The organism is Streptomyces sp. NPDC047880 (assembly GCF_040706515.1).
Lineage (GTDB): Bacteria > Actinomycetota > Actinomycetes > Streptomycetales > Streptomycetaceae > Streptomyces.
Genome location: NZ_JBEZOK010000001.1, coordinates 349127 through 464469, shown reverse-complemented (window position 1 = coordinate 464469; position 115343 = coordinate 349127). Strand labels below are relative to the sequence as shown.

General features: G+C 71.6%; 99 protein-coding genes, 5 tRNA genes and 1 pseudogene (2 of these 105 running past the window's edge). 45 read left to right on the top strand and 60 right to left on the bottom strand.

The genetic code is table 11. From position 1 onward, the window contains the following. Positions 1-112 carry the beginning of a universal stress protein gene (locus AB0937_RS02310; protein WP_010047889.1) on the bottom strand. The gene continues 416 nt to the left of window position 1, outside the view, so 112 of the gene's 528 nt are visible here — the first part of the coding sequence; its start codon is at positions 110-112; the stop codon falls past the left edge of the window. Positions 113-418: 306 nt separating this feature from the next. Here AB0937_RS02310 and AB0937_RS02305 point away from each other — a divergent pair, with 306 nt between their 5' ends. The 5 genes from AB0937_RS02305 to AB0937_RS02285 all read left to right on the top strand — a co-directional run bounded on the left by AB0937_RS02305 (position 419) and on the right by AB0937_RS02285 (position 4555). Then, positions 419-751 (top strand): hypothetical protein, encoded by a 333-nt coding sequence (locus tag AB0937_RS02305; RefSeq protein ID WP_366709057.1) that lies wholly within the window; start codon positions 419-421, stop codon positions 749-751. A gap of 373 nt (positions 752-1124) precedes the next feature. Beyond that, positions 1125-2369: a helix-turn-helix domain-containing protein gene (locus AB0937_RS02300; protein ID WP_366709056.1), complete on the top strand. Its 1245-nt coding sequence runs from the start codon at positions 1125-1127 to the stop codon at positions 2367-2369. Between the two features lie 104 nt (positions 2370-2473). Then, a complete protein-coding gene (gene orn / locus AB0937_RS02295; RefSeq protein ID WP_366709055.1) occupies positions 2474-3076 on the top strand; it encodes an oligoribonuclease in 603 nt (200 codons plus the stop codon). Positions 3077-3191: 115 nt separating this feature from the next. Next, positions 3192-3264: transfer RNA gene (locus tag AB0937_RS02290), tRNA-His, on the top strand. Positions 3265-3364: 100 nt separating this feature from the next. Further along, positions 3365-4555 carry an MFS transporter gene (locus AB0937_RS02285; protein ID WP_366709054.1) on the top strand — a complete coding sequence of 397 codons (1191 nt, stop codon included), beginning with the start codon at positions 3365-3367 and terminating at the stop codon, positions 4553-4555. A 314-nt stretch (positions 4556-4869) separates the two neighbouring features. Here AB0937_RS02285 and AB0937_RS02280 read toward each other — a convergent pair whose 3' ends face one another. Then, positions 4870-5925, bottom strand: a complete 1056-nt coding sequence (locus tag AB0937_RS02280; protein ID WP_366709053.1) for a LacI family DNA-binding transcriptional regulator — start codon at positions 5923-5925, stop codon at positions 4870-4872. 409 nt (positions 5926-6334) lie between these two features. On the opposite strand from AB0937_RS02280, the gene AB0937_RS02275 reads away from it, so the two are divergent. The 4 genes from AB0937_RS02275 to AB0937_RS02260 all read left to right on the top strand — a co-directional run bounded on the left by AB0937_RS02275 (position 6335) and on the right by AB0937_RS02260 (position 11126). Next, entirely contained in the window at positions 6335-7660 is a 1326-nt protein-coding gene (locus AB0937_RS02275; protein WP_366709052.1) for an extracellular solute-binding protein, read from the top strand. A 5-nt stretch (positions 7661-7665) separates the two neighbouring features. Next, positions 7666-8679, top strand: a complete 1014-nt coding sequence (locus tag AB0937_RS02270) for a sugar ABC transporter permease (RefSeq protein ID WP_366709051.1) — start codon at positions 7666-7668, stop codon at positions 8677-8679. A gap of 12 nt (positions 8680-8691) precedes the next feature. Then, positions 8692-9597 (top strand): carbohydrate ABC transporter permease, encoded by a 906-nt coding sequence (locus AB0937_RS02265; protein ID WP_366709050.1) that lies wholly within the window; start codon positions 8692-8694, stop codon positions 9595-9597. A gap of 92 nt (positions 9598-9689) precedes the next feature. Then, complete coding sequence (locus AB0937_RS02260; protein ID WP_366709049.1) at positions 9690-11126, top strand: GH1 family beta-glucosidase; 1437 nt, start codon at positions 9690-9692, stop codon at positions 11124-11126. Positions 11127-11242: 116 nt separating this feature from the next. Here the strand turns inward: AB0937_RS02260 and AB0937_RS02255 are convergent, their stop codons facing one another. The 5 genes from AB0937_RS02255 to AB0937_RS02235 form a co-directional block, all read right to left on the bottom strand. Further along, on the bottom strand, positions 11243-12130 hold the full coding sequence (locus AB0937_RS02255; protein ID WP_366709048.1) for a carbohydrate ABC transporter permease: 888 nt from the start codon (positions 12128-12130) through the stop codon (positions 11243-11245). Further along, positions 12127-13110 (bottom strand): sugar ABC transporter permease, encoded by a 984-nt coding sequence (locus AB0937_RS02250; RefSeq protein WP_366709047.1) that lies wholly within the window; start codon positions 13108-13110, stop codon positions 12127-12129. Before AB0937_RS02250 ends, AB0937_RS02255 begins: the two co-directional genes overlap by 4 nt. A 31-nt stretch (positions 13111-13141) precedes the next feature. Further along, positions 13142-14455, bottom strand: a complete 1314-nt coding sequence (locus tag AB0937_RS02245) for an ABC transporter substrate-binding protein (protein ID WP_366709046.1) — start codon at positions 14453-14455, stop codon at positions 13142-13144. A 187-nt stretch (positions 14456-14642) separates the two neighbouring features. Beyond that, entirely contained in the window at positions 14643-16040 is a 1398-nt protein-coding gene (locus AB0937_RS02240) for a HAMP domain-containing sensor histidine kinase (protein WP_366709045.1), read from the bottom strand. Next, complete coding sequence (locus tag AB0937_RS02235) at positions 16037-16735, bottom strand: response regulator transcription factor (protein WP_366709044.1); 699 nt, start codon at positions 16733-16735, stop codon at positions 16037-16039. Before AB0937_RS02235 ends, AB0937_RS02240 begins: the two co-directional genes overlap by 4 nt. Before the next feature lie 130 nt (positions 16736-16865). Here AB0937_RS02235 and AB0937_RS02230 point away from each other — a divergent pair, with 130 nt between their 5' ends. Continuing rightward, positions 16866-17375 (top strand): hypothetical protein, encoded by a 510-nt coding sequence (locus AB0937_RS02230; protein ID WP_366709043.1) that lies wholly within the window; start codon positions 16866-16868, stop codon positions 17373-17375. 43 nt (positions 17376-17418) lie between these two features. Here AB0937_RS02230 and AB0937_RS02225 read toward each other — a convergent pair whose 3' ends face one another. Together AB0937_RS02225 and AB0937_RS02220 are read right to left on the bottom strand one after the other, a co-directional pair. Continuing rightward, positions 17419-18288, bottom strand: coding sequence for a fused MFS/spermidine synthase (locus AB0937_RS02225; protein WP_366709042.1), 870 nt, complete (start codon positions 18286-18288; stop codon positions 17419-17421). Positions 18289-18353: 65 nt separating this feature from the next. Then, positions 18354-18743 (bottom strand): hypothetical protein, encoded by a 390-nt coding sequence (locus tag AB0937_RS02220; protein WP_366709041.1) that lies wholly within the window; start codon positions 18741-18743, stop codon positions 18354-18356. Positions 18744-19040: 297 nt separating this feature from the next. On the opposite strand from AB0937_RS02220, the gene AB0937_RS02215 reads away from it, so the two are divergent. Then, positions 19041-20492: a hypothetical protein gene (locus AB0937_RS02215; RefSeq protein WP_366709040.1), complete on the top strand. Its 1452-nt coding sequence runs from the start codon at positions 19041-19043 to the stop codon at positions 20490-20492. Positions 20493-20495: 3 nt separating this feature from the next. On the opposite strand, the gene AB0937_RS02210 is transcribed toward AB0937_RS02215, so the two are convergent. Then, entirely contained in the window at positions 20496-21089 is a 594-nt protein-coding gene (locus AB0937_RS02210; RefSeq protein WP_366709039.1) for a histidine phosphatase family protein, read from the bottom strand. 187 nt (positions 21090-21276) lie between these two features. On the opposite strand from AB0937_RS02210, the gene AB0937_RS02205 reads away from it, so the two are divergent. From AB0937_RS02205 to AB0937_RS02175, 7 genes are all read left to right on the top strand, one after another. Continuing rightward, a complete protein-coding gene (locus AB0937_RS02205) occupies positions 21277-22287 on the top strand; it encodes a phosphatase PAP2 family protein (RefSeq protein ID WP_366709038.1) in 1011 nt (336 codons plus the stop codon). Next, positions 22238-23410: a hypothetical protein gene (locus AB0937_RS02200; RefSeq protein ID WP_366709037.1), complete on the top strand. Its 1173-nt coding sequence runs from the start codon at positions 22238-22240 to the stop codon at positions 23408-23410. Before AB0937_RS02205 ends, AB0937_RS02200 begins: the two co-directional genes overlap by 50 nt. Further along, a complete protein-coding gene (locus AB0937_RS02195) occupies positions 23401-24993 on the top strand; it encodes a hypothetical protein (RefSeq protein WP_366709036.1) in 1593 nt (530 codons plus the stop codon). Before AB0937_RS02200 ends, AB0937_RS02195 begins: the two co-directional genes overlap by 10 nt. Further along, a complete protein-coding gene (locus AB0937_RS02190; RefSeq protein WP_366709035.1) occupies positions 24990-26324 on the top strand; it encodes an AAA family ATPase in 1335 nt (444 codons plus the stop codon). The genes AB0937_RS02195 and AB0937_RS02190 overlap by 4 nt, the downstream gene beginning before the upstream one ends. Before the next feature lie 188 nt (positions 26325-26512). Continuing rightward, entirely contained in the window at positions 26513-26881 is a 369-nt protein-coding gene (locus AB0937_RS02185; protein ID WP_366709034.1) for a hypothetical protein, read from the top strand. 131 nt (positions 26882-27012) lie between these two features. Further along, positions 27013-27768: a bifunctional DNA primase/polymerase gene (locus AB0937_RS02180; RefSeq protein ID WP_366709033.1), complete on the top strand. Its 756-nt coding sequence runs from the start codon at positions 27013-27015 to the stop codon at positions 27766-27768. Then, positions 27759-27835 (top strand) — tRNA-Lys (locus tag AB0937_RS02175). Before AB0937_RS02180 ends, AB0937_RS02175 begins: the two co-directional genes overlap by 10 nt. Positions 27836-27909: 74 nt before the next feature. Here AB0937_RS02175 and AB0937_RS02170 read toward each other — a convergent pair. Then, on the bottom strand, positions 27910-29205 hold the full coding sequence (locus tag AB0937_RS02170; protein ID WP_366709032.1) for a M6 family metalloprotease domain-containing protein: 1296 nt from the start codon (positions 29203-29205) through the stop codon (positions 27910-27912). Positions 29206-29482: 277 nt separating this feature from the next. Here AB0937_RS02170 and AB0937_RS02165 point away from each other — a divergent pair, with 277 nt between their 5' ends. Then, positions 29483-31348 (top strand): EAL domain-containing protein, encoded by a 1866-nt coding sequence (locus AB0937_RS02165; RefSeq protein ID WP_366709031.1) that lies wholly within the window; start codon positions 29483-29485, stop codon positions 31346-31348. Here AB0937_RS02165 and AB0937_RS02160 read toward each other — a convergent pair. From AB0937_RS02160 to AB0937_RS02145, 4 genes are all read right to left on the bottom strand, one after another. Then, on the bottom strand, positions 31318-32430 hold the full coding sequence (locus tag AB0937_RS02160; protein WP_366709030.1) for an LLM class flavin-dependent oxidoreductase: 1113 nt from the start codon (positions 32428-32430) through the stop codon (positions 31318-31320). The two genes, AB0937_RS02165 and AB0937_RS02160, sit on opposite strands and share 31 nt — an antisense overlap. Positions 32431-32520: 90 nt before the next feature. Next, positions 32521-32790, bottom strand: a complete 270-nt coding sequence (locus AB0937_RS02155) for a hypothetical protein (RefSeq protein WP_366709029.1) — start codon at positions 32788-32790, stop codon at positions 32521-32523. Between the two features lie 804 nt (positions 32791-33594). After that, positions 33595-34326 carry an aspartate/glutamate racemase family protein gene (locus tag AB0937_RS02150; protein WP_366709028.1) on the bottom strand — a complete coding sequence of 244 codons (732 nt, stop codon included), beginning with the start codon at positions 34324-34326 and terminating at the stop codon, positions 33595-33597. Beyond that, complete coding sequence (locus AB0937_RS02145) at positions 34323-35138, bottom strand: aspartate/glutamate racemase family protein (protein WP_366709027.1); 816 nt, start codon at positions 35136-35138, stop codon at positions 34323-34325. Before AB0937_RS02145 ends, AB0937_RS02150 begins: the two co-directional genes overlap by 4 nt. Positions 35139-35334: 196 nt before the next feature. On the opposite strand from AB0937_RS02145, the gene AB0937_RS02140 reads away from it, so the two are divergent. Beyond that, complete coding sequence (locus AB0937_RS02140; protein ID WP_366709026.1) at positions 35335-36282, top strand: D-2-hydroxyacid dehydrogenase; 948 nt, start codon at positions 35335-35337, stop codon at positions 36280-36282. A 17-nt stretch (positions 36283-36299) separates the two neighbouring features. Next, entirely contained in the window at positions 36300-37718 is a 1419-nt protein-coding gene (locus AB0937_RS02135; protein ID WP_366709025.1) for an amidase, read from the top strand. Here the strand turns inward: AB0937_RS02135 and AB0937_RS02130 are convergent. Beyond that, entirely contained in the window at positions 37699-38193 is a 495-nt protein-coding gene (locus tag AB0937_RS02130; RefSeq protein ID WP_366709024.1) for a DUF3830 family protein, read from the bottom strand. The genes AB0937_RS02135 and AB0937_RS02130 overlap by 20 nt on opposite strands. Before the next feature lie 106 nt (positions 38194-38299). On the opposite strand from AB0937_RS02130, the gene ehuB reads away from it, so the two are divergent. The 7 genes from ehuB (at position 38300) to AB0937_RS02095 (ending at position 47311) form a co-directional block, all read left to right on the top strand. Next, a complete protein-coding gene (gene ehuB / locus AB0937_RS02125) occupies positions 38300-39229 on the top strand; it encodes an ectoine/hydroxyectoine ABC transporter substrate-binding protein EhuB (RefSeq protein ID WP_366709023.1) in 930 nt (309 codons plus the stop codon). After that, positions 39226-39942 carry an ectoine/hydroxyectoine ABC transporter permease subunit EhuC gene (gene ehuC, locus AB0937_RS02120; RefSeq protein WP_366709022.1) on the top strand — a complete coding sequence of 239 codons (717 nt, stop codon included), beginning with the start codon at positions 39226-39228 and terminating at the stop codon, positions 39940-39942. Before ehuB ends, ehuC begins: the two co-directional genes overlap by 4 nt. Then, positions 39939-40589, top strand: a complete 651-nt coding sequence (ehuD, locus tag AB0937_RS02115; protein WP_366709021.1) for an ectoine/hydroxyectoine ABC transporter permease subunit EhuD — start codon at positions 39939-39941, stop codon at positions 40587-40589. Before ehuC ends, ehuD begins: the two co-directional genes overlap by 4 nt. Beyond that, positions 40579-41376 (top strand): ectoine/hydroxyectoine ABC transporter ATP-binding protein EhuA, encoded by a 798-nt coding sequence (ehuA, locus tag AB0937_RS02110; protein WP_366709020.1) that lies wholly within the window; start codon positions 40579-40581, stop codon positions 41374-41376. The genes ehuD and ehuA overlap by 11 nt, the downstream gene beginning before the upstream one ends. 208 nt (positions 41377-41584) lie before the next feature. After that, a complete protein-coding gene (locus AB0937_RS02105; protein WP_366709019.1) occupies positions 41585-42343 on the top strand; it encodes an IclR family transcriptional regulator C-terminal domain-containing protein in 759 nt (252 codons plus the stop codon). 96 nt (positions 42344-42439) lie between these two features. Then, a tRNA-Lys gene (locus AB0937_RS02100) sits at positions 42440-42513 on the top strand. A gap of 67 nt (positions 42514-42580) precedes the next feature. After that, complete coding sequence (locus AB0937_RS02095) at positions 42581-47311, top strand: caspase family protein (RefSeq protein ID WP_366709018.1); 4731 nt, start codon at positions 42581-42583, stop codon at positions 47309-47311. Here AB0937_RS02095 and AB0937_RS02090 read toward each other — a convergent pair. The 5 genes from AB0937_RS02090 to AB0937_RS02070 form a co-directional block, all read right to left on the bottom strand. Beyond that, on the bottom strand, positions 47276-48883 hold the full coding sequence (locus tag AB0937_RS02090; RefSeq protein WP_366709017.1) for an AMP-binding protein: 1608 nt from the start codon (positions 48881-48883) through the stop codon (positions 47276-47278). The two genes, AB0937_RS02095 and AB0937_RS02090, sit on opposite strands and share 36 nt — an antisense overlap. 39 nt (positions 48884-48922) lie before the next feature. Then, on the bottom strand, positions 48923-49387 hold the full coding sequence (locus tag AB0937_RS02085; RefSeq protein ID WP_366709016.1) for a DUF3592 domain-containing protein: 465 nt from the start codon (positions 49385-49387) through the stop codon (positions 48923-48925). Positions 49388-49483: 96 nt separating this feature from the next. Further along, the gene (locus AB0937_RS02080; RefSeq protein ID WP_366709015.1) at positions 49484-50089 is read right to left on the bottom strand and encodes a lytic polysaccharide monooxygenase; all 606 of its coding nucleotides are present in this window, start codon (positions 50087-50089) and stop codon (positions 49484-49486) included. A 101-nt stretch (positions 50090-50190) separates the two neighbouring features. Beyond that, a complete protein-coding gene (locus AB0937_RS02075) occupies positions 50191-51312 on the bottom strand; it encodes an SPFH domain-containing protein (protein WP_366709014.1) in 1122 nt (373 codons plus the stop codon). 143 nt (positions 51313-51455) lie between these two features. Continuing rightward, positions 51456-52769, bottom strand: a complete 1314-nt coding sequence (locus AB0937_RS02070) for a peptidoglycan-binding protein (RefSeq protein WP_366709013.1) — start codon at positions 52767-52769, stop codon at positions 51456-51458. A gap of 198 nt (positions 52770-52967) precedes the next feature. Between AB0937_RS02070 and AB0937_RS02065 the strand changes: the two genes are divergently transcribed. From AB0937_RS02065 to AB0937_RS02050, 4 genes are all read left to right on the top strand, one after another. Beyond that, a tRNA-Lys gene (locus AB0937_RS02065) sits at positions 52968-53041 on the top strand. A gap of 98 nt (positions 53042-53139) precedes the next feature. Continuing rightward, a complete protein-coding gene (locus tag AB0937_RS02060) occupies positions 53140-53853 on the top strand; it encodes a FadR/GntR family transcriptional regulator (protein WP_366709012.1) in 714 nt (237 codons plus the stop codon). A gap of 324 nt (positions 53854-54177) precedes the next feature. Then, entirely contained in the window at positions 54178-56178 is a 2001-nt protein-coding gene (locus tag AB0937_RS02055; RefSeq protein ID WP_366709011.1) for a glycosyltransferase family 2 protein, read from the top strand. Then, positions 56175-58115 (top strand): kelch motif-containing protein, encoded by a 1941-nt coding sequence (locus tag AB0937_RS02050; RefSeq protein ID WP_366709010.1) that lies wholly within the window; start codon positions 56175-56177, stop codon positions 58113-58115. Before AB0937_RS02055 ends, AB0937_RS02050 begins: the two co-directional genes overlap by 4 nt. A 103-nt stretch (positions 58116-58218) precedes the next feature. On the opposite strand, the gene AB0937_RS02045 is transcribed toward AB0937_RS02050, so the two are convergent. The 7 genes from AB0937_RS02045 to AB0937_RS02015 form a co-directional block, all read right to left on the bottom strand. After that, positions 58219-59256, bottom strand: a complete 1038-nt coding sequence (locus AB0937_RS02045; RefSeq protein WP_366709009.1) for a glycoside hydrolase family 6 protein — start codon at positions 59254-59256, stop codon at positions 58219-58221. Between the two features lie 363 nt (positions 59257-59619). Beyond that, entirely contained in the window at positions 59620-60120 is a 501-nt protein-coding gene (locus AB0937_RS02040) for a hypothetical protein (protein WP_366709008.1), read from the bottom strand. A gap of 388 nt (positions 60121-60508) precedes the next feature. Beyond that, on the bottom strand, positions 60509-61270 hold the full coding sequence (locus tag AB0937_RS02035; protein ID WP_366709007.1) for a class F sortase: 762 nt from the start codon (positions 61268-61270) through the stop codon (positions 60509-60511). A gap of 2 nt (positions 61271-61272) precedes the next feature. After that, entirely contained in the window at positions 61273-61947 is a 675-nt protein-coding gene (locus tag AB0937_RS02030) for a hypothetical protein (protein WP_366709006.1), read from the bottom strand. A gap of 120 nt (positions 61948-62067) precedes the next feature. Continuing rightward, entirely contained in the window at positions 62068-62847 is a 780-nt protein-coding gene (locus AB0937_RS02025) for an HAD-IIA family hydrolase (protein WP_366709005.1), read from the bottom strand. Positions 62848-63124: 277 nt separating this feature from the next. Next, on the bottom strand, positions 63125-63910 hold the full coding sequence (locus tag AB0937_RS02020) for an LPXTG cell wall anchor domain-containing protein (RefSeq protein WP_366709329.1): 786 nt from the start codon (positions 63908-63910) through the stop codon (positions 63125-63127). 472 nt (positions 63911-64382) lie between these two features. Then, positions 64383-65297, bottom strand: a complete 915-nt coding sequence (locus AB0937_RS02015) for a VTT domain-containing protein (protein ID WP_366709004.1) — start codon at positions 65295-65297, stop codon at positions 64383-64385. Positions 65298-65433: 136 nt separating this feature from the next. Here AB0937_RS02015 and AB0937_RS02010 point away from each other — a divergent pair, with 136 nt between their 5' ends. Then, positions 65434-65799 carry a YbjQ family protein gene (locus tag AB0937_RS02010; protein WP_366709003.1) on the top strand — a complete coding sequence of 122 codons (366 nt, stop codon included), beginning with the start codon at positions 65434-65436 and terminating at the stop codon, positions 65797-65799. Positions 65800-65819: 20 nt separating this feature from the next. Here the strand turns inward: AB0937_RS02010 and AB0937_RS02005 are convergent, their stop codons facing one another. After that, positions 65820-66581: a MerR family transcriptional regulator gene (locus AB0937_RS02005; protein WP_366709002.1), complete on the bottom strand. Its 762-nt coding sequence runs from the start codon at positions 66579-66581 to the stop codon at positions 65820-65822. A 108-nt stretch (positions 66582-66689) separates the two neighbouring features. Between AB0937_RS02005 and AB0937_RS02000 the strand changes: the two genes are divergently transcribed. Both AB0937_RS02000 and AB0937_RS01995 read left to right on the top strand, forming a co-directional pair. Beyond that, on the top strand, positions 66690-67976 hold the full coding sequence (locus AB0937_RS02000) for an ion channel protein (protein ID WP_366709001.1): 1287 nt from the start codon (positions 66690-66692) through the stop codon (positions 67974-67976). Positions 67977-68013: 37 nt separating this feature from the next. After that, entirely contained in the window at positions 68014-69420 is a 1407-nt protein-coding gene (locus AB0937_RS01995; RefSeq protein WP_366709000.1) for a glutamate decarboxylase, read from the top strand. A 16-nt stretch (positions 69421-69436) separates the two neighbouring features. On the opposite strand, the gene AB0937_RS01990 is transcribed toward AB0937_RS01995, so the two are convergent. The 6 genes from AB0937_RS01990 to AB0937_RS01965 all read right to left on the bottom strand — a co-directional run bounded on the left by AB0937_RS01990 (position 69437) and on the right by AB0937_RS01965 (position 74913). Continuing rightward, complete coding sequence (locus AB0937_RS01990; protein WP_366708999.1) at positions 69437-70198, bottom strand: ABC transporter permease; 762 nt, start codon at positions 70196-70198, stop codon at positions 69437-69439. Beyond that, positions 70195-71145 (bottom strand): ATP-binding cassette domain-containing protein, encoded by a 951-nt coding sequence (locus tag AB0937_RS01985; RefSeq protein ID WP_366708998.1) that lies wholly within the window; start codon positions 71143-71145, stop codon positions 70195-70197. The genes AB0937_RS01990 and AB0937_RS01985 overlap by 4 nt, the downstream gene beginning before the upstream one ends. Before the next feature lie 72 nt (positions 71146-71217). Further along, a complete protein-coding gene (locus tag AB0937_RS01980) occupies positions 71218-71859 on the bottom strand; it encodes a PadR family transcriptional regulator (RefSeq protein WP_366708997.1) in 642 nt (213 codons plus the stop codon). 10 nt (positions 71860-71869) lie between these two features. Next, on the bottom strand, positions 71870-72421 hold the full coding sequence (locus AB0937_RS01975) for a DinB family protein (protein ID WP_366708996.1): 552 nt from the start codon (positions 72419-72421) through the stop codon (positions 71870-71872). A 107-nt stretch (positions 72422-72528) separates the two neighbouring features. Then, positions 72529-73992, bottom strand: coding sequence for an aldehyde dehydrogenase family protein (locus AB0937_RS01970; RefSeq protein ID WP_366708995.1), 1464 nt, complete (start codon positions 73990-73992; stop codon positions 72529-72531). Between the two features lie 96 nt (positions 73993-74088). Beyond that, entirely contained in the window at positions 74089-74913 is an 825-nt protein-coding gene (locus AB0937_RS01965) for a helix-turn-helix transcriptional regulator (RefSeq protein ID WP_361113464.1), read from the bottom strand. Between the two features lie 343 nt (positions 74914-75256). Here AB0937_RS01965 and AB0937_RS01960 point away from each other — a divergent pair, with 343 nt between their 5' ends. Then, positions 75257-75769: an ATP-binding protein gene (locus tag AB0937_RS01960; protein ID WP_366708994.1), complete on the top strand. Its 513-nt coding sequence runs from the start codon at positions 75257-75259 to the stop codon at positions 75767-75769. Between the two features lie 92 nt (positions 75770-75861). On the opposite strand, the gene AB0937_RS01955 is transcribed toward AB0937_RS01960, so the two are convergent. The 5 genes from AB0937_RS01955 to rpmG all read right to left on the bottom strand — a co-directional run bounded on the left by AB0937_RS01955 (position 75862) and on the right by rpmG (position 78681). Beyond that, on the bottom strand, positions 75862-76113 hold the full coding sequence (locus AB0937_RS01955) for a DUF397 domain-containing protein (RefSeq protein ID WP_366708993.1): 252 nt from the start codon (positions 76111-76113) through the stop codon (positions 75862-75864). Between the two features lie 698 nt (positions 76114-76811). After that, on the bottom strand, positions 76812-77045 hold the full coding sequence (gene rpsR, locus AB0937_RS01950) for a 30S ribosomal protein S18 (RefSeq protein WP_366708992.1): 234 nt from the start codon (positions 77043-77045) through the stop codon (positions 76812-76814). A gap of 4 nt (positions 77046-77049) precedes the next feature. Beyond that, entirely contained in the window at positions 77050-78252 is a 1203-nt protein-coding gene (locus tag AB0937_RS01945; RefSeq protein WP_366708991.1) for a GTP-binding protein, read from the bottom strand. A gap of 4 nt (positions 78253-78256) precedes the next feature. Then, a complete protein-coding gene (locus AB0937_RS01940; protein WP_366708990.1) occupies positions 78257-78514 on the bottom strand; it encodes a type B 50S ribosomal protein L31 in 258 nt (85 codons plus the stop codon). Positions 78515-78516: 2 nt separating this feature from the next. Then, positions 78517-78681 carry a 50S ribosomal protein L33 gene (gene rpmG, locus AB0937_RS01935; RefSeq protein ID WP_030846000.1) on the bottom strand — a complete coding sequence of 55 codons (165 nt, stop codon included), beginning with the start codon at positions 78679-78681 and terminating at the stop codon, positions 78517-78519. Between the two features lie 65 nt (positions 78682-78746). On the opposite strand from rpmG, the gene rpmB reads away from it, so the two are divergent. The 4 genes from rpmB (at position 78747) to AB0937_RS01915 (ending at position 80610) form a co-directional block, all read left to right on the top strand. Beyond that, positions 78747-78983 carry a 50S ribosomal protein L28 gene (gene rpmB, locus AB0937_RS01930; RefSeq protein WP_366708989.1) on the top strand — a complete coding sequence of 79 codons (237 nt, stop codon included), beginning with the start codon at positions 78747-78749 and terminating at the stop codon, positions 78981-78983. After that, the gene (rpsN, locus tag AB0937_RS01925; protein ID WP_366708988.1) at positions 78983-79288 is read left to right on the top strand and encodes a 30S ribosomal protein S14; all 306 of its coding nucleotides are present in this window, start codon (positions 78983-78985) and stop codon (positions 79286-79288) included. The genes rpmB and rpsN overlap by 1 nt, the downstream gene beginning before the upstream one ends. Positions 79289-79411: 123 nt before the next feature. Continuing rightward, positions 79412-79924, top strand: a complete 513-nt coding sequence (locus AB0937_RS01920) for a hypothetical protein (RefSeq protein WP_366708987.1) — start codon at positions 79412-79414, stop codon at positions 79922-79924. Positions 79925-80082: 158 nt separating this feature from the next. After that, a complete protein-coding gene (locus tag AB0937_RS01915) occupies positions 80083-80610 on the top strand; it encodes a DUF4232 domain-containing protein (protein ID WP_366708986.1) in 528 nt (175 codons plus the stop codon). Between the two features lie 56 nt (positions 80611-80666). On the opposite strand, the gene AB0937_RS01910 is transcribed toward AB0937_RS01915, so the two are convergent. After that, positions 80667-81779, bottom strand: a complete 1113-nt coding sequence (locus tag AB0937_RS01910) for a DUF2786 domain-containing protein (RefSeq protein WP_366708985.1) — start codon at positions 81777-81779, stop codon at positions 80667-80669. A gap of 94 nt (positions 81780-81873) precedes the next feature. On the opposite strand from AB0937_RS01910, the gene AB0937_RS01905 reads away from it, so the two are divergent. Beyond that, on the top strand, positions 81874-82614 hold the full coding sequence (locus AB0937_RS01905) for a Clp protease N-terminal domain-containing protein (protein ID WP_366708984.1): 741 nt from the start codon (positions 81874-81876) through the stop codon (positions 82612-82614). Positions 82615-82995: 381 nt separating this feature from the next. Further along, a complete protein-coding gene (locus AB0937_RS01900; protein WP_366708983.1) occupies positions 82996-84687 on the top strand; it encodes a bifunctional 3'-5' exonuclease/DNA polymerase in 1692 nt (563 codons plus the stop codon). Positions 84688-84702: 15 nt separating this feature from the next. Here AB0937_RS01900 and AB0937_RS01895 read toward each other — a convergent pair whose 3' ends face one another. Continuing rightward, positions 84703-87804: a BTAD domain-containing putative transcriptional regulator gene (locus AB0937_RS01895; RefSeq protein ID WP_366708982.1), complete on the bottom strand. Its 3102-nt coding sequence runs from the start codon at positions 87802-87804 to the stop codon at positions 84703-84705. Positions 87805-88187: 383 nt separating this feature from the next. Continuing rightward, entirely contained in the window at positions 88188-89081 is an 894-nt protein-coding gene (locus tag AB0937_RS01890) for a glycosyltransferase (RefSeq protein ID WP_366708981.1), read from the bottom strand. A gap of 231 nt (positions 89082-89312) precedes the next feature. Between AB0937_RS01890 and AB0937_RS01885 the strand changes: the two genes are divergently transcribed. Continuing rightward, on the top strand, positions 89313-90194 hold the full coding sequence (locus AB0937_RS01885) for an AraC family transcriptional regulator (protein WP_366708980.1): 882 nt from the start codon (positions 89313-89315) through the stop codon (positions 90192-90194). Between the two features lie 42 nt (positions 90195-90236). Here the strand turns inward: AB0937_RS01885 and AB0937_RS01880 are convergent, their stop codons facing one another. Next, positions 90237-90668, bottom strand: coding sequence for a hypothetical protein (locus AB0937_RS01880; protein WP_366708979.1), 432 nt, complete (start codon positions 90666-90668; stop codon positions 90237-90239). Positions 90669-90932: 264 nt separating this feature from the next. Here AB0937_RS01880 and AB0937_RS01875 point away from each other — a divergent pair, with 264 nt between their 5' ends. Further along, entirely contained in the window at positions 90933-92765 is a 1833-nt protein-coding gene (locus AB0937_RS01875) for a trypsin-like serine protease (RefSeq protein ID WP_366708978.1), read from the top strand. Positions 92766-92839: 74 nt separating this feature from the next. Here the strand turns inward: AB0937_RS01875 and AB0937_RS01870 are convergent, their stop codons facing one another. The 12 genes from AB0937_RS01870 to bldG form a co-directional block, all read right to left on the bottom strand. Next, positions 92840-94219, bottom strand: coding sequence for a M1 family metallopeptidase (locus AB0937_RS01870; RefSeq protein ID WP_366708977.1), 1380 nt, complete (start codon positions 94217-94219; stop codon positions 92840-92842). A 331-nt stretch (positions 94220-94550) separates the two neighbouring features. Continuing rightward, positions 94551-94627, bottom strand: a tRNA-Thr gene (locus AB0937_RS01865). A gap of 107 nt (positions 94628-94734) precedes the next feature. Next, on the bottom strand, positions 94735-96363 hold the full coding sequence (locus tag AB0937_RS01860) for an alpha/beta hydrolase (protein ID WP_366708976.1): 1629 nt from the start codon (positions 96361-96363) through the stop codon (positions 94735-94737). A gap of 147 nt (positions 96364-96510) precedes the next feature. Further along, on the bottom strand, positions 96511-97716 hold the full coding sequence (locus tag AB0937_RS01855) for a DNA polymerase III subunit delta' (RefSeq protein WP_366708975.1): 1206 nt from the start codon (positions 97714-97716) through the stop codon (positions 96511-96513). A gap of 273 nt (positions 97717-97989) precedes the next feature. Next, complete coding sequence (tmk, locus tag AB0937_RS01850) at positions 97990-101313, bottom strand: dTMP kinase (protein WP_366708974.1); 3324 nt, start codon at positions 101311-101313, stop codon at positions 97990-97992. A 201-nt stretch (positions 101314-101514) separates the two neighbouring features. Further along, on the bottom strand, positions 101515-104343 hold the full coding sequence (gene topA / locus AB0937_RS01845; protein WP_366708973.1) for a type I DNA topoisomerase: 2829 nt from the start codon (positions 104341-104343) through the stop codon (positions 101515-101517). A 246-nt stretch (positions 104344-104589) separates the two neighbouring features. Further along, entirely contained in the window at positions 104590-104787 is a 198-nt protein-coding gene (locus tag AB0937_RS01840) for a hypothetical protein (RefSeq protein ID WP_366708972.1), read from the bottom strand. Between the two features lie 220 nt (positions 104788-105007). Further along, positions 105008-106546: a methyltransferase gene (locus AB0937_RS01835; RefSeq protein WP_366708971.1), complete on the bottom strand. Its 1539-nt coding sequence runs from the start codon at positions 106544-106546 to the stop codon at positions 105008-105010. Between the two features lie 72 nt (positions 106547-106618). Beyond that, positions 106619-107209, bottom strand: a complete 591-nt coding sequence (locus AB0937_RS01830) for a small secreted protein (protein WP_366708970.1) — start codon at positions 107207-107209, stop codon at positions 106619-106621. A gap of 195 nt (positions 107210-107404) precedes the next feature. Next, entirely contained in the window at positions 107405-109810 is a 2406-nt protein-coding gene (locus tag AB0937_RS01825; RefSeq protein ID WP_366708969.1) for a sodium-translocating pyrophosphatase, read from the bottom strand. A 277-nt stretch (positions 109811-110087) separates the two neighbouring features. Next, positions 110088-110525: an ATP-binding protein gene (locus AB0937_RS01820; protein ID WP_366708968.1), complete on the bottom strand. Its 438-nt coding sequence runs from the start codon at positions 110523-110525 to the stop codon at positions 110088-110090. A gap of 121 nt (positions 110526-110646) precedes the next feature. Next, positions 110647-110988 (bottom strand): anti-sigma factor antagonist BldG, encoded by a 342-nt coding sequence (gene bldG / locus AB0937_RS01815; RefSeq protein WP_003991900.1) that lies wholly within the window; start codon positions 110986-110988, stop codon positions 110647-110649. 79 nt (positions 110989-111067) lie between these two features. Here bldG and AB0937_RS01810 point away from each other — a divergent pair, with 79 nt between their 5' ends. After that, positions 111068-113716, top strand: coding sequence for a DEAD/DEAH box helicase (locus AB0937_RS01810; RefSeq protein WP_366708967.1), 2649 nt, complete (start codon positions 111068-111070; stop codon positions 113714-113716). Here the strand turns inward: AB0937_RS01810 and AB0937_RS01805 are convergent. The 4 genes and pseudogenes from AB0937_RS01805 to AB0937_RS01790 all read right to left on the bottom strand — a co-directional run. Further along, a pseudogene (locus tag AB0937_RS01805) lies at positions 113697-114062 on the bottom strand (Rv3654c family TadE-like protein); the annotation flags it as partial. The gene AB0937_RS01810 and the pseudogene AB0937_RS01805 overlap by 20 nt on opposite strands. Next, a complete protein-coding gene (locus AB0937_RS01800) occupies positions 114059-114418 on the bottom strand; it encodes a TadE family type IV pilus minor pilin (protein ID WP_366708966.1) in 360 nt (119 codons plus the stop codon). The pseudogene AB0937_RS01805 and the gene AB0937_RS01800, both read right to left, overlap by 4 nt. Beyond that, positions 114405-114614 carry a DUF4244 domain-containing protein gene (locus AB0937_RS01795; protein ID WP_366708965.1) on the bottom strand — a complete coding sequence of 70 codons (210 nt, stop codon included), beginning with the start codon at positions 114612-114614 and terminating at the stop codon, positions 114405-114407. Before AB0937_RS01795 ends, AB0937_RS01800 begins: the two co-directional genes overlap by 14 nt. A gap of 70 nt (positions 114615-114684) precedes the next feature. Next, positions 114685-115343, bottom strand: partial view of a type II secretion system F family protein gene (locus AB0937_RS01790; protein WP_366708964.1) — the 3' portion only. Its footprint extends 133 nt past the window's final position; 659 of the gene's 792 nt are visible here — the last part of the coding sequence; the start codon falls outside the window, past its right edge; its stop codon occupies positions 114685-114687.

The window sequence follows — 115343 nt, the reverse complement described above, 5'->3', positions numbered from 1 at the left end:
AGGCGGGATCGCAGGAATGGCGTGGCTCTTCCGCCGCCAGGGGCTCGGCCGCCGTGGGATCGGCGACGGGCCGCTTGCGGTCCGCTGGTTCGAAGAATTCGTGACCGGCCATGGCTGTCTCGGCGTGGTGATCCTTATACGGGAGGGACAACATGTGCGGCGGAGCTGTGTCCGGGAATGGTCTTCCCAACCCCATACCCCCAAGGGTACGGCGGCACGCCTCCTTAGCCCAGATCCCGCTCACTGTGCGTGCGGGTTCCAGGGAGCATGCACGAGGCACCGCCCGTAACGCAATGGTTGCTGCGCTGTACAGGCGGTTTGCACGGGATTCACTTACCCGTGGTGGCGATCGGTGCAGGCAGTGACCGACGCCCGGGCCGCGCGTTGAACCCCGTGAGTCACGCCACAGGGAGCCCGCATGTCCGCACCACGCCCCGCCGCCGAGGCGGACCGCGCGGCCCCGCCGCCGCGGGACACCGTGACGGATGTGGTTCGCTGGGCCGCCTTCAGTTGTCTGCTCGTCCCGGTGGTGCTCCTCGGCTGCGGCACCTCGTTCGCCGGCGCCGCGGGCACCGCCCTCGGGCTCGCGGCCGTCACGGGCGCCTGCCGGGTCCTGCTGCGCCAGTCCGAGCGCGGCGCGGCCCGCCTCGCGGCGGAGGACCGGGCCCCCCACCGGGGCCGGCGCCACCGCACCGGTACGGGGTCGCACCGTGGCGGACGGCACACCGGCGGAGATACACCGGTCAGCTGACCGGTTTCCGCGCACACACACAACGGTTTTCAGCCAACTTCTCACACCTGTGCATCACCCCGTCCGACCACCCCCCAACCCCCGTTCGACCTGCACGGAAAGGGCCTCAGGGGGTCGGCGCACCCTACGTGGATTGGCCACTGCGACAAGGCGCACTTCCCTGCACGCCCCACGAGTGCAACGCTTCGTGATCGAATGCTTCACGCCAAGTTGCCAAGTCGACAATGTGCCGAGGGCCGAACCGGCCACTCCGGCACGACGGCACACAGTAGATTCGATCTTGACTACGGCGGGGGACTCGTGCAGGACCGAGGGGAAACGTGCAGGAGCGACACAACCGAGGAGCCGCGACCACCGAGGGGGGCTTAGCAGTATGAGCCACGACTCCACTGCCGCGCCGGAAGCCGCGGCCCGGAAACTCTCCGGGCGACGCCGCAAGGAGATCGTCGCGGTGCTGCTGTTCAGCGGCGGCCCCATCTTCGAGAGTTCCATACCACTGTCGGTGTTCGGGGTTGACCGCCAGGACGCCGGCGTACCGCGCTACCGACTATTGGTGTGCGGAGGTGAGGAAGGCCCGCTGCGGACCACAGGGGGACTCGAACTCACCGCACCACACGGCTTGGAAGCGATCTCGCGCGCGGGCACGGTCGTCGTACCGGCCTGGCGTTCGATCACTTCTCCGCCACCGGAGGAGGCGCTCGACGCGCTGCGCCGCGCCCACGAGGAGGGCGCCCGCATCGTCGGACTGTGCACCGGCGCCTTCGTCCTCGCGGCGGCCGGCCTGCTGGACGGCCGTCCCGCGACGACGCACTGGATGTACGCACCGACGCTGGCCAAGCGCTACCCGTCGGTGCACGTGGACCCGCGTGAGCTGTTCGTCGACGACGGCGACGTGCTGACGTCTGCGGGCACGGCCGCGGGCATCGACCTGTGCCTGCACATCGTGCGCACGGACCACGGAAACGAGGCGGCCGGGGCCCTGGCCCGGCGGCTCGTCGTGCCACCGCGCCGCAGCGGCGGGCAGGAGCGCTACCTCGACAGGTCTTTACCGGAGGAGATCGGCGCCGACCCGCTCGCCGAGGTCGTCGCCTGGGCGCTGGAGCACCTCCACGAACAGTTCGACGTGGAGACACTGGCGGCACGCGCGTACATGAGCAGGCGTACGTTCGACCGCCGCTTCCGCTCGCTGACCGGGAGCGCTCCGCTGCAATGGCTGATCACGCAGCGGGTCCTCCAGGCGCAGCGCCTGCTGGAGACGTCGGACTACTCGGTGGACGAGGTGGCGGGACGCTGCGGCTTCCGGTCGCCGGTCGCCCTGCGCGGGCACTTCCGCCGGCAGCTGGGCTCCTCCCCTGCCGCGTACCGAGCGGCGTACCGCGCCCGGCGCCCGCAGGGCGAGCGGCCCCAGGAGACCGAGAGCGCACCGGGCGGCCCCGGGCCCGGCATGCCGGGCCATCCGGGCCACGCGGGGCACCCGGGCCAGCCCGGCCAGGCACCGGCCCCGCTCCACCCGGAGCACCCGGTACCACTGCAGTCCCGCCGTACGGCGGCGGCGAGTGCGGTCGGCCAGTCCCCGGCCCTGTCGGGAAGCCTGCCCGGCCAGCGCAGCGCACCGTGATCCGGTAGCCGCGGGGTCCGCCGGGAGCATGCCTCCCGGCGGACCCCGCGGCTTTCGCGGTACGGGCCGCCCCGCCGGAGGCGGCGGGCCGTAAGGTTAGACACATGAACGATCGCATGGTGTGGATCGACTGCGAGATGACCGGCCTCTCGCTGTCGGACGACGCACTCATCGAGGTGGCCGCCCTTGTGACCGACTCCGAGCTGAACGTGCTCGGGGACGGCGTGGACATCGTCATCCGGCCGCCGGACCAGGCGCTGGAGACGATGCCGGACGTGGTGCGCCAGATGCACACCGCCTCCGGGCTGCTCGAGGAGCTCGCCGCCGGGACGACCCTGAAGGACGCCGAGGACCAGGTCCTGACGTATGTGAGGGAGTTCGTCAAGGAGCCCGGCAAGGCCCCGCTGTGCGGTAACTCCGTCGGCACCGACCGCGGCTTCCTGCTGCGGGACATGCCGACCCTGGAGAACTACCTCCACTACCGGATCGTCGACGTGTCCTCGATCAAGGAGCTCGCGCGCCGCTGGTACCCGCGGGCCTACTTCAACAGCCCGCAGAAGAACGGCAACCATCGCGCGCTCGCCGACATCCGCGAGTCGATCGCGGAGCTGCGGTACTACCGCGAGGCCGTGTTCGTCCCCCAGCCCGGCCCCGACTCGGACACCGCGCGGACGATCGCCGCCAAGCACGTCCTGCCTGTTCAGTAGGCAGGACGGGGGCACGAGGAGGGGCCCGGAGAAAGGCGTGCGCGAGCACCCCTTCGGACCCTGTACACTTTTTCTCGGCCGGTCGGGGACGACACTGATCTCCAAGCCGGTCATGGTGGGTGTAGCTCAGCTGGTAGAGCACCTGGTTGTGGTCCAGGATGCCGCGGGTTCGAGTCCCGTCACTCACCCTGGGTATTCAGCCGGTGGCTTCGAAAGAGGCCACCGGCTGAAGCGTTTTCAGCGTGCCGGTCGACGAGGCGTCCGTGGGCCGGGGCTACCGTCGGCGGCATGGACGGTGGGCGGACGGGCTGGCGTGCGTGTGTGCTCGGCGGGGCGGTGTTCGCCGTCTGTATGGCCGGCACCACGCTGCCGACTCCCCTCTACCCCCTCTACCAGGACAAGTTCGGCTTCTCCGAGCTGACGGTGACCGTGGTGTACGCCCTGTACGCCTTCGCGGTGATCGCTGTGCTGCTGCTGGTCGGCAACGCCTCGGACGCCGTGGGCAGACGACCCGTGCTGCTGTGCGGCCTCGCGTGCGCGGCGGTGAGCGCCGTCTGCTTCCTCAGCGCCGGGGGCCTCGGCTGGCTGTACGCGGGGAGGCTGCTGTCGGGGCTGTCCGCCGGGTTGTTCACCGGGGCCGCCACCGCGTACGTGATGGAACTGGCGCCGCCGGGCGGTGCCTCCCGGGCCACCTTCGTGGCGACGGCGGCCAACATGGGCGGGCTGGGCTGCGGTCCCCTGCTCTCCGGGCTGCTCGCGGAATACGCCCCCTGGCCGCTGTACCTGCCGTTCGTCACCCACCTCGCCCTCGTCGCCGTCTCGGCCGCCGTACTGCTGTGGCTCGCGGAGACCGTACGGGAGCGGCAGCCGCTGCGCACCGTACGGCCGCGGCGGCCCGCGCTGCCGCAGCAGGTGCGGGCGGTGTTCGCCCCCGCCGCCACCGCCTGCTTCGCCGGATTCGCCCTGTTCGGGGTGTTCACCTCGGTCAGTCCGGCCTTCCTCGTGGAGTCCCTGGACGTGACCGACCACGCCGTGAGCGGGCTGATCGTCGCGCTGGCCTTCTTCTCCTCCACGGCCGGGCAACTGGCGGTCGGCCGGGTCGGCGTACGGCGCTCCCTGCCGCTGGGCTGCGCCGGGCTCCTCGCCGGGCTGGCGCTGCTCGCCGGTGCGCTGCGGTGGGACCAGATGGCCCTGCTGATCGCCAGCGCGCTCGTCGGCGGGATCGGCCAGGGCCTGGCGTTCCGCGGCGCCCTGTCCGACGTGGCCGAGGCCTCCCCCGCGGATCAGCGCGCGGCGGTGATCTCGACCCTGTTCGTGGTGGCCTACGCGGGCATCTCCCTCCCGGTGATCGGCGTCGGCCTCCTCACCGGCCCGATCGGCCTGGAGGGCGCGGGGCTGGTGTTCATCGCGTGCATGGCGGCCCTGGTCGTGGTCGCGGGGGTGTACCTGGTGCGACGCTTGACACCGGCTCGGGTGTGAGCGCGTGCGATCCCTGTTCACGTTCCTCTGCCGTGGGGCGATCAGCCCCTCCCGGCTCGCCGTGCACGAGGCCTTCGCGGCGGAGACCCTGGCGACCGGCCTTTCCGGGATCGCCCGGCACGGCTGGCTCAGCGAGGTCGAGTTGCGGGAGGCCATCCGGGAGTGGCTGTTCGTGCCCGGCGGTCTGGATGCTCTACGCCGCTACCACGGCCTCGGCTCACGGACCGCCGCCACCGCCAACTCCCCCAGGTTCTCGAACCGTTCACCCGAGCGCGCCCGGGCAACTCCAAACGCCGGCAGGCCGGCGCTGAGGGTCACGACGACGACCGCGACACCAGTTCGGTGGCCAGGACCATCTGGCGGCGTTCCAGGCCCCGGGACGCCTGGGGGCGGCGGTCGGCGACCTCGGTGAGCAGGAGGTCTGTCATCCGCCGGCCCATCTCCTCGATGGGCTGCCGGACGCTGGTGAGCGGCGGCTCCATGTGGCGGGCGATGGCGGAGTCGTCGTAGCCGACGAGCGCCACGTCCTCCGGGATGCGGCGGCCCGCATCGCGCAGCGCCCGGCGGGCGCCGGCCGCGGTGACGTCGGAGGCGGCGAAGACCGCGTCGATGCCGGGGTGGCGCTCCAGCAGGACCGTCATGGCCCGGTGCCCGCCCTCCTCCGTGAAGTCCCCCGCCTCGATCAGCCCCTCGTCCACCCCGAGGCCGGCGTCGCTCATGGCGTCGCGGTAGCCGTCGACACGGCGCTGGGCACCGTAGACGTCGAGACGGCCGGTGATGTGGGCGACCCGGCTGCGGCCCCGGGACAGCAGGTGCTCGACGGCCTGGCGGGCGCCGCCGTAGTTGTCCGAGTCGACCGAGGGCAGGGTCTCCGCCGCCGAGCGCGGGCCGCTGATCACCGCCGGGATCTCCAGCTGGGCCAGCAGGTCGGGCAGCGGATCGTCGGCGTGCACCGAGACCAGCAGGACGCCGTCCACGCGGTGGGCCGCCAGGTACTGGGCGAGGCGGGCGCGTTCCCGGTCGCTGCCCGCGAAGATCAGCAGCAGTTGCATCTCCGTGTCGGACAGCGCCGCCCCGACGCCCTTGAGCATGTCCGAGAAGTACGGCTCCGCGAAGAACCGGGTCTCCGGCTCGGGCACGACCAGCGCGATCGCGTCCGTACGGTTGGCGGCCAGGGCGCGGGCCGCGGTGTTGGGGACGTAGCCGAGCTCCGCGACCGCCGCCTCGACGGCGGCCCGGGTCGCGTCACTGACCCGGGGTGAGCCGTTGATCACCCGCGAGACGGTGCCGCGGCCGACACCGGCGCGCGCCGCCACCTCTTCGAGGGTGGGCCGGCCACCACTTCGGCCCCGCGCTCCGTGGGTTGCCATGGGCTCCGCCTTCCCGTCCACACCCGCACTCTGCGACTGGCCTGGAATTTAACAGGCCCGCCGGCCGTGACGACCGTCGCCGGGGACTCGCCGCCCCGGCCTTCCGTTTCGGCCGGACGCTCCGGTGCGACCGGTGGTCCGGATGGCTCGACACCACCGGCCCGGCCCCCAACCGACATCGGTCCGGGTCCAGTTAACAGCCCGATAACTGAACGCATCTCCCCCTGTCCGGTCCCTTGACACCCCCGCCGCGACCGGGGACTCTTCAACACATCACTGGTGGGAGCGCTCCCACACTACCTGACACATACACAACCCGCACGTTCCCCGCCCGAGCCTTAAGCGCGTAAAACGGTCCGACACAGCAGTTGGCCGGGGGGTCGGCACGTCAGGGCAACAGGAGGACGACATGCGAGCACGCATCCGAACCGCCCGCAAGGCGATGGTCGTCGCGGCCGTCGCGTCGCTGGGCGCCGGGCTGCTGGCCGGCTGTGCCGACGACGGCAAGGACGACGGCTCCGGTTCCTCGTCGGGCGACAGCGGCGGCAAGACCACGATCACACTCGGACTCTTCGGCACCATGGGCTTCAAGGAGGCCGGCCTCTACGCCGAGTACGAGAAGCTCAACCCGAAGATCAAGATCGCCGAGAACGTCGTCGAGCGCAACGAGAACTACTACCCGGCGCTGCTGAATCACTTGACCACCAACAGCGGCCTGCAGGACGTCCAGGCCGTCGAGGTCGGCAACATCGCCGAGATCGTCACCACCCAGTCCGCCAAGCTGGAGGACCTCTCCAAGGTCTCGGGCGTCAACAAGGCCGACTGGCTGGACTGGAAGTGGCAGCAGGCCACCACCAAGGACGGTCAGACGATCGGCCTCGGCACCGACATCGGCCCGATGGCGATCTGCTACCGCAAGGACCTCTTCAAGAAGGCCGGACTTCCCACCGACCGCGCGGAGGTGGGCAAGCTGTGGGCGGGTGACTGGAAGAAGTTCGTCGACGTCGGTGAGCGCTACAAGGAGAAGGGCCCCAAGGGCACGACCTTCATGGACTCTCCCGGCGGTTTGATCAACGCGGTCCTCAGCAGTGAGAAGGAGAAGTTCTACGACGCCTCCGGAAAGGTCGTCTACAAGACGAACCCGGCCGTCAAGAGCGCCTTCGACCTGACCGCCGAGGCTGCCGAGAAGGGCCTGGTCGGCGCGCAGACCCAGTTCCAGCCGGCTTGGGACCAGACGATCGCGAACAACAAGTTCGCCGCGATGGCGTGCCCGCCGTGGATGCTCGGCTACATCAAGGGCAAGTCGCAGCCCGACGCCAAGGGCAAGTGGGACGTGGCCGTGGCGCCCAAGTCCGGTAACTGGGGCGGCTCCTTCCTGGCCGTGCCGAAGAACGGCAAGAACGTCGAAGAGGCCAAGAAGCTGGTCGCCTGGCTGACCGCGCCGGAGCAGCAGGCGAAGCTGTTCAAGGTGCAGGGCAGCTTCCCGAGCGCGCAGGCCGCCTTCGACAGCCCCGAGGTCACGGGAGCCAAGAACGACATGACCGGCGACGCTCCGATCGGTGAGATCTTCGCCGAGGCCGCGCAGCAGATACCGGTCCAGGTGATCGGCCCGAAGGACCAGATCATCCAGCAGGGTCTGACGGACAACGGCGTCATCCTCGTCACGAAGGGCAAGTCCGCGAAGGAGGCCTGGGAGACGGCGACGAAGACCATCGACAACAACCTGGACCAGTGACCCGCATGTCCACCCGTCACGACACCGCCGCGCCCCCCGCCAAGGAGGGGGGCGCGGCCCCGGGCCGCCTGCCCGCCACCTCCGACTCCGAGCAGGATCAGCGGCGCCGGGCCAAACTCTCCCGCCGCTGGCAGCGGGACGTGCGCTGGAGCCCGTACGCCTTCGTCTCGCCGTTCTTTCTGCTGTTCCTGGCCTTCGGCCTCTTCCCGCTGATCTACACGGGCTGGGCCTCGCTGCACCAGGTGGAGCTGACGGCGCCCACCGACATGAACTGGGTGGGGCTGCGCAACTACACCCGCATCTTCGACGACGAGTTCTTCTGGAACGCGGCGAAGAACACCCTGACCATCGGCATCATCTCCACGGTCCCGCAGCTGTTGATGGCGATGGGCATAGCCCACATCCTCAACTACAAGCTGCGCGCCTCGACCTTCTACCGGGTCGCGATGCTCGCCCCGTACGCCACCTCGATCGCCGCCGCCTCCCTGGTGTTCGTGCTGCTCTTCGGGCGTGACTACGGAATGATCAACTGGGCGCTGGACATCGTCGGGGTCCACCCGGTCGACTGGCAGGGCGACAAGTGGCCCTCACAGATCGCCGTCTCCACCATCATCATCTGGCGGTGGACCGGCTACAACGCGCTGATCTACCTGGCAGCGATGCAGGCCATCCCGCAGGATCTGTACGAGTCGGCCGCGTTGGACGGCGCCAGCCGCTGGCAGCAGTTCCTGCACGTCACCCTGCCGTCGCTGCGTCCGACGATCCTGTTCACGGCCGTGGTGTCGACCATCGGCGCCAGCCAGGTCTTCGGTGAACCGCTGCTGTTCGACGCCAACAAGGGCGCGTCCGGGGGCGCGGAGCACCAGTTCCAGACGCTCGGCCTGTACCTGTACGAGCAGGGTTGGGTGAACCAGCACCTGGGCCGCGCCTCGGCGATCGCCTGGACGATGTTCCTGATCCTGATCGTCATCGGGGTCGTCAACTACGTCATCTCGCGCCGGCTGCGCGCCAGTAGTTAAGGAGTTGTGGCCGTGACGACGACTGTGACGCCCCCCGAGACCGCACCCGCCCGGCACCCCAAGCGTTCGCGCCTGCCGAAGTCGGCGCGGGCCGGCGGGACCCTGCACGGCGGTCCGATCGCGTACGCGATCCTGATCCTGTTCACGATCGTGTCGCTGTTCCCGCTGGTGTGGACCGCGATCGCCGCCTCCCGTGACAACCAGCGCCTGGCGCAGACGCCGCCACCGTTCTGGTTCGGCTCCAACTTGTTCAAGAACCTGGAGATCGCCTGGACGGACGCCAACCTCGGCGAGGCGTTCCTCAACACCACGATCGTGGCGGGCATTTCGGCGCTCACCATCGTCGTGCTGTCGACGATCGCCGGGTTCGCCTTCGCCAAGCTGCGTTTCAAGGGCCGCAATGCGCTGATGCTGATCGTCATCGGCACGATGATGGTGCCGCCGCAGCTGAGTGTGATCCCGCTGTACATGATGGTCGCCAAGCTGGACTGGACCGACCAGCTTCAAGCGGTGATCTTCCCGTCGCTCGTGAGCGCGTTCGGCGTGTTCTTCATGCGGCAATACCTGCTCCAGGCGCTGCCCGACGAGATCATCGAAGCCGCCCGGGTGGACGGCGCGAGCAGCTGGCGGGTGGTGTGGCACGTGGTGTTCCCGGCCGCCCGGCCCGCGATGGCGGTGCTCGGCATGCTGATGTTCGTGCAGACGTGGAACGACTTCCTGTGGCCGTTCCTGGTGCTCACCCAGACCGGCAACCCGACCGTGCAGGTCGCCGTGGCCGGCCTCGGCCGCGGCTACACCCCCGACCAGTCCCTGATCATGGCGGGCGCGCTGCTGGGCACGCTGCCGCTGCTGCTGGTCTTCGCGATCTTCGGCAAGCAGATCGTGGGCGGCATCATGCAGGGCGCCGTCAAGGGCTGAGCCCCGCTTTCCCGGGGGCCGAGCCATTGCCGCCTCGGCCCCTTTCCCCCATCCGCTCGTCGGTCCACACGACCCCTTTTGGGAGCGCTTCCATGTCTGACTCCGAGAACCCGGCCACTCCGGTGACCTTCCCGCCCGCCTTCCTGTGGGGCGCGGCGACGTCCGCGTACCAGATCGAGGGTGCGGTGCGGGAGGACGGCCGGACGCCGTCGATCTGGGACACCTTCAGCCACACGCCGGGCAAGACCCTCGGCGGTGACCACGGTGACATCGCTGTCGACCACTACCACCGCTACCGCGACGACGTGGCGCTGATGGCGGAGCTGGGCCTGGGCGCCTACCGCTTCTCCATGTCGTGGTCGCGGGTGCAGCCGACCGGCCGGGGCCCTGCCGTGCAGAAGGGTCTGGACTTCTACCGGCGGCTGGTGGACGAGCTGCTGGCGAAGAACATCAAGCCGGCCATCACGCTCTACCACTGGGACCTGCCGCAGGAGTTGGAGGACGCGGGGGGCTGGCCGGAGCGCGACACGGCGTACCGGTTCGCGGAGTACGCGCAGATCGCCGGGGAGGCACTGGGCGACCGCGTCGAGCAGTGGATCACGCTCAACGAGCCGTGGTGCAGCGCGTTCCTGGGGTACGCCTCCGGGGTGCACGCCCCGGGCCGTACGGACCCGGCGGCCTCGCTGCGTGCCGCGCACCATCTGAATCTGGCGCACGGCCTGGGCGCGTCCGCGCTGCGGTCGGTGATGCCGGCCCGCAACACGGTCGCGGTGAGTCTCAACTCCTCTGTGGTGAGGCCGCTTTCGCAGGATCCGGCGGATCTGGACGCGGTCCGCAGGATCGACGACCTGGCCAACGGTGTGTTCCACGGGCCGATGCTGCACGGTGCCTACCCGGAGTCGCTGTACGTGGCGACGTCGGGCCTCACGGACTGGGACCACGTTCTCGACGGCGACCTGGAGCTGATCAACCAGCCGCTGGACGCGCTGGGCCTCAACTACTACACGCCGTCGCTGGTGTCGGCGGCGGACGTGTCGGCGAAGGCACCGCGCGCCGACGGTCACGGGGCGAGCGACCACTCGCCGTGGCCGGCCGCGGACGACGTCGCGTTCCACCAGACGCCCGGCGACCGCACGGAGATGGGCTGGACGATCGACCCGACCGGCCTGCACGAGCTGATCATGCGCTACACGCGCGAGGCCCCGGGCCTGCCGCTGTACATCACGGAGAACGGCGCGGCCTACGACGACAAGATCGACTCGGACGGCCGGGTGCACGACCCGGAGCGGGTCGCCTATCTGCACGGCCACTTGTCGGCTGTCCACCGTGCCATCGCCGACGGCGCGGACGTCCGGGGCTACTACCTGTGGTCCCTGATGGACAACTTCGAGTGGGCGTACGGCTACGGCAAGCGCTTCGGGGCGGTCTACGTGGACTACGCGACGCTGGACCGCACGCCGAAGACGAGCGCCCGGTGGTACGGGCGGGCGGCGCGGACCGGGACGCTGCCGGAGATCGAGGCGGTCTGACCGACGGGGGGCGGGGCGCGGCACGATTAGGGGAGTGCCGCGCCCCGGCCGCGCTTCAGCGGTGGACGCGCATCCGCGTCTCCACCGCCGGGCGGGGCATCTGCCGGGGGCGGGCATCAGCCCTTGTTGGCGCCCAGGGTGAGGCCGCTGACGAACTGGCGCTGGAGTGCGAAGTACACGATCAGGGTGGGGATCGCGGTGAGCAGGGCGCCCGCGGCGACCAGGTTGGGGTCGGTGAAGTACTGGCCGGAGAGGTTGTTCAGCGCCGAGGTGATCGGCATGTTCTCGCCGGTGGAGATGAGGACGATGGCCCAGAAGAAGTCGTTGTAGATCCAGATGGAGAGCAGGGTGGCGAGGGCGGCCATCGCCGGTTTGCACAGCGGCAGCACGATCTGCCAGTACAGCCGCCACACGGAGGCGCCGTCGACGAGGGCGGCCTCGGTGAGTTCGTGCGGCAGTGAGCGCATGTAGTTGCTGAGCACGAAGGCGCAGAAGCCGGACTGGAACGCCACGTGGATCAGGACCAGGCCGAGCGCGGAGTCGTAGAGCTTGCCGCTCATGGTGATGCCGGGCAGGTCGATCAGCAGGTAGAGCCGGTACAGCGGGGTGATGATGACCTGCTGGGGCAGCAGGTTGCCGGCCGTGAACACCAGCAGCAGGAAAAGGTTGAGCCGGAAGTCGAAGCGGCTGACGTAGAAGGCGACCATGGACGACAGCAGCAGGGTCAGGAGCACGGCCGGGACCGCGATCAGCAGCGTGTTGCCGAAGTAGTGCAGCATGTCCGACTGCTGGAAGGCGCCTGTGAAGTTGTCGAGGGTGAGCTTGTCGGGCCAGGAGACGTAGCCCTTGGTGCTGGTCTCCGCGTACGGCCGCATCGCGGCGAGCAGCGCCCACAGCAGGGGCGCGAGCCAGGCCAGTGCCGTGACCACGAGGAAGGTGTGCAGCAGGATCCGGGCGGGGCGGACGGGGGTGCGCTGCTTGCGCGAAACACTCAGGGTGCTCATGCGCGCCGCTCCTTCCGGAAGGTCGCGATCAGATACGGGATGATCACCGCGAGCGAGATCACCAGCAGGACGACGGCGATGGCGGAGCCGTAGCCGATACGGCTGGACTCGCCGATGATGTTGTTGGTCACCAGGATCGACAGCAGCTCGGTGCCCTGGGCGCCCTTGTTGAAGACGAAGACCAGGTCGAAGGCGCGCAGGGCTTCGATGATCGTGACGACCAGGACGACGGTGTTGGTCGGGCGCAGGGTCGGGAAGATGACGTTCTTGAACGTCTGCCACTCGCTCGCGCCGTCCAGGGCGGATGCCTCGCGCAGGGCGGGGTCGACGCTCTTCAGGCCGGCCAGGTAGAGGATCATCATGTAGCCGGCGTGCCGCCAGGACGCGGCGACCAGGACGGCCCACAGGTTGAGGTCCGGGTCGCCGATCCAGTCGATGTAGTGGCCGGGCTTGTTGGCGCCGACGATGCTGTTGATCAGGCCCGTGTCAGGGTTGTAGATCAGCTGCCAGACGAAGCCGATGACCGCCAGCGACATCACGACCGGCAGGAAGAACGCCGTCTGGTAGACGCGGCTGAAGCGGATCTTCTTGTCCAGCTGCACGGCCAGGAACAGGCCGAAGGGCGTGGGCAGCAGGATGAGCACCACGAACCAGATGACGTTGTGCTCGACGGCGGGCCAGAACTGCGGGTTGCTGGTGAACAGTTCACGGAAGTTCTGCAGTCCGACCCACTGGATGGAGTCGAAGCCGATGCCGTCCCAGGTGGTGAAGGCCAGCGCGATCGAGGCGAGGGCCGTCAGCCAGACCAGGGCGACGTGCAGGACCGTGGGCACGCCCGCCATCAGGCCGAGCGTGGCGCGGTCGCGGCGGGTGAGCAGCCGCCGGTGCCCGTGGGGCGTCGGGGCGGGCGGGGACGTGGGGGCGGGCTCCGGAGCCGGGGGGAGGGCCGGCTCCGGAGCCTTCGCGGGGGTGGCGGTCATGTCGGATCCGAGTCGTCGAGTCTCCGTTCGGTCAGGAGGAGGCGAAGATCGTCTTCTTCTGGCGTTCGATCGACGAGAGGATGCCGTCGACGTTCTTGGGGTTGCGGACGAAGTTCTGCAGGGCCGGCTGCATCACCGTGGACGTGAAGTCCGGACGGGAGTCGCGGTCCATGAACTGCGTCAGGCTCTTCGCGCCGGAGATCATCTCGTAGGACTTCTTCTGCAGCGCGGTGTAGGAGGAGGTGTCGGCCTTGGTGGAGGCGGCCACCACGCTGGAGTCGGCCTTGAGGTAGATCTGCTCGGCCTCGGGCGTGCCCAGGTACTCGAGGAGCTCGACCGCGCCGTCGCGGTTCTTGGGGGCCTTGGAGAGCATGAAGCCGTCGGTGGGCGCCTCGACGGTGTCCTGCCCGAACTGCGGGTCGATCTCCGGGAAGGCGAAGAAGTCCAGGTCGTCCAGGTCGGCCTTGTCGGTGAACTGCTGGCCGACGAAGGTGCCCAGCAGGTACATGCCGGCCTTCTTGGCCACGAGGGTCTGCGCCGCGTCCTGCCAGGTGCGGCCCACCGCGCCCTCCTGGTGGTAGGGCAGGATCTCCGTCCAGTGGTCGAAGACCTTGCGCACCTTGGGGTCGGTCCAGGAGGCCTTGCCGGCCATCAGCTCGACGTGGAAGTCGTAGCCGTTGGTGCGGAAGTTGATCTGGTCGAAGGTGCCCATCGCGGGCCAGGCGTCCTTGTCGCCGAAGGCGATCGGGACCAGCCCGTCCTTCTTCATCCGCTTGCACAGGGCGACGAAGTCGTCCCAGGTGGCGGGGACCTTGTAGCCGTGCTGCGCGAAGACGCTCTTGCGGTAGAAGACGGCCCACGGGTACGTGTACAGCGGCACGAAGTAGTACTTGCCGTCCTCGCCCTTGCTGAGCTTCCGCATCGCCTCGGGGAAGTTGCCTCCGATCTTCTGCCACACGTCGTCGATCGGGGAGGCGAGCTTCTTCGCCGCGAAGAACTGCATGCGGTAGCCGGCGAACCAGGTGAACACGTCGTCGGGCGTGCCCTGAAGGTAGGAGTTGATCTGCTCCTGGAACGTGTTGTGGTCCTTGGTGTTCACGTCGACCTTGATGCCGGACTGCTTGGTGAAGGCGGCGTAGATCTCGGCGAACGCCTTCTTCGGCACGGCGTCGGACGAGTTGGAGCCGAGACTGACCGTCTTCGGGTCGGCGGACGAGCCACTGCCGCCGCATGCGCTCAGCAGGGGTATACCGGCGCCGAGCAGGGCCGCGCCGCCCATTCCGCGCAGCAGGGTGCGGCGGCTGGGAGCGGAGAGGGAGAGACCGGAGGGAGAGAGGTCGTGCATGGACTGCTCCTGAAGGCAGGGTTCGGCCACGAGGGGTGTGGCGTGAAATCCAGTCGCAATCGACCAGAAATCAACTTGACCGAACACGGTGGCGCAATGACAGCCGTATGTCCGGTCACCCGTCAAGAGTCGTTGCCGCCATTTGTCGAAACGTGACCGTCCCGTGAAGACGCGAGGTCGGGAGGGCTCAGCGGGACCGGGCGCGGTTGTACACGGCGGCGAGCCTGCCGGGGCGGCGGCGCCGCAGCTGCCGGCGTCCGCTGCCGGCCGGGGCGCGGCCGTCCAGCTGGATCCAGATCCGCACCTCGGTCCCGCCGAGCACCGAGGAGCCGATCCGCACGTCCCCGCCGGTGGACTCCGCGAGACGGCGCACGATGTCCAGGCCGAGCCCGGTCGAACCGTCGTTCCCGGAGCCGCGGCCGCGCGCCATCGCCGCCTCCGGGTCGGGTATGCCGGGGCCCGCGTCGGAGACGAGGACGATCACCGCGTCCTCGCCGTTGTGCACGTCGACCGCGAACGCGGTGCCCTCCGCGGTGTGCCGGAAGACGTTCCCGAGGAGCGCGTCGAGCGCGGCGGCCAGGTCGGCGCGGGCCACGGGTATGCGAACCGGCCGGTCGGCCCCGGCCACCCGCCACTTGCGGCCCTCGTCCTCGGCGAGCGCCGACCAGAACGCCATCCGCTCGCGGACCACCTCGGCCGCGTCGCACCCGGCGCCCGGCCCCGCAGCGGCCGTCTGCGGCTTGGCCTCCCGCGCCGTGCGGATGATGGTGTCGACCTCGCGCTCCAGCTGCTCGACCGCGGTCCGGGTCTGGTCGGCGGCCGGTCCCTCGCCGAGCGAGGCAGTGTTGAGCCGCAGCACGGTCAGGGGCGTGCGCAGCCGGTGGGACAGGTCGGCCGCCAGCTCCCGCTCGTTCGCCAGGAGCTGGACGACCTGGTCGGCCATCGAGTTGAACGCGACCGCCGCGAGGCGCAGTTCGCTCGGGCCTTCCTCGGGCACGCGGGCACCCAGCCGGCCCTCCCCCAGGTCGTGCGCCCCCTCGACCAGGCGCTGCGCGGGCCGGACCATGCGGACGCCCAGCCGGTCGGCGACCGCGACCGAACCGAGGATCAGCGCCACCCCGACCCCGGCGAGCACCGCCCAGGCCGTCCCGACGCCGTTGGTGACGTCGGACTCCGGCACGTACACCTCGACGACCGCGATCCGGCCGGTGCTGAGGGCGACCGGCTGGAGGAGTGTCCAGCCGCCGGTGACGCCGGTGGTGGAGGCGCGGCCCAGCTCGCGCACGGCCGCGATGTCCTCGTCGGCGGCGCGACGGCGGCCCAGTTCGAGGGCGGCCCGGCCGTCTCCCGCGGGGAGGTGCACGGCCATCCCGGCGTCGGAACCGGCGGCGGCGACGACGCGTTCGAGCTGGTCGCGGTCGGTGGTGATGGACAGGGCGGGGGCGACGGCCGCGGCCTCCCGCTCGGCGTTGGAGTAGGCACGGTCGCGGGCCAGCTCGCGGATGACGAGTCCGAGCGGCACCGCGAAGGCGACCACGACCATGGTGGTGACCGCCAGCGACACCTTGACCAGGGCCCACCTCATCGCGGCGCCCCCGGTGGTTCGAGCTTCACGCCGACGCCCCGGAGGGTGTGCAGATAGCGCGGGCTGGCCGCCGTCTCGCCCAGTTTCCGGCGCAGCCAGGACAGATGGACGTCGATGGTCTGGTCGTCGCCGTAGGACTGCTGCCACACCTCGGCGAGCAGTTCCTTGCGGGGGACGACGACGCCGGGCCTGCGGGCCAGGAAGGCGAGCAGGTCGAACTCGCGGCGGGTGAGGTCGAGTCGGGTGCCGTCCAGCTCGGCCTGGCGGCGCAGCGGGTCCACGGTCAGGCCGCCGACGCGGATCGCGGGGGACGGCTCCCCGTCGGCGGCGCCGGAGCGGGCACGGCGCAGCACGGCCGCCATGCGGGCCGAGAGGTGCTCGACGGAGAAGGGCTTGGTCAGGTAGTCGTCGGCCCCGGCGTTGAGCAGCCGGACGACCTCCGTCTCGTCGTCCCGGGCGGTGGCGACGATCACCGGGACGTCCGTGATCCCGCGCAGCATCTTCAGGGCCTCGGACCCGTCGAGATCGGGCAGTCCGAGGTCGAGGATCACCACGTCGAAGCGGACATGGGCGACCTCGCGCAGCGCCTCCAGTGCCGTCCCGACACTGCGCACGGTGTGCGAGGCGTCGGTCAGGTGCCGGATCAGCGCGGAACGTACGAACTGGTCGTCCTCGACCACGAGCACACTTGCCATGCGCCGCACCGTACGCCATCTCGAACAGCCGGGTGCGGGGCTGTGGACAACTCCCCGGCTGTGGGCAACTTGCCCTCGCGGGAATGCGTTTGCGGGCGGCGTGTGGGGTGCGTGAGGCAGTATGGCCGCGATGCGCAGAGGACTCGTACACGTACTGGCATGGCTGCTCGCCACGGGCGCGGCGGTCACGCTGTCGTGGTGGGGTGTCCACACGGTGATGGCGGGAACGGCCTACGACCCGCCGCGCGCCCTGCCCGTCAAGGCCGCCGACGCGTCGTCGACGCGGGAGCCGAAGGCGTCGGCCACACCGTCGGAACGGACACCTCCGCCGAAGCGGCGGCAGCCCGGCACGTCTCCGGCGTCCAAGAAGCCGAGTTCCGCCCCCACGCCGCCGCCCCGCACCGCCCCCGCCGCCTCCGGCCGGGTCAGGAGCTACGACACCGACGGCGGCCGGGCGGTCTTCGACCTCGGGAGGACGTCCGCCTCGCTGGTCTCGGCGACGCCCGGGGCGGGCTGGTCGATGCAGGTGTGGAAGACGGAGTCGTGGATCCGCGTGGAGTTCTCCTCGGGCGCGGACCGGGTGTCGGTGTTCTGCACCTGGCACGACGGGCCGCCGCGGGTGGAGATCGGGACCTACTGAGCGCTGTGGTCGGCCGTCGGCACCCATGAGCCGTCATGCCCGGTCATCTGAACACCGATACGGGCGGTGCCGGTGAGGCCACCGCCGCGAGGTCCGTGACGGGCGCGGCCCCGCCGGTGAAGTCGGTGAGCGTCCTGCCGTGTTCGACCCGGGCCGGGTGCGGATCGGAGGCGGCGAGGCGGGTCAGCTCGGCGACGGGCAGTGGACGGTCGGAGGCGACCAGGACGGCGTTGCCGAAGCGCTTGCCGCGCAGCACCGCCGGATCCGCGACCAGCGCGAGCTGCTCGAAGCGGGCGGCGGCGGTGGCGATCTGGCCGCGCAGGTGGGCGAGCGGCGGTCCGTCGGCGAGGTTGGCGGCGTAGACACCGCCGGGCCCGAGGGCTCTGCGCACGTCGTCGAGGAACTCGGTGGAGGTCAGGTGGGCCGGGGTCCGGGCGCCGCTGAACACGTCGGTGATGACGAGGTCGGCCCAGCCGTCCGGCACCTTGGCGAGGCCCGCGCGGGCGTCCGCGGAGCGCACTCGTATGCGCGCGTTCGGATCCAGCGGCAGCTCCCGGCGGACCAGTTGGACGAGGGCGCCGTCCCGTTCGACGACCTGCTGGGTGGAACGGGGCCGGGTGGCGGCGATGTAGCGGGCGAGAGTGAGGGCGCCGCCGCCCAGGTGCACGGCGTGCAGGGGCCGGCCGGGCGGTGCGACGAGGTCGATCACGTGGCCGAGACGGCGCTGGTACTCGAAGGACAGGTACGCCGGGTCGTCCAGGTCGACGTGCGACTGCGGGGCTCCGTCGATCACCAGGCTCCAGGCCCGGGCCCGCTCGCGGTCGGGGATGAGCTCGGCGAGTCCGCCGTCGACGCTCTCCACCACGGGCTGAGCACCGGCCTGTCTGCGTCGGCCGCCCTTGGACTTTCCCATGGGGTCATTATCGGGGTCGTCCGTTAAGGGGGGCGTACGCTCCTGCCGCCCGGTGGACGGGGGACTCAGCGGCAGCTGTCCGCCGCCCTGATCATCCGGGCGGCCTCCCCCAGGGCCTCGCGCAGCACCGCGGGGTCGGTCGCGAGGTCCGCCTCGCCGGGTGGCAGCAGCCAGTCCGAGCCCGCGACGGGAGGCTCGGGCGTCAGGGCGGGCCCGCTTCCGTCCGTGCAGGTGCTGCCCGGCACGTCCCACGCGGCGGCCGTCCCGGGCGGCACGAGGAAGCCCAGGGTGTCGCCGCCGTCGTCGTGCAGGACGGGGCCCACCGCGTCCGCCGGTCCGCGGCGCAGGATGTCGACCGCCTCCAGCCCGTGCCGCGTCGGCACCGTCACCACATCGCAGCCGGCCGCCGGTGTACCCGGCGGCGTACGAGGATCGTTGATCCGGCTGGTCTCCATCCGGCCTCCACCACGAAAACCCCTGCTTGGACGAACGGTCGGGAGTCGGGGGCCTCCCGGTCCGCGAGGTTCAACGCGGCAGAGCGTCAACGGCTACGGCGGAAGTCAGCCGCAAAGGATGGCACTTCATGGCAGATCACGGATGAGATATCCGGTTTGTAGCCAAACACAGCGTGGCGACTCCATCACAGCAGGTACGTTCTTGCTCGCCGGACACGAGGCGAATCCTGTGGTCGATCCATCACAAGTCACCCCACATCCGGCATGGTTCGACGGTTCGCACGGGAGGACCCGGCCATGGCGTCGTCAATGGTGACCTCGTCTCAACCCAACCGGCCGCCACGGCCCAATCTCGTCTTCCGGCGGCTGCGCGGACAGCACTCGCCGACCGAGTTCGCCGCGGCGATCCGGCGCGCCGGACTCGAGATCGGCGAACAGGTCAGCTGTGACGCTCGCTACATCGGCCGGGTCGAAGCGGGCGAGATCCGCTGCCCCAACTACGCGTACGAACGGGTGTTCCTGCACATGTTCCCTGGCCGCACGCTGACCGACCTGGGGTTCGCGCCCCGCTCGTCGGTACGCGGACGCCGGGCGCGCGACACCGAGGACGCGCCCCTGCCGCGCACCGTGAACCCGGCGAAAGCCACGAGTGAGACCAGCAGGGCGTGCGAGCCGTATGAAACACGGAACCCGTACGACCCGTACCACCCGCACGACACCTACGAGGAGAGCGACGTGCTACGTCGCGCGTTCATGACCGGCGGAGGCGCCACGGTGGCCGCCGCCTCACTGGGGCCCGTCGGCCTCGCCCTCGACGCCGCGGCGGCGCAGCGCCCCGTGCACCGCGCCGGGGCGAGCGACGCGGGGGCCCTGGAAGAAGCCGTCCGCCGGATCAGGCTGCTCGACGACCGGCACGGGGCCGACGGCCTCTACCGGCGCGCCGCCGCCCCGCTGCGGGCCGCCTACGCCCTGCTGGACGCCGGCGCCACCCGGCAGACGACGGCCGACCGGCTCTACTCCGGCGCCGGTGAACTGGCCATCTCCGTGGGCTGGCTGGCCCACGACTCGGGGCGCTTCGACGACGCCCGCTCGCACTACGCGGAGGCGCTGGCGACGGCCCGGATGACCGGGGATCCGGGGCTGGAGGCGCACGCCTTCTGCAACACGGCGTTCCTGGCGCGTGACGCCGGCCGGCCGCGCGAGGCGGTCCGGGCGGCCCAGGCCGCGCAGCGCGTCGCCCGGCCCGTGGGATCGGCCCGGCTGATGTCGCTGCTCGCGCTGCGCGAGGCCGGCGGCTGGGCCGGACTCGCCGACCGCGTCGGCTGCGAACAGGCACTGGCCCGGGCCCAGGCCTTCTTCGAACGGGGCCCGTCGGACGCCGACCCGGAGTGGATGAGTTTCTACGGCGAGGCCGAACTGGAGGGCCTGGAGGCACAGTGCTGGTCCGCCCTCGGGGACTGGCCCCGGGCGGCACGGCACGCGCGCCGGGCGGCCGGGCTGCAGGACCCGCACTTCACGCGGAACATCGCCCTGTACACGGCGGAGCTGGCCGACGACCTCGCGCGCGGGGGCCGGCCGGACGAGGCGGCGGTGGCGGGCATGCGGGTGCTGGACCTGCTGGAGGAGGTCCAGTCGTCCCGCGTGCAGACCATGCTGGCCGCGACGGCCCGGGTGCTGCTGCCGCACCGCCGGGCCTCCGGGGTGTCGGCGTTCCTGGACCGGCACGCCTCGGCTCCGCGCAAGGCGTGACAACTATGCGAGGTGCCCCAGGTCGTTCCAGCTCTCGATCGCCGGCTCCCCGTAGGCCCAGCCCAGCACCGACAGCGACGTCGGGTTCAGCCGTATCCGGGCCGCGAAGTCGATCGGGAGGCCGAGCCAGCGCGCCCCGATGGAGCGCAGGATGTGCCCGTGGGCGAAGACCAGGACGTCGCGGTCCTCGGAGCGGGCCCAGGAGACCACCTCGTCGGCCCGGGCCGTGACCTCGGCGAGCGACTCCCCGCCCGGGACGCCGTCGCGCCAGATCAGCCAGCCGGGCCGGACGGCCTGGATGTCCGCGGGGGTCATGCCCTCGTACGCCCCGTAGTCCCACTCCAGCAGCGCGTCCCAGGTGCGCGCGCGGTCACCGAAGCCGGCGATCTCGCAGGTCTCCCGCGCGCGTGCCAGCGGGCTGGTCCGCACCTCGACGCCGCCGAGACCGTCGTACGGCGCCCGGTGCAGGCGCTCGCCGAGCAGTTTGGCGCCGCGCCGGCCCTCCTCCAGAAGTGGCACGTCGGTCCTGCCCGTGTGCTTGCCGGACAGGGACCACCCGGTCTGTCCGTGGCGGGCCAGCAGGATGCGCGCGGCCATGGGGAACCTTTCCGGAAGAACAACGCAAGGGGAACTCCTCCATCATCGCGCACGCCCTCCACGGGCAACCCGGGGGGCGATCCCTGCGTCTTCGAGGGCCGGAGGCGCGCCCCGGGGCGCGCGCCCACACCGTAAAGTGACACGGCCGAACGGGTTACGCGTGATGACGAAGGGGGAGGACGATCGGATGCCGCACACCGATACACCGGGCACCGAGGCTGCCCCCGCGCCCAGGCTGCGCTGGTGGACCGAGCTGCCGCTGATCCTGCTGGTGTACGCGTGCTACTCGGCCGGCCGGCTCCTCGCCCGCGGCGACGTCTCCGGCGCCGTCGACAACGGTCTGACGATCCTGCGCTTCGAGAAGGCGCTGTATCTCAACTTCGAGCACCCGCTCAACCGTTTCTTCACGCGCGAGGCCTGGATAGGCATACCCGCCGACTTCTTGTACGCGTCGCTGCACTACCTGGTCACCCCGGCCGTGCTGGTGTGGCTCTTCCGCTCCCGGGCCGTGCGCTACCGCGCCGCGCGCACCTGGTTGATGACGTCCACCCTCATCGGTCTGATCGGCTTCACCCTGCTGCCGACCTGCCCGCCCCGGCTCCTCGACGCGAGCCACGGCTTCGTGGACACGATGGCCCAGTACAGCTCCTACGGCTGGTGGGGAGGCGCGGCGAGCGCGCCGCGCGGCATGGGGAACATGACCAACCAGTACGCGGCGATGCCGAGTCTGCACGTCGGCTGGGCCCTGTGGTGCGGCGTGATGCTGTGGCGCTTCGGCGGTACCCGCGCGACGAAGGCCGCCGCCGTCGCCTATCCGCTGATCACGACGATCGTGGTCATGGGCACCGCCAACCACTACTTCCTCGACGCGGTCGCGGGCGCGGCCGTCATGGGCGCCGGGCTACTGCTGGCGCCGCTCGTGATGCGCGCCGCGGACCGGGTCAAGGCGCGGTTCGTACGGCCGGCACCGGTCGCGGCGGACACTCCGGCCGGCCTCGCCGCCGACCTCCCCGCCTCGTCCCCCACCGGCTCCGCCGCCGCCTCTCCCGCCGCGGGTTCCTCGATTGTCAGTGCCGGATGCCAGACTTCCGCGGGTGAGCGAATTCCACGGCAGCGCGAGTCGCGGCTCGGAGCGGGAGCCGAGCCGGGTGCCTCCCCCAAGGACGCGGGGGACGGCGCTCCGGCACCGGCTCGCTGAGCTGCGCGGCCCCGACGTACCCGCGAAGGCACTGGACGCGCGCGCCCTGGCGGCGCTGGCCGCCAACCCCGGTTGTGCGCGGCGCGCGATCCTCGACGGCGCCGGGGTGAACAAGGCGGCGCTGGCCGGCGCGCTGGGCTCGCCGTCGGCCTTCGGGCAGTCGCAGTTCGCGCTCACCCGGGGCAACGCCTTCGAGGCGAAGGTCAAGGCCGACGGCGGGGCGGAACTGCTGCGGCTGGTGCACGACAAGCTCGACCGGTCCGCCGAGCCGCCGGTCGCCGCGCGCGTACCGGACCTGACGGCGACCGGACCCCGGGGGCGCACGGCCCGTACGGAGCTGGAGCTGCGGGAGGCCGCCGCGCGCCCGGGCACGTGGACGCTGCTCGACCACCCGATGCTCGCGCTGGACGTCGCGGGCTCCCCCGCGTTCCTGGAGCCGGACGCGGTGGTGGTCCATCCGGACGGCGGCTGGACGGTCGTGGAGATCAAGTCCTTCCCCCTGCTGGACGGTTCGGCCGACCCGGCGAAGGTCGGGGCGGCGGCCCGGCAGGCGGCGGTGTACGTCCTGGCCCTGGAGGAGCTCGCCGCGCGGCTCGGCGCGGAGCGGGAGGGCGACGCCGGCGCCGAGGGGGCCGAGGGAGCCTCGGTGTCCGCCCCGCGTGTGCGGCACCGGATCCTGCTGGTGTGTCCCAGGGACTTCTCCAATCTGCCGGCCGCGTCCGCCGTCGACATCCGCAAGCAGCGGGCGGTGACGGCCCGCCAGCTGGCCCGGCTGACCCGCATCGAGGACATCGCCGACGCGCTGCCCGAGGGCACGTGCTTCTCACCCGAGCTGCCCGCCGAAGCGCTGACGGCGTCCGTGGAGTCGGTGCCGGCGGCCTACGCGCCCGAGTGCCTGTCGGCGTGCGAGCTGGCGTTCCACTGCCGGAGCCGGTCCCGGGAGGCGGGCGCGGTGACCTCGCTCGGGCGCCCGGTGCGGGCGGAGCTGGGCGGTCTGACGACCGTGGAGGACGTCCTCGCCGCCGCGCGCGGCGAGGCGGGCGATCCCGACGACCCGGCCGTGGCGGCCCTGCGGCGGGCGGCCGCCCTGCGTGCCGAGGCGCTGGAGGCGGCGTGTCGCTGATCTCCACCCTGGCCCGCCTCGAAGCCGTCAGCACGGGCCGCGCCCAGCCCTCCGCCACCGTCCGGCACCGGCATCTCGGGGACCGTCCGCTGGTGTTCGTGCCGCTGACCACCGCCGGTGAGGCCGGCGCCCCGCTCGGCGCGCTGGTCGGCACCGACCGGGACGCGCCCCGTCTGCTGGTCGTTCCGCAGCCCCGCGACCGCGACCTCAGGTTCGCCTTCCTGGCCGAACTGGCCGACATCGTGCTGCCGTACGTCGACTCCTGCGCCGAGACCGTGGAGGCCGCCGAGCGCACCGAGACCGACCCGGAGACCGGCAAGCGCGTCAAGGTCGAGGTCGACCTGTGCGCGGACGCGCCGCAGCTGATCGTGCCGAGCCGGGCGGGCATCGACCTGGTGCGGCTGCTCGGGCGCTCGATGCGGTTCCGGCGTACGGCGGAGCAGGATCCGCAGGCGCCCTACCCGGCGCCGCCGCGGGTGCCGCTGCTCGGGCGGTGGCTGACGCACTTCGGGGAGCGGGCCCGGGTGCCCGGCTCCTCGCTGCTGCTGGCGATGACCGACGTCCTGGGCCGGCACTGGGTGACGGGGCAGTCCACCCTGGAGGACCAGCATCTGGGGGCGCTGCTCGCCTGGATCGACCCGCCGGAGGGTGTCACCGGTGCCGAGGCCGCGCTGCGGGCCGAGCTGGAGCGGGACGCGCGGGGTCAGCTGACCTGTCCGCCGGCCGGTCCGGCCACCGACCCGGCGTTCGACAACAAGCTGCTCGCCCCGGCCATCGAGCGTTACGACCGGGCCCGCACCGCCCTCGCCGCCGCCGGGGACGGCCTGGAGGCGGACGACCGGCTCGGTGCGCTGACCGCCGCCGAGCGCGAGATCCGGGACCTGGTGCTCAGCCGCACCCGGCCCACCTGGGACGCGGTCTGGCGGGGCCTCGACCTGCTGCGGGAGCTGCCTGAGGGGGCGCGGGTCGAGGAGCGGTGGACCCGCGACCGCTGGTCTTTCACCGGCCACCGCGACCGCGTGCTGGCCGGCGAGCCCCCGCAGCCGCGCCGCGACGACGCGGTCACCGCGGCCGGCAAGCTCGCCACGCGCGAGCGCGAGCAGGCCCGGCTGGAGGCCCAGGAGGCCCTCGACGACCCGCTGGTGATGGCGGGCCGGCGGCTGTCCGGGGAGGCGTTCGCCGGTGAGGTCACCGATGTCGTGATGGCGTACAGCGAGGGCAAGCGGCCGAGCCCCCGCCCGCTGGTCACGGTGCGCACGGACGACCGGCCGCATCTCGGCGAGCGCACGAAGGTGTACCGGTCGCTGGGCGGCAAGCCGCAGTCGGCGGAGTTCGTCGCGGCCGAGGAGGACGGTGCGGTTGTGGTACTGCGGGTGCTCGACAAGATGGGCCGCGGCAAGGAGCCCGAGCCGGGTTCGGTGCCGGAGAAGGGCGACCGGGTCTGCTTCACGCTGTTCGAGCACGAACAGCGGGGCGGCGCGAAGCTGCCCGACCCGGAGGAGACGCCGTGGACGCACGGCGGGCCGCCGGGTGAGGCGACCCTGGAGGCCGCCGACCCGGTGACCGAGGAGGATGTGCTGTGACCACGGTGTTCGACCCCTCGGCCGCCGCGGCGCAGGCCACCGGCGCGATCCTGCACGACACGCTGCACGGCACCGCCCGCGGTGTCGTCGTGGACTCCCCGCCGGGCGCGGGCAAGTCGACCCTGGTGGTCCGGGCGGCCCTGGACCTGGCCGAGGCGGGCCACCCGCTGATGGTCGTCGCGCAGACCAACGCCCAGGTCGACGACCTGGTGGTGCGGCTCGCCGAGAAGAACCCCGGCTTGCCGGTGGGGCGGTTGCACAGCAGCGACTCCGACCCGTACGACAAGGCGCTCGACGGTCTGGAGAACGTCCGCAAGTCCGCCAAGGCGGCCGACCTCGCCGGGCTCGCGGTGGTGATCTCCACGGCGGCGAAGTGGGCGCACGTCAAGGTCGACGAGCCGTGGCGGCACGCGATCGTCGACGAGGCGTACCAGATGCGCTCGGACGCGCTGCTCGCCGTGGCCGGGCTGTTCGAGCGGGCGCTGTTCGTGGGCGATCCGGGGCAGCTCGACCCGTTCGCGATCGTGGGCAGCGAGCAGTGGGCGGGCCTGGCGTACGACCCGTCCGCCTCGGCGGTGACGACCCTGCTCGCGCACAACCCGGACTTGCCCCAGCACCGGCTGCCGGTGTCCTGGCGGCTCCCGGCCTCCGCGGCACCCCTGGTCTCGGACGCGTTCTACCCGTACACGCCGTTCCGCAGCGGCACCGGCCCCGGCGACCGGACCCTGGCCTTCGGCGTGCCGTCGGACGGTTCGGGCCCCGACCGGGTGATCGACGAGGCGGCCGAGTCGGGCTGGGGCCTGCTGGAGCTGCCCGCCCGGCACACGCCGCGCACGGACCCGGAGGCGGTCCGGGCGGTGGCCGTGGTCGTACGGCGTCTGCTGGACCGGTCCGGCGCCGCGACCTCGGAGCGCTCTTCGACCCCCTCGCCCCTCACGGCGGACCGGATCGCCGTCGGTACGGCCCACCGGGACCAGGCGGCCGCGGTCCGCGCGGCCCTGGCCGGCCTCGGCGTCACCGACGTGGTCGTGGACACGGCGAACCGGCTGCAGGGCCGCGAGTACGACGTCACGGTGGTCCTGCACCCCCTCTCCGGCCGCCCCGACGCCACGGCCTTCCACCTGGAAACGGGCCGCCTGTGCGTCCTGGCCTCCCGCCACCGGCACGCCTGCATCGTGGTCTGCCGAGCGGGGGTGACCGACCTCCTGGACGACTATCCGTCGACGGAGCCGGTCCAGTTGGGGACGGTGGTGAAGTTCCCGGACGGCTGGGAAGCGAACCACGCGGTGCTGGCGCACCTGGCGGAGCACCGGGTGGGCTGGCGGCCGTGAACGGTGCCTGGGCACCGTGTGGCAGCCGTGATGTGGCCGGAAAGCGACGTGCCCCCGACGCCCTGACGAACACCGGGTGGTGCGACAGCCGTACCCACTACCGCGATGCCCACTTGCGCGCCCGCGAGACAATGGACGGTGGCCCATCCACCGGGAGGGTCGTGCGCGACGTACGAGGAGGAGAAGACATGGCGGAGCCCACGCCGCGTCGGAACGAACCGCGGCTACGCCCCGCGCCCCTGCTCTTCGAGCCGGCGGAGGCGGCCTCCGACCCTGAGCACTTCTTCGACCTCGAGTCGATCGACGACCCCGGGGCGCTGCTGGCCCGGGCGACGGAGCTGACGCTGGCGTTCCGGGCCGCGGCGGACCGGGCTGTGGAGTTCCAGGCGATGGCGGCGGCGCAGCTGGCCGATCCGCGGAAGTTCGACCGGCTGACCACCGCCGACATCGCCGAGCGGGCCGAGTGGACCGAGGACTACGCCAAGAAGATGGTCGAATTCGGACGGGACCTGATGCGGGGCGGCGTCGAGGGCCGGGGGCCCGGCAGCACCGTTTGAGACGCCCTGCGCGCCCCTCCCGATCACCTGGCATATGCCAGGCGGGCAAGATACCCCTTCCCACCCCCTCCTGTCCCGAATTCCCGCAACCCTCGGGAACCGCACGCTCACGGCCGGTAGACCTGGACGTCATGAGCAGCGCATGGAACGCCTCCGATGTCACCCCGGACGGGGCCGCCTGGCTCGCCTCGGCAGGAACGTATCCGCGAAGCACGCTCGCCCTCTGGGAGGAACGGCCGGACGCCCCGGTCGTGCTGCCCTGCGGGTCGGCCTTCGACGTGGTCAGCGCCCCCGCGCTGTTCGGCCGGCGGATGCTCGACCGACTGTGGGACGACGGCCCCGGCTCGGGGCCGGTCGCGGAGTTCCGGGGCCGGATGCTGCTGTTCGCCGCCCCGGGGACGGCACAGCGGCTCCCCGCGCTGCTGGAGTGGGAGGAGTGGGGCACGCGCGACCGGGACGACCAGGCAGTCCGCCGTGCGGGCTCCGTACCGCCGCTGCTGTGCCACGGCACGGGCGACGCGGTGACCGTCCCGGCCCCGTATCTGCGCACGCTCCCCACCGACCCGGCCCCGTCGGAGCGTGCGTCCACCGCTGCCCCGGTCCCTTCGGAGCGCACTCATCCCGCCGATCCGGCCCCCTCGGAGTTCACTCGCCCGGCCCTCGCGGACAGCTCCGCTCCCGCCCGCCGGGCGCCCGCTGGGGCCGCCGACCCCGTCCGCTCCGCCTCCCGCTGGCTCGTCGCCCCCGACACCCGTCAGCCCTGGCTTCCCGGCCCCGAGGTACTGCTCTGGGCGGCCGTCCGGGCGGCCCGCTCGGCGGTGCGGATTTCGATTTTTCCTCCCCCCGACCAGGGTGCTAAGGTCTACGACGTCAGCAGGCGCCGCTAGCTCAGTTGGTTAGAGCAGCTGACTCTTAATCAGCGGGTCCGGGGTTCGAGTCCCTGGCGGCGCACCAGACGGTGAGAGGCCCCTCGCGAGAACGAGGGGCCTTTCGCGTGCCCCACAGAGCCCTCGGCACCCGCAGTGCCCTCAGCGCCCCACCGTGATCTTCACCGTCCACGCCCCCGAAGCCGTGCGCCCCTCCACCCTCACCCGCACGTCTTCCCCCGGCACCGTGAAGCTCTCCCCGATGCCGATCGGGGCGTCCGCGAGGGGCGGGTAGACGGAGCTCTCCCAGCACGCGTCGGTGCGCGGGTGGGCGTCGATCACCTCGATGGGCCCGCCCCCGGACTGCGCACCGCCCCGCACCCGGTACACGAGCACCCCCTGCCGGCACGCGCCCGCGTCGTTGCCGACCGGCCCCCGCGCCTCGAAGGCGAGCACGCTGTCGACCCCCGTCCGCACCACCGCGAGCTTGGCGCCCCGCCCGAGTCCGAAGGCCTGTGCCCCCGCGGCCCCCGTCGCCGGGACCCCCGGCCCCGCGGTCAGCGGCTCCAGGGTCAGCCGGGCGGGCCCGGCGTCCTGCACGCACCGCACCTGCCGCGCGTCCAGCCAGCCCAGCTTCCACTTGTGCCAGGCGAAGAGGTCGGGCGCGAGCCCGAACTGGCTGCCCATCAGGTCCCAGTCGCCGACGTGCGTGTCCCAGTCGCCCTTGCCGTCCGCCGGCCGGTGGTACAGGTCGGGCAGGTCGAACACGTGCCCGGTCTCGTGGGCGAGCACGAGGCGGTCCGGCGGGTGTTGTTCGAACACCGTGACGATCCGGCGCAGGTCGGTGCCGTCGGCCCGCAGCGGGCTCGTCAGGTTCACCACCTTGGTCGCGTCCGAGTCGACGCCGGGCGCGTCGGGGTCGGCGACGAAGTACACGACGTCGTAGCGCGAGAAGTCGACCCGGGGGTCGGCCGCCGCGAGGGCGTCGCGCAGGTAGGCGGCTCGGCGCTCGGGGCTCCAGTCCCGCTTTATGTCGTACGCGGTGGACGGCTTCGGCATCCGGATCCAGTGCCGCAGCGCGTGCGGGCGCAGGGTGAAGCGGCCGTAGGAAGCCTGTTCGAAGAAGCGGGTGGTGGCCGGGAAGTGGTCGGCGGTCAGCTCCTGCGGGGTGGTCAGCGGGTGGGAGTCCGGGAAGGACAGGAAGACCATGACCGCGTCCAGGGACCGGACCGGGCGCGGGTAGGCGGCGTTCCAGGTGTCCAGCCCCTCCGAGTGATGGGCGTCGGTCCGGGTCAGTGCGCAGGGCGCCGCCGAGTCGGGTTCGGCGGCCGAGGGCCCGGCGCCGAGGGAGGTGGCGGCGAGCGCCGACATGGTGGTGAACACGGCCGCGGTACTGCGCAGTCGGGCGCGCGGAAACGGACGCGGCACGGGTACCTCCGGGTACGGTTCGCGGGACACCGCACCCAGCCTGTGTTGATTTGTCGTACTGCGCCCTGTTTGCCTGCACCGGTCGGGTGAAGGGGTCGAAAAATCACGGAAGCCGACACCCCCGAAGCACTCACAGAACGTCACAACTGGTCGGGGGCTTGAAGAAGGCGTCCAGGTGTGCGCAGAAACGATCTGGCAGAAGGGCCGATTGGCCGTGAAGACTGGACACCGGCTGGAAGGCACTGGGGCCAGCCTCTATGATCGGCACACTTTCCTGACCTTTCCTGCACGGACAGAGATCGAATACATGCGGGAGCGAGCGGTGAGCGGAACCTCCGAAGGGCCGGCGCCCGCAGCAGACCTGGACCGGCCGATCGTCACAGAGAGTGAGATCCATACGTCTCCCCGTACCGGGCCACCGTCCCGGCAGGCCTACCGCGCCGCCTTCACGGCCGCCCCGCTCGCCATGGCGGTCGTGGACCGCGAGGGCGCGGTCGTCAGCGCCAACGACGCGCTCGCCGCGTTGCTCGGCGGCGACCCGGAGGAGCTCGCCGGGTCCGTCGCCGCCGACCTGGTCGACCTCAGCTCCGACGCCCGCACCTGGCACGCCTACCGCGAGGTGCTGCGCGGCCGGCAGTCCCGGCTGCGCTGCACGCGCCGGCTCAAGCACCCCGACGGGCACTCGCTGTGGGTGCAGGTGACGGTCACCCCGCTGCCCGTCGAGGACAGCGGCGTCCTGCTGTCCGTCGCCGACATAAGCGCCCGGCGGGAACTCCAGGCCCGGCTACGGCACTTGCAGATGCACGATCCGGTGACCCGGCTGCCCAACCGCACCCTGTTCTTCGAACGGCTGTCGGCCGCGCTGGAGGCGGAGTCGTACGAGGAGAGCGGCACGGGCCGGATCGGGCTGTGCTACCTGGACCTGGACGGCTTCAAGGCCATCAACGACACCCTCGGCCACCGGGTCGGCGACCGGCTGCTGGCCGCCGTCGCCGAGCGCCTCACGCGCTGTGCGGACGAGGCCGGCCACGCACGGACCAGCACCCCGCTGGTGGCCCGGCTCGGCGGTGACGAGTTCGCGCTGCTCGTCGAGGACTCCACGGGCACCGAACAACTGGCCGATCTGGCCGAGTCGGCGCTGCGCGCGGTCCAGGACCCGTTCGACATCTCCGGGCAGCGGCTGTCGGTCTCGGCGTCGATCGGGGTCGTGGAGCGGCACGCGGCGGGCACGACACCCACAGCCCTGATGCAGGCGGCCGACACCACGCTCTACTGGGCGAAGGCCGACGGCAAGGCCCGCTGGACGCTGTTCGACCCGGAGCGCAACGCCCACCGGATGACCCGCCAGGCCCTCGCCTCCACGCTCCGGCCGGCCATCGACCGCGGCGAGTTCCAGCTGGAGTACCAGCCGCTGGTGGGCATGGAGGACGACCGGCTGCACGGGGTCGAGGCGCTCATCCGCTGGAATCATCCCCAGTTCGGCGTACTGACGCCGAATCGGTTCATCGGACTCGCCGAGGAGGACGGTTCGATCGTCCCGCTGGGCCGCTGGGTGCTGCGTACGGCCTGCGAGCAGGCCCGGCGGTGGCAGCTGGACCACCCGGACGAGCCGCCGATCTTCGTCAGTGTGAACGTGGCCGTGCGGCAGGTCTGGGACTCGGACCTGGTGGCCGACGTGGCGGGGACGCTGGAAGGGACGGGCCTCGCGCCGCACCTGCTCCAGCTGGAGCTGACCGAGTCGGCGGTGATGGGCTCCGCGGGCCGGCCCCTGCAGACCCTGAAGGCGCTCAGCGACATGGGGGTGCGGATCGCCATCGACGATTTCGGCACCGGCTACTCGAACCTGGCGTACCTGAGCCGGCTGCCGGTGTCGGTGCTGAAGCTCGACGGGTCCTTCGTGCGCGGCTTCCAGTACGACGAGCGGGAGGCGGCGGCCCGTGCCAACCCGGCCGACGAGGTCGTCGTCGAGGCGATGATCCAGCTCGCGCACCGGCTCGGGCTGACCGTCACGGCCGAGTGCGTCGAGACCTCGGCGCAGGCCACCCGGCTGCGCAGCATCGGCTGCGACACCGGACAGGGCTGGCTCTACTCCCGTCCGGTGTCGCCGGACCGCATCTCCGAGCTGCTGGGCACGCCGGACGTTCAGGCGGAGGCGGGCGTCGGCAAGCCGTAGGCGTCGGCGATGAGCTCGTAGGAGCGGACCCGGACGTCGCCGCCGTGCGCGTTGGCCGTGATCATCAGCTCGTCGGCACCGGTGCGCTTGGCGAGGTCGTCCAGGCCGGAGCGGACCTCGTCCGGGGTGCCGTGGATGACGTTGGCGTTCCAGGAGTCGACGAAGTCGCGCTCCATCGGGCTGAACTCGTAGGCCTCCGCCTCCTGCGGGGTGGGCACGAGACCGGGGCGGCCGGTGCGCAGCCGGACCATGCTGAGGGCGGCGGCCAGCACCTGCCGGCGGGCCTCCCGCTCGTCGTCGGCGGCGAACGCGGAGACGCCGATGAGGGCGTACGGCTCGTCGAGCACGGCGGACGGCTGGAAGGACTCGCGGTACAGGTCGAGCGCCGGGATCGTGTTCTGCGCCGAGAAGTGGTGCGCGAAGGCGAAGGGCAGGCCCAGGGCGCCGGCCAGGCGGGCGCTGAAGCCGGAGGAGCCGAGCAGCCAGAGCGGCGGGCGGTGCGGGGACTGGACGCCACCGGCGCTGGTGGCCTGGACCGGACCCGGTACGGCGTGGATGCGGCGGTAGGGGTGCCCGTCGGGGAAGTCGTCGTCGAGGAAGCGGGTCAGCTCGGCGAGTTGCTGGGGGAAGTCGTCGGCACCCTCGTTCAGCCGGTCGGTGCGGCGCAGGGCGGCGGCCGTGGCGCCGTCCGTGCCGGGGGCGCGGCCGAGGCCGAGGTCGATCCGTCCCGGGGCCATGGCCTCCAGCGTCCCGAACTGCTCGGCGATCACGAGCGGAGCGTGGTTGGGCAGCATCACGCCGCCCGAGCCGAGGCGGATGCGACCGGTGTGGGCGGCGAGATGGGCCAGGATCACGGCCGGGGACGAGGAGGCGACACCCGGCATGGAGTGGTGCTCGGCGACCCAGTAGCGGTGGAAGCCGCGGTTCTCCGCGAGACGGACCAGGTCGACGCTGGTGCGCAGGGCGTCGGAGGCGGTGCGGCCGGCACCGACGGTGACCAGGTCCAGTACGGAGAGGGGGACGGGGGCGCTGCCCTGCGCCGCGCCGCGTATCTCGTCGCCGCGTGTCTCGTCTGCCGCCACGGTGGGGTGCCTCCTGCTGTGGGCCGTGTGCTGTCGTTCCGGCTCTAACAGGGGACTGTCTCCGGTTATTCCCGGGGTACCGCCGGGCGGTCAGGCGGCCCGCTCCCAGTCGCTGCGCACGCTGTCGCGCGGGGGCCTGCGGTCAGCCTTCTCGCGGGCGCGCAGGACGGTCCAGGCGAGGACGGCCGCACCGGTGAGCCACCAGGGCAGCTGCCACACGGCACCCCACCAGCGGAACCGAGGATGGACGAAGGCGTCCAAGGCGGCACCGGCCATGGCCGCGGCCAGGCTCCAGCACAGCAGACGCCCGGCCAGCTGGACAGCGCTTGCAGAAGATCTGAACGGACCCGGTTCGGCCATCGGGGAGTCCTTCACGGCACGACTGGCTGCGGACGTGGTCAGTGTGCACGGGATGGACGACAGAAGGGGAACGCGCTTTCGGTCAACCCACGGGTCCCGTGATGCGGCGGAGTTGAGCATTCCTCAGCATCGGGTGGGGAGCTGGGGCGTCTTTGCCCCGCTCTGCACCGAAGAAGGGGTGGGACCGATTCCGGCCCCCATGAAGGAAGCGCGCGAGGGTACGGCGCCCTTTCGCCGGCCACCCCGGGGCACTCGAACGGCATGGAGACCGGTGCCCACCGGACGGCGCGAGCGGCCTACTGCCTCAAGGCCGCCTTCGCGGTGGCCGTCGCGATGAATCTGGCGGAGGCCCTCTGGGATCCGGACGGAGCTGTCTGGACGGCGGCCAGGGTGACGGCGAGCTTGCTCTTCACGGCCGCCCTCGCCGTCTGCGTCGTGCTGTGGGTGCTCCGCCGGCGGGGCGCGCGGAGGGACCCTCCACGAGCGGGGGCGGGACCGGCCTGCACACCCGCCTGCGCGGCGCGGTCGCGGCGGGCTGCTCCGGGGCCGTGGTGGCCGGACCGCGTGAGCTGCTCGACTCCGGCAGCGGCCGGGACTTCCTCCCGTCCCTGATGGCCGGAGCCGTCGCCGGCTCGGCCGTCGGCTTCGCGTCCCCCTCGGCCCGTCGGCGCGGCCGCCGGGAGCCGCCCGCCCTCCCGTCACCGCCGCATCCTCCGCCCCCCACCACCGGAACGGAGGCCGTGAACCGCGGTCTCCTCGCCGCCCGCGGCAGGTGCCACGGGGGCGAGGATCAGGCCTCGGGCCTCACACCTGAACGATCGGCTCCCTCGTGAAGAGCGCGCCCAGTTCCGGCGCGTTCACCCGTCGGTCCGCCAGGCGCAGGGCCTCCCAGACCGTGACCTGGTTGGCGGTGAGGACCGGCTTGCCGAGTTCCTTCTCCAGGGCCGGGATGTGGGCCGCCGTGTGCAGGGCCGTGTCGGGCAGGAGGAGGGCCTCGGCGTCGGGGTGGTCGGAGTTCCGGGCCAGGGTGAGAAGTTCGGCCTCGCCCCAGGTGCCGACCTCGGCGGCGGTGATGATGCCGGAGCTGCTGACCGACACGACCTCCACACCGGCCGCGCGGAGGAACTCGGCGAACAGCTGCGCCACGTCCTCCGGGTAGGTCGCGCCGATCGCGACCCTGCCCGCCCCCACCTCCCGCACGGCATGCGCGAACGCGAAGGACGTGGACGACGCCGGCATTCCGGCCGTCTGCGCCAGGGCGCGGACCTGCTCCTGCGCGCCGTCCCAGCCGTAGACGAAGCTGCCGCTGGTACAGGCCCACACCACCGCGTCCGCACCGGCGTGCCGCAGTTCCTGGACTCCCGCCGCGAGCCGGCCGGCCGAGCCCATCTCGAGCAGCGCGTCCACCCGGTGCGCGTCCTCACCGATGTCGGTGTGCACCAGGTCCACCCGGACGTCGCTGCCCAGCAACTGCTCGATGCGCGGATAGTCGTCCTCGGCGGAGTGGCCCGGGTAGAGAAATCCCAGTGCTGTCATGTCCAGCCTTCCTGCTGCTGCTCTTCTTCCGGCAGTACGGGACCGGGGTCCACCCCCGGCGCTGCGGGACCGGAACGCGCCGCCGGATTGATCAGCGCTTGGTACGGCCCCACCGCACGGGTACCCAGTCGGCGCAGTGCCGCCCACATCGTCACTTGGTTGGCCGAGATCACGGGGATGCGCAGCTCCGCCTCCAGCTGGGGGATCACGTCGTACGTGGGCAGGTTGGTACAGCTGATGAACAGCGCGTCGGCGTCGTCGCGGACGGCCTGCCGGGCCATGTCCACCACATCGCGGTAGGGAACCTTCCAGATGTGCCGGGTCAGCCCCATGAAGGCGCAGCCGGAGATCGTCACGCCGGCCTGGGCGACGTAGGCCTCCAGCGACTGCGTCACCGAGACCGTGTACGGCGTCACCAGCGCCACCCGGCGCACGTCCAGTTCCACCAGGGCCTCCAGCAGCGCGCCGGAGGTGGTGATCGCGGGGACGGCACCGGCCCGGCTCATCGCCTCGCACATGGCCCGCTCGCCCATCATGCCGCCGACGAAGCTGCCCGATGTGCAGGCGTAGGCGACGACCTCGGGGGCGATCGCGGTGAGCGTGCGGACCGCCTCGCTCAGCGTCTCGTGCTCGCTGACCAGGCGGGCCAGGTCGAGACTCACCTCGACCGGCACGAACGGTGTGCGGGTCACATGGAGGGAGACCTCGTCCGGCACCCAGCGCCACAGTTCGCGGTCGAGTGCGAAGTCGAACGGGGCGACGACGCCGACCCCGCGCTGCGGGCCGGGCCCGCCGAGAAATGAGACGTCCATGGCAAGCACCGGCCTCACGCTGGGCAACTAGTGTGCAACGGATCGTGGGAACGCCCGTGTTGACGACGGTAGGTTCGGGTGCGAGCGTGGTCAATCCGCCCGGATCACTCCTTGGTCAACACCGGGTTAACTCGTCGTCACCGGCGGCCGCCCCCAGGCCGGCCGGCCCCGCCGAACGGCTGGAGAACGGCTGCTCATGCCCACCCCCACGCTCCTCGTCCTGGACGCCGAACCCCTCCCCCGCCTCGGCCGCCTCACCGGCCGCGCCCGTATCGAACACACCGACGCTGCGCATCTGGCCGAGCGCCTCCCGCGTGCGGACGTACTCCTGGTGTGGGACTTCACCTCGCGCGCCGTGCGGGACGCCTGGCCGGGCGAGGGTCCGCGGCCGCGCTGGGTGCACACGGCCAGCGCCGGTGTGGACCATCTGATGTGTCCGGAACTCGCCGCCTCCGACACGGTGGTGACGAACGCGCGCGGTGTCTTCGACCAGCCGATCGCGGAGTACGTCGCCGCGCTCGTACTGGCGATGGCCAAGGATCTGCCGAGGACGCTGGAGCTCCAGCGGGAGCGGACCTGGCGGCACCGGGAGTCGCACAGGATCGCCGGGAGCCGTGCCGTGGTGGTCGGTTCCGGGCCGATCGGCCGGGCGATCGCGCACACCCTGGGGGCGCTGGGCATCACGACCGCGCTCGTGGGCCGTGCCGCGCGCTCCGGCGTGCACGGCCCGGAGGACCTGGACCGGCTGCTGGCGCGCGCCGACTGGGTGATCGCGGCGGCGCCGCTCACGGACGAGACGCGGGGGATGTTCGACGCCCGCCGCTTCGGCCTGATGCAGCCGTCCGCCCGGTTCGTCAACATCGGCCGTGGTCAGCTGGTCGTCGAGGACGCGCTCGCAGAGGCCCTGGCCAAGCGCTGGATCGCGGGTGCCGCGCTGGACGTCTTCGAGGCCGAGCCCCTGCCCTCCGGCAGCCCGTTGTGGCAGGCGCCGGACCTGATCGTGTCCCCGCACATGAGCGGCGACACCGTCGGCTGGCGCGACGAACTCGGCGCCCAGTTCGTGGAGTTGTTCGAACAGTGGGCGGCCGGGGAGCCGTTGCAGAACGTGGTCGACAAGCAGCGTGGGTACGTACCTGGTCACTGACGTTCCTGGGAGGGTGGATGACCGAGCTCACCGAGCTCACCGCCGTACGGCTCCTCGAGGGGTACCGCAAGGGCGAGTGGAGTCCCGTGGAGGCGACCCGGGCGGTGCTGGAGCGGGCCGAGGCGATCCAGCCGGAGGTGAACGCCTTCGTCCGGCTGACCGCAGAGGACGCGCTGGAGCGGGCCCGGGAATCACAGGAGCGATGGCGGCGCGGTGAGCCACGGGGGCTGCTGGACGGGGTGCCGGTCACCGTGAAGGACATCCTGCTGCAGCGCGGGGCGCCGACCCTGCGCGGCTCGAAGGCCGTGGACCCGGCGGCGGGGCGCTGGGACGAGGACGCCCCCTCCGTGGCCCGGCTGCGGGAGCACGGGGCGGTGTTCATCGGCAAGACGACGACGCCCGAGTTCGGCTGGAAGGGCGTGACGGACTCGCCGCTCAGCGGTGTGACCCGCAACCCGTGCGACCCCTCGCGCACGGCGGGCGGTTCGAGCGGTGGCAGCGCGGCGGCCGTGGCGCTCGGCGCGGGGCCGCTGTCGCTGGGCACGGACGGCGGCGGCAGTGTCCGCATCCCGGCGTCGTTCTGCGGGATCTTCGCACTGAAGCCGACGTACGGGCGGGTGCCGCTCTACCCGGCGAGTGCGTTCGGCACGCTGGCGCACGTCGGGCCGATGACCCGGGACGCGGCCGACGCGGCGCTGCTGATGGACGTCATCGGTCACCCGGACGCACGCGACTGGTCCGCGCTCGCGGCCCCGGCCGGTCCGTACACGGACGGTCTGGCGGGCGGGGCCGGGGTACGCGGGCTGCGGGTGGCGTACTCGCCGTCGCTGGGCGGGCAGGTGGCGGTGCAGCCGGCGGTCGCGGGGGCGGTGCGGCGGGCGGTGGAGCGGCTCGCGGAACTCGGCGCGTACGTCACGGAGACCGACCCGGACCTCACCGACCCGGTGGAGGCCTTCCACACCCTGTGGTTCAGCGGGGCGGCCCGGGTGACCCAGCACCTGGGCCCGCGGCAGAAGGAGCTGCTGGACCCGGGCCTGCGGGAGATCTGTGCGCGGGGCGCCCGCTACTCGGCGCTGGAGTACCTGGCCGCGGTGGACGTCCGGATGGACCTGGGCCGCCGGATGGGCCGCTTCCACGAGGGCTACGACCTGCTCGTCACGCCGACCATGCCGCTCACGGCGTTCGAGGCGGGCGTCGAGGTGCCGAAGGGTTCCGGCCATCGGCGGTGGACGGGCTGGACCCCGTTCACCTACCCGTTCAACATGACGCAGCAGCCCGCGGCGAGCGTGCCGGTCGGCTCCGACGCGGACGGTCTGCCGATCGGGCTCCAGCTCGTGGCCGCCCGGCACCGGGACGATCTGGTGCTGCGGGCGGCCCACGCGCTGTACGAGGCGGGGGTGGCCTCCGCCGGCCGGCCTACGCCCGCCGGAAGCTGAGCGACTCCCCCGCCGCCCCCGACCTCCACAGGTCGTTGCACGCCTCGGCCATGGTGTCCAGGCCGTCGACGACCTGGCCCCAGACGATGCCGGGGACCCAGCCGACGTCACCGTTGAGCAGCAGGTTGTTGCGCTCGTAGAACAGGGCCAGGTCGACGAGGGTGGTCCCGGCGCGGACCTCACGGTCGTAGCCGTACGCCTTGGTCCCCAACTCCGCCCCGGCGAAGGTGAAATAGCACAGATCGCCGGGGATCGGAGTGATCGTGGGATTCTCCAGGGGTGGCTCGGCTTGGGCGAAGGGCGGGAAAAGCGCGTAGATCTCGTTGCGTGCGTACTTCGCGTGGTAGACGTCGCCGGCCAGCGGAAGGGAATCCCAGACGGCCGCGCAGGTGATGGGCGCGCGGTCGTCGAGCAGCCTGGCCGTGCAGGTCACGTCACGCTTGACCAGCGAGACTTCGATGTAGCGATCAGCCATGCCTCCATGGGAGTGCCCGCCGCCGCTGCGGTCAAGAGCGCGCGGGGTACGTGCGGGGCTTGAAAAGATCGGCATAACCCGGAGGCGGTCGGGTAGCCGCGCGCCCATGGCTCCACCACAGAGAAGCCCACTCAGAGGTCCCGAACCCATATCCCGGCCCGGCTCCGGGCCCGCCCGCCGGTCGCTGCTCGCGGGGGTGGCGGCGCTCGGCGCGCTGGGCGCCGCCGGATGCAGCAGGGTCGCCATCGCGTCGGACGCCAAGGGCGGTGACCTGCTCGCCCGGCTCCGGGCGGCGGGCGTCGTCCGTCTCGGCATCGCCGGCGAGATCCCGTTCGGCTTCATCGACAAGAACGGTGAACTGACCGGTGAGGCACCGGAACTGGCCAAGGTGATCTTCAAGCGGCTCGGCGTCGACCGGGTGCAGCCCGTGCCGACCGAGTTCGGCTCGCTCATCCCGGGCCTGAACTCCCAGCAGTTCGACGTCGTGGCCGCCGGGATGTACGTGAACCCCGAGCGCTGCGAGCAGGTCATCTTCTCCGACCCCGACTACCAGATGCTCGACGCGTTCATCGTGCGCAAGGGCAACCCGAAGGGGCTGCACAGCTACAAGGACGTCGTCGGGAAGAAGGCGAAGTTCGCCACCGGGACCGGCTACGCCGAGATCCAGTACGCCGTGGACGCGGGGTACGAGGAGAGCGACATCCTCATCGTGCCGGACCAGGTGGCGGGGCTGAACGCCGTCGAGGCGGGGCGCGTGGACGTGTTCGCCGGTACGGCACTCACCGTGCGCGAGGTGGTGAAGAAGTCCGCCAAGGCGGAGGCCACCGATCCGTTCAAGCCGGTCGTCGACGGCAAGCCGCACGTCGACGGAGGCGCCTTCGCGTTCCGGCCGACCGAGACGAAGCTGCGCGACGCCTTCAATGTCGAGCTGCGCAAGCTCAAGAAGAGCGGCGAGCTGTTCCGCATCCTCAAGCCGTTCGGTTTCACCGAGGCCGAGATGACGGATCTGACCGCGAAGGAGCTCTGCGGCGGATGACCTCGGGACTCTGGGAACTCGTACTCAAGGGCGTCTGGGTCACGGTCCAGCTGCTCGTCTGCAGCGCCCTGCTGGGCGCCGCGGTCTCCTTCGCCGTCGGCGTGGCGCGCACCCACCGGCTGTGGATCGTCCGCTTCCTCGCGGGCGTCTACACCGAGGTGTTCCGCGGCACGTCGGCGCTGGTGATGATCTTCTGGGTGTACTTCGTGCTGCCCATCGCCTTCGGCTGGCAGCTGGTGCCGCTGTGGGCGGGCACGCTCGCGCTCGGCCTGACGTACGGGGCGTACGGCTCCGAGATCGTGCGGGGCGCGCTGAACGCGGTCGACCCGGCACAGAAAGAGGGCGGGATCGCGCTCAGCTTCACGCCCTGGCAGCGGCTGCGGCTGATCCTGCTGCCGCAGGCGGTGCCGGAGATGATCCCGCCGTTCTCCAACCTGCTGGTCGAACTGCTCAAGGGCACCGCCCTGGTGTCCATCATGGGCATGGGTGACCTGGCGTTCAGCGGCAACCTGGTGCGCCTGGCGCTCCAGGAGAGCGCGGAGATCTACACGATCGTGCTGCTGATCTACTTCGTGATCGCCTTCGTCCTGACCCGCGGCATGCGCGGCCTGGAGCGCAAGCTCAAGACCGGCACGGGCAAGCCCGTCGGGAGCACGCCCGACCAGGAGCTGGACCGTCCGCAGACCACCGGTGTGGGAGGTGCAGTCGCATGAAGTGGGACTGGAGCGCGGTCAGCGACTTCATGCCGCACCTGTGGGAGGGTCTGCTCGTCACCCTGCAGATCCTGGCCCTCGGTTCGCTGATCTCCTTCGCGCTGGGGCTGGTGTGGGCGCTGCTGATGCGGGTGCCCTCGCGCTGGGTGACGTGGCCGGTCGGCGTGGTGACGGAGTTCGTCCGCAACACCCCGCTGCTGGTGCAGCTGTTCTTCCTCTTCTACGTGCTGCCCGAGTGGGGCGTGACGTTCTCGGCGCTGACCACCGGTGTCTTCGCGATCGGGCTGCACTACTCGACGTACACGATGCAGGTCTACCGGGCCGGCATCGAGGCCGTGCCGGTCGGCCAGTGGGAGGCGGCGACGGCGCTGAACCTGCCACTGCGCCGGACGTGGACCGCGGTGATCCTGCCGCAGGCGGTGCGCCGCGTCGTGCCGGCGCTCGGCAACTACGTCATCTCCATGCTCAAGGACACGCCGATGGTCATGGCGATCACCGTGCTGGAGATGCTCGGCCAGGCGCGCCTGTACTCGCAGGAGCACTTCCAGTTCACCGAGCCGCTGACGGTGATCGGCGTGGCCTTCATCGTCATTTCCTACCTGGCCTCCCTTGCCCTGCGAGCCCTGGAGCGACGCCTTGCCCACTGACACTCTCCCCAATCCCGGCACCGATCCCGAGAAGACGCCCGCCCGGGGTGGCGGTGAACTGATCCGGCTGGAGCAGGTCACCAAGCGGTTCGGGAGCAACACCGTCCTGGACCACCTGGACTTCTCGGTCGACGCCGGCAAGCACGTCACCCTGATCGGGCCGTCCGGATCCGGCAAGACCACGATCCTGCGGCTGCTGATGACCCTGCTCAAGCCCGACGAGGGCACGATCACGGTCGACGGGCAGCAGCTGTTCCCGGCCCCCGACAAGCAGGTCCGCGAGGTCCGCAAGAAGATCGGGATGGTCTTCCAGCAGTTCAACCTGTTCCCGAACATGACGGTGCTGCGGAACATCACCGAGGCGCCGGTCACCGTCCTCGGCCTCTCCAAGGACGAGGCGGTGGAGCGGGCCAAGGGGCTGCTCGACATGGTGGGCCTGGCCGACAAGTGCGACGCGCACCCGGCCCAGCTCTCCGGCGGCCAGCAGCAGCGGGTGGCGATCGCCCGGGCCCTGGCGATGCGCCCGCAGGTGCTGCTCCTGGACGAGGTGACCTCCGCGCTCGACCCCGAGCTGGTCGCCGGTGTCCTCGACGTCCTCAGGGACATCGCCCGCTCCACGGACATCACGATGCTCTGCGTGACCCACGAGATGAATTTCGCCCGGGACATCTCCGACCAGGTACTGATGTTCGACTCCGGGCGCATCATCGAGTCGGGCACCCCGGAAAAGATCTTCAGCGACCCGGAGCTGGACCGGACACGGGAGTTCCTCAGCGCAGTTCTGTGACTACACCCCGTGAGCAGGAAGAACTCCCCACCCTGCGACGAGGGCGGGACTGGGGCATGCGTCTGGCATATGCCGGAGTGTCATTGCCCCAGTCCGGGGCCCCGGGAATCTTGTCAACCCCCGCTCCTGACAAGCCCATTGCCGGTTAACCTGGAACAGGTTCACTGACCGGATCACGGCCCTACAGCAAGCGCAGGGGGAGACCACCGTGGCGCTGAAGCACGAGCCGACCACCCCGTACCACTCGGCCCAGGAAGCCCTGCGCGTCCTGGAGACGGTGGCGCGGAGCACCAGCGGTGTCACCGACGCCGAGCTGGCCCGGCGCACCGGCATCACCCCGGAGCGGCTGACCACGCTCCTGCGCATGCTGCGCCGCGAGGGCCACGTCGAGCAGATCGCCGACGGCGCGTACGTCACGGGCGAGACGCTCGCCCGCCTCGGCTCCGCCCACCACCGCGAGCAGGCCCTGCGCGACAAACTCCAGCGCGCCCTCGACCGGCTGCGTGACTCCGTCGGCGCCGCCGTCTACATGAGCCGGTACGTCGACGGCGAGATCAGCATCACCCAGTACGCCGACAGCCCGTCCGCGCCCAAGGTCAACGAGTGGGTCGACTTCCGCTCCTCGGCCCACGCCACCGCCATCGGCAAGAGCCTGCTCACCCAGCTCGACCACGCCGGCCGCCGCGACCACCTCGCCCGGCACAAGATGGCCCGCCTCACCTCGCGCACCATCACCAGCGACCGGCTCCTGCTCTCCCGCCTGGAGGCCCAGCCGCCCACCGTGCCCGTCCTGGACCTCCAGGAGTACGCGATCGGCACGGTCTGCGCGGCCGTCCCGATCACGGCCGGCTCCTTGGTCGGCTGCCTGGCCCTGTCCCTCCCGGTCGAGCACGCCCACCGCCTGCGCCAGGCCGCGGACACCCTCAACCGCCACGCCGCACCGGTGCTGCTCTCCATGGCGATCTAGCCGGATGCCGGGTGGTCAGGAGCACCCCTCGGCATTGGGTAGTATTTTCTCCGTCGCCCGCCGCGGAACCCGATTCCGGTGGCAGGCGAGAGTCATGCGCCGCTAGCTCAGTTGGTTAGAGCAGCTGACTCTTAATCAGCGGGTCCGGGGTTCGAGTCCCTGGCGGCGCACGGATGAGGGGCCTCTCGTGGGAGCGAGAGGCCCCTTCTCGTCGTAGGCGGACGTCGGGGAGGGATCTTGGCGGGACCCACGGTGCCGGAGGAGAGCGCCGGAGCGAGGCGGTTCCTGATCGCCGCCGGGACGCGTTCCTACCGCGAGCTCGGCGAGCTGCCCCAGGCGCACGAGGACGTACGGCGCATCGCCACCCTCTTCGAGGGCATGGGCTACGAGCGGATCCTGCACGAGGTGTCCCTCGACCCCGACGCGGCCGACTTCGAGGACGCGGTGGCCGACTGGTGCGCGGGCGCCGACCTCACCCCCGACGACGTGCTCGTCCTGTACTACGCCGGTCACGGCGACCGCCCTGACCCCGGCGGCTACCGCCTCGCCTGCCCCGCCAGCACCGCGCGGCGACCGCGCTCCTGGCTCTCCTTGGAGAACCTCACCTCCACGCTGTCGGCGTCACCGCTGCGGAACGTGCTGGTCGTCATCGACGCCTGCCACGCCGGGCATGGTGCCGCCGGGATCGGCGCCGTGGCCGACGCCCACGTGGCGGTCCGGCCGCGCGGTGACTCCGCCGGCTCCGGCACCTGGGTGATGGTGTCCGCGCGCCATCGCGACCTCGCCCAGGACGGTGTGTTCCCGGCGGAACTGGAGCGGGCGTACGCCCTCGGCGACGGGCCCTCCCAGCGCTACCTCGCGCCCGCCAAGCTCGCCGACCGGATCACGCGGGCGTTCGAGCAGGCCGGACGGCGGCAGCACTGCGCCTGCTCCGTCACCGACCAGACGGTCCAGGCGCCGTTCTTCCCCAACCCCCGCCACGATCCCCGGGCGGAGGCAGGCGCCGATCAGGGGCCCGGCGGCGACGCCGGCGACCTCACCTCCCACTTCAGCCCCCGTGGCCGGGGTGTGGAACAGGTACACGACTCGGGCTCCTACTTCACCGGCCGCAAGCGGGCCCTGGACGCCCTGCGGGCCCGCCTGGCCGGCCCGGGCGGCAACGGACCGCTCGTCGTCACGGCCGCGCCCGGCTCGGGCAAGTCGGCGGTGCTGGGACGCCTGGTGCTCGACGCTAAGGCCGACGGCGCGGAGCACCGCATCGACGTGTCGATCAACGCCCGGCACCAGACGATCGACGACCTGGTGGCCCGGCTGGCGGCCGCCGCCGACCTCACCGCGGTCGGCCCCACGGAACTGCTGGCCGGGCTCGCCGACCGGGAGAGCCCCTTCCGCGTCGTCATCGACTCCCTGGACGAGGCCGGCCCGGCCGGGGACAAGGCGGAGGCACGTCGCATCGCGTGGGACCTGCTGCGCCACCTCGCCACCGTGCCCTGCGTCCGCCTCGTCGTCGGCGTCCGCCGCGAACTGCTCCTGCACCTCGGCGACCGCGTGCCCGTCATCGACCTCGACAGCGCCGACTACAGCGAGGACACCAGCACGGCGGAGTACGTGGAGCGCATCCTCACGGACGCCGGTTCTCCCTATGAGACGGACCCCGCGACCGCGCGGGTCGTCGCCGAGGGCGTGGCGCAGCGGGCCGGGCGCTGCTTCCTGGTGGCCCGGATGACCGCGACCGCGTTGTGCCGCGGCGAGCGGGTCGACGTCACGGTGCCCGGGTGGGCGCGGCAGTTACCGTCGGACACGGCCAGCGCGTTCCAGGCATACCTGGAACGCATGCCCCGGGATGCGCGCACGAGCGCCCTGCCCCTCCTGACCACCCTGGCCTTCGGCGAGGGTCACGGCGTCCCCCGCACGGCCGTCTGGACACGGGTGGCGTCCCGCCTCTCCGGCATCACCCTCACGGAGTCCGATGTCGACGCGTTACTGGAGGAGGACGGGTCGTACCTGACGGCGGTCGAGGTCGAGGGGCGGAAGTACTTCCGCCTCTACCACCAGGAGCTGGCGGACCATCTCAAGGCGCGGGCGCTGCGGTACCGGGACTTGAGCAGTGTGCAGGAGTGCTTCGTCAGCACGCTGCTGGACCTGGTGCCGTCCGGTGGGGCCGGTGGCCGTGACTGGAGCCGGGCCGAGCCGTACACCCGTGACCATCTGGCCACCCATGCCGCGGCGTCCGGTGCGATCGACGAGCTGATCGAGGATCCGTCCTTCGTCCTGGCGGCGGCCGCGGCGGGGCTGGTCCCGGCGGTGCAGCACGCGAAGCGGAATCCGTTGCTGGCGATGGTGGTGGAACGCTGCGCGGACCTGCTGACGGGCCGCCACGGACCGCACCCGGATCCCGCCGCCGAACTGGCCTTCGTGGCGCGGACGCATGGGGCGACGGACTTCGCACGCAGGGCGGTCGAGCTGTCCCGGAGCGTGCGACGCATGTGGACCGAACCGCGCCGGGTGACGCCCCACAGGATCGTGGGGCGGCATGGGAAGGGCACGTACTCCACCACGTCGGTCCATTACGGGTGGACGATCCGGGACCTGGTCACCGAACAGGGCCGCCACCTGGTGGTGGCCGTCTCGTATCAGTCGACCGAGGTGCATGTGTGGCCGCTCGACGATCCGTCGCAGGCGATGGTGCTGCCGCACTCGCACCCTGTGCGCGGCTTGAAGGTGCTGTCCTATCGAAACCGTTCCCTGGCGGTGACCTTCGACGACAGGTCGGAGCTGCGCGTCTGGGATCTGTCGGACCTCTCCCTGGTGAGTCGACACACCCTGCCCGGCTGTAGTGAGTTCGGTGATCTGGGCGTCCTGGCCGACGGTACGGCGGTCGCCGTTGCGCAGGGGACGGGGAAGGTCGTCGTCCTCGACGCACTCCGCGGTGAGTCACTGCTGGAGGTGCCCTGTGTGACGTCGGACGGACCGGAGTGGCAGAACAAGCCGAGTGCCCTCCTTGCGTGGTGCGGTGGGCCCGACGGGTGGCTGGTGGTGTGCGACCGGAGCGGCGGCACCGTTTCCCTGCACGCGCTGGAGAAACAGATCGGCGGCGGTGTCCTCGTCGACGGGCTGGACAGGCCCCGGCTGAAGGCCAGGGAGCAGGAGCCGGACGGCACCACCGTCCTCGCCTTCTTCGAGCAGAGCGACGACGACGAACAGGACTCGGTTCGTCTCACGCTGCTCAACGTCGCGACCCGGGACACGACGTCGATCCGGCGCGACCATGACTGGGCGCCGTCCGGAGGGTTCACGGTGGACCCCGGCCTCGGTGCTTCCTATGTGGCGGCCGGTCGCCGTACCCAGGTGACGCTCAGGACGGGAGCCGAGCCGAGCGTGATCCGTGTGACCGCCGATACCACCAGTTACACGGTCGCCCCTCTCGCCCGGGACGGTCTGACGCACGCGCTGTCGGCCGGGCTCAGGAGCGGGATCCAGGTGGTGGACTGTGGGACCGGCCGACGCGTGGGCGTGCCGCTGCAGGGTCACGAGAGCGCGGTGTGCGCCCTCCACCTGCTCACCACCTCGACCGCCGGCAGTCTCGACATCCTGACCGTCGGGAACGACGGCACCGCCCGTCTGTGGCACTGGAACCGGGCTGACTCCCCGGCTGTCGCGGAGTCCGTTCACGACACCGACACGGGCGAGTTCGACATGGCCCACACTCAGTTACTGCTCATGTGGCCGGGAAGCAGCACGGAAGTGGTCGCCAGTTCCTGGCACGGCATCCGCACCCTCGACTCGGGTCTGCTCGATCGATCCGACCACGACGCGTCCGCCGCGGCCACGCGTGTGGCCGAGATGCCGCCGTGGACCGACCAGCACTGCCTGCAGGACACGCGTGCCGCCGCGCTGCACGTCTTGTTGTGTGAGGGAGGGAGCTTCGAGGAGGGGAGGTCGACCATGACCGTCTCCGTCGCCTCGCTCCGCGGCGACGGGGAGATCGAGAAGCACGGCCACCCGGCACTGCGGGAGGTTCCGACGCGGACTGTCGTGCATCTGCTGCCCGCCCCGAACGGCAGTACCCGACCCCGCGTCATCTCCTACGATTCCGCGGGCGGAACCGCCGGCTTGGTCACGGGCACCACCGGGCCCGGCGACACCGTGACCGTCCCGTGGCAGACGGAGAAGGACGACACCGTCGTGACGGCCGGCTACATCTCCACGGAAGGAGAGGCCGTTCTCCTGGCCGTCGTGAGGAGTGCGGGACATGGCGACACACGGGTCGACGGCTCCTATGTGTCGCGCGACACCCCTGTGGGTCCGGCAAGCGAGACGAGCCGGGCATACCTGCTGGCCCCCGCAGCGGGACGACTGCTGAGGCACGAGCCTCTCCTGCTGCCACCGGAGATCACCACGATCACACCCCACCACGGGCCTCAGGGCACTTCTTACGTCGCCCTCACCGCCCGCACCGGCTTGGCGGCCGTGCTCGACGTCGACACGGGTGAGCAGTACGCCGTTCATCCCGAACGGCCGGACGAGCGCCGCGCGTTCAGCGCCCGCTCCCGCGACCTCTCCGGCGGCCACGGATACTTCGTCCGCTGGGCCGTCACCCCCGACGGCGAGCCGCTCCTGCTCTACATGGACCCCGCTGGAGGGGACGACAACGTCCTCGCCCCCGTCACTGTCTGGAACTCCAGCACCCCGCACACCACCCGGACGCTCCCCGTCCAGGCGTCCCGCATCCTCTGGACAGGACAGGCTCCGAACGGCGAGACCCTCGTGGCCGTGAGCGACAGACACGGAGTCGCCCTGTGTCACCTGCCCGGCTGCGAGCTGATCTGGAGCGCCCCGATCCCCGCCATGGTCACCTCACTCGTCGTCCTGCCCGGCTTCGACATCGCCGTCAGTACCCAGCAGGGCGTCATGCTCCTGCGCCCCCGCCTCTCACCCGCCTGGCAGCGGCTGACCCGACGCGTCTAGCTCCAGCACCCGGTATCCCCTCTCCCCCGGCCCTCGCCACCACACCGGATCCGGGCAGCGCAAGCCCTGCTTGCGCAGCGCCGCCCGGTGGATCTTGTTCGTCGCCGTCACCGGCATCCGCTCCACCACCCGGACGAACCGCGGCGCCATCTTCGTCCCCAGATCGGGCTGGGCGGCGAGGAACGCGGCGAAGGACTCCGGGTCGAACGAACCGGCGATCGTCGCCATCACCTGGTCGCCGGTGACCGGGTCCGGTACGGCGTACACGCAGACCGCCTCCGCCCCCTCGTAGCGGGCCAGGATGTTCTCGATCATCGCGGCCGCCAGGTTCTCCCCGTCGACGCGGAGGCGTTCGTCGGTGCGGCCGGCGAACCAGAGGTAGCCGTCGGTGTCGCGGTAGAAGAGGTCGCCCGTCCAGTACCCGCCGTCCCTGACGCGTTCCGCCTCCGCCCGGGGATTGCGCCAGTAGCCCTCGAAGGGGCTGGGACCCAGGTTGACCAGTTCGCCGATCGCCGCGTCTCCGTTGAGCAGTCGACCCGCACCGTCGAACACGGCCGCCGGGCACTCCTTCCCCGTCTCCCGGTCGAGGACGACGAGCCCGGGTGCCGCCCGGCCGACCGCACCCGACGGCGTGCCCGGTGACCACGTGATCGCCGCCCCGCCCTCCGACGAGCCGTAGCCCTCCACCAGCCGCACCCCGAAGCGCCGCTCGAAGGCCGCCGCGTCCACCGCGCCCGCCTCCGTGCCGAAACCCAGGCGGAGCGAGGTGTCCCGGTCGTCCGGACGCGGCTCGGTGGCCAGGACGTACTGGATCGCCCGGCCCACGTATGTGAAGTACGTCGCCCCGTACCGCCGTACGTCCGGCAGGAACCCGGACGCCGAGAAGCGGCGGCGCAGCACCACCGTCGCACCGGTCACCAGCGCGGGTGCCCAGTCGGCGATCACCGCGTTGCCGTGGAACATCGGCATGCAGACGTAGTGGACGTCGTCCGGGGAGAGGGCGAACTGGTCCGCGAGCGAGCGGCCGGCGGCTGCCAGGCGGCCCTGGGAGCAGAGCGCGGCCTTCGGGGCGCCGGTCGAGCCGGAGGTGAAGTAGAGCAGGAGACGGTCGCCGGGAGTGGCCCGGCCCGGGTCCGGACGGGCACCGGCGTACGGGGTGAGGAGCTCGGCGTACTCCGCCGTGTCCGTCACCAGGAGGCGGACTCCCGGCAGCTCCAGGCCTTCGAGCAGCGGCAGGTGAGCCCGCTCGGTGATCAGGACGCGGCACTCGGTGTGGAGGATGTCCCGGGCGAGTTCGGCGCCGCGGCGGGTGGGGTTGATCCCGGCGACCGCCGCCCCGGCCAGGGCGGCCGCTCCCAGCCACAGCGGGAACTCGGGGCTGTTGTCGAGCAGCACGCCGAGGTGGGGTTCGGCGGCCGGGGGGAGGAGGTCCGTGAGCAGTGCGGCCCGGGCCGCGGCGCCCGCCGCCACCTGGTGGTGCGTCAGGGTCCGGTCCTCGCACCGCAGGCCGGGGCGGTGGTCACCCCACCGGGCGGTGATCAGTTCCGCGACCGTGCTCGCCCTGGAGTCCATGGCGCGCACGGTAGTTGACGAAGCGTCAGATGTGGACCGCTACGGCTGCGGAAAGTCACCCACGGCGGAGAACATCGTGTACGCCACCACCATGAAGCCGGCGGCGAAGAGGATGAACGTGCCGAGGAAGGCGAGCAGACATCCCGTGCCCGCGACGAGCTTCCCCTGCGCCGGGGGCCTGGCCGTGGCGTGCTCCGGGCGGTCCGCCGCGTAGTGCACGGTGACGATGTCGCCCTCGAGGGTCGTCCCCGGCCCGCCACGCTCCTCGAAGCGGACGCCGCGGCCGTCGCGCGTGGTGAACTCGTACACGTGGTGCAGAGTGGTGCGCACCGAGCTGTCGCCGCCCCCACTCGTCGTGGTGTACGTCCGCAGACAGCGGGCCTCGGCGGTCAGACCGCCGCTCCAGGCGCGGCTGACCCGCACAGAGCGGCGGATCACCACGACCACGGCACAGGAAGCAACCGCGATCATGAGCGTGGGCACGATGCAGAACAAGATTTCCATGAGCTCCCCCGAGGCCCTGGGCGGCCTTCGAGCGGCCGGCGTGGGAGGAACCTACCCGCGCCGGCCGCACCGGTGACTCAAGGGAACCTCAGAGGTTCAGAAGGTCACGTCCGAGCAGACGTAGAACGCGTTGGCCGTGTCGGCGATCGTCCACACGGCCACGATGACGTGCCGGCCGCTCAGCCCGGTCGGCAGCCTGCCGCTGTGGGAGAGCGTGGACGGCGGGCGCTGCCCGTTGTACGGCACCGTGAAGAACGGGGTGAGGTTGAGGTCGGACCGGGCCAGGTTGTGGTTCTGGTTCCAGCCCGGCTTGGTGACGTAGTACTTGAAGTCGGTGGTGGCGTGCATGGCCGTGAACTGCCAGCGGAACGTGTAGTTCTGGCCGCCCGTCACCTTGGTCGCGGGCCAGGCGCCGCCGGACGGTGTCCGCGGGGCACTGAGCTGGCTGAACTGGCCGAGGCCGGCGTTGCAGATCTGTCCGTCGGCCGGTCCGGAGGCCGGGAAGCCCTTCGGGCCCTCGACGCTCTGCGGCTCCCACTGGATCGAGCCGCAGTTGGTCACGGTGCCGTTCTGGCAGAGCTTCTGCCTGCTGATGGGGAGGTCGGTGTAGCCGTGGCCGCTGGCACCGCCGGAGGAGAGTACGAGGGCTCCGGTCGTGGCCAGTCCCACCGCGGCTGCGGACAACTTGGTCCTGGTACGCATGCTGCCGCTCCTGGAGAACGTGGGGGAAGTTCGGTGAGCCGTGCGTGTAGGTCTAGACCAAGTTCGAGATTATGGGCGTTAGTTGAACATGTCCATACCAATCACGGAGCTGTTTCCCCCCGGCCCGCGCAGAACGCCACCGTCAGGTCCTTCACCAGCGCCTTCCGCTCGTAGTCGTCGAGTTCGACCAGCCCCCGCGTGGTCAGCCGGGTCACCGTGTCCTCCACCGAGTCCACGACCGAGGTGAGCACGCTCGCCCGGTGCCGCGCGTCCAGTGCCGCGATCCGGCGGCGGTGCATCGCGGCGGCGATCTCGGGGGCGTACTCCACGCGGACCGGTTGCACCGAGAACACCTCCAGGCCGACCGGGGCCGCGTCCGCCGCCACCAGCCGGGTCAGCGTCTCGCCCGCCGCTTCCCCGGCCCCCCGCGGCCCGCCCGGCATCTCCACCGGCACCCGGGCCAGCGCCGCCTCGACGCACTCGCGCAGATACGTCTCGTGGTCCTCGACGCCCAGCACGGCCCGCGCGGTGTCCCGCACCCGCCACACCACCAGGACGACCACCCGCAGCGCGACCCCGCCCCCGTCGGCCGCCGGGACGGGCTCGCTGCGCCAGTGCCGCAGCCGTACGTCCACCCGTCGGCGCAGCAGGAACGGGTTGACCCACAGCAGACCGGAGCGCCGCACGGTCCCCCGGTAGCGCCCGAACAGGCCCAGCACCCAGGCCCGCCCGGTACGGCCCCGGGCCAGGCCGCCCAGCCCGAACAGCCCGAGCGCCCCGGTCCCGGCGTACGCCGCCCACTGCGCGAGGCCGAGCCCGGCCCCGGCGTACGCGGGCAGCCGCAGCGCCTCCACCACGAGCGGCGGCAGCACCCCGGCCCACCAGGAGGTGGCCACACACCCGGCCGCGCCGCAGGCCCCGGCCAGTACGCCCGCCGCTCCGGGCAGCACCCGCGCGGGCCGCTCCACCAGGTCGGGATCGACCTGCGGCACCGGGCGCTTCGGCGTGACCGCCGGGCGCCGCAGCCGCGGCTGCTCCCCCGTCCCCTGCCTGCGGCCGACGACCGCCGGTTTCAGCGGCACCGGGGCCGGGTCGGCGTCGTCACGGAACAACAGGTGGACGGGGATCTCGGTGGTGGCCTCGTTCTGGATGAGCCGGGCGGGCCGGGACGGCCCCTCGGCCGGCCCGTCGGGCTCGGACGTGTGGGAAGTGGTCGTACTCATGCGTGCCTCCAGCCTCCGCGCCAGATGCGTCACAACGGTGGTCCCGGGTGCGGGGCCCGAGGGAGGGCCCGGCCGGGGTTCGGGGCCCGCCCGAGGGGGGCCGATCGGGGAGAACCGGCCAAGGCCGATCAGGGGCCGGGGCCCTACGCGAAAAGGCGCCGCCAGGTTTCCGGCCCCGGGTAGCCGTCCGCCGCGCCGCCCCGCCAGCCCTGGGCGCGCTGGAAGGCCTCGACGGCGCGCCGGTCCGCCTCGCTCCAGTGCGGCCCCGGCCCGACCCGGTAGAACCTGCCGTACCCCTTGCTCACGAGCTGCTTGCCCAGCTGGGTGACGTAGGTGTTGTTCGCGCCGGGGCGGAACAGCGCCCGCCCCGGGTAGCCGGGGACGCCGTGGGAGGCGGGCGGCGGGCCGACCGCCCCCTCCTTCACGTCCTTGCCCTTGCCGGTGACGAGCAGCTCCCAGGTGTGCGGGCCGGGCAGGCCGTCGGCCTCCGCCCCCGTCCAGCCCTGCGCCGACTGGAACGCCCGGGTCGCCCGCCGGTCGGCATCGGTCCAGCGCGGCCCCGGCCCCGACGCGTACGAGCCGCCGGCCCCGCGCGCGACGAGCATGCGCCCGAGTTGCGTGACGTACTTGTTGTTCGCGCCGGGGCCGAAATACGCCGCTCCCGGGTACGGCGTGGCGGCCGGGGCGCCCGGTGTGCCGCCGCCCGGCTGGGTGGCCGGCTCCTCCGGGACGACGCCCTTGTAGCGGTAGGGGACGTACAGGGCGGAATTGTTCCAGTAGGCGTACGGGGTGGTCTGGCGGCTCGTGTGCGGGCGGGTCTGCTCGTAGGCGGTGTACGAGGTGTGAGCGCTGTCCGTCCAGCCGCCGAAAATGGTGACGTGCGAGCCGTTCTCGGGGTCGGACGCATTGTGGAACAGCAGGATGTCGCCCGGTTGGAGTTCCTCTTTGGAAATCCTTTCCCCGTACTGGGCGAGGCTGCCCGTCCATTCGTTTCCGGGCAGTTTCCAGGCCATCGACACATAGCCGGAGCAGTCCTGCCGGTATCCGTCGGACCAGTAGGCGCTCATGCTGTACGGCACCTTCGCGGCGACCCAGGTCCTGGCCCGGTTGATGATCTCCGTGCGGGTGATGGAGGTGGGCTTGGGGGCGACGGAGGGCTTCGCCGGACTGCCGGCGGGGCCATACAGGGCAGCCGTCGCCCCCTGGGGGCTATCAGGCTCGTCACCTGCGGGAACACCGGGACGGTGGGGGGCGTACGAGGCGGCCGCGGCCGGTACGGCGTGGCCCGCGCCGAAGGCCGCGGAGGCCACCGCGGCCAGGGCGAGGACCCGGTGCGCGGCCGGGTGACCGCTGGTGCGGCCCGCCCAGGAATGCGGCAGGACACCGCGCCAGTGGACACAGCCGGGGCAGTCGCAATCGCTCGCGGGGTCGATTTCCTCGAATACCGGAGACACCATGCGATTCCCCTCACACTTCCGGCGGAAAGATGCGGCGCCCGTGCACCGGAGGGCGCGCGTCGTCAGTTTCGCAACTGTCTTCCGGACGCGCATGCTGACGGTCCGAATGATGTACGCGGCGGCCGGGGCGGGAGGCCCGCGCCCCGGCAGGTGGTCAGGAGCACCCCTCGACGTCCTGTAGGGTTACGACGTCAGCAAGCGCCGCTAGCTCAGTTGGTTAGAGCAGCTGACTCTTAATCAGCGGGTCCGGGGTTCGAGTCCCTGGCGGCGCACCGACCGGAAGGCTCCTCGCAGCAGCGAGGGGCCTTCTGTTTGTCTTCGTTCGTCCTTCCGAGGCCTCCCTCCGGGCCTGGCCGGATACCCTCTGGCCATGGCAGCGCGTGACCTACAGGAGCGGATCAAGAAGCTCATCATCGACCGCAGGCTGGCCTCCGGGGCCCCGCTGCCGACCGAGCCCGAGCTGATGGAGCACCTCGGCGCCAGCCGGAACTCGGTGCGGGAGGCGCTGAAGGCGCTCCAGGCGATGGGCATCGTGGAGATCCGGCACGGCTTCGGCACCTACGTCGGCCCGATGTCCCTGGCCCCGATGATCGAGGGCCTCGCCTTCCGCACCGTCGCCGGGCACTACCGGGGCGAGGACTCCCTGCTCCAGCTGCTGGAGCTGAGGGAGGCGGTGGAGACAGGGCTGGTGTCCAGGCTCGCCGGGCGGATGCCGGAAGCGGACCTCGTTGAACTGGACGCGCTCGTCGACCGTATGGAAGAGCAGGCCGCGCGCGGAGCCGGCCTCGCCGAGACCGACCGTGCCTTTCACGCCACCCTCTACCGGGGGCTGGGCAACGTACTGCTGTGCGAGGTCCTGGAGGCGTTCTGGGACGCCTTCCACCGGGTCCGCACGGACCTCGGGGGTGAGCCGCAGGACCCGAAGGTGACCTGCCGGCAGCACCGGGAGATCCTCGACGCGGTGCGGTCCGGGGACGCGATGCGGGCGGAGGAGGCCATAAGGGAGCACTTCGGAAACATCCGCGCCCGCCTGTCGACAACGGCTCCACAGGCCCCCCACACCCGCCACAATGAACGCGTATGACCGGTTACCACCGTGTTCGCATCTTGCGATCATGATGGACGCCGTAGAACCTTGGTCTTCTCGTTTTACAGGATGCTGCGTTTTCGCGGCAGTTGGGGGGATTCGGAACCGGTTGCGGCTGGGCGGGGGTAGGGGCCCCGTTCGATGAACCGATGCCGTGGGGGGCATCATGCAACCGGAAGGTCGCGTTGCCGTGTCTATAGGGTGTGGATGACGTGGTGACTGCGATCCACCACTGATACGTCTGTGAAGGTCGAGGGGGACCTGCACCAGACGGTACGAAGCTACGAAACACGCGGCTTTCCGCGTGTGGGGGGATGACTCATGACGTCGAGGCCCACGGGTGCCCGGCAGGAAAACGACCCGTCCCAGACTACGCAGCTCAGGGTGCCGGGGCACCGGATGAGCACCACGGGGACCTTCCGGCGGATCAAGAAGACGCTGCCGAGATACGACTACGAGCACTACAGCCGGCTCGCCGGTCCCCTCACCCAGCCGGATCCGAACAAGCCGTACAAGGTGCAGTACCGCTCGCTCATCTCGCAGGAGCCGCACCGCATCCGGGTCGCCCTGATGCTGGCCGCGGCCCCGGTGCTGTCCCTGGTGCTGCTGTTCTGGCTGCTCCAGCCCGAGCACTGGACCGAGCGCGACTACCCCGCCTTCGACTGGCTGCCCGCACTCGACATGGTCATGCTCGTCTCGATCGGTCTGATCGAGTTCTTCCGCTGCATGAACGTGCTGTCCAACGCGCACGCCACACTGGTGGCCCGCGACCCGATCCCGGTGGTGCCCGAGACGGGCACCAGAGTGGCCTTCCTCACCTCCTTCGTGCCCGGCAAGGAGCCGCTGGAGATGGTGACGAAGACCCTGGAGGCGGCGGTGAAGATCCGCCACCGGGGCCTGATGCACGTGTGGCTGCTCGACGAGGGCGACGACCCCGACGTGAAGGCGGTCTGCGAGCGCCTGGGCGTGCACCACTTCTCCCGCAAGGGCGTCGCGAAGTGGAACCAGGCCAAGGGCCCGCACCGCGCCAAGACCAAGCACGGCAACTACAACGCCTGGCTCGAGGCGCACGGCGACGACTACGACTTCTTCGCCTCGGTCGACACCGACCACGTGCCGCTGCCCAACTACCTGGAGCGGATGCTCGGCTTCTTCCGCGACCCGGACGTCGGCTTCGTCATCGGCCCGCAGGTCTACGGCAACTACGACAACCCCATCACCAAGGCCGCCGAGTCGCAGCAGTTCCTCTTCCACGCGCTGATCCAGCGCGCCGGCAACCGCTACGGCTCCCCGATGTTCGTCGGCACGTCCAACGCGGTGCGCATCAAGGCGCTGAAGCAGATCGGCGGTCTGTACGACTCGATCACCGAGGACATGGCGACCGGCTTCGAGATGCACCGCCACAAGAACCCGGCGACGGGGAAGAAGTGGCGCTCGGTGTACACGCCGGACGTGCTCGCCGTCGGTGAGGGCCCGAGCGCCTGGACGGACTTCTTCACCCAGCAGATGCGCTGGTCGCGAGGGACGTACGAGACGATCATCGGGCAGTACTGGAAGGGCTGGTACTCGCTGCCGCCGAGCAAGCTCTTCAACTACACGATGATGATCATCTTCTACCCGATGTCGGCCCTCAACTGGATCCTGGCGGCGCTGAGTTGCGCGCTGTTCCTGGGCCTGGGCGCCTCGGGTGTGAACATCGACCCGGCCGTGTGGCTGATGCTCTACGGCAACGCCTCCGCCCTGCAGATCGGCCTGTACGTCTGGAACCGCCGGCACAACGTCTCGCCGCACGAGCCGGAGGGCTCCGGCGGTGTGGCCGGCATGGTGATGTCCGCGCTGTCGGCGCCGCTGTACGCGAAGGCGCTGATCGACTCCGTGCTGCGGCGCAAGAGCAAGTTCGTGGTGACGCCCAAGGGCGACTCGGCGAGCCCGGACCGCTGGTTCGGCACGTTCCGCTACCACTGGTACTTCGTCGCGATCTTCGGTGCGTCGATCGCCGCCGGCTTCGTCTTCGGCCACTCGCATCCCGCGATGATCATCTGGGCCACGTTCGCGTTGCTGATCACCGCCTCGCCGGTGTTCGCCTGGCGCTGGCAGCTGCGGCAGGACGCGAAGAAGCCCGCCGCCCACGCCGCGGGACAGCCGCAGGACCCTGCGGGTCCGAACCGGACGCAGCCGCTGCCCATCCCGCAGCAGCCGTCGGCTCACACCCCGCAGCAGAAGCCCACTTGGGCCGCCGCCCCGGGCGCACACGGGGAGGTCGGGGGATCCGACCAGACCATGCAGATCGCCCTTGGTGGACTTGGGGGACGTAAGGAATGAACGACCGTGCAGGCCGCCGCCGGGCCCGTCGACTCGCGATCGGCACGGCGGTGGTACTCGCGCTGGCCGGGATGAACGGGCCGTGGCTCTACCGCTTCAGCACCGAGAAATACCACCAGTACACAATCAACAAGCCGGAGTACAAGGCCGCGAACGGCAAGTGGGAGATTGTCGATTTCCCCGAGGAGTACCGGCAGAACACCATCCACGCGGCGCTGCTGCGCACCGGCAAGGTGCTGCTCGTCGCGGGTTCGGGCAACAACCAGGACAACTTCGACGCGAAGAAGTTCGACACCCGCATCTGGGACCCGGTCAAGGGCACGATCAAGAAGGTGCCCACACCGGCCGACCTGTTCTGCACCGGACACACCCAGCTCGCCAACGGCAATCTCCTGATAGCCGGCGGCACCAAGCGCTACGAGAAGCTCCAGGGTGACGTCACCAAGGCCGGCGGCCTGATGATCGTCCACAACGAGAACCCGGACGAGCCGATCACCCTGCCGGCGGGCACCACGTTCACCGGCAAGAAGAACGGCAAGACCTTCGTCTCCAAGGACCCGGTCCTCGTGCCGCGCGCCAAGAAGGTCTTCGACAAGGCGACGGGCAAGTTCCTGCGCAACGACCCCGGCCTGGGCCGGATCTACGTCGAGGCGCAGAAGCGGGGCAAGAAGTTCGAGACGGGCACGCAGGACAACTACCGCGTGCACGGCCTGAAGGGCGCCGCCGCCAAGAACACCTACGGCATCGCCCAGAAGCTCGCCCTCGACAAGAAGGACTTCCAGGGCATCCGGGACGCCTTCGAGTTCGACCCGGTCGCCGAGAAGTACATCAAGGTCGACCCGATGAAGGAGGCCCGCTGGTACCCGACGCTCACCACCCTGAGCGACGGGAAGATCCTCAGCGTCTCCGGCCTCGACGACATCGGCCAGCTGGTCCCGGGCAAGAACGAGATCTTCGACCCGAAGACCAAGAAGTGGGCCTACACCGGCAAGGTCCGGCAGTTCCCGACGTACCCGGCGCTGTTCCTCATGCAGAACGGCAAGGTCTTCTACTCCGGGTCCAACGCGGGCTACGGGCCGGACAACGTGGGCCGTGAGCCGGGTGTGTGGGACGTCGACACCAACAAGTTCTCGAAGATACCCGGCCTGAGCGACCCCACCCTGATGGAGACGTCCGGCACGGTGCTGCTGCCGCCGGCTCAGGACGAGAAGTACATGGTGGTCGGCGGCGGCGGGGTCGGCGAGTCCGAGAAGTCCAGCGAGAAGACCCGGATCGTCGACCTGAAGAAGGCGAACCCGCGCTTCGTGGACGGCCCGTCCCTGGACAAGGGCACCCGCTACCCGAGCGCCTCGATCCTGCCCGACGACAACGTGCTGATCTCCGGCGGCTCGGAGGACTACCGCGGCCGCGGCGACTCCAACATCTTCGAGGCGCGGCTCTACGACACGGAGAAGAACGAGCTCAGGCGCGTCGCCGACCCGCTCGTGGGCCGCAACTACCACTCCGGTTCGATCCTGCTGCCCGACGGGCGCGTGATGTTCTTCGGCTCCGACTCGCTCTACGCCGACAAGGCCAACACCAAGCCGGGCGAGTTCGAGCAGCGCATCGAGATCTACACGCCGCCCTACCTGTACGGCGACAAGGAGCAGCCCTCGCTGTCGGGCGGTCCGCAGACCATCGAGCGCGGCGGGACGGGGACGTTCACCTCGTCGGACGCGGCGAAGGTGAAGAAGGTCCGGCTGATCCGGCCGAGCGCCGCCACGCACGTCACGGATGTCGACCAGCGGTCGATCGCCCTGGACTTCAAGGCGTCCGGCGACAAGCTGACGGTGACCGTGCCGGAGAACCGGAACCTGGTGCAGGCGGGCTGGTACATGATGTTCGTGACGGACGCCGACGGGACCCCGAGCAAGGCGCAGTGGGTCAAGGTGCCGTAGCAGCGGACGAGGAAGCAGACGACAAGGGGCGCTCTCCGTGAGGAGAGCGCCCCTTCTCTTGAGCCGGCATGCACCGGTACCTGTCCGGCACCGGTCCGGTCCGTCAGCCGGTGGCCTTCGCGAGCTTCAGGGCGTAGTCCGCCCACCACTCGCCCGCCTTGGGACCGCCCTTGCACTCGCCGTCCGACTCGCCCGGCCGCTTCACCCACAGGTAGGCGTCGACCAGCGGGTCCGCCGTCTTCGTCGTCGGGGTCTCGCCCAGGGAGCGGCCCGGCGGGTTGCACCAGCGCTCGTCGGGCTTGCCGTCGCCGTAGGGGCCCTTGCCGTTGCGGCTGGTGTCGATGACGAAGTGCTTGCCGCTGACCTTGGCGGAGAGCTGCTTGCCGTAGGCGATGGAGTCCTTGGTGGAGTAGAAGTTCGAGACGTTGACCGAGAAGCCGTCGGCCTGGGCGATGCCCGCGCGGTTCAGCGGCTCGAAGATCTGGTCCGGGTTCTGCCATCCGGCGTTGCCCGCGTCCAGGTAGACCTTCGTGTTCTTCAGGGACTTCAGCTTGGTGACGGCGCCCTTGAGGAGGTCGTAGCGCTCCTCGTGGAACTGCTCCGGGGTGCAGCCGTCGACCAGGTGAAGCAGGGCGTCCGGTTCCAGGACGACCATGGCGGGGCGGTCGCCGATGCCCGCGGCGACGCCGTCGACCCAGTCGCGGTAGGCGTTGCCGTCGGCGGCGCCGCCCTGCGAGTACTGGCCGCAGTCGCGGTGCGGGATGTTGTAGAGGACGAGCAGGGCCGTGCGGCCGGCCTTGTCGGCGGCCTCGGTGAAGCCCCGGGTCTGCCTCTCCGGGTCGTCCGGGCCGACCCATTCGGCGACCGGCTGCTCGGCGATCTTGCGGATCTGCTCGGCGTCCTGCTTCTTGCCGGATTTCTCCAGCGCGGCGACCTCCCGGGCCGCCGTCCCGTCCGGATTGACCCAGAAAGGCGCTTTTTCCTTGGGCTGTTGGGTGATCCCGGCGCCCGCGTCACCGCTGTCGTCCGAGCCGTCTCCTCCGTCGGAGGAGGAGCATCCCGTCACCAGCAGTGCCGCCCCCAGCACCACTGCGGACATCCGCCTCCCGGAGAACGCCCGAACCCCCCTGCTGCCGTACATCCACTCCCCCTTGGGTGCCCCGTTCCAAGTCTCAATCCTGACATAGGTCCCGCGCCGCGGCCCTCGCCGGCCGTCCGGCCCCCGAAAGCGTTCCCTTCCCGGCTGTGCGTGAGCGGCTCGGCCGTCTGACCCCGTTCAGGAGAAGCGGGCTGGTCAAGAGCATCCGCGCCCTGTTCGGCAGGATCTGGGACGACGCGCGGAAGCCCACGCGTCCCTGTGCATCCGGGCCGTTCCGGTGCGCACCTTCGCGAGTGAGCTATCCCGGCGAACCGGTCCGCGGCGTGGCCGTGCGATGTACGGGGTGCACGCCCGGGGCGCGGCACGCACTCCGGTACGGCACGCCGGGAAGCCATGGACTCACGGTCACGCCGGCTGCTTCAGCAGCCGCTCCAGAACGGCCTCCCGCTCCTGCGGCTTGGGAGTGGACCGCAGACCGGCGGACCGCCACCACTCCGTGAGCACCGACGGGCGCAGCTCGCCCGCCACGAATCGGGCCAGCAGCTGCTCGGAGAGCTCGACTTCCCGCTCGGTGTAGGCGGGGGCGGCGGCCGAGAGAACGGGGTACTCGCTCTGTCCGTCGGTGTGGGTGACGCACACGGTCATCCCGTGCCCGCTGTCCGGACCGCCGAACCCCGCCATGCTCATCGCCACGTCCAACGCGAGGCTCAGGCCGCGGCGGAAGCTCGAACGGGCAGGAGCATCGGGCACGGTCACCTGATCAGCCGCAGTCCAGCTCAGCGCGCCGGCCGCGGGCAATCCCACGGGAGTCAGCCCTTCAGGGGTCAGGCGTACGCCGGTTCCCTCCGCACCGGCCGGGGCGCCCAGCCAGCACCCGTCCCGGTCGATCCAGAAGAGCCCGACCATCGTGCCCGCACCCGGTGCCCCGTCAGACCGTCCGTTCGGCGCTGTGACCGGCCTGCTCTGTTCTGCCACTGCTGGATCCCATCTTCTCGGAAGTACGCGTGAAGATCCCAGTGTTGCCGGTGTGACCGGCCACGACGGGCAGGGCGTCCCTTTCCGGCCACACGTTCCGGTCCTGGGCCGGGCGCCAGGCTCGGCAGCGGCCCCACCGCGTGCGCAGCCATCCCGGTCAGCGCCGCCCGGGCCATCGTCACTCCGGCCGCGAGACCTCAATGCCCACAGCTCGGTGACGATCAGTGTGGTGGGCGGCCGGGGCACGCCCCGGCCCGGGCGGGTTCGTCGAGCGCGGCAAGGGCCGCGGCACCGTCACCACGACCTTCACCGACTGGAATCAGCCCGTCCCCGCGAAGGACCCGGCTCCCGGCACGGGCATCGGCCTGGACCGGCTCTCCTCGTCGGTGTCACGAACGGCACCCCCGCCCGCAGCGCCCGTCAGGTACGCCGAGACGACCACGTTCGCCGTGTAGCTGCGGGTCGCACGGTCGAAGCTGCCGCCGCAGGTGACCAGCCGCAGTTCCGCCCGCCCCGACTCGTGGGGCCCGTACGCCTGGTGGGCGTCGAAGTGGTCGCGGGTGAGGACCTGGACGGACTCGACGGTGAACTCGGCGACCTTGGCGTCGGCCCTGACCACCCGGATCGTCTGGCCCGGCCGCATGGCACTGACCCGGTAGAAGACGGCGGGCCGGGTCTCGGTGTCGACGTGACCGACCATCAGCGCGGTGCCGGGCGCCCCGGGCGCGACCCCGCCGGCGTACCAGCCGACGACGCCGGGCTGGTCGTACGGCGGCGGGTCGGGGGCCCCGCGCGCGTCGAGACCGCGTGCCACGACGGGGGCCTGCACGCCGAGCCCGGGGATGTCGATCCGCTGCGGCAGCGCGTCGCGCAGCGGGCGGTGCTCCGGCGGCAGCTTGATGTCCGGGGGCCGTCCGGCCGCCGCCATGTCACCCGTGGCGGGCGCCGCGATGCCGTGCCGCATCTCGGTCACCTCGCGGCCCCACAGCCACAGCCCGAGCAGCAGCACGACCCAGGCCATGCCGGTCAGCAGGCGTCCGGTGCCCGAGAAGCGTCTCTGGGCGTGATCGTGATCGTGCATGGTCAGTCCGTTCCGCGGCCACGGCGGACACCGCGCAGCGCGACGACCACCACCGCGGCCACCCCCGCGAGCACCAGCCCGGTCACGCCCTGCGCCGTACCGGGGCCGTCGCCCCGCTCCTCGGCGGCGACGGCGGCACCGCCACCGCCCGCCGCGACGGGGGCGACCGGCGAGGCGGGCGCCCCGGGCGGGCGGGAGGGGGGCGCCTCGCCGTCGACGCCGGGTGTCGCGGTCGGCCGGCCGCCCTTCCCGGGCACGGGCGGCTGTCCGCCCACTCCGGGCGCCGGCGGCTGTCCACCGGCCCCGGGCACGGAATCTCGCGGGGACCCGGACGGCCCGGTCTCGTCGTCCCGGACGGTGAGCGTGGCGGTCCGCCGCTCGGCACCGCAGGTGATCCGTACGGTGTACGAACCCGCCTTGAGCGTGGAGCGGACGCGGCTGTCGCCGGCGACTTCGTCCGCGCCGGTGGCGGTGAGGCGCGCGTCCGCGACGAACGCCGGTGAGGCGGCCACGGCCGTGCGCTGGGCGCAGCCGGTCACGCGGAGCGCGACATCACTGCCGGGTGCGGGGGTCGCCGGGGTCACCGACACGCTCCCCGCGTCCGCCGCGTACGCCGCCGGTGCGAGGGCGACGACGGCCAGGACGCTCGTACAGACAGTGACTTTCAGGGAACCCATCGTGAACCTCCAGACGCCTGGAGCCTCCCCCGCCCGGTGGGCCGCCGCATCCTCAGGGACGCGGCGGCTGCTCCGTACGGGTGACCGAGGGTTTGAGCCCTTCCCGCCGCCGCCCGGGGTTCAGACCCGGTCGACGAGGTCCGCGATCGAGTCCACGACCTTCGACGGCCGGTACGGGAAGTCCTCGACCTGCTCGGGCCGGGTCAGGCCGGTGAGCACCAGGAACGTCTGCATCCCGGCCTCCATGCCGGCCAGCACGTCGGTGTCCATGCGGTCGCCGATCATCGCGCTGGTCTCGGAGTGCGCCCCGATGGCGTTCAGCCCGGTCCGCATCATCAGGGGGTTCGGCTTGCCCGCGAAGTACGGCTTCTTGCCGGTCGCCTGGGTGATCAGCGCCGCCACCGCACCGGTCGCCGGCAGCGGGCCTTCGGCGGAGGGGCCGGTCTCGTCGGGGTTGGTGCAGATGAACCGGGCACCGCCGAGGATGAGCCGCACCGCCTTGGTCATGGCCTCGAAGGAGTACGTGCGGGTCTCGCCGAGGACGACGTAGTCCGGCTCGTGGTCGGTCAGGATGTAGCCGATGTCGTGCAGCGCGGTGGTCAGCCCGGCCTCGCCGATGACGTACGCCGAGCCGCCCGGCCGCTGGTCGTCCAGGAACTGGGCGGTGGCAAGGGCCGAGGTCCAGATGGACTCGATCGGCACTTCCAGGCCCATGCGGCGCAGCCGGGCGTGCAGGTCGCGCTGGGTGTAGATCGAGTTGTTGGTGAGGACCAGGAACGGCTTCCCGGACTCGCGGAGCTTCTTCAGGAAGGCGTCGGCGCCGGGGATCGGTACGCCCTCGTGGATGAGCACGCCGTCCATGTCGGTGAGCCACGACTCGATGGGCTTGCGGTCTGCCATGTGCGGGATCTCCTGCCGTACGCGGTCCAGCGTGCGACCCAGCCTAAACAGTGCCGGGATCTTGCGGAACGCTCCGCGTACGACGTCCCGACTGCCGGGACGGCCCGCCAGGGCGCCAGGTCGTGTCCGCACAGTCCCGTCGTCCGCGTGGAGAGCGGGCCGCGCGGCGTCCGGTGCGTGCTCTCGGCGTGCCGGGCGAGTGGGGGTCCCCCCTGCTCGAACAGCCAGGGGGAGCGTGCCAGGTGCCGCGCGGCAGGCGGGACTGTGCGGATACGACCTAGCGGCGGCGGCGTGCCACGAGCAGGGTCACTCCGCCGGCCAGCAGGAGGGCCGCGGCGGCCGCGGTGACCTGGGTGCCGGTGCCGGTTCGGGCCAGTTCCTCCACGGACGGGAACCGGTCCTCGCGGGGCGGGACGGAGGCGTCGGAGTCGGGGCGGGATTCCGTGCCCGTGTCGGTGTCCGTGTCCGTGCCGGTCCCCGGCTTGCCGCCGTCGATCCGGAAGCGGTAGTCGTTCGACTGCCCGACCCAGTCGCCGTCGTCGTCGTGCCGCTGCACCACCGCGGCGTTGGCCGTGACCTCGTTGGGCCCGGCGTCCGAGGTGAGGGTGAGCCGCACCTTCACGGTGACGGTGTCGCCCGGTGCGACGGTGAACCCGGCGAAGCCGCCCTCCTCGTCGGCGAACGCCGCGACGAGCTCGTCCTCACCGGTCTTCTCGAACCGCACGGGGTGGGCCGTCTCCCCCGCGAAGAACTCGAGGCGGGGCTGGGACGGTTTCAGGGTCCGCTCGGCGTCGACGAGCACGACGACGGGGTGGATCCCGGCGCAGGTCCGGTCGGTCGTGTTGGTCAGGTCGACGGACCAGGTCCCGAATCCGCCGCCGGCCGTGTAGGAGGCCGGCCCGCCGTGGATGCGGGTGGTGAGCGGGAAGGTGTGGTCGTCGGGCGCGGCACAGGCGGGCGCCGGGGCGTCCGCGAGCGCCGGCGGTGCACCGGCGAGCAGGACGGCGGTCGCCGCTGCCGCCGCCAGGCCGAGGTGAGCGGGCGCGCAGATTCGCATGATGATGTGACATTCCGAGCGGAAGGGCTCGCGAGACGCCGCCGCCGCGAACCGGCCCCGAACGGCGGCGCGGATCCGCCCGGTCGGCGGACAGCCCCGGGCGGCACCCAGGGGTCAGCGGCACCCGAGGACCCTCGCGCGCGAGGGGCCCAGCCCACGAGGCCGACCTCCTGGTGACGGGGGTCGGGCTGGGACCGGACGTCGTACACGAGCGCCGGATTTCGCGGGCGTACGGACGGTGCCGGACCACCACCCGGCCAGGATCCACCCCCTGTCCTAGTGCCGCGGCGGGCAACGTTCGCCCGTGAAGGAGCGGCGTCCGGTGCGTGCTCCCGGCGTGCCGGCCGGAAGCCCTCGTACGGGGCGTACTCGGGCTTTCGGCCGGTGCGGCGAGAGGGCGTGCCGGGCGTCGCGACGGGGCGAACGTTGCCTGCCGCGGCACTAGAGTGGTTGCCGGCGGCCCCGCGGGGAGGCCGGTTCAGTAGCCGTTGCCGTAGGGGCCCTGCTGCGTGCCGTAAGGCTGCTGCTGGGTGCCGTACGGCTGCTGCTGGGTGCCGTAAGGCTGCTGCGGCTGCCGGCCGTAGCCCGGGTCTTGCGGGTACTGGCCGTAGTACTGCTGGTCGTTGTAGCCGTTCTGGTTGCCGTACGGGGGCTGCTGCGGCTGCTGGTGGGGCGGCTGGTCGTCCGGGGTGATGCGGCGCAGCTGGGTCGTCGCGTCGTCCATCGCGCGGGGCTGCTGCCCGTGCTGCTGCTCGGGAGCCTCGGCCGCGGCGCGCTTCTTCTTCGAGCGGTCGCGCAGGTACTCGATGAGGATCGGGACGAGGGAGAGCAGGACGATCAGGACGAGGATCGGCTCGACGTTCTTCTTGATGAAGCCGATCTGGCCGAGCCAGTAACCCGCGAGGGTGACGCCGGTGCCCCAGGCGACGCCCCCGATGACGTTGTACGTGAGGAACGTGCGGTACTTCATGCGGCCGGCGCCGGCCACGATGGGGGCGAAGGTGCGCACGATGGGGACGAAGCGGGCCAGGACGATCGCCTTGGGGCCGTACTTCTCCATGAACTCGTGGGCCTTGTCCAGGTTCTCCTGCTTGAAGAGCTTGGAGTTGGGACGGTTGAAGAGCTTCGGGCCCAGGAACTTGCCGATCATGTAGCCCACTTGGTCACCGAGGACGGCGGCGAGCACGATCAGGGCGCAGACCAGCCACAGCGGCTGGGTGATGTAGGTCCCCTCGGCCACGAAGAGCCCGGCCGTGAACAGCAGGGAGTCGCCGGGCAGGAAGGCGAAGAGACCGGACTCCGCGAAGACGATGAGCAGGATGCCGGGCAGGCTGAACGTCGAGATCAGGTAGTCCGGGCTGAGCCACTCGGGGCCGAGCGCAAGCGTGGTCACGGGGATGTGGCTCCTGCTGCTGTGGGGGTACGGGCGGAGGCTGGCTGCCTCAAAGTATCAACGCAGCCGCCATGACCCAGGTTCCATGGGCGTACTCAGGATGCACTGTGCCCGGCCCCGGTCAAAGCTGTGAAGCATGGGCATCGATGAATACGGCGGCGGACAGGGCCCGGACCCCGAGGTCCTCGTCGTCACCACGAACGACATACCCGGCTACCACGTGCGGGAGGTGATCGGCGAGGTCTTCGGCCTGACCGTGCGCTCCCGCCACGTGGGGAGCCAGATCGGGGCCGGGCTGAAGTCGATGGTCGGCGGCGAGCTGCGCGGGCTCACCAAGACGCTCGTGCAGACCCGCAACCAGGCCATGGAGCGGCTCGTCGAACAGGCACGCACGCGTGGCGCCAACGGGATCCTCGCGTTCCGTTTCGACGTGACGGAGGCGGCCGACGTGGGCACCGAGGTGTGCGCGTACGGCACGGCGGTGGTCCTGACCCGGGAGTGAGGGCACTCCCGGGCCGGGGGTCAGGCGGTGTGACGTGCCGCGTTCGCGACGATCGCGTCCCTCAGGTGCTCGGCGAGGCCCGGGCGCAGCGCGTCGTAGAACGCCTTGAACCGCTCGTCGGAGACGTACATCTCGCCGAGGCAGCGGTGGATCTCGTAGGAGCACTCGTAGAACCACGTGCAGATGTGCTGCCGGTGCTCCTCCGCCAGGGTCATGGCCGCCTCGCCGGTGGGCGGCTCGTCCGCCGCCATCAGGGCGCCGTAGCGCTCGCCCCAGTCGGCGGCCTCGGCCTGGATGCGTTTCCAGTCCTCCTTGGTGTAGCTCGCGGTGCGGCGCTGTGAGTCGGCGTACTCGTCGGTGTCGCCCCAGCGCTCCTCCACCTCCTCGGCGTACTGCTCCGGGTCGTTGTCCCCGAAGACCTCGAACCTCTCCTCGGGCGTGAGGTTGAGTCCCATCGTGCGTGCCTCCATGGCGTGCTCCACGGCCGCCGCCATCTTCCGCAGCTTCTCGATCCGGGCGGTCAGCAGTGCGTGCTGGCGGCGCAGGTGCGCGCGCGGGTCCGCGTCCGGGTCGTCGAGCAGGGCGGCGACCTCCTCGAGGGGGAAACCGAGCTCCCGGTAGAACAGGATCTGCTGCAGCCGGTCGAGGTCGGCGTCGCCGTAGCGCCGGTGGCCCGCGTGGCTGCGTTCGCTCGGGACGAGCAGGCCGATGTCGTCGTAGTGGTGCAGCGTGCGCACCGTGACACCGGCGAAGCCCGCGACCTGTCCCACCGAGTAGCTCACTTCCGCTCCCTTCCTTCGCGCTCCACGGTCGGGCCTCACGTCACGTGAGGTGCAAGCGTGTTGCCCCCTTATCCCGTTTGTACGGTTTGATCCGTTTATCGTGTGCCCGTGGTCCAGGACTCCGAAGACCGGGCACCATCGGTCACCCCGTCGACTCCCGCCCGTGCCCTGCTGCCGTCGATCCTGCCCGCCGTGGTCGTGGGCGCGATCTCCGCCCTGGTCCTGGTGGGGGTGGAGGTCGCAGCCGAGCAGCTCCAGGACGTGCTGTGGGAGACCGTGCCGGACGCGCTCGGGATCGGCCGGTACTCCGTGGCCTGGATGTTCGTGGTGCTCGTCGCGACCGGCATCGCCGTCGGGCTGGTCGTGTGGAAGGTGCCGGGGCACGCCGGCCCAGATCCCGCCACCGTCGGCCTGGAGGCCCCCGTCCTGCCGCCCGTGGTGCTCCCCGGGCTGCTGCTGGCGAACGCGCTGATGCTGGCCGGCGGCCCGAGCCTCGGCCCCGAGAACCCGATCATCGCAGCCAACGTCGGCCTGGCCGTCTGGCTGGGCGGCCGGTTCATCCCCCGGGCGCCGGGGCGGCTCTGGCCGGCGCTGGCGGAGGCGGCGACCATCGGCGCGCTGTTCGGCACCCCGGTGGCGGCCGCCCTGGCGATCTCCGAGCTGCTGGCCCGCCAGGAGACCCGCGGGATGCTGTGGGACAACCTCTTCGCGCCGCTGACCGCGGCTGCCGCCGGTTCCCTGACCGTCGCCCTCCTCGACCACCCGAGCTTCGACCTGGGCCTGCCGTCCTTCGGGCGGCCGGGCTGGTCCGACCTGCTGGCCTCGGTGGTGGTCGCCGCGGTCGGCGCGCTGCTCGCACTGTGTGCCGTGCGGGCCTTCCCCTACGTCCACGCGGCCTTCCGGCGGCTGCGGCACCCCATGCTGATGCTCCCGGCGGGCGGGGCCGTGCTCGGCGCCCTGGCCGCCGCGGGCGGTCATCTGACGCTGTTCAAGGGGCTCGACGAGATCGCCACGCTGGCGCACGACCCGGACGGCTGGTCGGCCGGGGAGTTCGCCGTCATGACGGTGGTGAAGCTGGCCGCACTGGTCGTCGCCGCGTCCTGCGGTTTCCGGGGCGGACGGATCTTCCCCGCCGTGTTCGTCGGCACCGCCCTCGGCCTGTGCGCACACGCCCTGGTGTCCGGGGTGCATCCCTCGGTCGGGGTGTCCGCCGGTGTGCTCGGGGTGCTGCTGGCGATCACGCGGCAGGGCTGGATCAGCCTGTTCGTCGCCGCGGTACTGGTCGCGGAGCCTGCGGTCATCGCCCTGCTCTGCATCGCCTCGCTGCCGGCCTGGCTGCTGGTCACGGGCCGGCCGCAGATGCAGCTGCGCAAGGACGGCACGTCGGTCCGTTGACGTTCCCCATCTCTCCCCCGACCCCCTGGAGGCACCCATGCCGCTCAACGACGGTCCCCCCCGGCCCGGCGACAGCCGCCTGTCCGTCAACCCCTTCTACGGCCCCGCCAACCCGCTCGGCGACATGGCCGAGGCCCCGCCCACGCACCGCCTCCCGGACCAGCCGATGGCCCCGGCGACCGCCCACCAGCTGGTGCGCGACGAGCTGATGCTCGACGGCAACGCCCGGCTGAACCTCGCCACCTTCGTCACCACCTGGATGGAGCCCGAGGCCGGGGTGCTGATGGCGGAGTGCCGGGACAAGAACATGATCGACAAGGACGAGTACCCGCGCACGGCCGAGCTGGAGCGCCGCTGCGTGGCGATGCTCGCCGACCTCTGGAACGCACCCGACCCGGCGAGTGCCGTGGGGTGTTCGACGACCGGGTCGAGCGAGGCGTGCATGCTCGCCGGGATGGCGCTGAAGCGGCGCTGGGCCAAGCGCAACGCCGACCGTTACCCCGAGGCCAGGCCCAACCTGGTGATGGGCGTGAACGTGCAGGTCTGCTGGGAGAAGTTCTGCAACTTCTGGGAGGTGGAGGCCCGGCTGGTGCCCATGGAGGGCGAGCGTTTCCACCTGGACCCGCAGGCCGCCGCCGAGTTGTGCGACGAGAACACCATCGGCGTGGTCGGCATCCTGGGCTCGACCTTCGACGGTTCCTACGAGCCGATCGCCGAGCTGTGCGCGGCCCTCGACGCGCTGCAGGAACGGACCGGGCTGGACGTCCCGGTGCACGTGGACGGCGCGTCCGGGGCCATGGTCGCGCCGTTCCTCGACGAGGACGTGGTCTGGGACTTCCGGCTGCCGAGGGTGGCGTCGATCAACACCTCGGGGCACAAGTACGGGCTGGTCTACCCGGGTGTCGGCTGGGCGCTGTGGCGGGACGCGGCGGCCCTGCCGGAGGAGCTGGTGTTCCGGGTGAATTACCTGGGCGGCGACATGCCGACGTTCGCGCTCAACTTCTCCCGCCCGGGCGCGCAGGTCGTCGCGCAGTACTACACGTTCCTGCGGCTGGGGAAGCAGGGCTACCGGGCCGTACAGCAGGCCGCGCGGGACGTGGCCACGGGGCTGGCCGGGCGCATCGGGGAGCTCGGTGACTTCCGGCTGCTGACCCGGGGCGACGAGCTGCCGGTGTTCGCCTTCACGACGGCGCCGGACGTGACGGCGTACGACGTCTTCGACGTCTCCCGGCGGCTGCGCGAGCACGGCTGGCTGGTGCCCGCGTACACCTTCCCGGCGAACCGGGAGGACCTGTCGGTGCTGCGGGTGGTGTGCCGCAACGGCTTCTCCGCCGACCTCGCCGATCTGCTCGCGCAGGACCTGGAGCGGCTGCTGCCGGATCTGCGCCGGCAGCCGCGCCCGCTGACCGAGGACAGGGGCGCGGCGACCAGCTTCCACCACTAGGCCGGGACCGCCGGGGTCAGCGGCTGAGCCGTCCGAACCGCCGTACCGCCAGCGGGAAGAACACCGCCAGCAGGGCCAGGGGCCAGACGATCGCGGCCCACGCGTGCCCGGACTCCGTGCCGGGCACGCCGAACAGGTCCCGGACGGCCGTGGCCGTGTGGGACATGGGGTTCCACTCGACGACCGTGCCCAGCCAGCCGGGCATGGAGCCGGGCGTGGCCAGCGCGTTGGAGAGGAAGCCGACCGGCCAGACCAGGATCTGCACGGCCTGGACCATCTCCGGCTTGCCCGCCACCAGGGCCAGGTGGATGCCGATCCACAGCATCGCGAACCGGAACAGCAGCAGCAGTCCCACGGCCGCGAGGAGGGCCGCCGGACCACCGCCGGGCCGCCAGCCGAGCGCGGCGCCCACGCCGATCAGCACGACCAGCGCCATCGCCGACTGGAGCATGTCGGCGGCCGAACGGCCCACCAGCACCGCGCCGTTGGCCATGGGCATCGAGCGGAAACGGTCGATCACGCCCTTGTTGAGGTCCTGTGTGACGGCGAGCATCGTGCCCTCCAGGCCGAAGGCCATGGTGAGCGCGAGCATGCCGGGGACCAGGTAGTCGCGGTACTCACCGCTCACCCCGCGGCCGCCGCCGATGAGGTAGCCGAACATCAGCAGCAGCATCACCGGGAAGACCAGGTTGACGGCCAGCTGGACCGGCTGCCGCCCCCAGCGGGCGAGCTCCCGGCGGGTCATGGTCCAGGAGTCGGTCAGGGCGTGGGCGCTCACGCGGCCTCCTTCACTCGGTGGTCGTCCCCGGTGAGGTGCAGGAACACCTCGTCCAGCGTCGGGCGGCGCAGGGCGACGTCCTCCGCCTCGATCCCGGCGTCCCGCAGGGCCCGTACGACCCCGGAGAGCGCCTCCATGCGGTCGGTGACCGGGGCGCTCAGCAGACGGCGGTCGGCGTCGACGCTGATCCCGTTCAGGGGCAGCAGGGCGACGGCGGCCCCCAGTTCGCCGGCGTTGCGCAGGACCACGTCGATGCGGTCGCCGCCGGTCCGCGCCTTCAGCTCGTCAGCCGTGCCCTCGGCGACGACCCGGCCGGCGTCGACGACGCAGATGCGGTCGGCGAGCTGGTCGGCCTCCTCCAGGTACTGGGTGGTGAGCAGAACCGTCGTGCCGCCGCCGACCAGGGAGCGGACGGAGGACCACACTTCGGCACGGCCGCGCGGGTCCAGGCCGGTGGTGGGCTCGTCGAGGAACAGCACCTCCGGCTCGGTGATCAGGGACGCGGCCAGGTCCAGGCGGCGCCGCATGCCGCCGCTGTACTGCCGGACCGCCTTGCGGCCGGTGTCGGCCAGGCCGAAACGCTCCAGGAGTTCGTCCGCACGCGCGCGTGCCCCCCGCGCGCCCAGGTGGTGCAGCCGGCCGAACAGCTCCAGGTTCTGCCGGCCGCCGAGTTCCTCGTCGAGCGCGGCGTGCTGACCGAGCAGGCCGATGCGCAGCCGCACGGCGTAGGCCTCGCGCACCACGTCGTGCCCGGCCACCTCGACCCGGCCGGCGTCGGGCCGCAGCAGGGTGGACAGAACCCTCACCAGGGTGGTCTTGCCCGCGCCGTTCGGGCCGAGCACCCCGTGCACCGTGCCGCGCGCGACCGTGAGGTCGAGCCCGTCCAGTGCCTTCTTGTCGCCGTACGTCTTCTCCGCGCCTTCGACGGTGATCGCCGGATCGGCCACTGAGTCTCCCTCGCTAGTCAAAGTTGACTACGGGTTCAAGCTAAACCTGTCGTAGCCATTCGTCAAACTTGATTAGTTGGCGTCCCCGGGGTGCCGCTCCCCCGTCGCGTACGGGTTCTCCTCGTCCTCGGCCAGGACGCCGACGAACGGGTCGCCCTCGTCGGCGAAGGTGTAGGCGCCGCCCTCGATGCGCCCGATGAGACCGCGGGTCCACTCGGCCTCGGAGTCGGCCGTGTGGACCCACATGTTCATGATCTCGCCGATGTGCCCGAGCTGTCCGGGTCCCTCCTCGGGCACGTAGTGCTCCAGGACGGCGGCCCGCCACTGCTCGATCCGCAGGGTCCGTTCCTTCAGCAGGGCGACCGCCTCGGCGCGCGGCAGGTCGACGACGAAGCCGACGGCGGCCGTCTTCATGTCCCCGCGCTGGTCGTAGGTGACCAGCGCCTCCCGCAGCAGCCGGAAGTACTCCTCGGTGCCCTGCCCGGTGATCTCGTACTCCGTGCGCGGCGGGCCGCCGGCCGTGGACGGGGCGATCTCGTGCGCGTGCAGCAGCCCCTGCTTCGCCATGTGCTTCAGCGCGTGGTAGATCGAGCCGGGCTTGGCCGTGGACCACTCGTGCGCGCCCCAGTACTCCAGGTCGTTGCGCACCTGGTAGCCGTGGGCCCGCCCGTGCATACGGACCGCGCCGAGCACGAGGAGGCGGATCGTTGACATGCGGCCAAGGCTATGCCTCGGCCACCGCCCGCTGTTCCTCGGCCACCAGCTCGAAGGCCGTCCTGCCGTCCAGGGACTCACGGATGATGTCGGCGTGACCGGCGTGCCGGGCCGTCTCCCGGATGAGGTGGAGGCAGAGCCAGCGGTGCGAGACCCGGGCGTCCGGCGGGAACCAGGGCTGGGCCGGCAGCGCGAAGGTGTCGTCGAGGCTCGGCACCGAGCGGATGTACGCCTCCGTCTCGGCGGCGACCTTGTCCCAGTACGCCAGTTGCGACGCGACGGTCTCGCCGTCGACCAGCTGGAAGCACTCGTGCCAGTTGCTCTGGTCCCGCACCACCGCCGGCGGCTCCCCCTTGGCCAGGGAGACCCACATCTGCTCGACCTCGGCCACGTGCTTGATCAGCCCGGCGAGGGACAGCTCACTGGCGCTGGGACGCGAGCTCGCCTGCTCGTCCGTCAGCCCGAGCACCGCCCGGCGCACACCGCCCCGCTGCTCGGCGATGAAGGCCAGAAGCGCTCCGCGCTCGTCGCCGTGAGCCTCCGCCGGAACGTGAGTGACCATGACCGCCGCCTTTCACCAGCCCGGGGGCCTCTCCCCCTGACACCGACCACGCTACGGACCCTTGCGGTCAGGTGCTGTCCGCAAAGGTCCGGGCGCGGCGGAAGACGCTAGAACGGGAACCCGCTCCGGCCGTGCTGCACGGAGATCCACTTGGTCGTGGTGAACGCGTCGAGCATCGTGTCGCCGTTGAGCCGGCCGATGCCCGAGTGCTTCTCCCCGCCGAACGGGACGATCGGCTCGTCGTGCACGGTGCCGTCGTTCACGTGGAACATCCCCGTGTCGATCTGCTGGGCGAAGGCGACACCCCGCTCCACGTTCCCGGTGTGGACGGCACCGCTCAGGCCGTAGGGCGTGTCGTTGACGAGGCGTACGGCCTCCTCCTCACCGTCGAACGGGACGAGGAAGGCCACCGGCCCGAAGACCTCCTGCCGCAGCAGCGCCGAGTCGGCGGGGACGTCCGTCAGCACCGACGGCTCGACGAGGTTGTCGCTCCGCCCGCCGCGCACCAGGGCCGTGGCGCCCTCGGCGAGGGCCTGCTCGACGACGCCGGAGACGGCGTCCGCCTGCGAGGAGTTGATGACCGGGCCGATGACGGTCTCCGGGTCGCGCGGGTCGCCCGTCTTGAGGGTCTTGACCTTGGCGACGAACTTCTCGGTGAACTCGTCCGCGACCGACCGGTCCACGAGGACCCGGTTGGCGGCCATGCAGACCTGCCCCTGGTGGACGTACCGGCTGAAGACGGCCGCGTCCACGGCGTAGTCGATGTCGGCGTCGTCGAGGACCACCAGCGCGCTGTTGCCGCCCAGTTCGAGGACCGAGCGCTTGAACAGCCGGGCGCAGACGGTCGCCACGTGCCGGCCGACCGCGTCGGAACCGGTGAAGGAGATGACCTTGGGGACCGGGTGCTCGATGAAGGCGTCGCCGATCTCCGCGATGTCGGTGATGACGACGTTCAGCAGACCGCCGGGCAGCCCCGCGTCCTCGAAGAGCTTCGCGACCAGGGAGCCGCCCACGATCGGGGTGTTCTGGTGCGGCTTGAGCACCACGGCGTTGCCGAGCGCGAGCGCCGGGGCGACGGACTTGATCGACAGCAGGAAGGGGAAGTTGAAGGGGCTGATCACGCCCACGACGCCGACCGGCACGCGGTAGACGCGGTTCTCCTTGCCGTCCACCGGCGAGGGGATGATCCGGCCCTCGGGGGCCAGCGCCAGGTGCACCGCCTCGCGCAGGAACTCCTTGGCGAGGTGCAGCTCGAAGGCGGCCTTCAGGCGGGTGCCGCCGAGCTCGGCGATGATGGCCTCGGAGATCTCGGCCTCACGCTCCTCGATCAGGCGCAGCGCCTTCTCGAAGACCGCCCGGCGGGCGTAGGGGTTGGTCGCGGCCCACTGCTTCTGGGCGCGGGCCGCGGCCCGGTACGCCTGATCGACCTCGTCGGCCGTGGCTATGGTGATCGACGCGAGTTTCTCGTCGTCGTACGGGTTGAAGTCGATGATGTCCCAGGAACCGGTGCCCGGGCGCCACTCACCGTCGATGTACTGCTGTGCAAGGTCGGTGAAGCAGGACGACGACAATGTGATCCCTCGATCCCTAAGCAGACCCCTGATCGCGCCTTCACGATCTGATCACACGTCATCGTACTGTTGTTTAAGGCGAGTTGAAGGGCTGCTTCAGGAGAGCTGGAGGAGACCCCGCAGAAGGTCCCGGCTCTCCGAGGGGCCGGGGCTGTCGCTCTGCAGCTCCTTGAGCGCCTTCTCGTACTGGGCGACGTCCTCGGCCTTGTCCAGGTACAGCGCGCTGGTGAGCTGCTCCAGGTACACCACGTCCGACAGGTCGGACTCCGGGAAGCTGAGGATCGTGAACGCGCCACTCTCGCCGGAGTGACCTCCGAGGCTGAACGGCACCACCTGGAGCCGCACGTTGGGCCGCTCGGAGATCTCGATGAGGTGCTGGAGCTGGCCCCGCATCACCTCGCGGTCGCCGTACGGGCGGCGCAGGGCGGCCTCGTCCAGGATGATGTGGAAGTCGGGCGCGCGCTCGTCGACCAGGTACTTCTGCCGCTCCAGGCGCAGCGCCACGCGACGCTCGACGTCGGCCTCGCTCGCGCCCTGCATGCCGCGCCGTACCACCGCGCGCGCGTACGCCTCGGTCTGCAGCAGGCCGTGCACGAACTGCACCTCGTACGCGCGGATCAGCGAGGCGGCGCCCTCCAGGCCGACATAGGTCGGGAACCAGCTGGGCAGCACGTCCGAGTAACTGTGCCACCAGCCGGCGACGTTGGCCTCTTTGGCCAGGGACAGCAGGGAGGCGCGCTCCTGTTCGTCCGTGATGCCGTACAGGGTCAGCAGGTCCTCGACGTCTCTGGTCTTGAAGCTCACCCGGCCCAGCTCCATCCGGCTGATCTTCGACTCGGAGGCGCGGATCGAATAGCCCGCCGCCTCGCGCGTGATGCCCCGCGCCTCACGCAGTCGCCTGAGTTGTGATCCGAGCAGCATGCGCCGCACCACCGATCCCGGCTCTCCCGCGCTCACGTTCGCCAGCCTCCCCAACGTCTTCAGGGGCCGCAGTCTGCCACTAAAACACTCCGAGCAGTACTCGTCCGGTTACGGAAACGGAATCGAGACGATCGGCGCTCGTGCGCGGAAGCAAGAAGAAGGCAAGTGAACGACCGAAGAGCGACGCGAAGATGACGGAAAAATTGGCCAACAAGCGGTACGGGACATCTCATTCTGGTCACGTGCACGTGCATCTGCCCTTGCATCTGCTGTGCGCATCCGAAACCATGGTCCCGCACCACCGCTGCATCGCACCGACCGCGAATTCCCGGGAGTGCCTCGCATGGGGACGAATGGATCGACCATGCTCGAGCCGTTACGGCAGGGCCTTCCGCCGCTGGACCCCGCGGCCGTGTCCGACGCCGCCTCCTGCGCCCTTCCCGCCCGCTACGAAGCGGTGCGCGAGGCACGGCGGTTCACCCGCATCACCCTCGACCAGTGGGACATGGGCGAACGGTTCGACGATGTCTGCCTGGTGGTCTCGGAACTCGTCACCAACGCGCTGCGGCACGGCCTGCCGGCGAGCGGCGCGTGCGGCGACCGCGAGCCCCCGGTGCGCCTGCATCTGATGCGGTGGACCGAGCGGCTGGTGTGTGCGGTGCGCGATCCCAGTCACGACAGTCCGGTCGCCCGGGAGACCGACGACTTCTCGGCCGAGTCGGGCCGCGGGCTGTTCCTGGTCGACTCCTTCAGCGACAGCTGGGGCTGGCACCCGCTCGCGGGCGCGCTCAGCGGCAAGGTGGTCTGGGCGCTGTTCCGGCTGCCGCCGACCGGTTCACGGCCGAACGGGGAATGAGAAGACCGCGGCGCATTCTCGCGCCGCGGTTCTACGCGCGTCACCGCGCATCAGGGGCATATCGCCCGGACCCCGCCGGGACCGCCGGACCGTCAGCCGCCGACCAGGTGGTCGAACTCGCCGTCCTTGACGCCGAGCAGCATGGCCTCGATCTCCGCACGGGTGTAGACCAGTGCGGGGCCGTCCGGGAAGCGCGAGTTGCGCACGGCCACGTCACCGCCCGGCAATCGGGCGAACTCCACGCACGAGCCCTGCGAGTTGCTGTGCCGGCTCTTCTGCCAGGCCACACCGCGCAGCCCGGCGGCCGCCATCCCGTTGTACACGTCGTACACGTCGTGGTCCACAGGTCGCTCCCCGGTGGTGCACTGGCTGGTGTGGCCATTGGTGCAGTGGTCAACTGACCCGGATCATAGCCCTGTTCATGTGCAGATGCATGGGCAGATGCACGTGCACGCGGGGTGGTCCCGTGGTTACAGCGTTGACGCCCGCTTTACCGAAGCTCTCGTCTGTTTGACGGCTCGCCCCCGCCTCTCGTTCCCCGCGGCCTGCGGTGAAGTCCGGGGGTTCGGGGAGGTCCGGTGGAGGCGGAACATCCGCTCGACGGCGGAGTGCGGCGGCCGTGCGGGGACCGCACCCGAGAAGCGGGAGCTGAGACGGACGGTCCTGCGAAAGGCGTTCGACTGGCCGACCGGTATCCGGAAGACGGCCGTGGCCTGCGGGGACGGCGAGAAATGCGCCGGTCGCAGGAGGCCGGGGTCGTCCTCGCGGCCGGTGTCCCGCTCCGACCATCGCCGGACCCGCGCTCGGCTCACGGCCCCGCCGGCCCGCACTCCACCCTGCGCGTCCCGCGCCGCCCGGCGACCCGGGACGGCTCGCGGAACCGCGGCCCCCCGGCCGGTCCGACCGGCCTGCGGCCCGGTCCCGGCGCCCCGCCACACGCCCCGATGCCGGACGGCCGAAGGCGGGCGGCGACCCGGCGGCGGCACCGGCAGAAGGTCCCCCACCCGTCGAGCGTGGGGAACCTCACCCGGTCCGGACGGGCTCAGCGCGCGGTGTACGGCAGGAGTGCCATCTCGCGCGCGTTCTTGATCGCCTTGGCCAGCTGCCGCTGCTGCTGGGACGACACCCGGGTGACGCGGCGGCTGCGGATCTTTCCGCGGTCGGAGATGAACTTCCGCAGCAGGTCGGTGTCCTTGTAGTCGATGTACGTGATCCCGGCCCGGTCCAGGGGGTTGGGCCGGTTCTTGGCGGGCTTGCGGTCGGGCTTGCGGGGCATGGGGTCAGACCTCCAGAAGGGTGTCGAAGGCGTGCGGCAGCCGCTGCCAGGCGTCGGGGCCCGCGGCGTACTCGGCGTCGGACAGCAGGCAGGACTCCAGCAGCCGCTCCAGGCCGTCCCGGTCGAGGCCGGGCGAGGTGAAGACCAGGTGCTGGCCGCGGTCCCCGTGCTCGGGGTGCCAGTCCAGCGCGGCGGCGGCACGGCGCACCGGCGGGACCATCTCCCACGCCGCGTCCGGAAGGGAGGCCAGCCAGGGGCCCGCGCCCTCCACGCACAGGGCGCCGCCCGCCGCGTCCCAGTGGAACAGCGTGTCGGGCTTGTCGGCGAGCCAGAACCGGCCCCGGCTGCGGGCGGCCGCGCAGGTCAGGTCCTCCAGCGCGGCGTACAGCCGCTCCGGGTGGAAGGGCCGGCGCCGCTGCCACACCAGGGTGGAGACGCCGTGCGCGTCGGCCTCGGCGGGGAGCAGCGCGCAGGCCGGGTGCTGGGCGGCGGCGGCCGCCTCGACGTCGAAGCCGGCCAGGGCGGCCTCGGCCAGCGGAGAGAGCGGACCTCTGCGTGGGGTCGGCACGGTCAGGCCGTCCCCGGCCCGGTCCACGGGGGCACCTTCCCCGACCGGGGCCCGGCGGGCCGTCGGGTGCAGCTGCGCGAGCAGCTCCCGGTCCTCGTCGTCGGCCTCCGGGGAGTCGGCGACCGCGAGGACGGGGGCGTACTCCAGCTGGCGCGCGAAGGTGTCGGCGATCGTGCGCTGGTCGGTGGCGGCGGCCGCGAGACCGGCGTCGGCGAGGTCGTCGCCGTTGCCGAGGTACGGCAGGACCAGGGCCGGGTCGACGGCGGTGATCACGCCGGTGACGGTGAGCCCGCCCGCCGTGACGACCTCGGCCATGGCCTTGGGCTCGACGGAGTCCCACAGCTCGACGACGGCCAGCCGGGTGGCCCCGGCGTCCCGCAGCCGCTCCAGCTCCGGCACCAGGTCCTCGCGCAGGGCGCAGCACGCGCAGTCGTTGACGAGCGGCGCCTCCCCCGCGTCGAGGACACCGGAGGCGTCCCTGATGGTCCGTACGACCGTGCCCGCGGCGGCCGTCGCCAGGTCGTGGTGGAGGACGACGCTGCCGGGCACGTCGGCGAGCAGCCGCGCGACGGCCGCCCGGCGGGCGTCGGCGTGCAGCCCGCCGACGATCACGACGGGGAGAGCGGGAGGGACAGTCACGGAGTCAGCCCTTCTTTCCGTACCGGCGCTCGAAGCGCTCCACGCGCCCGGCGGTGTCCAGGACGCGGGCCGTGCCGGTGTAGAAGGGGTGGCTGACGTCGGAGATCTCGACGTCCACGACCGGGTAGGTGGCGCCGTCCTCCCACTCGATCGTCTTCTCGCCCGCCGTGGCGGAGAGCGTCGAGCGGGTGAGGAAGGCGTAGTTCGCGGCACGGTCACGGAAGACGACGGGACCGTACTCCGGGTGGATTCCCTGGCGCATGGTCAGCGCTCCTCTCGGAAGTCGACGTGGCGGCCGGCGACCGGATCGAACTTGCGCAGGGTCATGCGGTCGGGGTCGTTGCGGCGGTTCTTGCGGGTCACGTAGGTGAAGCCGGTCCCGGCGGTGGACCGGAGCTTGATGACCGGACGGAGTTCGTTGCGTGCCATGCCGCTATGCTACTGAAAATGAATTCCATTTACATCACCTGAGGCGGAGAGGTACGTCACCACCCATGTCCGCGCACTGCATGCTGACCGGCACCCGGCCGGGCTTCGGCAACCGCATCTCCCACTCCCACCGGCGCACGTCGCGCCGGTTCGACCCCAACATCCAGTCCAAGCGCTACTGGCTGCCGGGCGAGGGCCGGTACGTCCGGCTCCGGCTCAGCGCCAGGGGGATCAAGACCGTCGACACGATCGGGATCGAGGCGGCCGTCGCCCGGATCCGCGCCCGGGGAGTGAGGGTCTGATGGCGAAGAAGAGCAAGATCGCGAAGAACGACAGGCGGCAGGAGGTCGTCGCGCGGTACGCCGCCCGGCGGGCCGAGCTGAAGGAGATCGTCCGGCGGCCGTCCTCGACCGAGGCCGAACGGCTCGCCGCCCAGGCGGAGCTGCGCAGGCAGCCGCGTGACGCGAGCGCCACGCGCGTGCGCAACCGCGACCAGGTGGACGGCCGGCCGCGCGGCTACTTCCGGGCGTTCGGGCTGTCCCGGGTGAGTCTGCGGGAGCAGGCGCACGCGGGGTATCTGCCCGGGGTGCGCAAGTCGTCCTGGTGAGAGGCGTTTGCGAAGCCTCTTGACGGGCCCTGGTAGCTTGCTGCGGTCGTTCCGGCCAGGAGGCCGGCCGGTGCCGTCCGGGCCGGCCGGCCGGCTACAACTTGGGGGCTTGCAGTGACTTCGGTGATCTTCTCGCGCCGTTCCGGTGCCGTGCGTGTCGCGGCGGCGGCCGCGGGGCTGGCGGGCGCGCTCGTGCTGAGCGCGTGCAGCAGTGACGGCGACTCGGGCGACGGCTCCGCCTCCAGCCCGGCCCCGTCGTCCTCGGCGTCCGCCGGCAAGGACGGCGACTCCGGGGCGGGTTCCGGCTCCGGGGAGTCGGCCGGTGGCGCACTGGCGGGCAGCTGGCTCGCGACGACCGACGGCAAGGCCGTGGCCCTGGTGATCACCGGCAAGCAGGCCGCGCTGTTCGCCACCGGCGGCAGCGTGTGCAGTGGCACCGCGGGCGAGGAGTCCGGGATGCGGATGATCCGCCTGAAGTGCACGGACGGCTCCAAGGACCGGGCGACCGGCATGGTCGACTCCGTGAACGGCAGCAGCCTGAAGGTCACCTGGGAGGGCGGCCTCGGAGCGGAGACCTACACGAAGGCCGAGGGCGGAAAGCTGCCGACGGGCCTGCCGACGGCGAGCCTCGGCTGACACCGGCATGCGTGGGGACGGGCCGCGGATCGCCTGAGGGCACCGCGGCCCGTCCGGCGTTCGGGGGAATCGGAGGGGGCGCGTGGGCGGGCGGTGTGCGCGTGCGTGATGATCCAGGGGCCCGATGCCGCTTTCGTTCGACACGTCCAGAGGACCTCATGCGCACCTATCTCCTCCCCCTGGCCGCCGCCCTCGCCGCGACGGTCCTGCTGACCGGCTGCAGCGACGACACGTCCGGCGGCGACGACGTCAAGAACGCGGACCGGCCCAGCGACTCGGCCTGCCCGCTCGGCGACATGGGTGTCGAGGTCGGCGCCGCCGCCGCCCCGGCCGCGGGGGACACCGGAACCGTCACCGTCACGCTCACCAACAAGGGCGAGCAGTGCACGCTGAAGGGCTTCCCCGGCGTGGACCTGCTCGCCGACGACAAGACGACGTCCATCTCCCCGGTCGAGGGCGCGAAGGCCCAGTCGCTGACCCTCGGGAAGGGCGGCACGACGTCCTTCACCCTCACCTACGTCCGGGGGGAGGCGGGCTCCGCGGACAGTCTCGACGTGCACAAGGCGTCCTTCACCCTGCCCGGCGACACCAGGACGGCGCACGAGCTGAAGTGGTCGTACGGCGAGGTCTCGTGGGCGTCGGACGAGAAGGCCTCGGTGAGCGGCTTCGAGACCTCGGGCGACTGAACGGCAGGCAATGACGGCACGGTCGGCGCCGAGGGCGCTGACGGCACCGACGGCTGTCAGCGCAGCGGCGGCCGGTGCCGGACCTGGGCCCGGTCGGCCGCCTGCGCGCCCTGCGTCCAGCCCTCCGCGTCCCGCACCCCGCGCAGCCGGGTCGTGGTCGTCTCCGGGAACATCCGGTCCAGCCGCCCGGCGACGGCGACCTCGCGGGAGGCGAGGACCGGGAGCAGGTCGTCGGTCACCTGGGTCTCGGCGGCTGCCGCCAGCCGGGTGCCTGTGCGGTGGGCGTAAGCCGCGAGGAACGACTGCCGGAACGTCTTGGTGCGCTTGCGTCCACCGGCCCGCTGTGCGGCCTCCGCCTTGGTCATCGCGGTCGTGGCCTGCACCAGGAGTGAGGTGTAGAGGAGTTCGACCGCCTCCAGGTCGGCCTCGAAGCCGACGACGGTGGAGAAGCCGAGGGGTTCGTTCCACACGGCGCGGCAGTGGTTGGCACCGGCGACGGCGTCCAGCAGCACCGCCTTGGCCTGCTCGTACGGCGGCTCGACCCCGATCCGGCAGGCCCCGGGCGTGTCCGGCGAGGGTGCCTGCGCCGCGAGCAGTGCCTCGTCGACGCTGTGCCGGGCCATCAGCTCCTGCGCCTTGGCGCTGAGCGCCTCCGCCTCCTCCGGGAACCCGGTCGCCTCGGCCTTGGCCAGCAGGGCGCGGATGCGGGTGAGCATGCGCGACTCGGGCCTCGCCTGGCCGGCAGCCGCTCCGGGCGCCTCGTCGAGGGGCTCCAGGGCCGGCAGCCGCAGCAGCAGGCGGTACAGCTCCAGCACGGCCGTGACGTGCGAGAACCGGTCGGTGCGGGGCGGGGCGTCGGCGGGAAGCTCCGCCAGCTGCGCGTCCCAGCGGCGGCCCCGGGGCACGTCGTCGGGCGCCTGGGCGCGGATCAGCGTGGCCACGAGGAGCACGTGCACGTCGTACAGCTCGCGCCGCACGATCCGTACGACGTCGGCCGGCTGCCAGCCGCGGCGCCAGGCCGCCGCCACGAACTCCCGTCCACGCCGGTCGAGTTCGGCGTCCGCCGCCGGGTCGGAGGCGAGCAGGGACGCGCCGGTGTCGAGGGCGGTCTCACCGGTCTCGTAGAGGGCCGACGCGAACGCGCGGTCGACGGTGCTGGACGTACTCACGGGCCGATGGTGCCACGCGGGAGCGGCCGGCCCGGCACCCTGCCAGTGTCAACCCGCGGTTGACACTCTGAGGGGCGCAACCTACGGTTGACACATGACGAACCCCGAGACCACGTCATCCATCCGTCTCGACGACCTCATCGCGGCCATCAAGAAGGTCCATGCGGAGCCGCTCGACCAGTTGCAGGACGCGGTGATCGCCGCGGACCACCTGGGCGACGTGGCCGACCACCTGATCGGCCACTTCGTCGACCAGGCCCGGCGCTCCGGCGCGTCCTGGACCGACATCGGCAAGAGCATGGGCGTCACCCGGCAGGCCGCCCAGAAGCGGTTCGTGCCGAAGGAATCGGCCGACCTCGACCCCAGCCAGGGCTTCAACCGGTACACGCCCCGGGCCCGCAGCGTGGTCATGGCGGCGCACAACGCGTCCAAGACCGCGCACAACGCCGAGGGCCTGCCCGAGCACCTCGTCCTCGGACTGCTGGCCGAGCCGGAGGGACTCGCCGCGAAGGCGATCGTCGAACAGGGCGTCTCCCTCGACGCAGTGCGCGAGGCGGCCACGGCGGCGCTCCCGCCGGCCGTCGACGACGCCCCGGAGCTCGTGCCCTACGGCCAGGCCGCCAAGAAGGTCCTGGAGCTCACCTTCCGCGAGGCCCTGCGCCTCGGCCACAACTACATCGGCACCGAGCACGTCCTGCTCGCCCTGCTGGAGCACGAGAACGGCCAGGGCGTCCTCAGCGGCCTGGGCATCGACAAGGAGCACACCGAGCGGTACGTCGCCGGGGCGCTGGAGAAGTTCACGCAGACACAGAAGAACGTGCCGGGCGAATCCTGACGGGCATCGGCGAACCGGCCGGGCGGATACTGACCGGCATCGGCGAACCGGCGGGCGGATACTGACCGGCGTCGGTGAACCTGCCGGATCCCGACCGGCACCGGCGAACCCGCCGGGCGGATCCCGACCGCATCGGCCAACCCGCCGGATCCCGACCGGCACCGGCGAACCCGCCGAACGGAACCCGACCGCATCGGCCAACCCGCCGGACCCCGACCGCCACCGGCGAACCCGCCGCCGGGTGTGCCTGACCGTCGTCCGCGAGCGTGCCGGACCGAGCCTGGGCGGTGTCGGTGTCGGTGTCGGCGTCGGCGACGGCGACGGCGACGGCGACGGCGACGGCGACGGGGCGTTGTCAGACCCCCCTGGCAGACTCGCTGCATGGCCGACCGGTGGGCGCTCGCACCGGCCGAGGACGGTGGCGTGGACGTCGCCCCCCTCGGCCCGGACGGGCTGCCCTCCGGCCCGGTCCGGCGGGAGTCCAGCCCCGCCGAGGCCGTGCGGAGCCGTCCCGGCGTCACGCGGTGGGTGTGGCGGTCCACCGCCGAGGTCTACCCGCGTCTGCTCGCCACGGGGGTGCGAGTCGAGCGGTGCTACGACATCGAGGCCGCCGAGACGCTCCTCCTCGGCCATGAGGGGCGGTACGGGGAACCACGCTCGGCCGCGGCCGCCCTGGCCCGGCTGCGCGGCGGCCCCGTACCGCCCGATCCGCCGCAGCGGTCGGCGGAACCGGGCGCCCAGTCCTCCCTGTTCGAGCCGCAGGGTGTCCACCTGCCCCTGTCCGACCTCCTCGCGGTCTACGCCGAGCAGCAGCGGCGGCACGCCGGCGCCGGGCACCCCGACCGCATGCGGCTGCTGACGGCCGCCGAGTCGGCGGGCATGCTGGTGGCGGCCGAGATGAACCGGGCCGGACTGCCCTGGAGCACCGAGGTGCACCGGGCACTCCTGCACGACCTGCTGGGCGAGCGGTACGCGGGCGGCGGCGAGCCGCGCCGACTGGCCGAGCTGGCCGAGGAGGTGTCCGCCGCGTTCGGCCACCGGGTCCGCCCCGACCTGCCCGCCGACGTGGTCAAGGCCTTCGCGCGGGCCGGCATCAAGGTCTCCTCGACCCGCAAGTGGGAGATCGAGACGATCGACCATCCGGCCGTGAAACCACTGCTGGAGTACAAGAAGCTGTACCGCATCTGGGTCGCCCACGGCTGGTCCTGGCTCCAGGACTGGGTCCGCGAGGGCCGCTTCAGACCCGAGTTCCTCGCGGGCGGGACGGTGACCGGCCGCTGGGTGACCAACGGCGGGGGCGGGCTGCAGATACCCAAGGTGATCCGGCGGGCCGTGGTCGCCGATCCCGGCTGGCGGCTGGTCGTCGCCGACGCGGACCAGATGGAACCGCGCGTCCTCGCCGCGATCTCCCGCGACCCCGGCCTGATGGAGGTGGCCGGGCGGGAGACCGACCTGTACCAGTCCGTCTCCGACCGCGCTTTCTCCGGCGACCGCAGCCAGGCCAAGCTGGCCGTGCTCGGCGCGGTGTACGGGCAGACATCCGGGGACGGCCTTAAGAACCTCGCCGCGCTCAGACGCCGCTTCCCCAGAGCCGTGGCGTACGTCGACGACGCGGCCCGGGCCGGTGAGGAGGGCCGGCTCGTGCGGACCTGGCTCGGCCGGACCTGCCCGCCGGCGGCCCGGGGGGCGGAGGACGCGACCGAGGAAGCCGGCATCCCACCGGGCGATGCGGACCAGCCCGACGACAGCGCCGCGTGGGTGCCGGGCTACGCCTCCACCAACGCCCGGGCCCGCGGCCGCTTCGCCCGGAACTTCGTCGTCCAGGGCAGCGCCGCCGACTGGGCGTTGCTGCTGCTCGCCGCGCTGCGCCGGACCTGCGCGGAGCTGGCGGCCGAACTGGTCTTCTTCCAGCACGACGAGGTGATCGTGCACTGCCCCGAGGAGGAGGCGGAGGCGGTCGTGGCGGCCATCCGCGAGGCGGCGGCCCTGGCCGGGCGGCTGACCTTCGGGGAGACGCCGGTGCGGTTCCCGTTCACGACGGCGGTGGTGGAGTGCTACGCGGACGCCAAGTGATCAGCCGCCAAGTGATCAGCCGCAAGACGCCAGGAGTTCGCGCAGCTCCGTGACCACGGCCCACTCGTCCGTCCCCTCCAGCGCCGCGAGCGCCGAGCCCCACTCCTCGCGCGCCGCGCCGACCTCCCCCCGCTCGCGCAGCAGCAGCCCGTGCTGGTGGCGGGCGAGACCGGCGGTGTAGCGGTCGTCGCGGGCGTCGGCCCGGCCGAGCAGCTCGGCACACTCGCGGGCGGCCCGCCGGTCGCGGCCCAGCAGGCGCAGGGCCCGGACCAGGCCGAGCCGGGTCCGGGACTCGCCGTACCAGTCGCCGTGCCCGCCGAGGATGCGCAGGCTCTCCTCGAAGTGCGGGACGGCGGCGGCCGGCTGCCCCAGCCGCAGACGGGCGTACCCGATGTTGCAGTGCGCGGCGTGCCGCACGATCACGGCGCCGATCTCGTCCCCGAGGGCGAGCGAACGCAGGTGCTGCTCGATGGCGGCCCGGGGGTCGGTCGGCTCGACGAGGTTGCCGAGGTGGCTGTGGGTGATGGCTTCGCCGTAGGGGTCGTTCAGCCGCCGGGCGTACTCCAGGCTCCGCGTCAGTGCCTCGCCCGCCTCGGCGCGCCGGCCGAGCCCGTCCAGCAGCAGGCCCCGGTTGTTCAGGCAGCGGCGGATCCAGGAGGTGTGATCCAGCCGCCGCCAGAGGGTGAGCGCGCGGTCGTTGAGGGCGAGGGCCTCGCTGAGCCGGCCGGTCAGGAAGTGCAGCCCACCGAGGTCGGCCAGGGCGTACGCTTCCGCCGCCGTGTCCCCGAGCCGCCGGGCGACCCGGAGGCCGGCCTGCCCGAGCACGTCCATCTCGGCGAGGCGGCCCCGGCGGTGCGCGTACGGGGAGATCAGCCGGACGAGCGCGGAGACCAGGCCCGCGCGCCGCTCCGAGGGGGTGTCCGCGTACCGCTCGACCAGGGCGACGACGTTCTCCAGCTCGCCGTCCCCCCAGGCGAAGGCCTCCTCGGGGCCGGCGAAGGGCATGACCGTGGCGACCTGGGCCGCATGGCCGCCGGGCTGACTCGCGGTGGGCCGAAGGCGGTCGTCCCGGTCGAGGCCGGGTTCCACGATCGCGGCGAGGACGCGCTCGGCCACAGCGGCGTACCAGTGCAGCGCCGTGCCGGCGAGGTCCACGGCACCGGCGGTGTGGACGGCCCCGTGCTCTGCGGCCCGCTCGCGGGCGAAGTCGCGCACCAGGCCGTGGGGCGCGTAGCGGCCGTACGTCGTCTCCTCCAGCAGGGCCACGTCGAGGAGGCGGTCCAGGGCGTCCTCGGTGCGGGGTTCGCCGATGCCGGTGAGACGGGCGAGAAGAGGGGCGCCGTACGTGGGCAGGTCGAGCGCGCCGATGGCACGCAGGGTGCGTGCCGCGTCCCGGTCGGCCTCGCGATCGGAGCCCGCGAGCGCGTCGTACGCGACGGCCAGCGAACGGCCGACGCTCAGGTCGTCGTACTCCAGGTGACGCAACCGCCCCTCGGCGGCGGCGAGCTGACCGGCGAGCATCTCGGGGGTCAGGGCCCGGCGGGCGGCGAGCCGCGCGGCGACGACCCGCAGGGCCAGCGGGAGCCGGCCGGTGAGCTCGACGAGGAGCCGGGCGGCGTCCGTGCCGTCCAGGCCCTCACGGCCCGAGGCGCTGCGCAGGAGTTCGGCGCTCTCCTCGTCCGACAGCGGGGCGAGCGGGAAACGGGCCGCGCCGTCGAGGGCGGTCAGCGGTGAACGGCTGGTGACGATCACCGCGCATCCGGCACCGCCCGGCAGCAGCGGCCGTACCTGTGCGGCGCTCGCGGCGTCGTCCAGCACGAGCAGCGTGCGGGCCGGTGCGAGCAGCGACCGCAGCAACGCGGCTGCGGCGTCCGGCTGTTCGGGGATGCGGCAGGGCTCGACGCCGAGGTCGCGCAGCAGCGCGGTGAGTGCCTGACCAGGGGTGAGAGGTGCCATGCCCGGGGTGGCGCCGTGCAGGTCGAGATGGATCTGCCCATCGGGGAAACGTTCCGCCAGACGGTGGCCGACGTACAGGGCGAGCGCACTCTTGCCGACTCCGGCCATGCCGCTGATGACGGCGACGGGGTGGGGGGCGGGTGCGGTGAGCACCCGGTGCAGGGAGTCGCGGACGGTGTTGCGGCCGATGAAACGGATGGGGGGCGGCGGAAGTTGGGCGGGCGCGGGCAACGGCACCGGCATACCCGCTTCGCTGCGCGAGGGCCTGCCCACCGAACGGGACGGAGCCGTGTCGGCTGGGCCGGCGGGCGCACCGCCGGCCGGACCGGTGGGCGCACCGCCGGCCGGACCGGGCGGCGGCCCTTCGCCGTCACCCGGCTTGTCCTCCGCACCGGCGTCCCCCAGGGCCCCGCGCAGCACCTCCACGTGTGCTGCCCGCACACCCGCCCCCGGTTCGATGCCGAGTTGACCGACGAGGCGGGCGCGCAGGTCCCGGTGGACGGCCAGGGCCTCGGCCGGGCGCCCGGTGCGGTGCAGGGCGAGCATCAGCTGGCGGTGGTACACCTCGCGCAGTGGATACGCTCCGGTCAGCGCCGCCAGCTCCGGGACCAGCTCCTGCAACCGCGTGCCTCCTAGCGCCAGTTCGGCGTCGTAGCGCCACTCCAGGAGCAGCAGCCGGGCCTCGCACAGCCGCTGCGCGAAGGCGTACCCGCCGACCTCGGGCGGCAGCCCGGCGAGGGGCGCGCCCCGCCACAGCGCGAGCGCGGCCGTGCACTCGCGCACGACCCGCTCCCAGGCCCGGCCGGCGTGCGCGGCGCGCGCGGTGGCGACGTGGCCGTCGAAGACGTGGACGTCCAGCTCGCCCTCGTCGAGCCGCAGCACGTACCCGGACGGCACGGTGCGCAGCCGTCCGGGATCGTCGAGCAGCCGCCTCAGCCGGGCGATGTGATTGTGCAGCGAGGCCTGCGCGGAGACGGGCGGCGCCTCGCTCCACAGCGCGTCCTTGAGCGCCTCCACGGAGACGACCCGCCCGGCGTCGAGGAGCAACGCGGCCAGCAGAACACGGGACTTGGGGCTCGCGACGGCCCTGGCCTCACGCCGGTCGCCGCCTTGGACGTCGCGGAACAGCACCGGCGGCCCCAACAGCCCGAACCGCATCATCGCGCCACTACCCCCCGTGCACCGCCTTGACGAGTTTCCGCCCCCGGACAGCGCATTCCCGCCATCCGGCTCTCACCTGCTGCGCCGGGATCGGCCGATGTACTGGCCGTCCTTGATCTTGGTTCGGCGACTTCCGGCCAATCGCCGGATGACGCAACGGCGAAGCGTTGGCCATATGTTAGCGATCCGTTGGCAAAGCCTGATGTGATCACTACATCGGATCTGGCCCGGCGGCGCGCGCGTCTGGACGCGCAACTCGGGGGAGTGTCGCCGCCGCGGCCGGGTCCGGGTCCCGGTCGGCGGAGGTGAACGGCCGGGGCCCTCTCCCTCTCCCCGGCGGACCGGACTCCACGGCCCGCCGGACGGCAAGGCGCCCGTGCGTCTCAGATGACAGGCGGCCGCCCCAGCCGGGTGAGCCGCCACACCGTCCGCCACCGCATGGGCCGCCGCTCCCCCGCCGGTTCCCGTACGCCTTCCACGAAACCGCCGATCCACGCGCGCAGCCCGGCACCCGACCGGTTCCGGGCGAGGGTGAGCAGCACCCAGACGCCCAGGTGGACGGGGACGAGCGGGAGCGGCAGCCGGCGGCGGGCCAGCCAGACCCGGTTGCGGGCGTTCACCCGGTAGTAGATGGCGTGCCGGGCGGGCGAGGTCCTGGGATGCCGGAGCAGCAACTCCGGCGCGTACAGGATCCGCCACCCGGCATCCGCGGCGCGCCAGGCGAGGTCGGTCTCCTCGTGCGCGAAGAAGAACTCGGCGGGCCAGTCGCCGATCTCGTCGAGCATCGTCATCCGCAGGGCGTGCCCGCCCCCGAGGAAGCCGGTGACGTAACCGCCCCGGCGGGGATCGGAGTTGCCGATCCGGGGGACGTGCCGCTGCTGCGTCTCGCCGAGCTCGTCGACGATCCGGAAGCCGACGATGCCGAGCCGCTCGTCGGCGGCGTACAGGTCCCGCACGCGGCGCAGCACGTCGGGGTCGACGAGCAGGCCGTCGTCGTCCAGGTCCACCACGACGTCGATGTCGCCGAACTCCCGCAGTTGCTCCAGGGCCGCGTTGCGCCCGCCGGGGCAGCCGAGGTTCTCGTCGACTTCGACGGTCGTGACCTCGCCGGGCAGCGACAGCCGGCGGGCGAAGTCGGGCAGGGGACATCCGTTTCCGACGACGACGATCCGCTCGGGCGGCACGTCCTGCTTGGCCACGGACTCCAGCAGGGCGTCCACCTCGTCGGGCCGGTTGCCCATCGTCACGACGGCGACGGCGATCCTGGGTGCCCCCACGTCCTCACCTCATCCGGTCGGCAACTGACTGATTGACGGGCGATGCTAGCCGTTCACGGTAGGGACACCGTGAGGACGCCTGCCGGACGGCGGTTTGCCGACGCCGTTCGACTGCTCCCTTCTGCCACTTGGTTCAGCACGGTCGGCACCCGACCGGAACGGGCACAGGATGTCGGGTGCGGCAGGGCACGCGCTGCCTAGCGTGAGGGCTCGAAAGGAAGGAGACCGGACGTGCTGGACCGGCTCAACCAGGCGATGGACCGGATCGAACGGGACCTCGGCCACACCGTCGACGTGGCGGATCTGGCGCGTACGGCGTGCACCTCGGAGTACCACCTGCGCCGCATGTTCTCCGCCCTGGCCGGCATGCCGCTGTCGGAGTACATCCGCCGGCGGCGGCTGACGGTCGCGGGCGCGGAGGTGCTGTCGGGGGACGCGACGCTCCTGGAGATCGCGGTCCGCCACGGCTACGGCTCGGGCGAGGCGTTCGCGCGGGCGTTCCGCGCGATGCACGGCGTGGGCCCGGGCGAGGCCCGTCGCACCGGCGCCGCGCTCGTCTCCCAGCCCCGGTTGACCTTCCGCCTCACCGTCGAAGGGAGCAGCAGCATGCAGTACCGCGTCCAGGACCGCCCGGCCTTCACCGTCACGGGCTTCAAGACCCGGATCCCCCTGATCCACTCCGGCCCGAACCAGGCGATCATCGATTTCGTCCGTGGCCTCGACAGGGCCGCCGTGGAGCAGTTGGAGAAACTGTCCGGCCAGGAGCCGCACGGCATCGTCGCCGTGTGCGACGACATCGATCCGAGCCGCGCGGAGGGCACGGAACTCGACTACTACCACGCGGTGATCACCCCGGCACCGGCACCGGCACCGGCACCCGAGGGCATCACCGTCCTCCCGGTCCCGCCGGGCACCTGGGCGGTCTTCACCGCCTCGGGACCCGCTCCTCAGGCCATCCAGCAACTCTGGCACGACGTGTACACCGAGTGGTTCCCGTCCAACCCCTACCGCACCCGCCCCGGCCCGGAAATCCTGCGCACCCGCCTGTCCCCGTCCGGCACGGAGGCGGACGCGGAACTGTGGCTCCCGATCGAACGGGAACCCGGCCGCTGAACAGGCAGCGTCCCGGGCCGGCTTCCGGCCGGCCCGGGGCGGTCAGGGCCTCGGGTCTTGCGAGGACTCATCCACAGCCCCGCGGCGCCGCAGGCGCAGCAGTATCCCGCCCGCCGCCAGCGTCCCCACGGCGCCCGACGCGATACCGAGCGCCAAACCGCCGCCGAAGCCCGGTCCGCCGCCCGGCGCCCGGCCCTCGTCCGGGGTTGCGACCTGTACCTCTCCACGCAGGACGATCGAGGGGTAGTCGCACACGAAGTCGCGGTCCTTCTCCGTCACGCAGTCGGCGTCCTTGTGGCGCAGCGTGAACGTCACGGGATACGTGCCGGGCTTCAGGTTCTCTCTGATCCGGCCCGCACCCACCCACGCGCTCTTGGTGTCACCGAGGGTGGTTTCGTCGGTCAGCGCCGGGCTGGAGACCTCCACCGACGTCGGGTGCGGATTGCCAGGGCGCTCCTTGACCGTGAGTTCCACTGCCTCGCCGGGTCCTGCCGGACCGCTGACGGAAACGTATCCACCTCCGGGGAAAGGGAGCCGATCAGCGCGGGCCGTCGTGGACTGACCGAGCAGGATCAGAGGTGCGGCAACCGCAACGAGTCCGACATATCCGCATGCGCGTGTGAGTTGGGTCATATGCGCCTTTTCTTGCATGAAACAGACCTATGATCACGGCTGACCTTGACGCATTCACGCCAGGCGGCATGAGACGCGTCTCCTTTGATGACGGGGAAATCGACCATGACGTTGCGCAGAGCTCTGGGTGCTGTGGCGGGGGCTGCGGCACTCATCCTGCTGCCGGGTCTTCCGGCATACGCGGACCAGAGCGATCCGCCTCCCTCGGGGAACACCGCACCGAGCGCCCCGGCGGAACAGCCTTCCGTTCCGCCGTCCCCCCTCCCGGCGAGCGGGGATGACGACGCGCGCGGGTTCACGCCGGCCGACGCCGACAGCTACTGGACCCCGGAGCGCATGCGGGCCGCGAAGCCCGTCCAGGAGCAGGAGGCCAAGCAGTTTTCCGCTCCCACCAGGATGATCCGCTCCCCCAGCAAGCCGTTCGAAGGGCTGCCCATCGTCGGCACCTTCTTCTGGAACGACGGCACCGACACCGGCCGCTTCTGCGGTGGCACGGTCGTCAAGAGCCCCGGCAAGAACATCGTGATGAGCGCCGGGCACTGCTTCGACGACCAGGACGCGCGCAAGAACCTCACGTTCGTCCCGCAGTACGACGACGGCAAGAAGCCGCACGGCGCCTTCACCGTCAAGCCCGGACGTATCTACGTCGACAAGCGATACCTCTCCAAGGGCCCGGACGCCGCGGCCGACCTCGACTTCAACTTCCTGCAGCTCGAACCGCGCGGTGGCAAGAACGTCGAGGACGTCGTCGGCGGTGCCGAGTTGATGATCGACGCCGGGTACGCCCACGACCCGGTTCGCCTCATCGGCTACCCGGCCAACCAGAAGCGCCCGCTGGACTGCACGGACAAAACCGTCCGCTACAACAGCACCGACCCGAAGATCCCGGGCAGTTTCCTGCGTATCGCATGCGACAAGTACTCCGGCGGCGCGTCCGGCGGCCCGTTCCTCATCAAGCGAGGCGGCGGCTGGGGTCTCATCGGCGTCATCGGCGGCTGGAAGACCGGCGGTGACAAGGACGACATCTCCTACAGCTCCTACCTCGACGCTGACGCGAAAGCGCTGTACGACGACGCGGTCAACAACCGTCAGCCGGCCGGCCGTGGTGTTCTGGGCAAGGCCGAGACCTGGAAGCACGCGGAGGTCATCGCCGGGGGCTACTTCACCGACGGCAATCCCGGCTCATGGGACTACGCCGACCTGATCGTGCGCTGGTCCGACGGCGAAGTGACCTTGTACCGCGGTGCCGGTGAGGACGGCGACAACTTCGACAAGGAGATTCGTCTCACCGGGCCCAACGGCACCTGGAAGCACGCCGAGACCATCGCGGCGGGCGACTTCAGCGGCGCCGACACGGACGACCTGATCGTCCGCTGGACCGACGGCGAACTGACGCTCTATCCCGACGTCGACGAGAAGGGTTTTCACGGCGAGGTCCAGCTGCAGAAGCCCAACGCCACGTGGAAGCACGCCGTTTCCATCACCGGTGGCCGCTATACGACCGGCAACAAGTGGACCGACGACCTCCTGGTCCGCTGGAGCGACGGTGAAGTCACCCTGTACACCGACGTCAATCGCGACGGCTTCCACGGCGAGAAGAAGCTTGCTGCGCCCAACGGCACCTGGAAGCACGCCTCGTCGATCACGTCGGGCGACTTCACCGGCAACGACCAGCACGACCTCATGGTGCGCTGGACGGACGGCGAACTGACCCTCTACAAGGATCTCGACCAGAACGGCTTCCACGGCGAGATCCAGGTGAAGAAGCCCAACCGGCTCTGGACCCACGCCACCCTCCTGGGCGCCGGCGACTACACGGAGAACCGCCATCCCGACGACTTCCTGGTGCGGTGGTCCGACGGTGAGCTCTCCATGTACCCGGACGCCGACGAGACCGGCCTGAACCGCGAGATCACACTGGTGTACCCGCCCGCCTGAGGTCTTCCTCCGGACAGGAGGAGGGCTCTCGTCTCCCCTGGGCGGGAGAAGAGCCCTCCTCCCACCGTGCGCTCTCAGTTCGTCCGGGACGGCTTCTTCTTGTTGAAGAGCCAGGCGTCGAAGAGCTTCGTCAGGTTCTTCCCGGACTTGCCCTCACACAGGGCGATGAACTGTCCGGTGTCGGCGTTGCCGTGCCGGTGCTGTCGGGTCCAGGTACGGAGAATGTCGAAGAAGGTCTCGTCGCCGACGGCCTCACGCACCTTGTGCACGACCATGGCGCCGCGCCCGTAGACGGGCGGGTCGGAGACGCGCCCCGCGCTGGGAGGATCGGCCGGAGGGAAGGCCCAGATTCCCTCGCTCTCGGCATCCGTGCCGTCGTAGAAGTCCTCGAAGATCTCGTCGGTGTTCCTGCCGCCCTGCTCCTCCTCCCAGAGCCACTCCGCGTAGGTGGCCATACCCTCGTTGAGCCAGATGTCCTTCCACTTGCGCAAGGTGACGGAGTTGCCGAACCACTGATGCGCCAACTCGTGGACCAGCAGACTCTCGTCCGGCGCCTCATCGAAGTAGGGCTTGGTCTGGGTCTCCAGGGCGTAGTCGAGCTCGGGCAGGTGGTCGACGATGGCGCCGGTGGAGGAGAAGGGGTAGGGACCGAAGCGCTCGCTCGCCCAGCCGACGATTCTTGGCACCAGATCTTTGACGTCTGCGGCGTCTTCGGACTCGTCGGGGTCAATGGCGACGTAGACGGGCAGGTCGTCGTCGGTCGAGTCCTTGCCGACCTCGAAGTAGCCGACGGAGACGTGAGCGAGGTAGCTGGCCATGGGCTCTGTGGTGCGCCAGTGCCGGGTCACCGTCCCGCCCTTGTCCTCTTCCTTGGTCAGTTCGCCGTTGCTGACCACGTCGTAGGGGGTGCCGTCCTCGTCTTTGGGTACGGTGACGGTGATGTCGTACGTGGCCTTGTCCGAGGGGTGGTGGTTCCCCGGGAACCAGGTCATGGAACCGGCGGGCTGGCCGAGGGCGGTCGAGCCGTCATCGGTCTCTATCCAGCCTTCCAGGCTTCCGTCGTCGTCCTCGATCGTGCGGGGGGTGCCGTCGTAGGTGACGACCGTCTTGAAGATCTCGCCTTCCTGGACCGGCTTCGCCGGTGTCACCAGCAACTCGTCCTTCTCACGCCGGTATCGGGCCTTCGCCCCCTGCACCGTGGCCAGGCGTATCCGCAGCCCTGACAGGTCGAGGTTGAAGCGGCTGAGGTCCTGGGTGGCGCGCGCGGTGATGACAGCCGTGCCCTTCAGACGGTTGGTCTCGGGCACGTAATCCAGGGTCAGTCCGTAGTGCGTCACGTCGTAGCCGCCATTACCGAGTGCGGGGAACAGCAGGTCACCGACCCCGGCCGCGCCGGGCTTCGAGGCCGCGGCGGCACCGTCCCCGGGCGCGGAGCCGGTGCAGGAGGTCGTCATGACCAGGAGCAGTGCTGCAGCCGGAACCCAGCCGGACAGACGGACCGGGACCGCCGGCCGAAGCCGACGGTCGTTCGCTCTATGAGGGCTCATCTCATGTCTCCAGCCGATCGCGGGGCGCGAGACGTCAGAGGCCCTGCACTGCCTCGTGGTTGTCTCATGGTTGGTAAAAACACATCCAGCGCCATCAGGCGACATGCCACGGACATGATCAATGGTGGCTGAGAGCGGTCCCTCCGGATCACCGGGGCACATCACCAGCGATGCTGCAGCGGAAGAGCACCGGGCAACACAAAAGGCCAGGTCACGGGCTATGTGACCTGGCCTTCGCTGGAGCCGCCTTCGGGATTCGAACCCGAGACCTACGCATTACGAGTGCGTTGCTCTGGCCATCTGAGCTAAGGCGGCGCGCTGTCCGCACTATGGTGCGATCAGCAACGACGGTAAGTCTACACAGTTTCCGAGGGTGCTCCGCACCAGGCCCGGCAGTGGGCCCCGCGGGGCCGGGAGCAAGGCTATGAGCAGCGCTTTCCGTCCGCGGGCGGGGTGCCGCGCACCAGGTAGGCGTTGATCGTCCGGTCGATGCAGGAGCTGCCGCGGCCGTAGGCGGTGTGGCCGTCGCCCTCGTAGGTGAGCAGGCGCGCCGAGGAGAGCTGACCGGCCAGGGCCCGCGCCCAGCGGTAGGGGGTGGCCGGGTCCCGGGTCGTGCCGACCACGACGATGGGCGCCGCGCCCTCCGCCTCGATGCGGTGCGGCTCGCCCGTGGCCTGCACCGGCCAGTAGGCGCAGTTCAGGGCGGCCCACGCGAGCCCCTCGCCGAAGACCGGCGAGGCCTTCCGGAACTCGGGCAGGGCGCTGCGCACCTGGTCGGGGGTGTCGAAGGCGGCCGGCAGGTCCAGGCAGTTCACCGCCGCGTTGGCGAACATCAGGTTGCTGTAGGCACCGTCGCCGTCCCGCTCGTAGTAGCCGTCCGACAGGACGAGGAGTCCGGAGCCGTCGTTCTCCTTCATCGCGGACGTCAGCGCCTCGCGCAGCTGTTCCCAGGCACCCTCGTCGTACATGGCCGCGATCACACCCGTCGTGGCCAGCGACTCGGTCAGCGTCCGGCCGCCGGCGTCACCGGTGGGGACGGGCCGCGCGTCCAGCTTCGCGAAGAACGCCTTGAGGTTCTCGCCCACCCGCTCGGGCGAGGTGCCCCTGCCGCCCAGCGGGCAGTCGGCCTGGCGTACGCAGTCCTTCGCGAACGACCGGAACGCCGTCTCGAAACCCGCCGTCTGTTCCAGGTTCAGCCGCCGGGCCGGCAGCGACGGGTCCATCGCGCCGTCCAGCACCAGCCGGCCCGCCCGGTCCGGGAACAGCCCGGCGTACGTCGCCCCGAGGAACGTGCCGTACGAGGCACCGACATAGTTCAGCTTCTCGTCGCCGAGCGCGGCCCGCACGATGTCCATGTCCCGGGCCGCCTCCACGGTGGACACATGGCGCAGCAGCCGGGGCGCGTCCGCGCCGCAGCCCTCGGCGAACGTCCGGTACGCCGCGACCAGCCCGTCCGCCTCCCGCCCGTCGTCGGGTGTGGCGTCCGTGCGCGTGTACCTGTCCATCCGCGGCCCGTCCAGGCACTTCACGGGCTCGCTGCCGGCCACACCACGCGGATCGACCGCCACCACGTCGTAGCGGGCCCGTACCTCGGCCGGGTAGCCGATGCCCGCGTACGCCTGTACGTAGCCGACCGCCGAACCGCCCGGCCCGCCCGGGTTCACCAGCAGCGAGCCCAGCCGCTTGCCCGGGCCGGTGGCCTTCTTGCGGGTGAGGGCGAGCCGGATGTCACCGGCGGACGGCTCGGCGTAGTCGAGCGGTGCCTTGAGGGTGGCGCACTCGAAGCCGGAGACCCCGCACTTGCGCCATGCCGGCTTCTGCCCGTAGTACGTCGCGAGGGCCGCGGGCGTGGCCTGGGGCAGCGCGGCCAGGGCCGCCTCCTGCGCGGCGGAGGCGGCGGACGTCGTCGTGCTCCCGGAGGAGCAGGCGGAGACGAGCAGCGCGGCCGCGGCGACGAGACCGGCGGCGGTCCTGGCCCGGTTGCGTGGCCTGCGCTGGAGACTCCGGGAGCCGGATACGAAGGCGGAGCGAGGGGTGCGCCGTGTGTCCATTCAGCGAGCGTAACTCTGCGCGACGGCTCGGGTGCCGAGCGTGCGCGTCGCGCCTCGTACGAGTTACGGCGTCAACCGCGCGTCCGTCGTGGGTGCCCGCGCCGTGTGCCGGTCCCGTGTGCCGGTCCCGTGTTTCCTGCCGGTCCCTCAGCCCGCTCTGAGCGCCATCGTCATCGCCTCCACCGCGAGCAGCGGCGCCACATTGCGGTCGAGGGCGTCGCGGCATGCCGCGATCGCCTCGATACGGCGGAGTGTGGACTCCGGGGAGCTGCCGCGGGCCAGGCGCTCCAGGGCATCCTCGGCGTCCGCGTTGGCGATGGCCACGCGCGAGCCGAGCTGCAGGGCGAGGACGTCGCGGTAGAAGGCCGTGAGGTCGGTCAGGGCGAGGTCGAGGCTGTCACGCTGTGTGCGGGTTCTGCGGCGCTTCTGCTTGTCCTCGAGGTCCTTCATCACGCCCGCGGTGCCGCGCGGCATGCGGCCGCCCTGGGCGGCGCCGAGAGCGGCCTTCAGTTCCTCGGTCTCCTTGGCGTCCGTCTCCTCCGCGAGCTGCTTGGCGTCCTCGGCAGCCGCGTCGACGAGCTCCTGGGCGGCCCTCAGCGCGCCGCCGATGTCCTCGACGCGCAGCGGCAGCCTGAGCACGGCGGCCCGGCGTTCACGCGCGGCCGGGTCGGTGGCGAGGCGGCGGGCCCGGTCGACGTGGCCCTGGGTCGCACGGGCCGCCGCGGCGGCGACATCGGGCTCGATGCCCTCGCGGCGTACGAGCATGTCGGCGACGGCGTCGACCCTCGGCGTGCTCAGGTTCAGGTGGCGGCAGCGGGAGCGGATGGTCGGCAGGACGTCCTCGATGGAGGGGGCGCACAGCAGCCAGACCGTGCGCGGAGCGGGCTCCTCCACTGCTTTGAGGACGGCGTTGGCCGACTTCTCGTTCAGCCGCTCGGCGTCCTCGACGAGGATGATCTGCCACCGGCCGTTCGCCGGCGAGGTGAACGACTTGCGGACCGTGTCGCGCATGTCGTCGGCGAGGATCTGCGTGCCGACGGCGGCGACGGTGGAGACGTCGGCGTGCGTGCCGACGAGGGCCGTGTGACATCCGTCGCAGAAGCCGCAGCCCGGGGAGCCGCCGAGGGCCCGGTCGGGGCTGACGCACTGCAGCGCCGCCGCGAACGCGCGCGCCGCCTGGTTCCGCCCAGCCCCGGGCGGGCCCGTGAACAGCCACGCGTGCGTCATCTTCGACGCCTCGGGCGGCGGTGCGGCGGTGGCGGCCGCGGTGACCAGCGCGTCGGCGTCCCGAGCGGCGGCGGCCAGCTGCTCGCTCACCCTCTCCTGCCCGACGAGGTCGTCCCACACGGTCATGGGTCACGCCGCCCTTCCGTCACGTTCCGCGTTGCCAGATCCATTGTGGGGGCGGCCACTGACAACGCCTGCCGTCCCGTCCGGTGCCCGGAGCCCGGCCGGTCACCTCGCGGTCCTGCCTCGGGCTCCCGCACCGTCCGGCCTCCTCGAGTCCGGCCCCGGCTCCCGGCACCGATCAACCTCTTCGAAGTCCGGCTCCCGGATTCCCGCGCCCGCCCGCCGGGGGCCCCAAACGCCCCGCAGCCGCGCTCCCGCACCGGCCCGCCGGAGGCGTCAGCGCCCCCGGCCGCCCCTCCCGCGGCGTCCGCGGCCCTGGTCCGGCTCGTCGTGCGGTCCGAGCAGTTCGTCCGCGAGCGAGGGCAGGTCGTCCAGCGGCGTCTCCTCGGCCCAGTCGGACCGACGGCGCGGCGTCCCCTCGGCGTCGACCTGGGGCATCTCCCGCGTACGGTCCTCGGTGCCGTCGGGCCGGGCGGCCGGGGCGTCCTCCCGGAAGTAGCCGGGCGGCACCCGGTCCGCCGGTTCGTCCCCGCGTACCGGCGGAAGCACGGCCGTCTCCTCGGCGTCCTCCGACCGGACCGGGGGCAGCACCGCCGTCTCCTCGGCGTCCCCCGGCCGGACGGGAGGCAGCACCGCCGTCTCGTCGGCCGCGCCGGGGGCGTCCCGGTCGGGCACCTTCGGCAGCACCTCGGTTTCGTCGCCGGGGCGAGGCGAGAACGGCGGCAGGGCGCTGGTCTCCGCCCCGGCCACCGGCGGAACCGGCGGCTTCGGCAGCTCGGCGGTCACCTCGGCCTCGGACTCACCGGCGGTCCGGCCGCCGTCCGAGCGCTGCTCCTCCTCACGCACCGGGCGCAGCACGGTCGTGTCCTCACCGGCACCACCCGGTGTCACCACCGGCGTCGGCACGGTCGCCGCGTCCTGACCTGCCGCGGAACCCGCCGCGCTCCTCGGAGCGGAGTTCTGCGGGGCGGAGCTCTTCGGCCCGGCCTCGGCCGCCGCGGCAGCCGCCTCCGCGAGCCGCCGGGCCTCCTCGGCCCGCAGCAGGGCGGCCTCGGCCTTGCGCTGCTTCTCCAGGCGGAGCGCCTCGGCCTCGGCACGCAGGCGCGCCTCCTCCTCGGCCTGCTTGCGGCGCCGCTCCTCCTCCGCCCTGCGGCGGGCCTCCTCCTCGGCGCGGGCCTTCTCCTCGGCGAGCAGCCGGGCCCGCTCCTCCTCGGCCTTCCGGCGCGCTTCCTCCGCCCGGCGTCGGGCCTCCTCGGCCTGCCGTTCGGCCTCGCGGCGCTGCGCCTCCTCCAGCTCGCGGCGCTTGCGCTCCTCCTCCTCGGCGCGCAGCTTGGCGAGCTGCTCCTGGCGCTCGCGCTCCAGGCGCTCCTCCTCGGCCTTGCGGGCGGCTTCCTCCTCGGCCTTGCGGCGGGCCTCCTCCTCGGCCTTCTTCCGTGCCTCCTCCTGGGCCTTGATCTCGGCCTCGGAGAGCGGCAGTACCTGGTCGAGGCGGTGCCGGATGACGGTCGTGACGGCCTCGGGCTCCTGGCCGGCGTCCACCACCAGGTACCGCCCGGCGTCGGCCGCCGCCAGCGTCAGGAAACCGGCCCGCACACGCGCGTGGAACTCGGCGGGCTCCGACTCCAGCCGGTCCGGCGCCTCGGTGAACCGCTCGCGCGCGGTCTCCGGCGCGACGTCCAGCAGCACGGTCAGATGCGGCACCAGCCCGTTCGTCGCCCAGCGGTTGATCCGGGCGATCTCGGTGGGCGAGAGGTCACGGCCGGCGCCCTGGTAGGCGACGGACGAGTCGATGTACCGGTCGGAGATGACGACCGCGCCGCGCTCCAGGGCGGGCCGCACGACGGTGTCGATGTGCTCGGCCCGGTCGGCCGCGTACAGCAGCGCCTCCGCGCGGTGCGACAGGCCCGCGCTCGACACGTCCAGCAGGATCGACCGCAGCCGCTTGCCCACCGGCGTGGCCCCCGGCTCGCGCGTCAGCACGACCTCGTGGCCCTTGGCTCGGATCCACTCGGCGAGCGCCTCGGCCTGCGTGGACTTCCCGGCTCCGTCGCCGCCCTCCAGGGCGATGAAGAAGCCGGTGGCGGCGGCTCCCTGCTCCGGGTCGTCGCCGCCGAGCAGCGCGTCCTTCAGGTCCTGCCGCAGCGGCACACCGGAACGGTCGTCGACCTTGGCCAGCACCAGCGCGGCGACGGGCAGCAGCAGGGCGCCGGTCAGCATGAGCGTGAAGGCCGCGCCGCCGTGCGCGAAGACGAACTTGCCGCTCTCCAGCCGGTGCGGCCCGATCGCCGCCGCCACCACGGGGGCGACCATCGCGCCGAGCGCCACGCAGACCCGGACGACGGCGTGCAGGTGCTCCGTCGTGCGGGAGCGCCGGTTCTCCTCGGTCTCCTGGTCGAGCAGGGTGTGCCCGATGTTGGCGGACAGGCCCGCGCCGACACCGGCCAGCGCGAGGATCAGCAGCACGGTGGTGACGTCCGGGACCAGTCCGGCGGCCAGCAGGGCGACACCGGTGAAGGCGATCGTCAGCGCGAGCAGCCGGCGGCGCGACAGCGCGGGCACGAGGGCGGGCGCCGTACGGATGCCGACGACCACGCCGCCGGTCAGCGCGGCCACGAACAGGCCGTAGAGCACGGGGCCGCCGCCCAGGTCCTTGGCGTGCAGCACGGCCACGGCGACGGCGGCCGACACCGCCGCCGCGACGGCCGCGCAGGACAGGACCAGCAGCGGCATCGCGCCGGTGCGGCCCTTGTCGGCGCCGGTGGTGGTCTTCGGGCGGCGCAGCCCCTCGAGCGGCGACCGCGCGCGCGGGGTGCGCGTGCCGGGCAGCTCCAGGAAGGTCAGCACGGACAGGGACGCGGCGAACAGTCCGGCGGCCACGTAGGAGGCGAGGGCCGCCTGGTGCTGGCCGAACCAGTCGATGCCGGCGCCCAGCAGGTTGTTGAACAGGGCCGCGACGACCAGTGCGACGGCCGCGAGGGGAATCGCCGCGAAGCCGGTGCGCAGCGACAGCCGGCGCAGGGCGTCCATGTGGTCGGGCAGCGGCCGGACCGTCGCGCCCTCCGGCGGCGGGGCGGGGAGCAGCGCGGGGGCCGCGCTCTCGCGGCACACCGTCCAGAACCGCTCGGCGACACCGGTCACGAAGGCCGTGACGAGGAGGACCGCCAGCGCGTTCTCCGGCGTCCAGTCGATCCACAGGGGCGCGACGATGAGCAGCGCCGCGCGCAGTCCGTCGGCGCCGACCATGGTCCAGCGGCGGTCGAGCGGGCCGTCCTGCGAGGTGAGCGCGGAGAGCGGGCCGAGCAGCACGGCGCCGAACAGCAGCGTCGCGAGGATGCGCACCCCGAAAACGGTCGCCACTGCGAACGCCACGCCCCGGTAACCACCCCCGAAGGGGGCTTCCGCGACGGCCGCCTGAACCGCCAGCAGGACCAGCACGAGAAGGGCGAGGGTGTCCCCCACACCACCCACGAGCTGTGCGCTCCACAACCGCTTCAGCTGCGGTCGTCGCAGCAGGGCGCGGACGGCACGCTCGCGGGAGTCCGCGACCAGGGCGTCGTCGGGGGCGGGCTGAGGGGCCGTTGGGTGGTCGGCTCGCGTCATGCGTTCAGCCTATCGGGAGCCACCGACACCCCGGAGGGCGCGGGCTGGCATGCGCACGCCCCGACACCGAAGTGTTGCCGGGGCGTTCGCATTCCGAACCCTGGGCGAAGAACCGGACGCGACGGTCCGGTTTCCGGACAGAGCCCGAACGACCTCGATCCTCCGCGGACTTGGAGGTACGGCTGCCGCTCGGTGTGCCGCTCAGTCCTCCGCGGACTTGGTGGCGGTCGCCGTCTTGGCGGCCGTCTTCTTCGCGGTGGTGGTCTTCTTCGCCGTCGTCTTCTTCGCGGTCGTGGTCTTCTTCGCCGCGGTCTTCTTGGCCGTCGTCTTCTTCGCCGGCGCCTTCTTGGCCGCCTTCTTCGCGGTCTTCTTCGCCGGACCCTTGGCACGCTTCTCGGCGAGCAGCTCGTAGCCGCGCTCCGGGGTGATCTCCTCGACGCTGTCGCCGGAGCGCAGGGTGGCGTTGGTCTCCCCGTCGGTGACGTACGGGCCGAAGCGGCCGTCCTTGACCACGACCGGCTTCTCGCTCACCGGGTCGGTGCCCAGTTCCTTCAGCGGCGGCTTGGCGGCCGCCCGGCCACGCTGCTTGGGCTGGGCGTAGATCGCCAGCGCCTCCTCCAGCGTGATCGTGAAGAGCTGTTCCTCGGCCTGGAGCGAGCGCGAGTCCGTGCCCTTCTTCAGGTACGGGCCGTAGCGGCCGTTCTGCGCGGTGATCTCCTGGCCCTCGGCATCGGCGCCGACGACACGCGGCAGCGACATCAGCTTCAGGGCGTCGTCGAGCGTCACCGTGTCGAGGGACATCGTCTTGAACAGGGACGCCGTGCGCGGCTTGACCGCGTTCTTGCCCGTCTTCGGGGTGCCCTCGGGGAGGACCTCCGTCACGTACGGGCCGTAGCGGCCGTCCTTGGCGACGATCGTATGGCCGGTGGCCGGGTCCGTGCCCAGCTCGTAGTCGCCGCTGGGCTTGGCGAGCAGCTCCTCCGCGAGGTCGACGGTCAGCTCGTCGGGCGCCAGGTCGGCGGGGATGTCGGCGCGCTGGTGCTGCTCGGTGTCCTTCTCGCCGCGCTCGATGTACGGCCCGTAGCGGCCGACCCGCAGCACGATGTCGTTGCCCACCGGGAACGACGACACCTCACGCGCGTCGATCGCGCCCAGGTCGGTCACCAGCTCCTTGAGGCCGCCGAGGTGGTCACCGTCGCCGTTGCCCGCGTCGGCCGCGGCGCCGCTGACCGTGCCCTCGCCGAAGTAGAACCGCTTCAGCCACGGCACGGCCTGCGCCTCACCGCGGGCGATGCGGTCGAGGTCGTCCTCCATCTTGGCGGTGAAGTCGTAGTCGACGAGCCGCCCGAAGTGCTTCTCCAAGAGGTTGACCACGGCGAAGGACAGGAAGGACGGCACCAGGGCCGTGCCCTTCTTGAACACGTAGCCGCGGTCGAGGATCGTGCCGATGATCGACGCGTACGTCGACGGGCGGCCGATCTCGCGCTCTTCCAGCTCCTTGACCAGGGAGGCCTCGGTGTAGCGGGCCGGGGGCTTGGTGGCGTGCCCGTCGACCGTGATCTCCTCGGCGCTCAGGGGGTCGCCCTCGGAGACCTGGGGCAGCCGGCGCTCGCGGTCGTCCAGCTCGGCGTTCGGGTCGTCGGCGCCCTCGACGTAGGCCTTGAGGAAGCCGTGGAAGGTGATCGTCTTGCCGGACGCGCTGAACTCGACGTCCCGGCCGTCGGAGGCGGCGCCGCCGATCTTCACCGTGACGCTGTTGCCGGTGGCGTCCTTCATCTGGGAGGCGACGGTCCGCTTCCAGATCAGCTCGTACAGCTTGAACTGGTCACCGGTCAGTCCGGTCTCGGCGGGAGTGCGGAAACGATCACCCGAGGGGCGGATCGCCTCGTGGGCCTCCTGCGCGTTCTTGACCTTCCCGGCGTACGTCCTCGGCTGCGGCGGCAGGTAGTCGGCGCCGTACAGCTGCGTGACCTGGGCCCGGGCGGCGGAGACCGCCGTGTCGCTCAGGGTCGTGGAGTCCGTACGCATGTAGGTGATGTAGCCGTTCTCGTACAGCTTCTGCGCGATCTGCATCGTGGCCTTCGCGCCGAAGCCGAGCTTGCGGCTGGCCTCCTGCTGCAGCGTCGTCGTACGGAACGGGGCGTACGGCGAGCGGCGGTACGGCTTGGACTCGACGGAGCGGACGGCGAACTGCGTCTGCTCCAGGGCGGCGGCCAGGGCGCGGGCGTTCGCCTCGTCGAGGTGGAGGGTGTTCGCGCTCTTCAGTTGTCCCAGGGAGTCGAAGTCGCGGCCCTGCGCGACCCGCCTGCCGTCGACGGTCTGCAGGCGCGCGACCAGCGACGACGGGTCCGACGAGTCTCCGGCGCGGCCGGTCGCGAAGGTGCCCGTCAGGTCCCAGTACTCAGCCGAACGAAAGGCGATGCGCTCGCGTTCCCGCTCCACCACGAGTCGGGTGGCGACGGACTGGACGCGGCCCGCGGACAGCCGCGGCATGACCTTCTTCCACAGGACCGGCGAGACCTCGTAGCCGTAGAGGCGGTCGAGGATGCGGCGGGTCTCCTGGGCGTCGACGAGCTTCTGGTTCAGCTGGCGCGGGTTGGCCACGGCGGCCTGGATCGCGGCCTTGGTGATCTCGTGGAAGACCATCCGCTTGACCGGGACCTTGGGCTTGAGCACTTCCTGGAGGTGCCAGGCGATGGCCTCGCCCTCACGGTCCTCATCGGTGGCGAGGAAGAGTTCGTCGGACTCCTTCAGCAGGTCCTTGAGCTTCTTGACCTGCGCCTTCTTGTCGGCGTTGACCACATAGATCGGCTGGAAGTCGTGTTCGACGTCCACACCGAGGCGGCGGACCTCGCCGGTGTACTTCTCGGGCACCTCGGCGGCGCCGTTGGGAAGGTCGCGGATGTGCCCGACGCTCGCCTCGACGATGTAGCCGGGGCCGAGATAGCCCTTGATCGTCTTCGCCTTGGCAGGCGACTCGACGATGACGAGTCGGCGGCCGCCCTTCGCGGTCTCGCTGGTCGGGGACAACTTCGCTCTTCTCTCCGGTCGACACTGGGGCCTCCCCGGAGTCGCTTACCGGGGCTGGGTACGTGGTGACGCTGCGGAGTGTGACGGTACATCCCGCCCCCGTGTCAAACGGGAAAAGCCCGCAACGGCCACTCGAACGGTAACCCGACTACCACCAATCCTGCCGCCCGGAGTACCGGGAGCGGGGGGCACTCTGTGCGGAGCGCTACCCCCCGGTTACCGGCAGGCGCGCCGCCGGAGCGGGTCTCAGAGGCGGCTGAAGCACCATGCCGCGCTCGTAAGGGCGAGCACCGCGACGGCGCTCGCGACGGTCGCCGATGCGACCGGCCTCACACCCTGGGCGACGGGCAGGTGCCGGCGCGCGCGTGTCACGGTCCAGGCCAGCAGGGCCCCTCCGAACAGGGAGAACACCGCTCCCGTGAAGATCGCCGGTGCACTCTCCATGACCCGCCGTGCCCCTTTCCCCCGGTCCGCGCATCCCTGGCGAAGGGAGGCTGGCACGCGCGGGCGGCGGGCAGGCGAACCCGAGGTGAACGCCGGGGCGACACGGCGGTGGATCAAGGCCTTCCGGTTCCTTGTGACCCCTGTCGGCCGAGGTGTTCAAATCGACTCGAATTTGTTGGCGAGTCGCCTCGACGTCTCCGGCCGCCCCTCGGCGGGCCGCTCAGGAGACCGGCTCCAGGAACCCCTGCTCGACGAGCAGCCGGATCTGGGCCGGTGTGCGGTCGCGCAGCAGCACCGGGTCCTCCCCGATCAGCTGGGCGATGGCGTCGAGGATGCGGCCCGCGCTCATCGTGCCGTCGCAGACGCCGGCGAAGCCCGCGCCGACCGTGTCCACCCGGGTCGCCCGGCGCATGCCGCGGTTCTGCCGCAGCACGACGTGCTCGGGGTCCTCGGCGCCGGGCAGCCCGACCTGTTCCTGCACGATCTCGGCGGCGAGCCGGAAGTACCCCTCGAGCAACGCGGCGTCGTCCTGGTCGCGCAGGTGGTCGAGCCGGTCGAAGTGGGCCCGGATCGTGTCTCCCAGCGGCTGCTCGACCGGGTGCGGCCACTCCTCCACCGTGAGCGAGGGCACGGCCGCGCCCGTCTTGCGCAGGGTGATCCAGCCGAAGCCGACGGCCTTCACCTTGCGCGCCTCGAACTCGTCGAGCCATGCGTCGTACCGCGCCTGGTACTCCGCCGGATCGCCCTGGTGGTCACCCGCGTCCCGCAGCCACAGCTCGGCGTACTGATTGACGTCCTGCACCTCGCGCTGCACGATCCACGCGTCGCAGCCCCGGGGCACCCATGACCTGAGCCTGTCCTGCCAGTCCTCCCCTTCCACGTGCTGCCAATTGGCGAGGAACTGCGCGAACCCGCCCTCGTTGAGCCGTTCCCCTGCCTCCTGAACGAGCGTGCGGCACAGATCGTCCCCGCCCATCCCGCCGTCGCGGTAGGTGAGCCGGGCGCCGGGCGAGATCACGAACGGCGGGTTGGAGACGATCAGGTCGTACGTCTCGTCGTCCCGGACCGGTGCGAAGAGGGAGCCCTCGCGCAGGTCGGCTGCCGCGGTGCCGGACAGCGCCAGCGTGAGGGCGGTGATGTGCAGGGCGCGCGGGTTCAGGTCGGTGGCCACCACACGCGTGGCGTGCTGTGCGGCGTGCAAGGCCTGGATGCCGGAACCGGTGCCCAGGTCGAGTGCGGCGGCGACGGGCGTACGGACGGTGATACCGGCGAGGGTCGTGGAGGCGCCGCCGACTCCGAGGACGACGCCTTCCTCACGCCGGCCGATACCGCCGGCGCCGCCCACCGCGCAGCCGAGGTCCGACACGATGAACCAGTCCTCGCCGCCGGGCCCGCCATAGGGCCGGACGTCGACGGTGGCGGTGAGTTCCTGCCCGCCGGTCCGGGCCAGCCAGCCGCTCTCCAGGCAGGCGTCCACCGGCAGGACCTCGGCTACGCGCGCGTGCGGTACGGGCTGCTGGAGCAGGAACAGCCGGACGAGCATCTCCAGCGGCGTGTCCCCGCGGGTCGCCCGGAGTGCGGGCACGGTCTCACTCCGGGCCAGCGCCGCGTACGCGGGGGCCCCGAGCAGTTCGAGCAGGCCGTCGGCGGTGAAGGAGGCTGCGAGCAGGGCGTCCCGAAGCCGGGCGGCGACATCGGGGCGGTCGGAGGCGGGCAGCGGGGGCAGGGGTGACTGACTGGCGTTACTCACGCCCCCCATTGTGGCCGCCGGGGCGGAGGTCGCACGTGCCCGTGCGGGGTGGAACCGCCCCTGCCGCCCGGCTTTCGGTCCTCAGCTCTGGGAGGCTCCGGCCGGCGCCGTGGCCGCCTTGCAGCTGGACTGCTGGGCCATCGCCTGGCCGACCTCGCCCTCCTCCAGGTTCCTGAGGGCGTCGTTCCCGCTCTGGCTCAGCTTGTCCAGCTCGGTGGCGATCTCCTTCAGACCGTCTGCGAACTTGCCCTGGTCCTTGGTGTCGAGCTCGTCGACCTGCTTCTTCAGCGAGGCGTACGAGGTGGAGATCGCGTTGAGCTCCTTGACCGCGTCCTTCTGCTTCTTCTCGCCGTTCTCGACGTCGGGTGCCCCGGCCTTGTTCACGGCGGTCCCGATCGCCTTGTAGGCGTCGGACATGTCCTGGAAGGCCTGGGCGTCGGTCTTCTGGACGTCCTTCGGCGTGCTGTTGTCCGAGGTCTCCTTCTGGATCGCGGCATTGGCCGACTCGATCTTCTTGGCCTGCGGCTGTACCGCGTCACAGACCTGCTTGGCCCAGGAGTCCAGCTTGTCGTTGCTGTCGTCGCCGCCGCAGCCCGACAGCGCCAGTACCAGTACCGCACCGCCGGACAGTGCGGCCGCGAGCTTCTTGTTCACCGGATTGGTCCCTTCCATGGCTCTCGGCCCCGGAACATACACGCCAGATGCACGACAACCGCACGCCGGACGTCCAATAAAACCGTTTTGTAACCTTTTGTATCAGGCGAGAGAAGGCTCACGCGTGATGATCGTGTACCCACACAGCGCGGGCGGGCGACGCGTCAATCCGCGCCGCCCGCCCGCGCCTTGAGCTGGGCCTGGGGAACCTCCCTATGAAACGACCGCCGGATCCGCCGACTTGGGCTCCGCGTCGGCGTTGTCTTCGTCACCCATGGCGATTCCGCGCCGCTTTGACACGTACACAGCCCCGGCGATCACGAGGAACGCCAGGACGGCGACCAGGATCCGCACCCCGATGCTCCGGTCCGGACCGTAGGAGAACTTGATCACCGCGGGCGCGATGAGCAGCGACACCAGGTTCATGACCTTCAGCAGCGGGTTGATCGCGGGCCCCGCGGTGTCCTTGAAGGGGTCGCCGACCGTGTCTCCGATCACGGTCGCCGCGTGCGCCTCGCTGCCCTTGCCGCCGTGGTGGCCGTCCTCGACGAGTTTCTTGGCGTTGTCCCAGGCGCCACCGGAGTTGGCGAGGAACACGGCCATCAGCGTGCCCGCGCCGATCGCGCCCGCCAGGAACGCCCCGAGCGGGCCGACACCGAGCGTGAACCCGATGAAGATGGGCGCCATCACGGCCAGCAGACCGGGCGTGGCGAGCTCGCGCAGGGCGTCCTTGGTGCAGATGTCGACGACCTTGCCGTACTCCGGTTTCTCGGTGAAGTCCATGATCCCGGGTTTCTCACGGAACTGCCGCCGCACCTCGTAGACCACGGAACCCGCCGACCGCGACACGGCGTTGATCGCCAGCCCCGAGAAGAGGAAGACGACCGCCGCGCCGGCGATGAGTCCCACGAGGTTGTTGGGCTGCGAGATGTCCATCATCAGACTCATCGGGGCGCCGTCCCCGCTGAGTTTCTCGCCCACGTCCCGTGCGCCGGTGAAGATCGCGTCGCGGTACGACCCGAACAGTGCCGCCGCCGCGAGCACGGCCGTGGCGATCGCGATGCCCTTGGTGATCGCCTTGGTGGTGTTGCCGACCGCGTCCAGGTCGGTGAGCACCTGCGCGCCCGCGCCCTCGACGTCACCGGACATCTCCGCGATGCCCTGCGCGTTGTCGGAGACGGGCCCGAAGGTGTCCATCGCGACGATCACACCGACGGTGGTGAGCAGGCCGGTGCCGGCCAGCGCCACCGCGAACAGCGCCAGCATGATCGATGTGCCGCCGAGCAGGAACGCCCCGTACACACCGAGACCGATCAACAGGGCGGTGTAGACGGCGGATTCGAGACCGACGGAGATACCGGCCAGGACGACGGTGGCCGGGCCGGTGAGCGAGGTCTTGCCGATGTCCCTGACGGGTCGGCGGGTGGTCTCGGTGAAGTAGCCGGTCAGTTGCTGGATGAGGGCGGCGAGCACGATGCCGATGGCCACCGCGACGAGCGCGAGGATCCGCGGGTCGCCGTCCTTGCCCTGGATCGCGGCGTCGGTGACCCCGTCGAGCTCGGAGTACTTCCCCGGCAGATAGACGAAGACGGCCACCGCCACCAGCACCAGCGAGATCACCGCGGAGATGAAGAAGCCGCGGTTGATCGCGCTCATGCCGCTGCGGTCGGCGTGCCTGGGCGCCACCGCGAAGATGCCGATCATGGCGGTGATCACACCGATCGCCGGCACGAGCAGCGGGAAGCCGAGCCCCGCGTCCCCGAACGCCGCCGAGCCCAGGATCAGCGCGGCCACCAGCGTCACGGCGTACGACTCGAAAAGGTCGGCCGCCATGCCGGCGCAGTCGCCGACGTTGTCGCCCACGTTGTCGGCGATGGTCGCGGCATTGCGCGGATCGTCCTCCGGAATGCCCTGCTCGACCTTGCCGACCAGGTCGGCGCCGACGTCGGCGGCCTTGGTGAAGATGCCGCCACCGACACGCATGAACATGGCGATCAGCGCGGCCCCGAGGCCGAAGCCCTCGAGCACCTTCGGCGCGTCGGCCGCGTACACCAGCACCACGCAGGAGGCACCGAGCAGGCCGAGGCCCACCGTGAACATGCCGACCACGCCACCCGTGCGAAAGGCGATCTTCATCGCCTTGTGCGAGACGGCGGTCAGATCCTTTTCCGGCTCGCCTTGAGCCGGAGTGGCTTCACGCGCCGCCGCGGCGACACGCACATTGCTGCGCACGGCGAGCCACATGCCGATATAGCCGGTGGCCGCCGAGAACGCCGCTCCGATCAGAAAGAACACCGACCGTCCGGCACGCTGACTCCAGTCGTCCGCGGGCAGCAGCATGAGCAGGAAGAACACGACCACGGCGAATACGCCGAGTGTGCGCAGCTGCCGGGCCAGATAGGCGTTCGCCCCTTCCTGGACCGCCGCCGCGATCTTCTTCATGCTGTCGGTGCCCTCGCCGGCCGCGAGCACCTGGCGCACCAGGACGCCCGCGACCGCCAGCGCCGCCAGTGCGACGACCGCGATGACCACGATGAGAACGCGGTTGCCATCGGTCAGCACGGCGGCTGCGAGGTCTGTGGGATGGCCCGACTGTTGTGAGAGGGAAAGCCCCGCCATTCGTCCTCCTTGACGCTTGGGCTGAGCTCAAGATGTGGACGGGATTGTAGGTACCGGAACCTGATCAAAACAGAGCGCGATAAACGGAATTGGCCTTCCGAGGTAATGCCTCAAAAGCATTCCGAGGCTGCCGGGGAGCACGCGAATGATCGTGAACGAATTCACGCGATGAACGGCACAGGAACTACTGTAAAGGCGAGCACTGACACCCGCACACGACGAAGGGCCCCACGGGTGGTGGGGCCCTTCGGAGATACGGGTGCGAGCGGTGGCGGTGTCAGACCAGAATCGTCGGCGGCGGCGTGGTCGGCCAGGTCATCTTGATCAGCCCGCCGTGCTCTCCGGCGCTGACCTCGACGTCGTCGACGAGTCCGCTGATGACCGCGAGACCCATCTCGTCCTCGTCGGCCTCACCGTCGGGGTCACCGGGTCCGGCGCCCGGCCCGCGCTCACCGGCCACCGCGTGCGCGGCCTCGTCGCCGACCTCGATGGAGAACTGCTTCTCCTCCTCGATCAGCAGCACCTTCACCGGGGCCGAGATCCGGCCGGTCTGGTGCAGCCCGACGGCTCGGGTGCACGCCTCGCCGACGGCGAGCCTGACCTCGTCGAGGACGGCCTCGTCCACCCCGGCCCTGCGCGCCACCGCTGCCGCCACCAGCCGGGCGGTCCTGACGTGCTCGGGCAGCGCGCTGAAGCGGAGCTCAACGGTGGCCATGCATCCCCCTCGCAATCACGGGCGTGCTGTCGAGGGGCTCCGGGCCGCCGAAACCCGGGCCCCCTCGGTCTTCACTTTCGCCGAACATCGGCCGGCCCGGGCCGAGGGCCCGGGACCGGCGTCAGTCGGTGGCCGCAACCGCTTCCTCGACCGAGGTGTGAATCGGGAACACCTTGGTGAGGCCGGTGATACGGAAGATCTTCAGAATGCGCTCCTGGTTGCAGACCAGGCGCAGTGAGCCCTCATGGGCCCGCACGCGCTTCAGGCCGCCGACCAGTACGCCGAGCCCGGTGGAGTCGAGGAAGTCCACGCCCTCCATGTCGACGACAAGGTGGAAACTGCCGTCGTTCACCAGCTCGACCAACTGCTCGCGCAGCTTGGGCGCGGTATATACGTCGATTTCGCCACCGACCCTGACGATCGTGCGATCGCCCATGGTTTCGGTCGACAGGGACAGGTCCACGGATCCTCCAGCACCTTGCTATCGAGCGGTCGCCCTTAGGGGCATTCGGCTTCAGCCCCTGGACGCTTCGCCAGCCGCGATGGCATTCAATCACTTACCGGCAGGCGTGCACGACGCCTTGGCTCCATTGTCCGTCACGCCAGTGACACACTCGGTGCCGATGGCCAAGAATCACCGATCCGATCGAACCCCGACGGACCCCGCCTCCCGGCCCGCGCCGGGCGCGGTCCTGGACCGGCTCGCGTCCGGTCCGAGCAGGGCTTCGCGTATTACTCATACGGAGCACTTGCCCCCGCGTGAGGGTCGCCATGCCGTCTGGCCCGACCGGATCCGCCCGGAGGTCGTGGCGGCCGTGGCGGCCGCGGGCATCGAGCATCCCTGGGCCCACCAGGCACGGGCGGCCGAGCACGCCCTGGACGGCGACTCGGTCGTCGTCGCCACCGGCACCGCCTCCGGCAAGTCCCTGGCCTACCTCGTGCCCGTCCTGTCCACCCTCATGGACGGCGCCGAGGCCCCGAACGGCCGAGGCGCGACGGCCCTCTACCTGGCCCCCACCAAGGCGCTCGCGGCGGACCAGTGCCGGTCCGTGAAGGAACTTTCACACCCCTTGGGCCATTCGGTACGCGCAGCCGTGTACGACGGCGACACTCCGTTCGAGGAACGCGAGTGGATCCGCCAGTACGGCAACTACGTCCTGACCAACCCGGACATGCTGCACCGGGGCATCCTGCCGTCCCATCCTCGCTGGTCCTCCTTCCTGAAGTCGCTGAAGTACGTCGTGATCGACGAGTGCCACACCTATCGCGGTGTCTTCGGCTCGCACGTCGCCCAGGTGCTGCGCCGGCTCCGCCGCCTGTGTGCCCGCTACGGCGCGTCGCCCGTGTTCCTGCTGGCCTCGGCGACGGCCGCGGAACCCGCGGTGGCCGCCCGCCGCCTCACCGGGCTGCCGGTGCTGGAGGTGGCCGACGACGCCTCCCCTCGCGGTGAACTGGTGTTCGCCCTGTGGGAACCGCCGCTGACCGAGCTGCATGGCGAGAAGGGAGCCCCGGTCCGCCGCACGGCCACCGCGGAGGCCGCCGACCTGCTGACCGACCTCACCGTGCAGGGCGTGCGCTCGGTCGTCTTCGTCCGCTCCCGGCGCGGCGCCGAGCTGATCTCCGTCATCTCCCAGGAGCGTCTGGCCGAGATCGACCGGTCGCTGTCCCGGCGTGTCGCGGCGTACCGGGGCGGCTATCTCCCGGAAGAGCGCCGCGCGCTCGAACAAGCCCTCCATTCGGGTGAACTGCTGGGCCTCGCCGCGACGAACGCCCTCGAACTCGGCATCGACATCTCCGGTCTCGACGCGGTCGTCATCGCCGGCTACCCGGGCACGCGGGCCTCCCTGTGGCAGCAGGCGGGCCGGGCCGGACGGTCCGGGCAGGGGGCGCTGGCCGTTCTCGTCGCCCGCGACGACCCGCTGGACACTTTCCTCGTCCACCACCCCGAGGCCCTGTTCGACCGGCCGGTCGAATCGACCGTCCTCGATCCCGACAACCCGTACGTGCTGGCGCCGCACCTGTGCGCGGCCGCCGCGGAACTGCCCCTGACGGATGAGGACCTCGCCCTGTTCGGCCCGGCCAGCGAGGACCTGTTGCCCCAGCTGGAGGCCGCGAAGCTGCTGCGCCGCCGCACCAGGGCCTGGCACTGGACCCGCCGCGAGCGTGCCGCCGACCTGACGGACATCCGCGGTGAGGGCGGACGCCCGGTCCAGGTCGTCGAGACCGGCACGGGCAGGCTGCTCGGCACGGTCGACGCCGGAGCCGCGCACTCGACGGTGCACGAGGGGGCGGTCCACCTCCACCAGGGCCGCACCTACCTGGTGCGGTCGCTGGACCTGGAGGAATCCGTCGCCCTCGTCGAGGAGGCCGCCCCGCCGTACTCCACGGTCGCCCGCGACACCACGTCCATCTCCGTCCTGGAGACGGACGTGGAGGTCCCCTGGGGCGACGGCCGCCTCTGCTACGGCTCCGTCGAGGTCACCAACCAGGTCGTCTCCTTCCTGCGCCGTCGGCTCATCACGGGTGAGGTCCTGGGTGAGACGAAACTCGACCTCCCTCCTCGTACGCTGCGCACCCGCGCCGTGTGGTGGACCGTCACCGAGGACCAGCTGGACCGGGCCCGGATCGACCCGGAGATCCTCGGCGGCTCCCTGCACGCCGCCGAACACGCGTCGATCGGCCTGCTGCCCCTCTTCGCGACCTGCGACCGCTGGGACATCGGCGGCGTGTCGATCCCGCTCCACCCCGACACGCTCCTGCCCACGGTCTTCGTCTACGACGGCCACCCGGGCGGCGCGGGCTTCGCCGAGCGCGCCTTCCACACCGCCCGCACCTGGCTGACCGCCACCCGCCAGGCCATCGCGTCCTGCGAGTGCGACGCCGGCTGCCCGTCCTGCATCCAGTCCCCCAAGTGCGGCAACGGCAACGACCCGCTGCACAAGAGGGGGGCGGTGCGGCTCCTCACCGTGCTGCTGGAGGGGGCTCCGGAGGAGAAGCAGCCGGGGGACGAGGCGCCAGGGGGCGAGACCCCGGGGGACCGGGCGCCAGGGGGCGAGGCATCCGGGGACCAAGCGCCTGAGGGCGAGGCGCCCGGGGACCAAGCGCCTGAGGGCGAGGCGCCCGGGAACGAGGCACCCCGGCAGCAGCCGGGAGATCCAGCCGAGCCGTCGGAGGGCCCGCTCGCGCCCTGACCTCCACCGTGAACGGCCCCCGGCCCGACGCCGCCGTCACGTCCGAGATCTCCCCGGCGACCTCGCACCGCACCAGCCGCACGCCCTGCGCCCGGGCCACCCGGCCCGCCCGGCCGCAGGCCGCCGCACCCCCGTCGGCCCAGTGGTCCGCCGCGGCGAGCGCCGCGAGATCGGCACCGCCCGCCGCGCGATGCCGGAGCACGACGGCCTGCCCGAGCGCGAGCACGACACCGAACACCACACACAGGACGGCAACGGCCCCGACACTCCAGACGGTGGCGGACCCCCGGTCCACGCCCCCGGCCGATCCCCGGCCCGAGCCCGCTTCCCCTCTGCACCCGCTCACGTGCCCACCGTCTCCTCCACCGACGCCACGGCCTCCTCGCGCACGGCGAAGGACAGACCGCGCAGCACCGGCGGCTCGGCCACGACGGTCACCCGGACGTGCTGCGCGTCCCGGCTGACCGTCACCTTCGCGCCGGGCGGCGCCGCCTCCCGGGTCAGCTCCACGACCGCGCCAGGCGGGTCCTGGCGGGCCGCCGCACGCGCGCCGGTCCGCGCCGCGTCCACGCACTGGATCTGTGCCGCCACCACCAGCAGCCCCCACACCAGCGCCATCGCGAACATCACCAGCACGGGCAGCACCACGGCCGACTCCGCCGTGACGAAGCCCCGATCGGCGCCCCGCTCACATCCGCGCATCGAGGGCGCCCTTCACGATGTTCTGCAGCTCCGCACTGACCGGGCCGCTCGTGACGACCTTGTAGAGCACCACGGCGAACGCCACCGCGGCCACGATTCCCATCGCGTACTCGGACGTGACCATCCCCGCGTCCCGCCGCGCCGCACGCATCCCGCACACCAGGGCACACAGCCGTGCCCGTACCGCCTGATACATCTCAACCCCCGTAGGAAAGAGTTCGAACTTCCGTTTGTCGTCACTCACTTGTTCCGGGTCCGTCGCCGCGTCATCCACCACCCCCTCCGAACACCCCGCCCGCGAGTCCGATCACCACGGGCAGCACGCCGACCGCGATGAACGCGGGCAGGAAGCAGAGCCCAACGGGCGCGCTGACCATCACACCCGCCCGGCGGGCCCTGGCCGACGCGGCACGGCCCCAGTCCGCCCGGGCCTCAGCGGCGAGCCGCGCGACCGGCACCGCCGCGGGCACCCCGGACACATCGGCCCGCTCGAGAAGCCGAGCCAGACCTCCGGAACCCGGCAGTGCACCCAACCTCCGCCAGGCCGAGCCCGGTTCACCGCCCAACCGCACCTCCGCCGCACCCTGGGCGAGGGCATCGCCGACGGGCCCGCCCAAGGCCTCACCCACCGCTTGTGCCGCGACGACCGGGCCTGCGCCCGCCGCGACGCACGCCGCCAGCAGGTCGGCGGCGAGGGGCAGTTGCCGGGACGCCTCGGCGAGGCTCGGTGCGCCCGCGTCCGTCCCGGCCGTCTCCCGCCTCAGCCGCCACCGCCACACCCCCACCGCACCGCCAAGTCCCACCGCGGCCCCGGCGAGGCCTCCGACCAGCAGCCACCCGGCGCACGCCACGCCCACGGGGGCCGACCACCTCCGGGCGACCCCGCGCCATTCCGGCAGGGGGACGGCGACAGCAGCTTCCCGGA

Bases quoted from the DNA above. Each gene is read 5' to 3' on its own strand.
- AB0937_RS01980 (WP_366708997.1), bottom strand. From the start codon at position 71,859: ATGTCAACGATCCGCCTCCTCGTGCTCGGCGCGGTCCGTATGCACGGG.
- rpmG (WP_030846000.1), bottom strand. From the start codon at position 78,681: ATGGCACGCAACGAACTCCGTCCGGTCATCAAGCTCCGGTCCACCGCC.
- AB0937_RS02030 (WP_366709006.1), bottom strand. From the start codon at position 61,947: ATGGGTTCCCTGAAAGTCACTGTCTGTACGAGCGTCCTGGCCGTCGTC.
- rpmB (WP_366708989.1), top strand. From the start codon at position 78,747: ATGTCCGCGCACTGCATGCTGACCGGCACCCGGCCGGGCTTCGGCAAC.
- orn (WP_366709055.1), top strand. From the start codon at position 2,474: ATGAACGATCGCATGGTGTGGATCGACTGCGAGATGACCGGCCTCTCG.
- AB0937_RS01820 (WP_366708968.1), bottom strand. From the start codon at position 110,525: ATGGCCACCGTTGAGCTCCGCTTCAGCGCGCTGCCCGAGCACGTCAGG.
- AB0937_RS01870 (WP_366708977.1), bottom strand. From the start codon at position 94,219: ATGACGACCTCCTGCACCGGCTCCGCGCCCGGGGACGGTGCCGCCGCG.
- AB0937_RS01800 (WP_366708966.1), bottom strand. From the start codon at position 114,418: ATGCGCGGATGTGAGCGGGGCGCCGATCGGGGCTTCGTCACGGCGGAG.
- AB0937_RS02040 (WP_366709008.1), bottom strand. From the start codon at position 60,120: ATGGTCGGGCTCTTCTGGATCGACCGGGACGGGTGCTGGCTGGGCGCC.
- AB0937_RS01840 (WP_366708972.1), bottom strand. From the start codon at position 104,787: ATGGAGAGTGCACCGGCGATCTTCACGGGAGCGGTGTTCTCCCTGTTC.
- ehuC (WP_366709022.1), top strand. From the start codon at position 39,226: ATGACCTCGGGACTCTGGGAACTCGTACTCAAGGGCGTCTGGGTCACG.
- AB0937_RS02255 (WP_366709048.1), bottom strand. From the start codon at position 12,130: ATGAGCACCCTGAGTGTTTCGCGCAAGCAGCGCACCCCCGTCCGCCCC.
- AB0937_RS02275 (WP_366709052.1), top strand. From the start codon at position 6,335: ATGCGAGCACGCATCCGAACCGCCCGCAAGGCGATGGTCGTCGCGGCC.
- AB0937_RS02250 (WP_366709047.1), bottom strand. From the start codon at position 13,110: ATGACCGCCACCCCCGCGAAGGCTCCGGAGCCGGCCCTCCCCCCGGCT.
- AB0937_RS02080 (WP_366709015.1), bottom strand. From the start codon at position 50,089: ATGCGTACCAGGACCAAGTTGTCCGCAGCCGCGGTGGGACTGGCCACG.
- AB0937_RS02155 (WP_366709029.1), bottom strand. From the start codon at position 32,790: ATGGCCGAACCGGGTCCGTTCAGATCTTCTGCAAGCGCTGTCCAGCTG.
- AB0937_RS02085 (WP_366709016.1), bottom strand. From the start codon at position 49,387: ATGGAAATCTTGTTCTGCATCGTGCCCACGCTCATGATCGCGGTTGCT.
- AB0937_RS01960 (WP_366708994.1), top strand. From the start codon at position 75,257: ATGGGGACGAATGGATCGACCATGCTCGAGCCGTTACGGCAGGGCCTT.
- AB0937_RS02045 (WP_366709009.1), bottom strand. From the start codon at position 59,256: ATGTACGGCAGCAGGGGGGTTCGGGCGTTCTCCGGGAGGCGGATGTCC.
- AB0937_RS01905 (WP_366708984.1), top strand. From the start codon at position 81,874: ATGACGAACCCCGAGACCACGTCATCCATCCGTCTCGACGACCTCATC.
- AB0937_RS01860 (WP_366708976.1), bottom strand. From the start codon at position 96,363: ATGGACACACGGCGCACCCCTCGCTCCGCCTTCGTATCCGGCTCCCGG.
- AB0937_RS02130 (WP_366709024.1), bottom strand. From the start codon at position 38,193: ATGGCTGATCGCTACATCGAAGTCTCGCTGGTCAAGCGTGACGTGACC.
- AB0937_RS02185 (WP_366709034.1), top strand. From the start codon at position 26,513: ATGGCGGAGCCCACGCCGCGTCGGAACGAACCGCGGCTACGCCCCGCG.
- AB0937_RS01830 (WP_366708970.1), bottom strand. From the start codon at position 107,209: ATGGAAGGGACCAATCCGGTGAACAAGAAGCTCGCGGCCGCACTGTCC.
- AB0937_RS02260 (WP_366709049.1), top strand. From the start codon at position 9,690: ATGTCTGACTCCGAGAACCCGGCCACTCCGGTGACCTTCCCGCCCGCC.
- AB0937_RS01915 (WP_366708986.1), top strand. From the start codon at position 80,083: ATGCGCACCTATCTCCTCCCCCTGGCCGCCGCCCTCGCCGCGACGGTC.
- AB0937_RS01875 (WP_366708978.1), top strand. From the start codon at position 90,933: ATGACGTTGCGCAGAGCTCTGGGTGCTGTGGCGGGGGCTGCGGCACTC.
- tmk (WP_366708974.1), bottom strand. From the start codon at position 101,313: ATGACGCGAGCCGACCACCCAACGGCCCCTCAGCCCGCCCCCGACGAC.
- AB0937_RS02035 (WP_366709007.1), bottom strand. From the start codon at position 61,270: ATGCACGATCACGATCACGCCCAGAGACGCTTCTCGGGCACCGGACGC.
- rpsR (WP_366708992.1), bottom strand. From the start codon at position 77,045: ATGCCCCGCAAGCCCGACCGCAAGCCCGCCAAGAACCGGCCCAACCCC.
- AB0937_RS02215 (WP_366709040.1), top strand. From the start codon at position 19,041: ATGGCGTCGTCAATGGTGACCTCGTCTCAACCCAACCGGCCGCCACGG.
- AB0937_RS02010 (WP_366709003.1), top strand. From the start codon at position 65,434: ATGGGCATCGATGAATACGGCGGCGGACAGGGCCCGGACCCCGAGGTC.
- AB0937_RS01975 (WP_366708996.1), bottom strand. From the start codon at position 72,421: ATGGTCACTCACGTTCCGGCGGAGGCTCACGGCGACGAGCGCGGAGCG.
- AB0937_RS02205 (WP_366709038.1), top strand. From the start codon at position 21,277: ATGCCGCACACCGATACACCGGGCACCGAGGCTGCCCCCGCGCCCAGG.
- AB0937_RS01965 (WP_361113464.1), bottom strand. From the start codon at position 74,913: ATGCTGCTCGGATCACAACTCAGGCGACTGCGTGAGGCGCGGGGCATC.
- ehuB (WP_366709023.1), top strand. From the start codon at position 38,300: ATGGCTCCACCACAGAGAAGCCCACTCAGAGGTCCCGAACCCATATCC.
- AB0937_RS02140 (WP_366709026.1), top strand. From the start codon at position 35,335: ATGCCCACCCCCACGCTCCTCGTCCTGGACGCCGAACCCCTCCCCCGC.
- AB0937_RS01825 (WP_366708969.1), bottom strand. From the start codon at position 109,810: ATGGCGGGGCTTTCCCTCTCACAACAGTCGGGCCATCCCACAGACCTC.
- AB0937_RS02235 (WP_366709044.1), bottom strand. From the start codon at position 16,735: ATGGCAAGTGTGCTCGTGGTCGAGGACGACCAGTTCGTACGTTCCGCG.
- AB0937_RS02245 (WP_366709046.1), bottom strand. From the start codon at position 14,455: ATGCACGACCTCTCTCCCTCCGGTCTCTCCCTCTCCGCTCCCAGCCGC.
- ehuD (WP_366709021.1), top strand. From the start codon at position 39,939: ATGAAGTGGGACTGGAGCGCGGTCAGCGACTTCATGCCGCACCTGTGG.
- AB0937_RS02280 (WP_366709053.1), bottom strand. From the start codon at position 5,925: ATGGCAACCCACGGAGCGCGGGGCCGAAGTGGTGGCCGGCCCACCCTC.
- AB0937_RS01855 (WP_366708975.1), bottom strand. From the start codon at position 97,716: ATGACCGTGTGGGACGACCTCGTCGGGCAGGAGAGGGTGAGCGAGCAG.
- AB0937_RS02240 (WP_366709045.1), bottom strand. From the start codon at position 16,040: ATGAGGTGGGCCCTGGTCAAGGTGTCGCTGGCGGTCACCACCATGGTC.
- AB0937_RS02135 (WP_366709025.1), top strand. From the start codon at position 36,300: ATGACCGAGCTCACCGAGCTCACCGCCGTACGGCTCCTCGAGGGGTAC.
- AB0937_RS02270 (WP_366709051.1), top strand. From the start codon at position 7,666: ATGTCCACCCGTCACGACACCGCCGCGCCCCCCGCCAAGGAGGGGGGC.
- AB0937_RS01795 (WP_366708965.1), bottom strand. From the start codon at position 114,614: ATGTATCAGGCGGTACGGGCACGGCTGTGTGCCCTGGTGTGCGGGATG.
- AB0937_RS01900 (WP_366708983.1), top strand. From the start codon at position 82,996: ATGGCCGACCGGTGGGCGCTCGCACCGGCCGAGGACGGTGGCGTGGAC.
- AB0937_RS02225 (WP_366709042.1), bottom strand. From the start codon at position 18,288: ATGGGAAAGTCCAAGGGCGGCCGACGCAGACAGGCCGGTGCTCAGCCC.
- AB0937_RS02145 (WP_366709027.1), bottom strand. From the start codon at position 35,138: ATGGACGTCTCATTTCTCGGCGGGCCCGGCCCGCAGCGCGGGGTCGGC.
- AB0937_RS01810 (WP_366708967.1), top strand. From the start codon at position 111,068: ATGGCATTCAATCACTTACCGGCAGGCGTGCACGACGCCTTGGCTCCA.
- AB0937_RS02055 (WP_366709011.1), top strand. From the start codon at position 54,178: ATGACGTCGAGGCCCACGGGTGCCCGGCAGGAAAACGACCCGTCCCAG.
- rpsN (WP_366708988.1), top strand. From the start codon at position 78,983: ATGGCGAAGAAGAGCAAGATCGCGAAGAACGACAGGCGGCAGGAGGTC.
- AB0937_RS02150 (WP_366709028.1), bottom strand. From the start codon at position 34,326: ATGACAGCACTGGGATTTCTCTACCCGGGCCACTCCGCCGAGGACGAC.
- AB0937_RS02230 (WP_366709043.1), top strand. From the start codon at position 16,866: ATGCGCAGAGGACTCGTACACGTACTGGCATGGCTGCTCGCCACGGGC.
- AB0937_RS02305 (WP_366709057.1), top strand. From the start codon at position 419: ATGTCCGCACCACGCCCCGCCGCCGAGGCGGACCGCGCGGCCCCGCCG.
- AB0937_RS02050 (WP_366709010.1), top strand. From the start codon at position 56,175: ATGAACGACCGTGCAGGCCGCCGCCGGGCCCGTCGACTCGCGATCGGC.
- AB0937_RS02075 (WP_366709014.1), bottom strand. From the start codon at position 51,312: ATGAGTACGACCACTTCCCACACGTCCGAGCCCGACGGGCCGGCCGAG.
- AB0937_RS01940 (WP_366708990.1), bottom strand. From the start codon at position 78,514: ATGCGCCAGGGAATCCACCCGGAGTACGGTCCCGTCGTCTTCCGTGAC.
- AB0937_RS01835 (WP_366708971.1), bottom strand. From the start codon at position 106,546: ATGGGGGGCGTGAGTAACGCCAGTCAGTCACCCCTGCCCCCGCTGCCC.
- AB0937_RS02300 (WP_366709056.1), top strand. From the start codon at position 1,125: ATGAGCCACGACTCCACTGCCGCGCCGGAAGCCGCGGCCCGGAAACTC.
- AB0937_RS02220 (WP_366709041.1), bottom strand. From the start codon at position 18,743: ATGGAGACCAGCCGGATCAACGATCCTCGTACGCCGCCGGGTACACCG.
- AB0937_RS02025 (WP_366709005.1), bottom strand. From the start codon at position 62,847: ATGGCAGACCGCAAGCCCATCGAGTCGTGGCTCACCGACATGGACGGC.
- AB0937_RS02070 (WP_366709013.1), bottom strand. From the start codon at position 52,769: ATGGTGTCTCCGGTATTCGAGGAAATCGACCCCGCGAGCGATTGCGAC.
- AB0937_RS01995 (WP_366709000.1), top strand. From the start codon at position 68,014: ATGCCGCTCAACGACGGTCCCCCCCGGCCCGGCGACAGCCGCCTGTCC.
- AB0937_RS01895 (WP_366708982.1), bottom strand. From the start codon at position 87,804: ATGATGCGGTTCGGGCTGTTGGGGCCGCCGGTGCTGTTCCGCGACGTC.
- AB0937_RS02165 (WP_366709031.1), top strand. From the start codon at position 29,483: ATGCGGGAGCGAGCGGTGAGCGGAACCTCCGAAGGGCCGGCGCCCGCA.
- AB0937_RS02180 (WP_366709033.1), top strand. From the start codon at position 27,013: ATGAGCAGCGCATGGAACGCCTCCGATGTCACCCCGGACGGGGCCGCC.
- AB0937_RS02060 (WP_366709012.1), top strand. From the start codon at position 53,140: ATGGCAGCGCGTGACCTACAGGAGCGGATCAAGAAGCTCATCATCGAC.
- AB0937_RS02210 (WP_366709039.1), bottom strand. From the start codon at position 21,089: ATGGCCGCGCGCATCCTGCTGGCCCGCCACGGACAGACCGGGTGGTCC.
- AB0937_RS02090 (WP_366709017.1), bottom strand. From the start codon at position 48,883: ATGGACTCCAGGGCGAGCACGGTCGCGGAACTGATCACCGCCCGGTGG.
- AB0937_RS02285 (WP_366709054.1), top strand. From the start codon at position 3,365: ATGGACGGTGGGCGGACGGGCTGGCGTGCGTGTGTGCTCGGCGGGGCG.